Genomic DNA, 110794 nt, shown 5'->3' with positions numbered 1-110794 from the left:
GCCCGAGTTCGACCGCGACACCGACGGCTGGCTGGCGGAGGACTCCGATGGGCGCCCGGTCGGCTGGGCCTGGGCCTGCCGCAAGGGCGACAGCGACAACGTCGACGTGGAGGTCCTGGTACGGCCCGGCACCGAAGGCCTGTCCGCGGGCCTGTGGGCGCTGGTGCTCGGCAGGGCCAAGGAGATCGCCGCCGAGCTCGGCCACGGCGGCGCCACCGTCGACATCGGCGTCTACCGCGCCGACGAGGCCAAGCGGGCCGAGGCCGGCGCCAAGGGCTTCCAGCCCGCCACCAGCTTCCACCGCATGCGCGTCGACTTCACCGCCCCGCCCGCGGCCCCGGAACCGCTGCCCGGCCTCACCCTGCACACCGGCGAGGACGAGGAGGTACGCCGCCAGGCCCACCTCGTCCACCAGGAAGGCTTCGCCGACCACTTCGGCTTCATCAAGGTCGGCTACGACGCCTGGTACCAGCGGCGCGAGGCCCAGAGCGTCAACGACTGGTCACAGCTCATCGTGGCCAGGATGGACGGCGAGCCCGCCGCCATGCTCCACGCCAACAACGCCTTCGTCCCCGACGAGGACTGCGGCTACGTCGGCACGCTCGCCACCCTGCCCGCCTACCGGGGCCGCGGCCTGGGCCGCCACCTGCTGCTCCAGGCGTTCGCCGCCGACGCCGCCCGGGGCAGGAAGGGCACCATCCTGCACGTCGACTCCAACAACACCACTCCGGCGCTCGGTCTCTACACCTCGGCCGGCATGAGCCCGGTCATGGTCATCGACGTGTGGCGCCGCCGGATCTGAGAACGCCGTCAGGCCCTGACCCGGTGCGCGGCCAGATGCTCCAGCACCGACTGGTTGGCCTCCCACCCGTCGGGGAACTTCACCGGCACGCCCAGCTGCACCGGCTCGGCCGACGGGTGGGCGTCCAGGAGTTCGGCGATGCCCGCCCGCGCCACCACCACGCACGCGTGCCGATGCCGTGAGGCCAGTACGCACAGCCGTCCCGACTCCAGGTGGAAGGCGGTCGCGTCGCGCCGCCCCGACAGCGGGTGCAGCACGATCGTCACGTCGTACTCGCGGCCCTGCAGCCGGTTGGCGGTGTCCACGGTGATCTCCGGCGGCAGCCCCGCGTTCCTGATCGCCGCCACCTGGTCGCGGTGGGCCGCGCCGACCGCGATGCGCTCGGCCGTCACCGGCCGCTCGCCCTGCTCCGAGCTCGCCACCGCGCCCCGCTGCAGCAGCCGCGCCGCCAGCAGCGCCACCGCCCGCACCGCCTCGCCGTCGGTACGGACCGTGTGCCGGTCCGGCAGCTCCAGCAGCGACCACCCCGAGCGCGCCGCCTCCTCAAGCGCCCGGTCGTGCACGGTCCCGAGCCCGCCGGTGCTCAGCTCCAGCCGGCGCTCACCGGGGCCCGTGCCCGAGGTGAAGCCGGTGAACGGATAGAAGGCCCGCGAGACCACCGGCGCCGCCGAGGCCGGCAGCCGCCACGAGACCGGCAGCCGGTGCACCGGCAGGTCTCCGTTGTGGCGCAGCAGGACCGACACCGCGCTCTGCAGCGGATCCCACGACAATCCCGACCAGCGGTCGGCCTCCACGATCGAGAACGGGTCGAGCTGGCCGGGATCGCCCACGAACAACGCCCGCTCGAACAGCCCGGCGATGCGCAGCAGCTTGTCCGAGCGCATCTGGTACGCCTCGTCCACGATCGCCCACGGCCAGGTACGCCCGGAGATCCACGCCCACTTGTCGGAGGTGGCCAGGACGATGTCCGGGTCGCCCAGGTCCTGGATGCGGGTGCCGACGGTGACGCCGGGAAGTTCCAGCAGCCGGCGCGGCGCCACGTACCCGCCGGCCGACAGCCGCCCCACGGTCAGATCCGGGTGCTTGTCGCTGATGCGGGTGACCAGGTCGTCGACCTGCTCGTTGGTCTGCGCCACGATCATCAGCGGCTCGCCGGTCGCCGCGATGTGCGCCGCGGCCCGCACGACGAGCGTCGACTTGCCCGCGCCGGGCGGGGAGTCGACCACCACGCCGCGGTGCTTGGGCAGGTCGGCCAGGACGTTCCTGATGACCTCCTCGGGGCTCACTCCCACGCCTCCCTGGCGTCGTCGTCGTTCGGCACGTACTCCAGCGGCGGGCCGCCGTGCGTCCACGGGGTCGCCTCGGGCTCGGGCAGCGTCGCGGCGCCCTGGAAGTCGTCGGTCAGCGTGGTGTAGCAGACCCGCTCGCCGACCTCGGGGACCGAGCCGGGGGCGGGCGCCTTGCCCCGGCCCATCCCCTTGGTGATCTTCAGGGTGACCAGGCCGCCGGCCGCCTCGACCAGCTCGGCGCCCTGGCCCTTGCGCTGCGGGGTGCCGAGGGCGCTGCCGGGCGGCAGCCGTACCGGATCGTCGGTCTTGACCACCACGAGCGGGCGCAGCTTGCGCGAGCGGCCCTCGCCCTCGCAGTGGTCCGGCTCGGTCTGCACCACCTCGCCGGCGAACGCCTCGCCCGACAGCCGATGGTCGGCCATGATCAGCGGGTCGTCGTAGGCGCGCTGCACGTCGTAGGAGGCCTGGGCGCGCTCCATGCGCGACAGGCGGGAGGCGGCGGCGACCGCGCCGTCGCGGCGGGCCTGCGGCGGGCCGCCCTCGGCGAGCTGGGTGGCGAAGCCGCTGTAGGAGCCGCGGTCCAGCTCCCACCGCTGCGCCACGCTCGCGCCCTCGGGCAGCGCCCGCAGCAGGTCGAGCGCCTGCCACATCAGCCGCCACGTGGGCTCCAGCTGGGTGCGCAGCGCCTCGGTGATGCGCTCGGCCGAGCCGTTCTCGATCGCGGGCGCGAGCACCTCGGAGTCGAAGCCGGGGTCGGTGGCGGGCCCGGCGGGCGGCCAGACCAGCGGGTCCTCTGCCTCGTCGGAGGGGCGCCCCTCGACCCACGCCATCAGGGCGGCCAGGTTGGCGTCCTCCAGCGCGCTCTGCCCGCTGGCCCAGTGGCGGCCCAGCTCCTCGGTCACGGCCAGCGTCAGCGACGAGCCCGGGTAGGCGGCGCGCTCGGCCAGATAGGTCAGCCAGCGGCCCAGCAGCGGCACGCCCTCCGGCACCGGGTACGGGCCGTCGGTGCGGCGAAAGCGGGTCGAACGGCCCAGCAGCGCGGTGAACGCCACGCCCACGCGGTTGGGCAGCAGCACCTGCGGCGCGTCGAGCGCGCGCTCGTAGGGGTCGGCGTTCTTGCGCTCGACCGTCTCGGTGTCGGCCAGGAAGCTCTCCAGGTACGGCAGCAGCAGCCCGGCCAGCTCCGCGGTGAAGGCGAAGCGCAGGTCGCGGTTGCGCGGCTGGGCCACCACGAGCAGCTGGGGCGCCTGCCGGTCGGTGCCGAACATGGCGGCCAGGGGCGCGGCGGCCTCGCCGGACAGCTTCAGCGGGATGAACACCATCGGCCGCTCGGACAGATGGCAGTGCCGTACGGTCGCGATCGGCTGCGCCCGGCCCTCCTGCAGGGCGCGCAGCTTGGCCAGGCTCGTCAGGAGACTCATGCGAGGCAGTCCTGGCGCAGCCGCTCGGCGCCGCGCAGCAGGCGGGCGATCTCCTCCTGCCCCTCGCGCGGGGCCCGGGTGCCGTCGGCCAGGCCGAGCGCCTCCTCGACGCTGGCCACGCCGCCCAGCTCGTCGCGGACGTTGCGGCCCAGCAGGTCGGAGGCGCCCTCCTCGCGGGCCTCGTCCCGGCAGAAGAAGCACAGGTCGCAGGTGGACAGGCAGTCGGGCGCGTAGCGGGCGGCGACCCCGCGCAGCGCGTCGGCCAGGTCTGCGGCGCGGCGCAAAGGCAGGCCGTCCTCGCCCGGCTCCAGGTCGAAGGTGAGCTCCTCCGGCAGCTCCTCCAGCAGCCGGTCGAGCGTGGTCATCCTGGTCAGCTGCCTGCGCAGCACCGCGAGCTGCCTGCGCACGTCCACCAGCTTCGCGACCGGGCGGTTGGCGAAGTTCTCCGGGCAGACCAGGACCACGTCGTGGGAGACGGCCAGCGGGTCGTGGCCGAGCTCCTCCAGCATCGTGCGCAGCGCCAGCACGTACACGGCCGCCTGCCGCGCGGCCGCCGCCACCGCGGCCGGGTCGGCCTGGCCGTCCACGATCGCGAACGACTTGATCTCCACGACGTGGAAGCGGCCCTCCAGCTGGAAGGCGACCACGTCCGGCTCCAGGTAGGCGGTGTGGCCGGCGATGTCCAGGCTCAGCAGCGGGTGGTCGTAGAGCGTGCCCGCGTCGTGCTCGCCCCTGGCCGCCCGGTCGAATAGCGCGCGGGTGTGGGCGTGGCGCAGGTGCGCGCCCACGTTCTCCACGTCGTGGTAGGCGACCTCGGCGATCGGCAACTCCAGCAGTTCGCGCAGCATGCGCAGCAGTTCGGCGCAGCCGTCGGACTTGACCAGCGCCTCGAACTGGTTGCCGCGGGTGATCGCGAACGGCGACTGCCCGAACGGCGCGGGAAAGCCCAGATGCCGCGCGGCCGCGTCCTTGTCCACCCCCGCGCCGTCCATGAGCGCCCGGCGCGCGCAACCCGGATTCGCGGCCAGCGCCGCGATGGCCCGGGCGTCGTGCGGTTTCGGCGGTGTCGTCCCCCGCAGCGCGTCGATCCGTCTCACGCCGTGATCCCTTCCTTGCCGAGGGCGCCGACGTTGGCGGCGCTCAGGAGCGCGGCGCCGAACAGCCGCGCGGGGTCGTCCAGTTGCTCGCGCGCGCGGGCCGCCAGCCCGGCCCGGTCGCGCGTGTCCCGATCCAGGTGTACGGCCAGCTCCGCCAGCGCCATCTCGGCCACGCGGCCGGGATCGACGTCCTTGCCCAGCTCGACCAGTTCGCCGCCGGGGATGTTGCGCCCCATCCTGGCCACCAGGCGCAGCGACTCCGGTGACGGGCCCGCGCTGCGCTGGATGTGCAGGGCCACCGCCGCCGCGCAGGTCAGGAAGTCGACTCTCGGGCTCAGCGGGCCCACCACCCGCCGCTCCAGCGGCCAGGTGCTCAGCGTGAGCAGGCCGCGGGCGGGGGAGAGGCGGTCGGTCAGGGCGGCGCACAGATAGTACGGCCGGCCGTACGGGCTGGAGCGGAAGGAACGTTCCTCGTCGCGGCGGATGCTGGTGAGCTGCGCGGAACGCAGCCCGCCGGAGAAGAACGCCTCGCTCACGGCCACGATCAGCCGGGGCTGGGCGGGGGCGCCGAGCGCGTCGAGCGCCTGGTGCACCCGTTCGCGCACGGTCGTGGTGCCGGCCCGCTTGCCGCCCGGGGTCTGGACGGGGGAGCTGACCAGGGAGTCCCAGGTGCGTTCCGCGGCGCGCAGGTCGGCGCGCAGGGCCCGGGCGGTGACCGCGTCACGGGCGCGCATGGCGCGGCGCACCCCGGCGCGGAGCTCGTCGATGCGCCTCTCCAGCTGGTCCAGCCGGTCACTCATGGCGCGAGGGTAGCAGGAGTTCCAGTATTTCCCAGTAATTTCGGCACGCGGCGGCGTGGCGCATGGCGCGAACCTCTGGTAGAGAAGTTGATGATACGTATAATCACGCCATGACCTACAAGGACCCCTCACTCCCCACCGCGGCGCGGGTCGACGACCTCGTGGCCAGGATGACCCTGCCGGAGAAGGCGGGGCTGCTGTTCCACACCATCGCCTGGTTCGCGCCGCCGCCGGGGGCCGAGACCGCCGAGAGCATGATCGACGGCAGGCACATGAACCACTTCAACGTGCTCGGCGGCGGCTCGCCGCGCGAGATGGCCGAGTGGCACAACGCCCTGCAGGAGCGGGCCGCCGCCACCCGGCTGGGCATCCCGGTGACGCTCTCCACCGACCCGCGCCACTCCTTCTCCGGCAACCCGGGCGCGTCGATGATGGCCGGGGCGTTCTCGCAGTGGCCGGAGCCGCCGGGGCTGGCGGCGATCGGCTCCGCGGAGCTGGTCCGGAAATTCGCCGACATGGCGCGGCAGGAGTACCTGGCCGTCGGCATCCGCGTCGCCCTCCACCCCCAGATCGACCTGGTCACCGAGCCCCGCTGGTCACGCGCCAACGGCACCTTCGGCCAGGACGCCGAGCTCACCTCCCGCCTCGTGCGCGCCTACATCCTCGGCTTCCAGGGCGAGCGCCTCGGCCCCGGCAGCGTCGCCTGCATGACCAAGCACTTCCCCGGCGGCGGGCCGCAGAAGGACGGCGAGGACCCCCACTTCGCCCACGGCCGCGAGCAGGTCTACCCCGGCGGCCGGTTCGAGCACCACCTGAAGCCCTTCGAGGCCGCCTTCGCCGCCGGAACCTCGCAGATCATGCCCTACTACGGCATGCCTGTCGGCACTGAGCACGAGGAGGTCGGCTTCGGCTTCAACAAGGGCGTCATCACCGGCCTGCTGCGCGAGCGCTACGCCTTCGACGGCATCGTCTGCACCGACTGGGGCCTGATCACCGACGCCTTCATCATGGGCCAGGAGATGCCCGCCCGCGCCTGGGGCGTGGAGCACCTCACCCCCGCCGAGCGCGTGCTGAAGGCGATCGAGGCCGGCGTCGACCAGTTCGGCGGCGAGGCCTGCCCCGACCTGATCACCGAGCTGGTCGAGGCCGGGCGGATCAGTATGGAACGGCTGGACGTGTCGGTGCGGCGGGTGCTGCGGGAGAAGTTCACGCTCGGGCTGTTCGACGCGCCCTTCGCCGACCCTGACGTGGCCGAGGAGGTCGTCGGGCGGGCCGACTTCGCGCGGGCCGGGTTCGAGGCGCAGACGGCCTCGCTCACCCTGCTGAAGAACGGCCCGCTGCCGCTGGCCGAGGGCGTGCGCCTGTACGTGGAGGGTGTCGACGCCGACCTGGCCGCCGGTTACGGCAAGGTCGTCGCCACGCCGGAGGAGGCCGACGTGGCCGTGGTACGGCTGGCCGCGCCGTACGAGCCGCGGCCGGGCGCCTTCGAGGCCTTCTTCCACTCCGGCAGCCTCGCCTTCCCCGCCGCCGAGATCGACCGGATCACCCGCCTGCAGCGCACGGTGCCCACCGTCGTGGACGTCTACCTGGAGCGGCCCGCGGTCTTCCCCGAGATCGCCGAGGGCGCCGCCGCCGTGGTCGCCGACTACGGGGCGAGCGACCGGGCGCTGCTGGAGGTGCTGTTCGGGCGGGCCGAGCCGAAGGGGCGGCTGCCGTACGAGCTGCCGCGGTCGATGGCGGCCGTCGAGGCGAGCCCGTCCGACGTCCCGGGCGGCACCGCAGACCCGCTCCACCCCTTCGGGCACGGCCTGCGCTACTGATCAGTCGCGTACGGCCAGCACCCAGCTGTGGTCGTCGGTCAGGAACCGATCCAGCCGCAGCCCGGCCCGCTCCAGTTCGGCCCGGAGGTCGTCGTCGGTCAGGCGCCGCGACCAGAACGACTGGGTCCACACCCGCTCGTCCTGCGTGTACCGCATCGTGGAGGCGACCACCCCGGGCCGCACCGGCTCCAGCGCCGCGAGGGTGATGCTGAGGTTGCCCGTGGTGCGCCCCCGGCCGACCTCCCACGCGTCGTGCTGCTCGGCCGGGGTCCACTGGATGAGGACGGCGCCGCCGGGCCGTACGTGCCGTGCGCACGCCGACAGCAGGTCGTGGCGCGCGCCGTCGTCGGCGGTGTTGACCAGGTAGGAGGCGAGCAGTACCGCGTCGAACTCGCGCTCCAGCCGCAGTTCCTGCGCCCGCGCCCGCACGGTCCGCGCGCCGCGCACGTGCGCGAGCATCTCCGCCGACTCGTCCACGGCCACGACGTCGTGACCGAGCGCGAGCAGGGGATGGGTGAGCCGCCCGACTCCCGAGCCGATCTCGAGGATCGACGCGCCGGGCGCGAGCGCGCCGCTGACGATCTCGGGCTCGCCGTTCGGCTCGATGAGGAGATAGAACTCAACAGGGGATCCGTCAGGTGTGATCGAACCAGGACCAGTGCCACTGTTAGCCATGTATCCACGCTAAAGCCTGTACTCCCGGCCGTCTGTCCCAAGATCGAGACATTGCCTGGATTCCACGGGACGATGAAGACGTGGGACGTCACCTGGCCGCCACCGCGGTGGGCCTGCTCGCGCTGCCCGCCGTCTACTACCTGACCGAGGCCGGCGCGCGGGCGCTGCGCGCCGGCTACACCGGCTTCGGCCCGAGCCCGGCCGGATTCGGCTACCTGAGCGCCGTGGCCGCGCTGGCCGGGCTGCTGACCGGATGGCAGCGGCTGTCCCCGCTGGCCGCGATCATCTGCGGGCTGCCGCTCGTCGCGCTCGGCGCCCTGTTCGCCACGCGGCTCGACCTCGCGCTGCTGGTCGCGGCGGGGCTGCCCCGCTGGGGCGCGCTGCCGGGCGAGCCGCCGGGCACCCTGGCCGGGGTCACCGGCCTCTACACGGTCGTCGGCGCGCTGCTGGTGACCTCGGCGCTGCTGCGCGGACGGGAGCGATCTATCCTTGCCGGGTGAGGGGACGCAGCCCGGACCGGCGCAGGGCGCTGCTCGACGCCGCCGACCGGGTGATCGAGCGTGACGGGCACGAGGTGTCGATGGCCGCGATCGCCGCGGAGGCCGGGATCACCAAGCCCATCCTCTACCGCCACTTCGGCGACAAGAGCGGCCTCTACCAGGCGCTGGCCGACCGCCACGTGCGCACCGTCATCGACCGGCTGCGCCCGCAGTTCACCGAGGGCGGCGGCGACCTGCGCTCGCGCGCCCGCGCCGCGATCGCCGTCTACCTCGACCTGATCGGCGCCAACCACAACCTCTACCGCTTCCTGTTCCACCGGGCCAGCGCCGAGGACAGCAAGATCCGCAGCCACATGACCACGCTGGTCAGAGGTCTCGGCGAGGAGCTCGCGCAGGTGCTGGTGGCCGAGGGCGTCACCCCCGATCCGGTACGCGCCCAGGTGCTCGGCCACGCCTTCATCGGCATGGTCCAGACGACCGCCGACTGGTGGCTCGACCACCCCGGCGTCGACCCCGGCGAGGTCGTCGACGGCCTGGCCGAGGTGATCGTGGCCGCGCTCGTCCCGCGCCCGGTCAGCCCCCGAACCGCGGCAGCTTCCCGTGGGCGCGCGCGTACCTGAGCGCCCAGGCGAACAACCCCAGCGTCAGCCCGAGACAGACGACGTCGAGCCCGGCTCGTGCTCGACGAGCCGACCGCCAACCTCGACCCCGACGCGGGCGACCGCGTCAGAGGGCTGCTCGGCGACCTGGCCCGCACGAACGGCAGCGCCATGCTGATCACCCCCACAACCTGCGCGAGGTGGCGCGCATGTGCGACCGGATCCACTTCATGGCCGGCGGCCGGATTTCAGGGGGTGCCGAGCAGTTCCAGCAGGTCCCACTCGGTCTCGCACACCCGCCGCCCGATCGCCGCCAGCTCCACCGAACGCGCGCCGCCGGCCAGGTGCCGCATCGTCTGCATGACGCAGATGACGCCCCACTTCAGCACCCCGAACGCCTCCCACCACCGCAGCGCCTCCCGGTCCACCGCGTACCCCGAGGCCTCCTCGTAGGCGTGGACCAGCTCGTCGTAGGTGCCGAAGCCGCCCACCGGCGCCTTCTGCCCGAACCGCCACGCCTTCACGCACAGCCAGCCGAGGTCCTCGACCGGGTCGCCGGCGTGGGCCAGTTCCCAGTCGAGCACCGCCCGCACGCCCTCGGGCCCCACGATCAGGTTCCCGTTGCGGAAGTCGCCGTGCACGACCGTCCGCCGCGCGCCGTCCGGCCGGGTCGCCGCCAGCCTGCGCAGGGCCAGCTCGAACACCGGATGCGGCTGCCCGGTCAGATCCAGCACCTCGCGCCACTGGGTCAGCGGATCCGCGTCCTGCTCCCCGGGCAGGGCGCCGAGCGGCATCCGGTGCACCGCCGCCAGCGCCCGCCCGCACTGCGCGGCCAGTAGCGGCCGGGCGTGCCGGTAGGCGTCGTCGCGCAGGATCTTGCGCGGGATCGTCTCCCCGTCCACCCGCGCCATGAGGATGTAGGAGTCCCCGGAGGCGACGATCTCCGGGACCGGCACGCCCGCCTCGGCGGCGGCGCGCATCAGAACCGCCTCGGCCGCCAAGCCGCCGCCGGTCTCCGGGGACGCGCCGGTGTTCGGGGAGGTGCCGGGGTTCAGGGGTGTGCCGGGGGAGTCCAGGCGCAGGATGAGGGCCCGCTCGCCGCCGGGCGTGTCCACGTCGAGCGACCAGGTCTCGCGTGAGGCGCCGCCGGGCAGCCGCGCGCTCGACAGCACCGCCGCCCCCGCGCCCAGCGCGTCCCGCACGATGTCCGCCACCCGGTCGCCGGTGTGCGCGCTCATCGCAGGCCGAACTCCCACGAACCGCCGCTCGTGTACGCGCCCAGGACCCGCCTGCCGACCGAGTCGATGTGCACCTCGTCGGGGCCGTCGTAGATGCGTCCGGCGCGGGCGTGCCGGTACATCCGGTCCAGGGGCGTGTCGGGGGTCAGGCCCGCCGCGCCGTACACCTGGATGGCCCGGTCGATCACGTTGTGCAGCATGCGCGCCCCCACCACCTTGATCGCCCCGATCTCGACGCGCGCGTCCGAACCGGCGTCCACCGCCTGCGCCGCGTGCAGGGTGAGCAGCCGCGCGGACTGGATCTCGGTGTAGGAGTCGAAGACGTGCTGGCGCATGAGCTGCTTCCTGGCCAGCGGCTCCCCGAACGCCGTGCGCCCGTGCAGGCGGCGGCACATCAGGTCGAAGGCCCGCTGCGCCTGCCCGAGCCAGCGCATGCAGTGGAAGATCCGGCCTGGCCCGAGGCGCTTCTGGGCGATGACGAAGCCGTGCCCGCGCTCGCCGAGCAGGTTGGCGGCCGGGACGCGGACGTCCTCGTAGCGCACCTCGCAGTGGGCGCCGCCGAGACCGAGCACGGGCGTCTCGCGGACGATCGTGTAGCCGGGCGTGCCGGTCGGCACCAGGATCATGGAGAAGGCCAGGTGGGGCGGGGCCTCCGGCTCGGTGCGGCACATCACGGTGGTGTAGGCGGCGCGGGAGGCGCCGGTGGTGAACCACTTGTGGCCGTTGATGACCCATTCGCCGCCGTCGAGCACCGCTTCGGTCTGGATCTGGGTGGGGTCGCTGCTGGAGATCTCCGGCTCGGTCATCGCGAAGCTCGGCCAGATGTCGCCACGCACGAGCGGCTCCAGGTAGCGCTCACGCTGGCCGCTCGAGGCGTGCTCGTGCAGCATCAGGGAGTCCTGCAGCGTGAACGTCCCGAGCGCGAGCTGGCCGAACTCGCTGCGCCCCTGCACCTCGTTGACGTAGACGTAGTCGAGGAACGGCAGGCCGCCGCCGCCCAGCTCACGCGGATGGCCGAGCGCCCACAGGCCCTCCTTCTTGGCCTCCTCCTGCAGCTCGCGCAGGGTGGCGGCGTCGCCGTCGCACAGGGCGGGCTCGGCGGGCTCGACCCGCTCGGTCATGAACGCGTGGACGGCGTCGCGAACCGGCCGGACGCTGTCGGGTACGGCGAAGCTCATGAAAGGATCACACCGTCTATCCGTTGCCCGGTCAACGGATAAGCGGTCACTTTCCAACGTCTTCGGCGGAGCGGAGAGGAGGCGCCATGGCGGCGCCGCACGACGTGCCCGACGCGGCCCAGCTGGTCGCGGCGGTCAGGCAGTTCCTGGAGGCCGACGTGTTGCCGGCGGTCGAGGGACGGGTGCGCTTCCACACGCGGGTGGCGATCAACGTGCTCGGCATGGTGGAGCGGGAGATCGAGCTGGGCCCGGCCCAGGCCGCCGAGCACGCGGAACGGCTGGCCGGGCTCGGCGTGGGCAGTGACGCGGAACTGGCCGCCCGGATCAGGGAGGGCCGCGCCGGCGACCCGGAGCTGCTCGCCGCCCTGACCGCGGCCGTGCGCGCCAAGCTCGACGTCGCCAACCCCGGTTACGCGGCCCCGTGACGCCGTCCCGCGGTCCGGGCGGGTGGCGAGGCGCAGATCACCGCCCGCCCGAACCGGGGCACGTACCGTCTGCACGGGGGCGACGGACGGGGCGTGCCCATTTGTCCACGGTGTTCCCGCGGAGGTTGCATCAACGTTGCCCCTCCGCGCCGGCCGCTAGTGCGGTGCGGACACGTCCAGGTCCTTGACCCGGGGGTCGCCCTCGTCGGCGAAGTACTCGTCGCGCCGCGTGCCGTCCTCGCCGTCGGCCACCTTCGCGGCCCGCAGGGCCACGGTGACGACGGCGGCCACCAGGAGGTTGACGGCCAGGGCGATGACGCCGGCGTAGACGGTCGTCTTCGTGTCGAAGCCGAGCTCGCCCAGCGAGAACGCCGAGCCGCCGAAGTGCAGCTTGCCGGAGGCGGGGTTCGGGATGGTGTAGAGCATCCACATGCCGGCCGCCAGGCCCAGGGCCCAGCCGGCGATGAGGCCGCCCTTGTGGAACCACCGGGTGTACAGGCCCAGGGCCACCGAAGGCAGCGTCTGCAGGATGATCACACCGCCGATGAGCTGCAGGTCGATGGAGAACTGCGGGTCCAGCAGCAGGATGCACAGCACCGCGCCGACCTTGACCACGAGCGAGACGAGCTTGGAGACCGTGGCCTCCTGCTTGTCGGTGGCGTTCTTGTTGAAGTACTCGCGGTAGATGTTGCGGGTGAACAGGTTCGCCGCGGCGATGGACATGATCGCGGCGGGCACGAGCGCGCCGATGGCGATCGCGGCGTAGGCGACGCCGGCGAACCAGTCGGGGAACATGTTGTCGAACAGCACCGGGACGACCGTGTTGCCGATCGGCTTGCCGTTCTCGCCGATGACGGGCTTGGTGCCGGCGGCGATCGCCATGTAGCCGAGCAGGGCGATGAGGCCGAGCAGGAAGCTGTAGGCGGGCAGCGCGGACATGTTGCGCTTGATGACGGTGCGGTTCTTGGCGGCCAGCACGCCGGTGAGGCTGTGCGGGTAGAGGAACAGCGCCAGCGCCGAGCCGAAGGCCAGCGTGATGTACTGCAGCTGGTTGCCCGCGTTCAGCAGCAGGCCGTCACCCGGGGCGGGGGACTTGCCGAACTTGGCCGCGGCCGCGTCGAAGATGTTGCCCCAGCCGCCCAGCTTGATCGGGATGTAGATGACCGCGGCCAGGATCACGATGTAGATCAGCGAGTCCTTGACGAAGGCGATCAGCGCGGGGGCGCGCAGGCCCGACTGGTAGGTGTAGGCCGCCAGGATGGCGAAGGCCACGATGATCGGCCAGTGGCCGGTGACGCCCATCGACTGCAGCACGGCCTCGATGCCGACGAGCTGCAGCGCGATGTAGGGCATGGTCGCGACCAGCCCGGTGACGGCCACGACCAGCGCCAGCGTCGGTGAGCCGAAGCGCGAGCGCACGAAGTCGGCCGGGGTGACGAAGCCGTGCACGTGCGAGACCGACCACAGCCGGGTCAGCACGAGGAAGACCAGCGGATAGATCACGATGGTGTACGGCACCGCGTAGAAGCCCAGCGCGCCCGCGCCGAACACCAGGGCGGGCACCGCCACGAAGGTGTAGGCGGTGTAGAGGTCGCCGCCGACCAGGAACCAGGTGATCCAGGTCCCGAAGTTGCGCCCGCCGAGGCCCCACTCGTCGAGGCTCTCGATGTCCTTCGGCTTACGCCAGCGGGCGGCCACGAAGCCCATGCCGCTGACCAGGGCGAACAGCGCGATGAAGACGACCAGTTCGGTCGTGTGCCCGCTCACTTGGTCATCCTGTAGACGACCACGGTGCAGGCGACGCCGACGAGGATGAAGGCGAGCTGCAGCCAGTAGAACAGCGGGAAGCCCATCAGCCGGGGTTCGTCGGCGTTGAACAGGAACGTGCACAACGGCAGCACGATCGGCACGATCAGCAGCCAGTTCCACGGGCTTTTGTCGGTGCGAGGTGGCGGCTCGGCCATGACCCCTCCGGTATGACAGTGGTTCGCGAGTGAGGGGACACTAGCGTCACAACCCAGACCGCCCAATGACTGAAATATCACGTTTTGGCCTATTTCTAGACCATTGGGGGATGGCGGGGGCGCGTCATCCGACGTGACATTAGTGAGGTTCGGCCGGGAAGCCGGGCGCGGATCGGCGAACGGTCGGCTCTTCGCGACGAACGGTCGGACGGACGGTCAGGCGAGCTCGTCGGCGATGTCCCGGGTGCCGTACCCCTCGGGCGCGGGCACCTCGGTGATCGGGTCGTCGCGGTCGTCGAACTCCACCCGCAGCGCTCTGGCCATCGTGGCGTGCATCTCGTACATGCAGGTGATGTAGGTGAGCTCGAGGATCTGCTCGTCCGGCAGGTGCTTCCTGAGCACGGCGAAGACCTCGTCGTGCACCCGGCCGCCGTCCAGCACGAGCGCGTCGGTGTAGGCGAGCACGGCCCGCTCCAGCTCGCCGAAGACGGTGCTCACCTGCCAGGAGGCGACCGCCTGGATCTTCTCCTCCGGCACGCCGATCGCGCGCATCTGCTTGCAGTGCTGCGAGTAGACGAACCGTGACTGCCGGGCCCATCCGGCGCGGGTCTGGCCCAGCTCGCGCAGCACCGGGTCGAGCGCGGACTCCCGGTAGAGCTGGAAGCCCTTCACGCAGTGGCGCAGGATCGCCGGGTCGAGCGCGAAGACCTCCCACCAGTCGCCGGGCGAGCCCGTGGCGGTGCCGTCGCCGGTCAGCAGGCGGTCGTAGAAGAACGCGGTGAGCGGGTCGGCGACCTCCTCGCGCGGGACCCGGCGCAGGCGCGGCATCAGGCGGTCCGGTCGGCGGCGGTCTTCGGCTCGTGCCGCACGTCCTCCTCGCGGCCCAGCTCCCGCAGCCAGCAGGCGAACTCGATGAGGACGCCGTCGGGGTCCTTGAAGTAGATCGAACGCACGAACACGCCCTCGTGCGGGGCGGGGGCGACGCCGAACTCGCTGTCGTCGTGGTTGAGCAGCACGCCCACGTCCACACCCTTGGCGATCAGCCGGTCGCGGTACTCCTCGATCTTGTCCGGCGGCACGTCGAAGGCGATGTGGTTCATGGAGCCGACCGCCGACAGCAGCTCGCCCCGGTCGGGCAGCCCCTTGGGCGCCGAGACCCCGGGCACCGCCTCCGGCGCGTCGGGGAACCAGAAGAAGGCCAGCGCGTTGCCGCCGCCGGCGTCGAAGAAGAAGTGCTGGCCCCAGCCCATCGGCAGCTGGATCGTCTTGATCAGCGGCATGCCCAGGACGCCGGAGTAGAAGTCGACGGTCTGCTTCATGTCCGAGCAGACCAGTGCCAGATGGTTGACCCCGCGCAGTTCGAACTCTTCGTTCATGGTAACTCCTTACTTATCACGCGAGAATCCTTGAGAAAACATGACATGAGGTGTCCTCTTTTCGGCCGAGAGTGGTCTTCATGAACATCGCACTGGTGGCAGGGGCCACACGAGGCACGGGCCGGGGCATCGCCGTACAGCTCGGCGCCGCCGGTTACACCGTCTACTGCACCGGCCGCTCCAGCGGATCGCAGCGCTCGGAGATGAACCGGCCGGAGACCATCGAGGAGACCGCCGCGCTCGTCACCGCCGCCGGCGGCACCGGCATCCCGGTCCGGGTCGACCACCTCGACCAGGAGCAGGTCAAAGCACTGGTGGAGCGGATCGAACGCGACCACGGACAGCTCGACGTCCTGGTCAACGACGTGTGGGGCGGCGACCGGCTCACCGAGTGGAACGTCCCGGTCTGGGAGCACAACCTGGACAACGGGCTGCGCCTGCTGCGGCTGGCGATCGACACCCACATCATCACCAGCCACTACGCGCTGCCGCTGCTGTCCAGGAAGCCCGGCGGCCTGGTCGTCGAGGTGACCGACGGGACCAAGAAGTACAACGACGACCACTACCGGCTCTCGCTCTTCTACGACCAGGCCAAGACCGCGGTCGTCCGGCTGGCGTACGCGCTCTCGCACGACCTGCGCGAGCACGGCTGCGCCGCCGTGGCGCTCACGCCCGGATTCCTGCGCTCGGAGGCGATGCTGGAGAACTTCGAGGTGACCGAGGAGACCTGGCGCGACTACATCCCGAAGAACGCCACCTGGGCGGTGTCGGAGACGCCGGCCTTCGTCGGGCGGGCCGTCGCGGCCCTGGCCCAGGACCCGGACAAGATGCGCTGGACCGGTCAGTCACTCGACAGCGGCGGCCTGGCCCAGGTCTACGGCTTCACCGACCTCGACGGCAGCCGGCCGGACGTGTGGCGTTACATCGAAGAGGTGGAGGACGGCGGCAAGAAGGCCGACGCGTCCGAATACCGCTAGACATCAGGGGTGTACAGGCGGGCCGTCCGCAGGACGGCCTCGCGCACCATCGCGCGCAGCTCCGGCGGCGCCAGCACCTCCGCCTCCGGCCCGAACCGCAACACCTGCGAGTACGCGACCGTCATCGACTCCACGGCCAGCTCGACCGTACCGTCCTCGCCCAGCGAGGCGAGCGCGTCCTCCAGCGCGGCCGGGTCGGCGATGTGCCGGAGCATGCGCACCCCGGACGGGCTGAGCCGCAGCGTGACGGTGGCGCGCAGCAGGGAGCGGGCGAAGCGGGCCGACTGCCGCCGCCAGTACGCCGCCAGGTCGAACTCCGGATCCCGGGTGAAGCCCTCCTCCCGGGCCACGACCGCCTCCACCCGGTCCACCCGGAAGGTCAGGAAGTCCCCCGTGTGCGCCACCAGGTACCAGACGCCCGCCTTGAGCACCAGCCCGTACGGACGCACCGTGCGCTGCCTGCCCTTGTACGCCAGCCCGACCACCCGATCGCTCCACACCGCCCTGGCCAGCGGCGCCAGCGCGGCCGGCGGCGGCTCCTCACCGGCGAACCAGCCCGGCGCGTCCAGATGGAAGCGCTGCGCCGCCGTCGAGGGCGCGTCCCGCAGCCCGGGTGACAGCGCGGCCGCCGCCTTCAGCCGGGCGGTGGCCGCCACGTCCTGCAGCCCCATCTCGCGCAGCGCCCCCGGCACGCCCGACAGGAACAGCGCCTCCGCCTCGGCCCGGTCGAGCCCGGTCAGCCGGGTGCGGTAGCCCTCCAGCAGCCGGTAGCCGCCGCGCCGCCCCCGGTCGGCGTAGACCGGGACGCCCGCCTCGCTCAGCGCCAGCACGTCGCGGTGGACGGTCCGCTCGGAGACCTCCAGTTCCTCGGCCAGTTCGGCCGCCGTCATCCCGCCCCGCCCTTGCAGCAGCAGGATCACCGACATCAAACGGGACGCGCGCACGATCCGACTCTAAGGGGCGGTCACTTCGGGCAGGAGGACGGCAGAGGGATGGCTGGGGGAGTGGAGGACCTCCACGTCGGCCGGCAGCATGGGCCCGCCGTCCGCGATCGGATCGCCGGTGCCCGGATTGCGGGCGATCGTCGGGTACGCCCCGGCCGCCACGTGGACGCGGATACGGTGGCCGCGCTTGAAGCGGTGCCCGATCGGCCACAGGTCCACCTCGACTCGCCGGATGTCCTCCGGGCCGCCGAGCGTGCGCCGTACCCCCTCGCAGATGTTCATGGACGCGCCCGACGGGTGCACGTCGCAGACCCGCACCACCACGTCGGTGCAGGGGGCGCTGGAGCGCACCGACAGCTCGGCCCCCACGGGACCGATCATCTCGGTGTCGGCGCGCAGCGGCGCGGAGGTGTAGACGAGCACGTCGCGGCGGGCCTCCAGGCGGCGCTGGTCGCGCGGGCGGGAGTCGGCCAGCAGCACCGGGCCGCCGATGACGGGCGTGGGATGGGCAGGGTGGTAGCGGAAGCGGCCGGCGCCGTCCTCGCCGGGCGCGGCCGGATCCAGCCCGAACCCGGACCGCAGGTGCCAGCGGCGCATCCGCATCCCCGGAACCGGCCAGTCCGGATAGTCGCGCCACTCGCCGGCGCCGGTCACGTACAGCCGCACCGGGTCGGCCCGCAACCGCGAGAAGTCACCCAGCAGGTGGGCGCGGAACCAGGTCAGCGCCTCGGCGACGGAGGGGCGGCCGTGGCGCATGTCCACGTGGTACCAGGGCCCGATGGTCAGGTACGGCCGCCGCCCGGCCCTGCGCATCGTCAGATAGTCCTTGATCTGCCAGGGCAGGAACACGTCGTACCAGCCGCCGAGCATCGTGACGGCGGCGCCGACGTCGGCCACGTCGGGGGAGAAGTCGCGCTTGGCCCAGTACGGCGCGGCGGGATCGCCGTGATGGGCGAGCAGATCCTGGTAGAAGGCCAGCGGATGCCCGGCCGAGACCAGGTCGAGCTCGCCCATCGGCCGTCCGGACAGCACCGCGCGGCGGGTCAGCCGGGGCGCGGTCAGCACGGCGGTGCCGCCGAAGCGGCGTGACATCGCGTCGGTCAGCGTCGTCCAGCTCAGCGCCGACTCCAACGCGAACGCCCCGCCCACGTAGGCGGCGTCGCGGAACTGGGAGGCGGTGATCTGCGTGGCCATCGCCCGCAGGTCGGGACCGGCGTAGGGGGCGATGGCCCACTGGGTGTAGCCGAGGTAGGAGGGGCCGAAGGTGGCGAAGCTGCCGCCGTACCAGGGCTGCTCGCGCATCCAGGCCACGGTGGCCAGGCCGTCGTCGTGCTCGTCGCCGAGCGGGTCGAGCAGCCCGCCGGAGCCGAATCCGCCCCGGCAGGACTGCATGACGACCTGGAAGCCCTGCCGGGCGAAGCCGCGGCCGAACATCCATCCGAAGGCGCCCCTTCGGCCGTACGGCGAGCGGATGAGCACGACCGGCGCGCGCGGCGCCCCCACGGGCGCGTAGTGGTCGGTCAGCAGCCGGACGCCGTCGGGCATGGGGACGGGCAGGTCTCTGGTGACACGTATTGGATATTTCCCCCGCATACCTCAACGGGTAACAGACGCGCGGGCGGGCGGACAAGGGGAATTCGCGCCCGTGGTCGGGGCGTGTCACGGCGGGAGGCGGGCTCGGGGCGTCAGCGCTGGTCGAGCGGCAGGGCGATGTCCACGACCTGGCGGCGCGACGGGAACGTTCCCACCTGGACGGCCGCACCGGTCAGGGGGTCGACGGTGTAGAAACGGGAGGACCCGCTCACGGTCAGCGCCGCGAAGGCGGTGTTGGCCGAGGCAGCGCCCTTGCGCAGCGTGGTGTAGATGTCGAAGCCGGCCGCTGAGCCCGCGTCCACGCCGAGCTTGCCGGTCGGGGCGAGGTTGCCGGCGTTGGCCGGCGACTGCACCGCGATCTGGTCGGCGGTCGTGTCCACGTCGAACAGCGTCGTGGCCGTCGTCGCGTCCAGGTCGTTGTTGGTGTACGCGGCGCCGCTCACGCCGAGCGCGGTGACGCCGGTCGTGGCGGGCGGGACGGGCGGGTTGGTGAGCTTGCCGTCGGTCGCGGTGGTGCCGGCGGCCGGGGCGCCCATCGGGTCGTCGATGTTGTGCCGCAGGTTCTGGCCGGTGTCGCTGATCACGCGCAGCCGGTTGGCGGCGGGGTTGAAGTCGACGCCGAAGTTCTTGCCGTCCAGTGCGACGCTGAGCTGGGAGACCTTGGTCGCCTTGGCCGCGCCGGACAGCGTGTAGACGCCGCCCTGGTCGCCGACGGCGTACAGCTTGCCGTCCTGCACGCGGTAGTCGATGCCGACCACCTTCGCGTCGCCCTTCAGCCCGTTGACCTTGCCGATGTCGGTGACGGAGCCGGGACGGTCGGCGCGGAAGGCGACCAGCCTGCCGTCGGCCGTCAGCCCGGCGACCCGCAGGGCACCGTCGCGCCGGGGGGAGGCGTCGGCGAGCGCGGGCGCGGCCAGGCCGGCGCCCGCGCAGGCCACGATGGCGGCGAGGGCCAGTGTCGTGCGCATGAGGTGTGCTCCTTCTTGTCGGGACTTTTCCTCCTTCTTCGTCCGGGGGCGCCCGCCGGATTGACCTACGGTCGCGTAGGGCATGACATTCGCGGCAAACTATCCCGTCATGGGACGAATTTTGTCATACGTCGCCCTAGGGGACAGCTTCACAGAGGGACTCGAAGACCCGGCCGCCACGGGCTTCCGCGGCTGGGCCGACCGGCTCGCCGAGCACATCGAGGCCGACCGGCCCGGCCTGCGCTACGCCAACCTCGCGGTACGCGGCCGGATCATCGACGAGATCGTGCGCGAGCAGGTGCCGCAGGCGGTCGCCATGGACGCCGACCTGGTCTCGCTCTGCGCGGGCGGCAACGACATCCTGCGGCCCGGCAGCGGGCCCGCGATCGTCGCCAGGCGGCTGGAACAAGGGGTGCGCACGCTCACCGAGGCCGGAGCCAAGGTGATGCTCTTCACCGGCTTCGACCTGCGGCACGTGCCCGTCATGCGGCTGGCGCACAGCAAGATCGAGGTCTACAACCTGCACATCCACGACATCGCCCGGCGCTACGACGCCCACCTGGTCGACCTGTGGCCCATGGCCGTGCTGCGCGACCCGCGCGCCTGGGACTCCGACCGGCTCCACCTCAACGGCGACGGCCACCGCCGCGTGGCGCTGGCCGCCGCCGAAGTGCTCGGGGTGCCGGTCGAGCAGGACTGGCGCGAGCCGTACCCGCCGCGGCGCCCGCCCGTCTGGACGGACGCCCGGCGGGAGGACCTGCGCTGGGCCAGGCAGTTCCTCGCACCGTGGATCAACCGCCGCCTGCACGGCCGCTCCTCCGGCGACGGCGTCAGCCCCAAGCGGCCGGGGCTGACGCCGGTACGGCCCGGCTAGTTCTTGTCGGGGCGCTCGGAGACGCGGACGGCGTTGACGATCGGCTGGCCGTCACGCCGGGCGAAGCGCACGTTCAGCTGGCCGTCGGTGACCTTCACGGTGTACGAGCGGTTCGCCGCCGTGTAGGTGCCCACCTCCAGGGCCAGGTCGAGCGCGGGTACGGCGAGCTGGCCCTCGACGATCACGTCGAAGACCCGGGAACCCGGACGCTTCGAGGTGATCTCGGCGAAGCCCAGTTCGACGGTGTAGGTGCCGTTCGGCACGTTGTCGAAGCGGTACTCCAGCAGGTTCTCGCGGGCGGTGCGGAACAACGTCTGCTCCGTGGTGCCCGCGATGGTCCTGCGGGTGTCGGCCGTGCGGTTCTGGTTGGCCACCCAGCCATGGCCGCCCTGGGTGTACTTGCGGTCGGCGGTCCACACGTCGCCCTGGGCGTCGACGACCTGCCTGGAGGCGCCGGTGTCGAGCGCCACCTGGTGCTTGGGCACCACGACGTTCACCGTGATCTCCAGGATCGGCTGGCGGCCGCTGTTGGACTTCACCGTGAGCTTGCCCGCCTGAACCGTGCCCGGCTGCACGCCCTGGCTGCTGACCGTGACCTTCACCGCGGCCTTCTCGCCCTTGGCGAGGCGGCCGGCGGTCGGCGCGGCGGTGAGCCAGGCGGCGTCGCTGGTGACGGTGTAGTCGGCGGGCGCGCCGAGGTTGGTCAGCTCGAACGAGCGGCTGCGGGTGACGCCCGTGGGCATGACCACGGCCAGCTCGCCGACCGAGGCGCTGACCGCGCCGGTGATCAGCGCCGTGTCCACCCGGGTGAACGCCAGCGGAGCGACCGTGACGTCCTGGGAGAACGTGCCGTAGTGCTCCCTGGAGACCTCCACCTTGTGGTCGCCGGCCGGCACCTGGCCGTAGAACGTGCCGTCGGCGCCCGTGGTGAAGGTCGCCGCCTGGCCCACCTTCACCGTCGCGCCGGCGATCGCCTTGCCGTCGTTGGCGTCGGTGACCGTGCCCGTGACCAGCCCGTGGCGGGTGGCCGCGACCGTCACGCTTTGGCCGGTGGAGACCGCGGCGGTGTTGAACGAGTACAGCAGCGCGTCGGTGCCGGGTCCGTTCTCCACGCCGATCGTGGCACTGTTGCCCTGCTCGCGGGCGCCCTCGACGTCCTTGTAGCGGTAGGAAACCGTGCCGTTCTCGCCCAGGAGCATCGACACCGAGATCCGCATCGTGGCGTCGGAGTAGAACTTCACGTTGCGCCACTCCACCACGTAGACGCGGTTGGGCGCGGCGCCCTGCGTGGCGGTGTAGATGCCCGACTCGGCGTCGGCCACGAGGTCGTCGAAGTAGGCGTAGACCGCGTTGTTCGGCGTGCCCGTGGTCGGCAGCGTGCCGTTCGAGCCGGTGGTGACCTTCTCGTTGGCGAAGGAGGCGTAGCCGTTCGTGGTGATCCACGCCTTCGTCTGCGCGGCGCCGTAGAACGGGAAGGTGAACGGCAGCGTCACCTGCTGCGCCTCGTCGTCGCCGGTCAGCGCCAGCTTCTCGGTCCCTTCCACGTACGGCAGCGCCTTGCTCTCACAGGTGTAGCCGAACCCGTCGCCCCGCAGCGGCAGGTCGACGTCCTTGACCACGTCCCCCGCCACCGTCACCTGGACGGTCGTCGAGGCCGTCGCGCAGCGCGAGCGCGGTGTAACGGTCACGTCGTAGGTGCCGTGAGGGATCGTGAACCGGTAACGGCCGTCGGCGCCGGTGACCGCCTGGACCGGCGTACCGGCGACGGAGAGCGTCGCGCCGGACTCGGGCGCGCCCGCGATCGAGACGAGGCCGGAAACCGTGCCGCTGTCCTTTCGCGTCATCGTGACGTCCGTGGTGGCCGTCTGCCCGGCCGCCACGGTGGCGCTCGCGGTGCCGGAGGTGTAGCCGAACCTGGACGCGCTCACCTGGTAGTCGCCGGGCAGCAGGCGCGGCACCGCGTAGGTGCCGTCCGCGCCGGTGAAGACCGTACGGCTCAGCGGCCCGGTCAGGCTGACCTCGGCATGGGCGACCGGAGCGCCACCGGCGGTGACGGTGCCCCTGAGGTCGCCGAGCCCGTCGCGGGGCGCCGACTGGACGGCGGCGAAGGAGTCGAGCCGGCCCTCGCCCCAGACGTTGTTGTCGGTCGGCGTGCCGCCGCAGCTGGTGTCGTTGACGTCGATCGCCGTGCTGTCCAGCAGCGGCCGCGTGGCGTCCACGTTGCCCTGCAAGCTCGGCGCCGCCGACCACAGCAGCGCCACCGTCGCGGCCACGTGCGGCGTGGCCATCGAGGTGCCGGTGAAGGCCGCGTAGCCGCCGCCGGGCACCGAGGAGCGCACGTTCACCGCGGGGGCGGCGATGTTCGGCTTGATCTCGCCGTTCTCGCCGGCGCCCTTGCTGGAGCGGGCGTACAGGACGTTGTTGATGTCGAGGCCGCCGACGCTGTAGCTGATCACGTACTGGCCGGGGGAACTGCTGGTGGTGCAGGCCGGGCCGGCGTTGCCGTTGGCGAAGGCGGGGAAGATGCCGGCGGCGATCCACGACTGCACGATCGTCTTGTACCAGGGGTCGAAGCCCGCTCCGCCCCAGGAGTTGTTGACGATGTCGGGCGCCAGGTCGGTCCGCTCGTTCTCGCCGTTGAGGTCGGTCGGGGCGGCCATCCACTGGCCGGACTTGATGAGCGACTCGTCGGTGCAGGTGTCGGTCTCGCAGCCCTTGGCGGCGATCCAGCGCGCGGCCGGCGCCACGCCGATGCCGTTGGCGCCGACCATGGTGCCCGTCACGTGGGTGCCGTGGTCGTTGTTGTCGCACGGGGCCGCGCTCGGGCACACGCCCGCCGGGTCGAACCAGTTGTAGTTGTGGTCGTAGGAGCCGTCGGGGCCCCGGCCCCGGTACTGCGCGGCGATCTCCGGGTGGGTGAAGTCGGCGCCGGTGTCGATGTGGCCGACGACGATGCCCTCGCCCTTGCTGCCGAGCTCGCTCCACACGCGGGGCGCGCCGACCCGGTCGATGTTCCACTCGACGGCGGCCTTGACCCTGGCCTCCGCCCTGCCCTGCTCCGGCTTCGGCACCGCGAACGTGCGTACCGGGAGGATGCTCTCGACCTCCGCCAGGTCCGCGATCGCGGTGGCGAGCTTGGCGCCCGCGCCGGTGACGCGCACGGCGTTGACGATCCAGTAGGGGGCGAAGTCGGCGTTCTGCGCGGTCAGCAGTTTGCGCAGCTCCGCCTGGGAGGACGCGGCGTGCCCCTTCTTGGTCTTGAAGACCTCGGCGGCCTTCGCGTCCTTGGAGGTGGCCCGGCGGGCCGCGGATAAGTTGGCCTCGCCCTTCATCTTGACCCAGAAGGTCGCCTTGTCATCGGCCTTCAGGTCGTCCATCACGGACTTGTCGATCTTGTCGGGTTGGGGTGCGGCCAGGGCCACGGACTGGGGGAGCAGGAGGCACAGGGCGGCTGCGGCCCCCGTGAGAGCCGCTCGCCAGGCGATCTTGACAACCATGTGCAGAGCGTGATTCGACACAGTCAAGTTGGCAAGAGTCAAAGTGGTAATTCGGGTTTTCTAGCTGTAATGCTGGAAGTTGCGCCAGCCGTCGCGCCACGGGATCTTCAGGCCCCGGCAGACGAAGATCACCATGCCCTGGATCTCGTTGTCCAGGCCGAGGCCGTTGTCGATCTCGCCGGCCTCGTCGCACGTGGTGAACTGCTTGTTCATGGCCCACCTGATCACGTCGACCGCGATGACCACGGTGCCGGTCTCGGGGGGCGGGCCGTACTCGAACAACTGGTTGTGCGCACTGTAGACACGCGGCAGGCCCGCGCGGTCGGCCGCGCCCGCGTTGCCGTAGTTGCCCATCAGAAGGATCACCCGCGAGCGCTCCTCCGGCGACAGCTTGTCGAACACCGACCGTAGCTGCGTGGCGAAGCTCGGCCAGCCCAGCGACTCGCGGACCACCTGGTTGGCCTCCGGGATCACCGTCTGCGCCACCTCTTTGGCGGGCAGGATCGGCAGCGCGATGAACAGGTTGCCCGCCGCCACCAGCGCCAGCCCCGCCGTGCCCACCACCCGCCAGCGCGGGCGCGCGGCCTCCAGGCCCACGCAGCCCGCCGCGAACAGCAGCACCATCAGCCCGGTGATGTAGTCGGGCCGGCCGCCGGAAATCACCGTCAGCAGCCCGGTCACCGGATAGGCCACCGCCAGCGCCCGCACCCGACGGTCGCGCCACAACCGCACGAACCCGAACGCCGACACCACCGCCGCCGCCGGGCCGAGCAGCAGCACCTGCATCGGAAGGAACAACGCGCGCATCTCCGCGCCCTTGTCGGCGCTCAGCGCCGCCGCCATCTTCAGCTGCGGCCAGCCGTTCGTGACCTGATAGAGAAGATTCGGTACGGCCAGCAGCACCGCGATCAGCGCACCCGCCCACAACCACGGGCTGAGCAGCACCCGGCGCGGCCCCACCGCGAGCAGGCCGGCGGCCAGGCCGATGACCAGCAGCGCGATCAGATGCTTGTTGTAGGTGGCCACCCCGATCACCGCGCCGGCGGCCAGCCACCAGCGGGGCTCGCCGCGCAGCAGCACCTTGAGGATGAACAGGATGGCCGCCGCCCACAGCGGCAGGTCGACGCTGAGCGTCAGCAGCGAGTGGCCGACGATCAGGACGAATCCCGCGGTCGCCACCCCCAGGCTGGCCAGTATCTGCGCGAACCGGCCACCGCCGAGCTCACGGACGATGAGTGCCACCAGCACCAGCAGCACCGCCGCGCACACGGCGGCGGGGACGCGGATGGCGGTCAGCGTGTCGCCGAACACCCCGATGGCGGCACGCGCCAGCATCGGGGTTAGCGGAGGTTGGTCGACGTAGCCCCAAGCCGGATGCTCGGCGAGCATGCGGAAGTACAGCTCGTCGCGGTGATAGTCGTAGGCCCCGCTTAAAGCCACCAGGATCGCGGCCGTGCCGAGAGCGATCGCGGTGACGGGCCGCCAGGCGAAGGCGCGCTCCATACTCGCTGAAGTTAGGTGCTTGACTCGGGCTTGTCACCACGTGCGAGCCCCTAACCCGCCCTTACGCGAACCGCTGCCGTGTCAGGGGGCACGCCATGGTCACGACCTCGGCCGGGCGTGTTAGCATCCCTGCATGCGAATCGGCTTGCAGAGCCAGTGGTGGCGCCCCTTCTAGGCGGCGCGTACTTCGCATTCCTCAACGACGGCCGCCCCGGAAGGCGGCCTTTGTTGTCTCGCCTCCGGGGCTCATTGGGTTAGCAAGGGGCAGGCAGCAATGGAGACGAGCGGATATACGACCGCCGGTGGCGTCCATGTCGAGCGGGAGACACGTGAGGTCGCCGAGGAGGCGCTCGAAGAGATCGTGAGCGCGCTCGGAGAACGGCGCGGCGGCGCGTTCTCCTCGGGCATGGACTACCCGGGCCGCTACAGCCGGTGGGCCTTCGGCTATGTCGACCCGTGCGTCGAGCTCGTCGCCAGAGGGCGGCGCATCAGCGCGACGGCGCTGAACGAGCGCGGCCGGGTCGTGCTGCCCGTGCTCGCGACCTGCCTGCTGGCCGCGGGCAAGCCGGTGGCCCAGCCCACCGCCGACCGCGTCGAGGTGCACGTTGCCGAGAGCGACGAACTGCTGCCCGAGGAGATGCGCAGCCGCCGCCCGACCGTCTTCACCGCCATCCGCGAGGTCATCGCCGCCTTCGCCGGAGACGACGCCCACCTCGGCCTGTACGGCGCCTTCGGCTACGACCTGGCCTTCCAGTTCGAGCCGATCCGGCACGAGCTGACCCGCCCCGACGACCAGCGCGACCTGGTGCTGCACCTGCCCGACCGGCTCGTGGTGATCGACCGCCAGCGCGAGACCAGCGTCGAGCACCGCTACGAGTTCACCGTCGACGGCGTGTCCACCCGCGGCATGGAGCGCACCGGCGCCTCGGTGCCGCAGGTGGTCCCCGGCCAGATCCCGCCCAACCCCGAGAAGGGCTCCTACGCCAAGGTCGTGGCCGCGGCCAAGGAGAAGTTCAAGCGCGGCGACCTGTTCGAGGTCGTGCCCGGCCAGGTCTTCCACTCCGTCTGCACCGACCCGCCCGCCTTCTACCGCACCCTCCACCGGTCCAACCCCGCCCCGTACGAGTTCATCATCAGCCTCGGTGAGGGCGAGCACCTCGTCGGCGCCTCACCCGAGATGTACGTGCGCGTCAGCGGCGACCGCGTGGAGACCTGCCCCATCTCCGGCACCATCGCCCGCGGCTCCAACCCCGTCGAGGACGCCGAGGCCATCCGCACCCTGCTGTCCTCCGTCAAGGAGGAGAGCGAGCTGACCATGTGCACCGACGTCGACCGCAACGACAAGTCCCGCATCTGCGTGCCCGGCACCGTCAAGGTCATCGGCCGCCGCCAGATCGAGCTCTACTCCCGCCTGATCCACACCGTCGACCACATCGAGGGCCGCCTGCGCCCCGAGTTCGACGCCCTCGACGCCTTCCTCACCCACATGTGGGCCGTCACCGTCACCGGCGCCCCCAAGACCTGGGCGATGCAGTTCATCGAGGACCACGAGGCCACCACGCGCAGATGGTACGGCGGGGCCATCGGCTTCATCGGCTTCGACGGGTCCATGAACACCGGGCTCACCCTGCGTACCGCCCAGATCAAGCACGGCGTGGCCACCGTGCGCGCCGGAGCCACGTTGCTGTTCGACTCCGACCCCGAGTCGGAGGAGCGCGAGACCGAACTCAAGGCCAGCGCGCTGCTCGGCGCCCTGGACGCGGTCAACCGCCCCGAATCCGTCCCCGTGACCCCCGCTCCCGAACAGCCGGGGCTCGGCATGAAGGTCCTGCTCGTCGACCACGAGGACTCCTTCGTCAACACCCTCGCCGACTACTTCCGCCAGCAGGGCGCCGAGGTCACCACGCTGCGGCACGGCTTCCCCGCCGAGATGATCGACACGATCGCCCCCGACCTCGTCGTCCTGTCTCCCGGGCCGGGGTGGCCCTCCGACTTCGGGATGTCCGCGCTCATCGACGAGCTGTACTCCAGGAACCTGCCGGTCTTCGGCGTGTGCCTGGGGCTGCAGGCCATGGTCGAGCACGCCGGCGGGACGCTCGAACTGCTCGGCTACCCCGAGCACGGCAAGCGCGGGCAGGTCTCGCGCCTGGGGGAGAGCGCGTTGCTGGAGGGCCTGCCCGAGACGTTCACGGCCGCCCGCTACCACTCGCTGCACGCCAAGCGCCCCGGGGTGGTCTCCTTCACCCCGACCGCCCTGACCCCCGACGGCAACGTCATGGCCATCGAGGACCCTGCCAACCGGCGCTACGGCGTCCAGTTCCACCCGGAGTCCATCCTCACGGCGGAGGGTGACGCCGGCGCCAAAATCATCGCCAACGTCCTCCGCCTGACCCGCCGCTGACCCGTGGGTGGGCAGGCGCCCTTTCCGGACCCCTGCCCACCCACCTCCACCCCCGCACGCGCGTGTTTCCATCCCCTGCGCGTGTTTCCCCACGCACCTCACGCCCGTCCCTGCCCCGCCCCACCCCGGTTCCTCCGGCGTGCCCTTTCCCGCCTCGACCGTCCGCCCACGGGCTCTGCCCTCGGTGAACATGGGACCGGCGTTACGGGGCGCATCGGGGCATCCCCGGGCGGTGCCGCCGGGACAAGTGCGCAATCGCGGCGTGTGGTCCGGCGCGAACGCCTAGGCTCGCCCGCATGCTCCCCGTAGACCTTCCCGACGCGGTACGCGAGGCGCTGCTGGCGCCCCTGGTGGACCACCACTGCCACGGAGTGAGGCGCGACGAGCTCAGCAGGGCGCAGTTCGAGCTGCTCATCACCGAAGGCAGCACTCCCGCGCCCCCCGGCACCACCCACTTCGACACCCCCGTCGGCGCCGCGATCCGCCGGTGGTGCGCGCCGGTGCTCGACCTGGAACCCCACGCCCCACCCGCCGTCTACCTGGCCAGACGCGCCGAGCTGGGCGCGGGCGAGGTCAACAGGAGGCTGCTGGAGGCGGCCGGCATCGTGGCGTTCCTGGTGGACACGGGTCTGGAGGCCCCCGAACTCCTGTCCGCCGCCGAGATGGGACGCCACGGCGGCGCCGCGGCCGACGAGATCGTCCGCCTGGAACAGATCGAACAGGACGTTGCCGAAACCGCCCAGATCGCCGTCGACTACATGGACAGCCTCGCCGAGGAGCTGGCCGCCCGCGCCGCCCGAGCCGTAGGCCTGAAGTCCATCGTCGCCTACCGCTGCGGCCTCGACTTCGACCCCGCCCGCCCGAGCAGAGGCTCGGTCATCGCCGCCGCCAACCGCCGGCTGTCCGACCCGAAGCAGCGCCTGACCGACCCGATCCTGCTGCGCCACCTGCTCTGGACCGCCGTGGACGTGGCCCGCGAGCGCGGCCTGCCCCTGCAGTTCCACACCGGGTACGGCGACACCGACCTCGACCTGGACCGGGCCGACCCGGCCCTGCTGACCGGCTTCATCCGCTCCCTGCAGCCGATCGGCGTCCCGGTCATCCTGCTCCACTGCTACCCCTACCACCGCCAGGCCGCCTACCTGGCCGCCGTCTTCCCGCACGTCTACGTGGACGTCGGCCTGGCCCTCACCTACACCGCCGCCGGCTCAGCCAGGGTGATGGCCGAACTGCTGGAGCTGGTGCCGTTCCACAAGCAGATGTTCTCCTCCGACTGTTACGGCGTCGCCGAGACCTGCCACCTGGGCGCCCTCTACTTCCGCCACGGCCTGGCCCGCACCCTGCGCGCCCGCCTGGACGACGGCGAGTGGAACCCCACCGACTGCGCCCGCATCGCCCACATGATCGGTTCCGGCAACGCCCGCCGCGTCTACCGCCTCTGACGCCCCCGAACAGCTCCAAGGACCGCACAGAGCGCCACCGGGCGACCCGTCACGCGGGTGCCGCTGGGATGCGCGGACAGGCGCGGCGGGCCGCAGTGGCCGAGATGGTCCGATGCGGTGAACCGGCAGCGCGTCAGCCGCGAGCAGGCGACGCCCTGGCCAGGTGAGGTCCGGGTGGGCGGCGACCGGGTGTGTGGGGTGGGGTTAGCTGGGGTCGAGGCAGGCGCCCAGGTTGGTGCCTACGGTTTGCATGGCTTCGGCCAGCGCGTTGACCTGGTCTCGGGTCAGGTGGTCGAACAGGACCTCGCGCAGCGCCTTCGCGTGGGCCGGGGCGATCTCGGCGATCAGGGCGCGGCCGGTGTCGGTGAGTTCGGCTACCGTGGCCCGGCCGTCGGTCTCGTCGGGGCGCAGCCGCACGTACCCCCGCTCCACCAGCTTGCTGATCCGGTGGCTCAATCGGCTGATGGACACGTTGGAGGTGGCGGCCAGGTCGGACAGCCGCTTCGGGGCCGATTCCAGTGAGCACAGGAACCCGTACTCGATGTGCACCAGCCCATGCGCGCGGAACGTACGCTCCACCTGCGGAATGCCGAGCAGGAACACGGCCATGAGCCCGTGCCAGGCGCGCTGCTCGTCGGCGTCGAGGCCCTCGATCAAAGAACTCCCAGCGTCAGAACCGTCCGATGGCGATGACGACCGCCACCGCCAGCAGTACCAGGTTAACGGCGAAGTTCTCCTTGCGCCGCACGTGTACGCCCGCCGCGACGACCATCGTGAGCGCCAGCCCGACGGCGGCCAGCGGCGTGAGGACGGGCGCGATGCCGGTGGCCCAGGGGAGGACGAGGCCGAGCGCGCCGAGGAACTCGACGAGGCCGACGAGCCGGAGCTGTCCCTGGGTGAAGTCGTCCACGTACGGCATGCGCTCCCTCACCCGCTCCTTCGCCACGACCATCTTGCTGACGCCGGAGGCGGCGAAGGCGAGGGCGAGCAGGATCTGGAGGATCCAGAGAACCACGTCCATTGGTTGTCCCTTCAAGTTATTACGGTGAGCCAGACTGTAGACCTGAAAACTTGAAGGGACAACCTTTCGACCAGGATTGCGGCCATGCCCGAGTCCGTGTCGTGACCGTCCCGATCACCGGGCGACCGCCCCGCGGCCCGCGACGGCCGCGGGGCCGTAACTCCTCCGCACACATCTACGCGAAGCCTATGAAAAGCGAAATTTCCTGACTGATGATATTGAATCGTGACCCGCCGGTCAGTCAGGGCAAGGTGATGATCAAGACGCCAGAACCCCTTACGCAACACCTGGAGGTGTCGTGTCCTGGCGTCCCATCACATCATCGGCTCTTGCCCTCTCGCTCGCGTTAGCCATCCCCCTCGCCGGCCAGGGCCCGGCCCACGCCGCCGACCCGCCGGCCGTCGAGCCCCGCGCCGGCACCGACGCCCCCGCCGAGGTGAGCGGCCTGGCCGAAGCGGCGGCCGGAGGCGACCTCGCGACCGCGGCCAAGAACCACCTGAAGAACGCCCGCTACCACCTCGACCCCGCCGACCTCACCCCGATCCAGACCGTCACCGACGGCCAGGACACCACGGTCAGGTTCGCCCAGAAGCACCGCGGCCTGCCGGTCCTCGGCGGCCAGTACCTCGTGCACTTCCGCGGCAGCGGCGCCGCCCGGCAGGTCACCGGCGCCGGCGGGCGCTTCCTCACCGAGCTGAGCGTGGACACCACGCCCCGGCTGACCGCCGAGACGGCCGGCCGGATCGCGCTGACCCGCTTCGTCACCGACCCGCTCGCCCGCCGCACCGTCAAGACCGGCCAGGGCAGCCTGGTCGTCGTCCCGCGCGGCGCCAAGGGCCGCCTGGCCTGGAAGCTGCCGATGACCGGCCTCGACCGGGCCAAGAAGAAGCTCCTCGCCTTCGACGCCTACATCGACGCCCACTCCGGCCAGCCGCTCCAGGCCATCAGCCGGATCCAGATGGAGGGCCCCGCCACCGGTTCCGGAACCGCCTCGGACGGCCGCGCCGTACCCCTGAACCTCTACCAGCGCGCCGACGGCGTCTACGAGACCCGCGACCGCGCGCGCCCGATGTGGAACGGCACGACCGGCGAGATCCTCACCTACGACGCGAACAAGGGCGACCTGTTCGACTACCTCGTGCCCGGCGTCCCGCCCGGCGCCAAACTGGCCGAGTCGCCCACGCCCGTCTTCGGGCCCGGCCACACCGAGAGCGGCGCGGCCGACGCCCACTGGGGCACCGGCAAGGTCTACGAGTACTACCGCGGGCTCGGCCGGGAAGGGCTCGACGGCAAGGGCGGCTCGATGCTGTCCGTCGTCAACGTCACCTTCTTCGGCCAGCCGTTCGAGAACGCCCTGTGGGACGGCACCAAGATGGTGTACGGCGGAGGCGGCCCCACCTACCACTCCCTCGCCGCCGGCCTCGACGTCGTCGGCCACGAGATGACCCACGGCGTCATCACCAACAGCGCGAACCTCGCCTACTTCGGCCAGTCGGGCGCCATGAACGAGGGCCTGGCCGACTACTTCGGCAACGCCATCGAGGTCGACGCGCTCGGCGTCCCGATGAGCCACCCCGACGCGAGCCTGGTCGGCGACCGGCTGTGCAAGACGCTGCCGCCCAAGGAGTGCGCCATCCGCGACCTCGACGACGGCCGCTCGGCCGCCAAGGACTGGATCGGCGTCGGCGTCAGCCTCGACGGCGGCGGCGTCCACCTGAACTCCACGATCTTCTCCGGCGCGCTCTGGGACATCCGCGAGAAGCTCGGAGCGAAGGCCGACAAGGTCGTCTACAAGGCGCTGACGGAGTACATGACGCCCATCGACGACTTCGCCGACGGCCGCCGCGCCGTCGAGTCGGCCGCCCGCGCGCTCGGGGTGTCACCGCACGACCGGGTGACGATCGCCCTGGCCTTCGAGCGCCACGGCATCCGGCGCGGCTGGGAGCGGGGCATCCGCACCGACAGCCGCGTGCTGGTCGACAACATCAGCGACGGCGGCTCCCGCGCCGGCGTGGCCGGCGACCGGTACGTGGTCGGCAACTCCTCGCCCGACGCGGCCGAGCCGACCTCGATCCTCACCGGCCGCCTCCGGGGCGGCAAGCCGGTCAAGCTCTCGCAGAACACCTCCTGGAACTTCGTCCCCGTGATCGACGGCCGGCGGGCGGTGTGGGGGGCGTTCGACGCCGACGCCGGCACGTACCGGATCCTCACCCGGCCGCTGGACGCCGGCGCGCCCGAGCAGGTGGCCGCCGAGGTGTCCACGCCCCTCGGGACGGTGACGGCCTCCGGCGAGGCCATCGCCTGGGACGCGCTGGACACGACCACGTTCGAGACGGAGGTGTGGCTGAAGAAGGGCACGGCGCCACCGGTCAACCTCACCGCGGCCGCCGGCGTGCTCGGCGTCCAGCCCGAACTCAAGGGCGGCAAGCTGTCCTACCTGCGGGTCTGGAGAGTGGGCGAGAAGACGCACACCACGCCCGTCGTGTACGACGTCGTCACCGGCACCGAGACGCCGCTGCCCGAGGTGCCCTCCACGGGCCAGGAGCCGTCGTCCTCGGGCATGCCCGTGCTCACCTCCAAGCACGTCGTGTGGTACGCCGACACCGACGCCGACGACGTCTACGGCCTGGTGCGGGCCAACCACGACGGCACCGGCCTGACCTGGCTGGTGCCCGACGGGCCGAAGGCGCTGCTGCCCAGCACCATCGACGCCAACGACGACATCGTCACCGTCGGCGTCAACCCGCACGGCGACGGCACGCTCACCAACGCGAACCTGCCCAAGTTGTTCCAGCTGCCCGTCGCGGGCGGGCCGCTGACCCGTTTCTCCTGCAACAGGGGCGACCAGTTCGCCAACGTCTCCGGTGACGGCACGCTCACGGCCTGGATCGACGGCTCCGCGGGAGACACCGATCTGGTCTACCGCGAGCGGCCCGCCGGCCGCTGCTGACACCCTTCCGGCCGCCCGCCGTACCCCGTCACTCCGAGGTACGGCGGGCAAGTCGCGAACCGACCCCCGGACCTGGTTTGCTAGGGCCGTCACATCGCCAAGCCGGGGGGCTGCCATGCACGCCGTTGAACCAGAGGTCTTTATCGTCGCCCGTCCCGAACTCGACTACGACGAGCTGGCCCGCTACCTCGGCGAGGTGGGCGGCACGGCGTGGCTGGAACGGCTGGACCGCGGCGACCTCGACGCCCAGAACCTCGCCGAGTTCGCCGGGCGGCTGTGCTACCGCTCCTTCGAGCCCGGCCTCAACCCCAACGTGGTACGCATCCGCAAGGACCAGACCCAGTACCTGCAGAACATCCTGGCCAGCGCCCACGGCTCGGTCCTCGAGCACGTCAGCTTCAGCTTCGTGCTCCACAACGTCAGCCGCGTGCTCACGCACGAACTCGTCCGCCACCGGCCCGGCGTGGCCATCTCGCAGGAGTCGCTGCGCTTCGTCCGGCTGACCGAGCTGCCCTTCTGGTTCCCCGACTGGGCCCGCGAGGACCCCGAGCTGATGAAGCGGGCCGGTGCGGTGCTGGAGCAGCTGGAGGAGTTCCAGGGGTGGATGGCCGGGCACTTCGGCCTCGACGAGGAGGGCGTGCCGTTCTCGGAGAAGAAGCACCGCACCTCCTTCATGCGGCGCTTCGCCCCCGAGGGCGTGGCCACCGGCCTGGTGTGGACGGCCAACGTGCGCACGCTGCGCCACACCATCGAGGCGCGCACCGCGGTCGGCGCGGAGGAGGAGATCCGCCTGCTCTTCCAGCGCATCGGCGAGCTGATGAAGAAGGAGGCGCCGGCGCTGTTCGGCGACTACGTGGTCGAGGACGGCGCCTGGGTCCCCGGCTGGCGCAAGGTCTGACCCCTGCACCTCCGGCGGAGTAAGGGTTTACGTCAGCGGGCGGCGCACCAACAATGAGCGTGTGCGCCGACTGCTGATCATCCTCGGAGTTCTGGTGCTGGTCGCCGCCGCTGCCTACGGTGGCCTGTGGGCCAGCACCGGCCGTTCGCAACTGGCCAGGGCCTTCTTCTGGGGCGACTCGGACGTCGGTGACTGGCAGCGTTTCCCCTTCCGCAAGGTGTCCACGGGCACCCCGGCGCCGCTGCCCAAGCAGCCGCAGGCGATCCCCGGCCTGGACGAGCAGGCGCTGGCGGCGGGCCAGACCACCGCGTTCGTCGTGGTGCGCGACGGCAAGCTGCTGTACGAGGGCTACTTCAACGGCACCCGCCGCGACTCCACGCTGACCTCGATGTCGGTGGCCAAGTCGGTGCTGTCGCTGCTGGTGGGCGTGGCCGTGGGCGAGGGGAAGATCCGGTCGGTGGACGACCCGATCACCACGTACGTGCCGGAGCTGCGCGAGCGCGACCCGCGCTTCGAGAAGATCACGCTGCGGCACCTGATGGCCATGCGCTCCGGGCTGCGCTACGACGACGAGGGCACGCCGTTCAGCGACGACACCAGCACCTACTACAGCCCGGACCTGCGCGGTCTGGCCATCGACGACTCCGGCGTGGAGGGCGATCCCGGCCAGGGCTTCCGCTACAACAACTTCAACCCGCTGCTGGTCGGGCTGGCGCTGGAGCGAACGACGAAGGTGCCGGTCGCCACCTACCTGGAGCAGAAGCTCTGGCGCCCGCTCGGGATGGAGGCCGACGGCTCGTGGAGCCTGGACTCCTCCGACGGCTTCGAGAAGATGGAGAGCGGCGTCAACGGCCGCGCCGTCGACTTCGCCAAGCTCGGCATGCTCGTGGCCGAGCAGGGCAGGTGGAACGGCCAGCAGCTCGTGCCCGCCGAATGGATCAACGAGCCCAACACGCCGGTGGTGGCCCCGAACGGCTGGGCCGACGGCTACCAGCTCTTCTGGTGGGCCCGCGGCGAGGCCAGGATCGCCTCCGGCCGCTACGGGCAGGTCATCTACGTGGTGCCGGACAAGAAGCTGGTGATGGTGCGCTTCGGCGTGGACACCGGCGGGCGCGCCTGGCCCGCGTTCATGGAGACGCTGGCCGAGAAGCTCTGAGGACCGGGCGCCCACGTGAGCGCGGGCGCCGCGGCCGTCAGAGGGCGGGCAGGACGTAGACCTCGGCGCCCGGTGGGAGTTCGCAGTCGAGCCGGCCGACGCCGTGGCCGTTCTCGCCGCACACGATCATGTTGATGTGGCGGCGGATGCTGCCGTACTCGTCGCGCAGCCGTTCCTCCAGCGACGGGTGGACGCGGCGCAGGGTGTCGAGCGCCGAGCCGAGCGTCGGCGGGGTCTGCGGGTCGGCGCCCACGGCGAAGACCTTCACCTCGCTCTGCCCGCTGACCCACCGCTGGAAGGCACTGGGGAGCACGAACACCACCATGGTGACGGGCCTGGCCATCGCCTAGAGCACCGCCGCCCGGACGGTCTGGACATCCGGCAGGTGGCCGGCGATCTGCGACCAGCTCTCGCCGCCGTCGCGCGAGCCGTACACGCAGCCGTCGCGGGTGCCGAAGAAGACGCCCGCCTCCGACGCGGTCATCGCGTCGCGCAGGACGGTGGAGTAGACGGGCGGTTCGGGCAGGCCCTCGGCGAGCGGGCGCCAGGTGTCGCCGGCGTCGTCGCTGCGGTAGACGCGGTAGCGGTGCTCGACCGGGGTGCGGTCCATGTCGGCCTGCAGAGGCAGCACGTAGACGGTGTCGGGCCGCGCCGGGTCCACCACGATCGGGAAGCCGAAGTCGGAGGGCAGCGGCGAGCCGATGTCCTTCCAGGACGAGCCGAAGTCGTCGCTGCGGTAGACGCCGAAGTGGTGCTGCAGGAACAGGCGTTCCGGGCGCGCGGGGTGGAAGGTCACCTTGTGCACGCACTGCCCGAACTCCGGGTACTGCTGGCCCTCCGGCATGAACGGCGCGCGGATGCCCTGGTTGGCCGCCTCCCACGTGGCGCCGCCGTCGGTGGAGCGGTAGAAGCCGCCGGTGGAGATGGCGACGCCGAGGATCTTCGGGTCGGTCGGGTGGTTCAGGATCGTGTGCAGGCACAGCCCGCCGCCGCCGGGCTGCCACTGCTCGCGGTGCGGGTGGCGCCACAGGCCCTCGACGAGTTCGTAGGTGACGCCGCCGTCCTCCGAGCGGAACAGCGCGCCCGGCTCCACCCCGGCCCAGACCACGTCGGGTTCGCTGGGGGAGGGCAGCAGCTGCCAGACCCGCTCCAGCGTGGCGCCGCTGTCCTCGGGAAAGGCGATCGGCGCGCGGTCGGCCTCCTGCCAGGTCTCGCCGAGGTCGTCGGAGTACATGACCGACGGGCCGAAGTGGCCGTACTCGATGCCGGCGAGCAGGCGGGGCGTGGCGCCGCGGGTGTCGATCGCCACGGCGGGCACGGCGACCGTCGAGAAGTGGATCGGGCCGACCTCGAACGGGCCGCCGTCGCCGGATCGCGCGAGGAACAGGCCCTTGCGGGTGCCGATCGCGAGTATGGCCTCACTCATGTCGGAGCTCCCATCGTTCGCATGTTCGCTTCTCGGCCATCGTGTCACGGCATGGCAGGTACCGCCGGTGACTGTGGGATTTGTACCGAAGGTCGTTCGATTACCCGTCAGGTAATCGTGATACTTCCCCACCCTCGGTAGATTCCGGGCTATGGAAGCGCTTGCTATGCATGAAGAGTCCTTTGGTGACCTGCTGAGATCCTGGCGCCAGCGGCGCCGCGTCAGCCAGCTCGACCTCGCCATCGAGGCCGAGGTGTCGGCCCGGCACGTCAGCTTCCTGGAGACCGGCCGGGCCCGGCCGAGCCGCGAGATGGTGATGAAACTCGCCGAGGAGCTGGAGGTGCCGCTGCGGCACCGCAACCGGCTGCTGGTCGCGGCCGGGTTCGCGCCGGTCTTCCGCGAGCGCGACGTCACCGCCCCCGAGATGGACGCGGTACGGCGGGCCCTGGACAAGATCCTCGCCGGGCATCAGCCGTACCCGGCGGTCGTCGTCGACGCGACGTGGAACCTCGTGGCCGCCAACGAGGCCGCCGGGATGTTCATGGACGGCGTGCCCGACCACCTGCTGAAGGACCCGATCAACATCATGCGGCTGTCGCTGCACCCGGAGGCGATGGGCGGGCGCCTGCTCAACCTGCCCGAGGTACGTGCCCACCTGCTGCACCGGCTGCGCCGCCAGGCGGAGACCAGCGGCGACGGCCGCCTGGCGGAACTGCACGACGAACTGGCCGCCTACACCTACCCGGGCGTCGAGCTGAACGTCGCCGTCGTGCCCAGCCCGGCCGACATCCTGCTGCCGCTGAGGGTGCGGCACGGGGAGCGCGTGCTGTCGATGTTCACCACGATCGCGACGTTCGGCACGCCCGTGGAGGTGACGGTGTCGGAGCTGGCCATCGAGACGTTCTGGCCCAACGACGAGGAGACCGCGGCGTTCTTCCGTTAGGCGCTCACCGCTCCGACCGGACGATGTCGCGGTGGATGCGTGACAGCGGGACGCCGTCGATCTGCAGGCGGCGCACGGTCTCGTTGACCATCGCGGGCGGGCCGCAGACGTAGACGTCGTGCTCGGACCAGGTGTGGAAGCGCTGGGTCACCTCCGGCAGGTGGCCGCGCATGCCGTCCCACGACGGCTGGTCGGAGACCACGGGCAGCACGCGCAGCCACGGGAACGACGACTCCATCCTGATCAGATCCGGCAGGTCATAGAGCTCTTCGGCGGTACGCGCGCCGTACAGCAGATGGATGTTGGGACGCCGGCCCGAGGCGATGACGTGCTCGATGATCGCCTTGATCGGCGCCAGCCCGGTGCCGCCGGCCACGCACAGCATGTCGCGCGCGCCGCGCTCCTCGGCCGCCATCGTGCCCATGGGCGGGCCGAGCATGACGGTGTCGCCGATGCGCGTGTGCCGGATCAGCGTGGTCGACACCCAGCCGCCGGGCACCGCGCGTACGTGCAGGCGCAGGGTGTTGTCGGCGCGCGGGGCGTTGGCGATGGAGAAGGTCCGCCAGACGCGCGGCCAGCGCGCCGTCTGGACGTTCACGTACTGTCCCGCCGTGTACGGCAGGCGTTGCGTCGGCCGGAGCGTGAGGACGGCGATGTCCTGGGCCCGGCGTTCGTGGTCGATCACCTCGGCCAGCCACCACGCGGGCGAGACCCCGGCGTCGGCGGAAGCCGATTCGATCATGAGGTTGGCGGCGGCGGTGTAGGCGGCGACCCAGGCCGCCTCGATCTCGTCGTCCCACACGTCGGCGGCGAAACGCCTGATCGTGGCCAGGAGCGCGTTGCCGACGGCGGTGTAGTGCTCGGCCATCACGCCGTACTTGCGGTGGTCGCGGCCGAGCTGGCCGAGATAGGAGGCCAGGCTGTCGGGACTGTCCAGGCTCCACACGATGCGGGTGAGAGCGGTGAAGAGCCGGTCACGCTGGATGTCCATGGCCGGAGGGAACATCCCTCGCAGGTGCGGGCTCTCGGCGAACAACCGGCCGTAGAAGTAGGCGGCGGCTTTGTCGGCCACCGGTTCGACGACGGAGAAACTTTCCTTGACCAGGCGCGGATTCAACGTCATTTAACTGACCCCACTTTTCGGCCGGAATCTCATTCCGGTCGTGATGTTCACCTCCCTGACGGCTCCGGGTGACGAGCGCTCGACGGGCCCCGGCTCGGCCGATCGCTCGCTTTGGAGTCTTACATCACTACGTTGGGGCCACAACCGTTTCACCTCAATATGGTGCGAACCACAACTATCCGTAACTGTAACGTTATTTTCCGCATTCATCTGGTTATGGCGACGGACTTTGAAAGTGAATGTTAATCGGATTCGCATTCATGCCCCTTTCTCCCCGTCTTCGGCGCCCCCATTGCGCCGCCCTCCGGGCCCGCCGCCGCACACCGCCCAGCGAACGCGGCCCCGTCTCCTCGCCGCGCCGCCTCGCCCTGTCTGCCTGGCTGGGATGCGGGCCGTACCTGGTGGCGCCGGTTTTCTATCAAGTGATTGACAGAAGGGAGCTCGTGGGGGTTTTCTATCAAGTGATTGAACGTGCGAGGAGGCGGGGCGTGTGGGGGTGAAGCGGGCCAAGGACGGGCCGCGGGCTGTGGAGCGGCGGGAGCGGCTGGTCGCGGCCGGGTACCGGGCGATGCTGCAGTCAGGGCTGGAGGGTGCGCGGACGCGGGACATCGCCGCCGAGGCCGGGATCACCGTGGCCACGTTGCATTACTACTTTCCTACCAAGAACGACCTGGTCAAGGCCGTTCTGGAGCACACGATCCGGGAGCGGATGCTGGCGCCGCTCGGGCTGGACGCCGACTGGGAGGACGGGCCGGCGGCGCTGCGGGCCATGGTGGACGGGCTGGCGCGGCAGGCGGAGGCGGAGCCGGGGCGGTTCCGGCTGCTCAGCGAGATGACATGGGCGGCGCGGGAGGACGCGGACCTGCGGGCCATGCTCGCCGCCTGGCATGACGAATGGCACCGTACCGTCGCCGGGTGGCTGCGGGGTGGTCAGGGCGACGGGCGGGTGCGGCGCGACCTCGATCCCGAGGCCGCCGCTGCGCTGATCGTGTACTGCGTGCTCGGCCTGGTGATGCGGCCGCCGCTGCCCGCCGGGACGGGTGAGAGGGCCGGTGCGGAACTTGAGCGCTTGCTGGCCGGGATCGGGAATCGAGGAGCGGGCTCATGAGTGAGGAACGTACGCAGGTTCTGGTGGCCGGGGGCAGCCTGGTGGGGCTGTCGGCCGCGCTGTTCCTGGCGCGGCACGGGGTGGAGGTGATGGTGGTGGAACGGCATCCGGGCACCTCGATCCATCCGCGTACCCCCGGCTACAACGCGCGGACGATGGAGTACTTCCGGGCGGCCGGGGTGGAGAAGGCGGTCCGGGCGGCGGGGCCGTGGGAGCTGGCCGGGTCCGGGCTGCTGTGGGCGGAGAGCCTGGCCAGTCCCAACCAGTTCTGGCTGTCGCCGCCGAACGCGCGGGGCGCCGACGAGGGGTTCGCGGACGTGAGCCCGTGCGAGGACGCGGTGCTGTCGCAGGACGTGCTGGAGCCGGTGCTGGCCGGGTACGCCCGCCGGTACGGGGCGGACCTGCGGTTCGGGGTGCGGCTGGAGGCGTTCGAACAGGAAGCCGACGGGGTCCGCGCCGTGCTGCGCGACGCCGGAACCCCGCCCGGCGGGGTAGGCGAGGAGGGCGAGGGGCGGGCCGCGGGGGTGGGCGGGACCGTCGTCCGGGCGGACTACCTGATCGGTGCGGACGGGGCCGGTAGCGCGGTGCGGGCCGGGCTGGGGATCGGGATGAGCGGGATCGGGGTGCTCGAGCACGTCGCGGGCATCATGGTCAGGGCTGACCTGGGCGATCTGCTGGACGGCAAGGGGTTCGCGATCTGCCAGGTGAACAATCCGGGGTTCTCCGGCATGGTGCGGGTGGTCGGCGATCGGCTGGCGCTGCATGTCTCGTGCGCGCCGGGGGAGGAGTTCCCGCCCGAACGGTGCGTCGAGCTGGCCAGAGCCGCGGCCGGGATCGCGGATCTGGACGTGGAGCCGCTGGATGCGATGCCGTGGCAGTCCAGCGCCGCGGTCGCCGACCGGTTCTCGGTGGGGCGGGTGTTCCTGGCCGGGGACGCGGCGCACGTCATGCCCCCGTCCGGGGCCTACGGCGCCAACACCGGCATCCAGGACGCCGCCAACCTCGCGTGGAAGCTCGCCGCCGTCCTCCAGGGCTGGGCCGGTCCTGAGCTGCTCGACACCTACGACGCCGAACGCCGTCCCGTCGCCGGCCTCACCGTGGACCAGGCGGTGGCGACGGGCAAGGAGTGGTTCGGGGCCGAACTGCCCGAGGGGGCCGGAGAGGTCGAACTGCTCGACGAGGTGACGCTGAAGTTCGGCTACCGCTATGGGCCGGGCGAGCCGTTCGAGGACCCCCGGCGGCCCGGCGGCGCCCCGGGCGGGCGCGCGCCGCACGTGTGGCTGGGCGGCGTCTCGACGGTGGACCTGTGGTCGGACGGCCCCGTCCTGCTCGCCGGTCCGGACGGCGCCGCGTGGGCCGAGGCCGCCCGCCGCCTCGCCGCCCACGACAAGGTCCCGCTCCGTGCGCGCCTCCTCACCGGAACCACCGGCACCCAGGGGTACGGCGAGGCGCCCCCGCGACCAGCCGCCTCGGCCACGGAGGTGCCCCCGGAGACCTTCGCCGACCCGGAAGGCCGCGCCGCCGAGGCGTTCGGCATCACGGGTTCCGGGGCGGTGCTGATCCGGCCGGACGGGTTCGTGGCCTGGCGGGCGGCCGAGGCGGTGGCGGATCCCGGGGCGGCGCTCCGCGAGGCCTGGCACCGGCTGGCCCACTGAGAACACGTGCGGCAGGGACCGGAAAGGGGCGCTAGCCGGATCTCGGGTTGAAGACCAGGGCCAGCGACCGCAGCGCCAGGATGAACCCGATCAGCAGGAACGCGCCCCCGACCACCGCCAGCAACCGGATGTTCGGCGTGATCATCGGCCCGATGTCCGCCGTGATCAGCATGATCGCGCCCAGCGTCGCGCTCCCCGCCAGCACCGCGATCACGATCTGCTGCACCAGCCCGGTCAGGAACCGCCGGTCCCCGTCGTCGGCCAGCGGCCGTACGTTGAACGAGAGCCTGCCCTCCTCCAGATCCTCGACGACATGGTTGATGCGCCGCGGCAGCCGCTGGAGGATCGGCAGGTAGCCGGCCAGCCGTTCCTCCAGATCGGCCCTGACCTTGCCGGGCTCGACGGCCTCGCGCATCAGCGCGCGGCCCTGTTCGCGGGCGGCCCCGACCATGTCGACGTCGGGGCTGATCAGCGCGAGGGTCCCGTCGAGCGCGGCCAGCGCGCGGAAGGCGGCCGCGATCTGCGGCGGTACGGCGAAGCCGTTGTCGTGGACCACCCTCAGCAGGCTGCCGAACATGCCGCTCGACCCGCCGCGCCCGGTCCCGGTCCGGTAGCGGACCATGAGCTGCCCGATCTGCCGCTCCAGGTCACGTTCGGCCAGGCCACGCGGACGGTCGAGCAGTTCGATCAGGGCGTCGGTGGCGGCGATCGCGTCGTCCCTGTCGACGGCCAGCAGCAGCATGCCGAGCGCCCGCCTGGTGGAGTCGTCGAGCCGGCCGACGGAGCCGAAGTCGAGCAGGCCGAGCCCGCCGTCCTCGTCGACCAGGACGTTGCCGGGATGCAGGTCGGCGTGGAAGACACCGGTGCGTACCTGCTGCCTGAGCACCTCGCTGAGCAACTGGTGCGCGATCTGGGCGCGGCGTTCGCGGCCCAGGGCGGCCAGCACGGGGCCGGCGGCGCCGACGGGGGTGCCGCGCAGGCGGGTCATGACGAGCAGCGTGCCGCTGGAGTGTTCCTCGACGACGTCGGGCACCGCGATGCCGCCGTCGAGCGTGGCCGACACGGTGCGCAGGTTGTCGAGTTCGACGGTGTAGTCGAGCTCCTCGTCCAGCGAGGCGGCGAACCCCTTCGCCAGCGTGAAGACCCGCAGCGAGCGCCCCCACGGCGTGCTGCGCTCCAGCCTGCGGCTGAGCCTGAGGATGATCTCCATGTCGGAGGCGACCTGGGCGCGGGCGCGCGGCCGCTGCACCTTGAGCACGACCTCGCGGCCGTCGAGCAGCCGCGCCGCGTGCACCTGGGCGACGGAGGCGGCGGCCATCGGCTCGGGGTCGACGGAGGCGAACACCTCGCCCACCGGCCGGCCGAGCGCCGCCCTGATGGCCGTCTCGATCTCGGGCCACGGCTCGGGCTCCGCCCGGGTCTGCAGGGTCGCGAGCTGGTCGGCGAACTGCCCGGGGATCAGGTCGCGGCGGGTGGAGAGCATCTGCCCGAGCTTGACGAAGGTGACGCCGCCCTCGTTGAGCGCCGCCTTCAGGGAGCGGGCGAGTTTCGTGTCGCCGTGGTAGGGGTCGGCTCTGCGCCTGCCGCGCAGGTAGCCGCCGAGGCCGTGCCGTACCGCGATCTTCATGATCTGCGCGTAGCGGCGGGCCCGGCGGCGGCGGGCCCGCCAGCCCTTGAGCAGGTCGAGCGGGGACGGCAGCGTGCCGGTGGGGACGACCACCTCCAGCACCACGAGGCCGGTGAGGCCGAGGACGAACACCCACGCGACCACCAGGCCGAGGACGAGGTACGCGGCCGGCATCGAGACCATGATCCGGCCGTCGGCGACGATCCCGGCGAACTCGGAGAAGGAGGTGACGGCCGAGCCGATGGCGCTGGTCACGAACAGGCCTACGACGATCGTGCGGGGCCAGCCGACCGGGATGCCGAGCGCGCGCCTGGCCACGACGGCGGCCAGCCAGGCGGTGACGGCCAGGGTGAGGGGAGTCAGGAGGTCCATGCTCAGGAACGCCCCTCGTCGTCTTCGTCTTCCTTGGCCTTGTCGTCCTCGCCGGCCTTCCGCAGGGCCGCCATCATGCGAGACTCCTCCTGGTCGATCCAGCGCATGGTCGACTTCGTGAAGTGCTTGCCGTAGCGGAACAGGAGCTCGGGCGCGCCCAGGGAGGCGGCCTGTTCCGCCTCGGGCAGCTGGTCACCCGGCAGTACCGCGTCGATCACCTTCTCGAACTGGGAGAAGATGTTCTTGCGTTCCTCCAGGAGGCGGCCGACGAGGTCGGGGCTGCCGCCGCCGGCGAAGAAGAGTTTGACGAGGTTCTCGTCCCTGATCTGGACGGGCGAGGACAGCGACTCCAGCCAGGCGCGCAGCGCGGAGCGGCCGGAGTCGGTGATCTCCCAGCGCTGGCGTGAGCGCGGTCCCTCGGCCTCCCCGTCCGGCCGGATGAGCCCCTGCTCGGCCAGATGGCGGAGCTGGGGGTAGAGCTGGCCGTTGCTGATGCCCCAGAACGCCTCCATCGAGCGCTTCGCGGCCCGCAGGATCTCGTAGCCGGACTGCGCCTTCAACGACAGGAAGCCGAGGATCGCCCACGCGGTGGGCGTCAGATCGGGCAGCTGATCATCTTGTGCCATGCGGCCAGCATAATGCGTCTGGCAGACATATGGCGGAGGGCGCTGACCTGCCCTCTCCTCTGGGAGGCGCCTGCACGGTGCGCGCGCTCACGTATCTGCCAGACATATTAGGGGCGCTGGGGCCGGGGTGCGCGCCGACCGGGCCCAGAACGCCTCTAAATGCTGATAAATCAGCCAAAACCGGGATAAAACCAACCTTTGCCATATATCTGACAGATAACGCGGGATGGATTGACTGATCGTGTGAAGTCGGAATAATCGGATCTTGGTGTGTGAGTTCCTCCGCCGCCACAAGCGACACCCCGCAGGACGGCCACGCCTCCCATCCACCCATGCAAAGGTTGTCATGGCTTCCCCTCGCTCGCCCCAGCAGGCGCAGTGGCTCTGGCCCGTCACCCTGGCCCTCCCGATCCTCGCCGCGCTGCTGGCCTTCGCCGCCGCGACCGGCGCCGCCGCCTGGTTACCCGTAGCCGCGGGCGTGCTGGCGCTGATCTGCGCCGTGGCCGTGGCCGCCGTCCGGTACGAGCACGGAGCCACGGTCCAGGCCCTGGAGCAGCGGGAGCGGGCCAGTAAGCAGCGCGAGGCCGAGTTCCAGCACCACGTCCAGCAGCGCAACCTCCAGTGGAACAACCACCTGGCCGCGCGCGCCGCCGCCCTCGACGAGGCGGTCAAGCACCTGGTCACCGAGCGCATCCCGGCGGTGGGGAACGACACCCCGGTGCCCCCGCCGTACCAGAACGGGGCCCTGGACGAGGAGGTGGCCGCCCGGCTGGAGGACGTGCTCGACGCCGTGGCCGGCTCCGCCAAGCAGGACAGCGAGCGGCAGGAGTCGCTGCGGCTGGCCGTCGTGGCCCTGGCGCGCCGGGTGCAGACCTCCGCGCACCGCATCCAGGAGACCGTCTCGCTCATGGCCGAGCGGCACCCCGGCAACCCGGACGTCCTCGAGGCCAGCATGCAGGTCGACCACGCCGCCGCCCAGCAGGGCCGCCACGCGCAGAGCCTGGCCGTGCTGTGCGGCGACTGGCCGGGCCAGCAGTGGCCCAAGCCGCTCGCGCTCGTCGACGTGGTACGCGCCGCCGCCTCGCGCATCGTCGCCTACAAGCGCGTCGAGGTCTCGGGCGACCCCGACACCGCCGCCTCGGCCAAGGTCGTCGAGCCGCTCATCCACCTCGTCGCCGAACTGCTGGCCAACGCCACCCAGTCCTCGCCCCCCGCCACCACGGTGCTGGTGGCCATCCGCAACGTCCAGCGCGGCGCGGTCATCGAGATCGACGACGGCGGCGTCGGCATGGACGAGCACCACCTGGAGCAGGCCCGCGAGGTCGTCTCCGGCCGCCGTAGCGTCGGCGTCGGCGAGGTCGGCGAGATCCCGCAGACGGGACTGGCCGTCATCGGGCACTACGTGCGCCGCCACGGCTTCCTGGCCGACCTGCTGCCCTCGCCCTACGGCGGCGTGCGCGCCGTGGTGCTGGTGCCGACCGACGTGGTCGAGACGCTGGAACCGGTGTCCGCGCCGCCGGTCAGGGCGGCCCGGCCCGCCGTACCGGAGGAGAGGGCGCCGCACGCCGCCCCCCAGGATCCCGAGCTGCCCCGCCGCCGCTCCAAGCGCGGCGAGGCCGCGCCCCCGGCAGAGGGTACGGCGGGCGGCCTGTTCACCGCGGCGGAAGGCCCGGTCGAGGAAGGCGTGCCCGCGGACCAGCCCGCGCCGGCGCACACCGAGACGACGCCCGAGCAGGCGGGCGCCTGGATGGCGGCCTTCTTCGACCACAACGCCGACACCGAGCCCGGCGACGACGGCGAATGATGGATGGACGGCGAACGACGGATGGACGGCGGATGCCGGATGGACGGCGGATGACGGATGGACGAATGACGGAGGAACGGATGCAGCAGGACCAGGACTGGATGATCGGCGAGGTCGTCTGGGTCCCCGGTGTCAGGCACGTCGTCGTCCTCAGCTCCGACGGGCTGCTGAAGGCCCGCTCCGCCGGAACCCCGCGCGACGTCGCCGACCGCCTGTCGGCGGCCTGCTCGGGCCTGCAGTCGCTGGCGCAGAGCGTCGGCAGGGAGTTCGGCATGGACGGCGGCGCGGTCAAGGAGCTGATGGTCGGCTTCGAGGGCGGCTACCTGTTCGCGCGCTCGGCGGGCACCGGCTCCCACCTGGTGGTGATCACCGAGCCGGTGGTGGACCCGCGCCTGATCGCCCAGCAGATGCAGGCCCAGGTCATCAAGATCGGAGAACGGAACTTCAGCACCCCGGCCCGCAGGGCATGACGGACCCGGGCGACTACAAGGACCAGGCGGTCCGCCCGTACGTGCTGACGCAGGGCAGGGCCCGCCCCTCGCGCAACACGATCGGCCTGGACACGCTGCTCGTGGTCACCGAGGCGGGCAAGCCGCTGCCGGTCTCGGCCAGCCGCCAGGAACGCGACCTGGTGCGCATGTGCCGCAGGCTGCTGTCGCTGGCCGAGGCGGCGGCCTACCTGGAGCTGCCGCTCAGCGTCGCCTCGATCCTCGCCTCCGACCTGGTCGACTCCGGCCACCTGACCGCCCGCTCGCGTATCCCCGAAGTCGCCCGGCCGTCACAGAACATGCTCAAGGAGGTGCTGGATGGCCTCCGCAGGCTCCGCTGACCGCTACCTTCCCGACACGGTCCAGGAATCGGTGAAGATCCTCGTGGTCGGCGACTTCGGCGTCGGAAAGACCACCATGATCGGCTCGGTCAGCGAGATCGAGCCGCTGCGCACCGAGGAGACGATGACGCAGGCCAGCGTCGGCGTCGACGACCTGGCCGGGCTGGAGGCCAAGGCCACCACCACGGTCGCCATGGACTTCGGCCGCATCACGCTGAGCCCGCTCACCGCGCTCTACCTGTTCGGCACGCCGGGCCAGCAGCGCTTCTGGGACCTGTGGGCGGGGCTGTCGGAAGGGGCCGTGGGCGCGCTGGTGCTCATCGACACGCGGCGCCTCGAAGGCAGCTTCGAGGTGCTCGACCAGCTCGAACTCCGCGGCGACATGCCGTTCGCGGTGGCGGTGAACCTGTTCCCCGACTCGGTCAGGCACAGCAGGAAGGCGCTGCGCGAGGCGCTCGACCTGGCCCCGGACACGCCGATCGTCGAGTGCGACGCCAGGAACCGGGCCTCCTCCCTCGACTGCCTCATCACGCTGGTCGAGCACGCCGTACAGAAAGAGCAGGCGGGCCAGAAGGCGCCCGCCGTACAGAAAGAGAAGGCATGACCACCCCGCTCACGGCCACCACCGACTACGAGGAACTGCGGGCGCAGTGGGGTGACGTGGCCTGGGTCGAGTTGGAGCCCGGGGTGGGCGCCTGGCTCGTCATGGGCTACCAGGAGATCCTCACCATCACCCGCCAGGAAAAGCTCTACAGCCGCGACGCCCGCAACTGGCGGCTGTTCCAGGAGGGTGTGGTGCCGCCGGACTCGGGGCTCGGGCCGATGATGTTCTGGCGGCCGAACGTGATCGGCGCCGACGGCGGCGAGCACCGCAGGCTGCGCCGTCCGCTGGACGACGGCGTGGCCGCGATCGACCAGCGGCGCATGCGCCGCTCGGTGGAGGGCATGTGCGCGGACCTGATCGCCGGCTTCCGCGACAAGGGCAGCGCGGACCTGGTGGGGGAGTACGCGGCGGTCATCCCCATGCTGGCCATCGCCGACCTGTTCGGCCTGGACGTCACCCAGGGGCACGAGCTGCTGGCGGCGCTGCGGGCGCTGTTCGGCAGCGCCGAGGACTCCCAGGCCGGCAACAAGAAGTTCGAGGAGATCCTCGGCGGCATCATGAACGCCCGCCAGCAGGACCCCGCCGAGGACCTCACCAGCCGCTTCCTGCGTCACCGCGACCTGAACGGCGACGCCGAGGTGCTGCAGTCGATGGTGGTGATGATCTCCGCAGCCCAGGAGACCACGACCACGTGGATCTCCCAGACGCTGCGCCTGGTGCTCACCGACCCGCGCTTCGCCGGCCGCATGCGCGGCGGGCGGCTCGGCGTCGACGACGCGCTCGACGAGGTCCTGTGGCGCGACCCACCGATGACGAACATGCCGGCCAGGTACGCGCTGCGCGACACCGAACTCGGCGGCCGGCGCATCGCGCGCGGCGACGCCCTGGTCCTGGGTCTGGCCGCGGCCAACGCCGACCCGAGCGCGCACACCGGCGAAGCGGTGATCGAACTCGGCAACCGGGCCCACCTGGCGTGGAGCGCGGGCCCGCACGCCTGCCCCGCCCCGGTCCCGGCGCGCCTGATCACCCGCACCGCGGTCGAGACGGCCCTGCACCTGCTGCCCGACGTCCGCCTCGCGGTGGCGCCGGACGAGCTCACCCCGCACCCCTCGCCGTGGACCCGCTGCCCCGCGGCGCTCCCGGTCCTGTTTGGAGATCACTGATGGACATCATCACGCTCGACCCGGCCGGAACCGACCACCACGGCGAGGCGGCCAGGCTGCGCGAGGCGGGACCGGTCGTGCGGGTGGAGCTGCCCGGCGGCGTCCAGGCCTGGGCCGTCACCCACCACGAACTGCTGGCCGAACTGGTCGCCGACCGCAGGGTGAGCAAGGACTGGCGCAACTGGAACGCCATCCGGCGCGGCGAGATCCCCGACGACTGGCCGCTGATCGGCATGGTCAAGGTCACCAACATGGTCACCGCCGACGGGCGCGAGCACCACCGGCTGCGCAAGTTCGTCACCCAGACGCTGACGCCGCGCCGCGTGCAGGGCATGCGGCCGAGGCTGGAGCAGATCGTGGACGGGCTCCTGGACGACCTGCCCGGCCACGCCGCCCCCGACGGCACCGTGGACCTGCGCCCGCACTACGCCTACCCGGTGCCCATGCGGATGATCTGCGAGCTGGTCGGCGTGCCCGAGCACGAGCGCGACGAGCTGCGCACGCTGGTGGACAGCATCTTCCGTTCGACCACCTCCCCCGAGGAGGTGCTGCGCACCCAGCGCGACATCTACCTGCTGCTGGGCCGCCTGGTGGCGGACAAACACGCCGCACCGGGCGAGGACCTGACCAGCGCGCTGATCGCCGCGCAGGTGGACGACCCGGAACGGCTGACCGACGAGGAACTGGCCGGGACCATCTGGCTCATGCTGGCCGCCGGGCACGAGACGACGCTGAGCCTCATCGTCAACGCCGTACGGGCGCTGCTGACCCACCCCGACCAGCTCTCCCTGGCCCTGAAGGGCGACGAGGCCACCTGGGCCGCGGTGGTGGAGGAGACGCTGCGCTGGGACGCGCCCATCGGCAACTTCATGGCCCGCTACCCCCTGGAGGACCTCACGGTGGCGGGTGTGACGATCCCCGCGGGCGAGGCCGTCCTCGCCCCCTACAGCGCCGTGGGCCGCGACGCGGCGCAGCACGGCGCGGACGCCGCCCGCTTCGACATCACCCGCGAGCAGCGCCGCCACCTGGCCTTCGGCGGCGGGCCGCACGTGTGCCTGGGCGCCGCGCTGGCCCGCCTGGAGGCCGCGGTGGCCCTGCCCGCCCTGTTCGCCCGCTATCCGGACATGTCGCTGGACGCCGCGCGCATCCCCCCGGTCCCCTCCCTGTTCTCCAACTCCGCCGCCACCCTCCCGGTCCGCCTCTAGCCGAAGATCGCGGGCGGGTCGCCGGTGTACCAGACGTTGTCGATGACCACCCGGCTCATCACCCAGCGCCCGTCCTCGCGTACCAGCTCCACGTCGTAGAGGTTCTTCAGCAGCGCGTGCACGCTCCGGTCGGCGGTGAGCAGGTGCTGGGCCTCGACCATCGCGGTCAGGCGGGCCGTGCCGCCGGTGATCTGGACGCGCGGGTTGGTGACCTGGTGCGTGGTCACCACCCGGCCCGCGAACCCGCCCAGGATGGTCGAGACGATCGTGTCCCTGCCCGACATCACGGGCGGCGCGGCCCCCCACTTCGCGGCGGCAGGGCCGAAGTCGAGTTCGGCGTCCCCGGCGAAGGCCGAGGCGAACAGCTCCGCGTCCCCCAGGTCCTGGCCCAGTGCGAACCGGTACAGGGCGTCGGTGATCTCCGGCAGGTCGCGCGGGTCCGCGCCGTCCGCGAGCGCGCGGTCAGTAGTGACGTACATGTGATTCATCCTTGTTTCGTCCGTTCTCGTCATCAATGCGCGTCTGTGCAAGGATCATGAAGCGTGGTTTAACGGTCCGGGGTGGCATGGTGGAGAGATACGAGCTGGAAGCCTTCCTGACGCTGGCCGAGGAACTGCACTTCGGCCGCGCCGCCGAGCGGCTGCACGTGTCCACCGCCCGGGTCAGCCAGACGATCAAGAAGCTGGAGCGGAAGGTCGGGGTGCCGCTGTTCGACCGCAGCAGCCGGCGCGTCGAGCTGTCGGCGGTGGGACGGCAGCTGCACGAGGAGATCCGGCCCGCCTGGGAGCTGATCGGCGCGGCTGTGGAACGCGCCATCGAGACCGGCAAGGGCATCACCGGCACGCTCACCGTCGCCTTCGTGGGCCCGGCCGGCGGGCAGCTCGTCGTGGGGGCGGCCGAGGAGTTCCGCGCCAGGCAGCCGGGGTGCGCGGTGGACATCAGGGAGGCGCAGCTCGGCGACGTCGTGCCCTGGCTGCGCGAGGGCGTGGCCGACCTGGCGCTGACCGGCTTCCCCATGGACGCGGCCGGGGTGGTGGCCGGGCCGGTGCTGGTGCGCGAGGCGCGGATGCTGGCGGTGCCCGCCGGGCATCCGTTCGCCCGCAGGAGGCGGGTGTCGGTCGAGGATCTGGCCAGGGTGCCCGTGCTGCGGCTGCCCGAGTCGGTGCCGGAGTCGCACCGGGCCGACCGCACGCCCCGCCGTACGCCGGCCGGCCGGGCCATCGCTCCGGGCCCGGTGGCCGCGACCCTGCACGAGATCCTCACGCTCGTGGGGGCCGGGCGCGGCGTGTTCCCGGTCGGCGCGCAGACCCGCCGCTACCACCCCCGCCCCGACGTGGCCTACGTGCCGTTCGGCGACGCGGCTCCGGTGGAGTGGGGCCTCATGTGGCGGTCCGGGGGAGGGAGCGCCCGGGTCCTCGCCTTCGCCCGCGCCGCCGGAGACCTCCTGTCCGCCCACCGCTAGCCGAAAGTGGATCGGCACCTGAGATTCGGGCGGGGATAGAAGTGACAGAACGGGATCTCCGGGAGAGCCGACATAACCGAAATGGTCTGCGCCATGATGGGCTTGAGGCCCCAACTCCCTGGAGATCGCATGTCTCGACCCCTGATCGGTATCACCGCCTACTTCGAGGCCGCCCGCTGGGGCGACTGGGTCAGGGAGGCCGTGCTGTCTCCGCCCTCGTATGCCAAAGCCGTCACCCGCGCCGGTGGCGCCCCCGTGATCCTGCCGCCGCTCGGCCTGCACGCCGTCGAGGACTACGTACGCGGGCTGAAGGGCATCGTGCTGGCCGGTGGCGTCGAGGTCGGTGCGCAGGCCTACGGCGAGGACGACGACGCCAGGGTGGCGGAGCCGCAGTCCCACCGCGACCGGTTCGAGCTGGCGCTGGCCCGCGCCGCCGTCCAGGCCGACGTGCCCATCCTGGCCGTCGCCCGCGGCATGCACGTGCTCAACGTCGCACAGGGCGGCACGCTCATCCCCTGGCTGCCCGACGTGCTCGACCACGAACGGCACGGCGAACAGGGCCCGCACGTGATCCAGGTGAGCGTGTCGAGCAAGCTCGGCAAGGCCGTGGGCGACAAGGTCGAGGTCGTGGCCCCGCACACCCAGTCGGTCCGCAGGCTCGGCTCGGGCCTGCTGGCCGTCGCCTGGGCCGACGACCAGATCGTCGAGGGCATCGAGCTCCAGGGGCACCGGTTCGGCGTGGGCGTGCAGTGGCACCCGGAACGCGCCGAGGAGATCAAGCTCTTCGATGCGCTCGTGGAGGCGGCCCGCTAGGCTTCGGATCATGCCGCTGCATCCCCAGGCGCGGGACTTCGTCGCGCGCTTCCCGTCGGATCTGGGCGTCGACCCGGACACGCTCGATCTGGGCGCCATCCAGCGGATGCGCGCGGAGGACGGCCTGGCCGCCGAGCGCGGGCCGATCACGCACCTGCCGTTCGTGCGCGATGAGACGGCCGAGGGCGTGCCCATCAGGATCTACCGCTCCGACCGCGGCGAGGACGCCCTGCCGGTCGTGGTCTACTTCCACGGCGGCGGCTTCGTCTTCGGCAGCGTCAAGCGCAACGACGCCGTGGGCCGCGACCTGGCCATCCGCACCGGCGCCGTCGTGGTCTCCGTCGACTACCGGCTCGCTCCGGAAAACGTCTTCCCCGACGCGGCCGACGACGCCTGGGCCGTGGTGCGCGACGTCTTCGCCCGGCCCGCCTTCTACCAGAGCAACGGCCGCGTGGCCGTCATCGGCGACAGCGCCGGGGGCAACCTCGCCGCCGTGGCCGCCTGGCAGGCCCGTGACGCCGGGCTGAGCCTGGCCCACCAGGTGCTGGTCTACCCGGTCATGGACGCGGCGATGGACACGCCGAGCTACAAGGAGTTCGCCGAGGGCTTCGGGCTCGACGCCGGGGAGATGGCCTGGTTCCTCGCCCAGTACGCGCCGGGCGCCGACCCGGCCGACCCGCGCCTGTCACCGCTGCGGCTGGACTCCTGCGAGGGGCTGGCGCCCGCGACCGTCGTGACCGCCGGGTGCGACGTGCTGCGCGACGAGGGCGAGCGCTACGCCGAGCGCCTGGCCAAGGCCGGGGTCGCGGTGGAGTCACGCAGGTTCGACGGCGCCGTGCACAGCTTCTTCGGCCTGCCGGGGCTGTTCGACCAGGCGATCGAGGCCCGCGAGTACGTGGCGGAGCGGCTGCGCGAGGACCTGGCCCCGTGACCTACGCCTACGACAAGCTCAAGACCGACATGCCCGCCGACGGCGTGCTGCGCGTGACCATCAGCGAGCCGCGCCGCCTCAACGCCGTCGACATGGCCGGCCACCGCGAACTGGCCGAGATCTGGCGCGACATCGACCGCGACGACGCGGTCCGCGCGGTCGTGGTCAGGGGAGAGGGCGGCGCGTTCTCCGCCGGGGGCGACCTGTCGATGATCGAGGAGATGACGCTCGACCACGCCACCCGGCTGCGCGTGTTCGGCGAGGCCCGCGACATCGTCTACAACGTCCTCAACTGCTCCAAGCCGGTCGTCTCCGCCATCCAGGGCCCGGCGGTCGGCGCGGGGCTGGCCGTGGCGCTGCTGGCCGACATCTCCGTCGCCGGGCGCACCGCCCGCATCATCGACGGCCACACCCGCCTCGGCGTCGCGGCGGGCGACCACGCGGCCATCATCTGGCCGCTGCTGTGCGGCATGGCCAAGGCCAAGTACCACCTGCTGCTGTGCGAGCCGGTCTCCGGCGCGGACGCCGAGCGGATGGGCCTGGTCAGCCTGTGCGTGGACGACGACCAGGTCCACGACAAGGCCATGGAGATCGCGGTACGGCTGGCCGCCGGCGCCCAGGAGGCGATCCGGCTGACCAAGTACTCGCTCAACAACTGGCTGCGCATGGCCGGACCGGCCTTCGACGCCTCGCTGGCCATGGAGTTCCTCGGCTTCACCGGCCCCGACGTGCGGGAGGGTGTCCAGGCCCTGCGCGAGAAGCGGCCGCCGAGCTTCTAGTCCGCCAACCGGCTCAGCGCCATGTTCCTCACCGCGCTGCTTCAGAAGCTGCGCGGCAGGCCGAGGACCTGGGTGGCCAGGTAGTTCAGGAGGAGTTCCTCGGTCACCGGCGCCACCTTGCCGATCCGGGCGTCGGTGAGCAGGCGGGCCACCGGGTACTCCAGCGAGTACGCCATGCCGCCGTGCGTCTGGAAGGCCGCGTCGGCCGCCTCCCACGCGGCCTGGGAGGCGGTCAGCTTGGCGATGTTGGCCTCGGTCCCGCAGGGCAGCCCGCTGTCGAACGACCACGCCGCCTTGTACAACATCAGCCGGGCCAGCTCGATCTTGGCCTTGACCCGGGCCAGCGGGAACGCGATCGCCTGGTTCGCGCCGATCGCCCGGCCGAACACCTCGCGCTCCTTCGCGTACCCGACCCCGACGCGCAGCGCCACCTCGGCCCCGCCCAGCGCGGAGGCGGCCAGCAGGATCCGCTCGGGGTTGAGGATGTCCCACAGCACCAGCGCGCCCTGGTCCACCTGGCCCACGACGCTGCTCGCCGGCACCCGCAGGTCGTCCAGGAACACCATGTTCGACGGCGTCGTGTTCGCGCCCATCTTGGGGATCGGCCGGTAGCTGAGCTGCCCGGCGGCCACCGCCTCCGGCACGTTCACCAGCAGCACGGTCAGGCCGTTGGTGCGCGGCTTGGCCTCGGCCGCCGGGATCGTCCGCGTCACCAGCAGCATCCAGGTCGCCCGCTGCACGCCGGTGATCCAGATCTTCTGGCCCCTGACCACGAACTCGTCGCCGTCGCGGCGGGCCGAGGTGGTGATGGCCAGGGAGTTCGACCCGGCGTCCGGCTCGGTCAGCGCGAAGCAGGTCTCGATCTCGCCCGTGGCCATCTTGGGCAGAAGCGCGGCCTTCTGCTCGCCGGTGCCGTGCCTGGCGATGGTCAGCGCGCCGAAGCCGGGCGTCAGCACGTACGTGAACGCCGAGCCCCCCGCCGATCCCGACGCCGACAGCGTCTCGGTCGCGACCGCGAGCTCCAGCAGCCCCTGACCGCCGCCCCCATACTCCTCGGGTACGGCCAGCCCCAGCCACCCGCCCTTGGCCAGCTCCGCCCAGACCTCCTCGGGCCAACGCTTCTCGGCCTCGCAGCGCTGCCAGTAGTCCATGTCGTATCGGGCGCAGATGTCGCCGACGCCGCGCTGGACGGCCAGCGCGCTCTCCGGAAGCGTGAAATCCATCGGCCCATCGTAGAAGGAAGTTCTGGTCAGGGTCGAGCCGCGCGGATCACCGTCGACCCGCGCGGTCAGGCTCAGGCTCAGGGGCGGGGGCGGCGCGCGTGGAAGACGAAGGCGGGCGGCGCGTTGCGCCACACCGTACGGCCCGGCACGACCTCTTCGAACCGCTCGTCCAGCAGGTTGCGGAAGCGGCGGGCGGCGCTGAGCGGAATGGCGTGGATGTAGGAGAACGTGGTGAACGCCCCGCCCGCGCCCAGCGCCGTGCACACCGCGCCGAGCAGCTGCTGCTGCAGGCTCTCCGGGAAGGCGGCCCAGGGCAGGCCGCTGACCACCACGTCCGCGCGGTTCAGGCGGCGCTCGGCCAGCAGTTCCGGTAGCCGGGCGGCGTCGTCGCGTACCACGTCCACCAGCGGGTAGCGCTGGGCGAGCAGCCCGGCCAGCGAGTCGTTCAACTCGACGGCCATATGGTGCCCGCGCCCGCACAACCGGCGCTGGATCTCGGCCGTGAAGGGACCGGTGCCGGGGCCGAGCTCGACCACGACCGGTTCTCCGCGTTCCGGGATCGGGGCCGAGACCGCCTCGGCCAGCCGCCTGGAACTGGGTGCGAGCGCGCCGATGCTGGCGGGCGAGCGCAGGAACTGGCCCAGAAAGAGAGCGGTGTCGTTAGACATGTGAGGAAACCTACGGCATAGATCGGGGCTCGCTCCTCGGTCCAACGGACAGAGTTCCGGCCACTTGGAGGAGGCCCGGTCCTCCGCCAGGAGGACCCGGCAGCCGGCCCGCGGGGATAGCGTTTGTCCATGTCTTGGCGATGGCGGGGAGTGCCGCTCGATCTCCTCCTGGCCGCCTCCGGCATCGGCCTGGACCTGCTCATCTCGGGCAAGGCTCCCGCCTGGGAGGCGCGGCCCGCCCTGTCGGTGATCCTGTTCGCGGTGCTGGCCGGGGCGCCGATGGGGTTCGTGCGCCACCGGCCGGTCGCCGTCGTCCTCTACCTCGCGGCCTTCCTCGTCTACACCGACCAGATCGGCTCCTTCACCTCCAACACGGCGCAGGTGCTGCTGTGCGCGGCCCTCGGCGCCGCCGCCTACCGCACCCGCTGGCCCTGGATGGTGGCGGCCGTGGCGGCGGGCGCGCTGGCCTGCGCGTTCAACATCGCCGACCCGGGCGTGGCGTTCACGTCCAGCGCGTGGATGTACTCGGTGGGGCTCGCGCTGTTTCCCGCGCTGCTCGGCGCGTATCTCCAGCGGCCGGCCGTACGGCTGGAAGAGCGCGCCATCGCGCCCGACCTGCTGCTCGCGGCGGGCGGCGTCGCCTACGCGGTGCTCAGCACGTGGACGAGCTGGCACGCCGCCGAGCAGCCGATCTGGGTCACCGGGCTGCTCGCGGTGGCCGGCGGGCTGTCGCTCGGCGTCGCGCGGCGGCTGCCCGGCCTGGTCTTCCTGCTCCAGGGGCTGCTGCTGCTGGCCGCCGACAGCTACCTGCCGCAGGTGGTCAACACCTGCATGCTGCTGGTGCTCATCTCCATCGGCGTGTTCGCGATGCGGGTCTCCTCGTGGCTGTGGACCGCCGCGGTCTACCTCGCCGCGTGCATCCTGGGCTCGATCGCCGTCGTCGAGCCCGGCGTCGAGACCACGCCGGTCCGCGTCGTGGTGCTGATGGCGCTGGTCGTCACGCCGGTGGCGATCGGCCGCTACCTCGGCGCGAACCAGGCCGCGCGCTCGGCCGAACAACTGCGCGCCCGCGAGTCGGCCCGCCTGGCCGTCGCCCAGGTACGCGCCGACCAGCTCGCCGAGCGCGAACGCATCGCCCGCGAGGTCCACGACATCGTCGCCCACCACGTCGGCGCCATGGTGCTGCGGGCCGGAGCCGCCCACTACGCCGCGCCCGAGGGCCCGATCGCCGACGCGCTCGCCGACATCCGCCAGACCGGCCACCAGGCGCTGGAGGACCTGCGCGGCCTGCTCCACCTGCTGCGCGACCCCGACAGCCCGCCCGACCTCCTCGCCGACCCCGGCGACGTGGTCAGGGAGTCGGCCGAGCGGATGAGCGCCGCCGGCCTCGTGGTCGCGCTCGACGTCGACCCCGCCATGGAGGAGGCGCCGCTGGTCACCCGCGCCTCCGCCGCCCGCATCGTCCAGGAAGGCTTGACGAACGTGCTCAAACACGCAGGACCCGGCACCGAGGTGAGCGTCAGCGTCACCCCGGCCCGCACCGCGGGCGGCCTGTCGGTCGAGGTACGCAACGGCCCGCCGGTCACCACCCGCGAGCCGCTGCCCTCCTCCGGCCAGGGGCTGGCCGGGATGCGTGAGCGGGTGCGCGCCCTCGGCGGCGCCCTGACCGCCGGCCCCGACGGCCGCGGCGGCTGGCTGCTGAGCGCCACCCTGCCCGGCGCCCGGGGGAGCGCCGCGTGATCCGCGTGCTGGTCGCCGACGACCAGGCCCTGGTACGGGCGGGCGTACGCATGCTGCTGCAGGCGGCGGGCGGCATGGAGGTGGTCGGCGAGGCCGAGGACGGAGCCGAGGCCGTGCGCCTGGCCGCCCACCTCACGCCCGACGTCATCCTCATGGACCTGCGCATGCCCCGCGTCGACGGACTGGAGGCGGCCAGGCGCATCCTGGCGGCAACCCCGTCGGCCAGGATCGTCGTGCTGACCACCTTCGCCGAGGACGCCAACGTCTACGCCGCGCTGCGCGCCGGGGCGCTCGGCTTCCTGGTCAAGGACGACGAGCCCGAGCGCATGGTCGACGCCGTGCGCAGGGCCGCGATCGGCGAGCAGCTGCTGGCGCCGTCCGTGCTGCGCCGGGTGGTGGAGCGGGCGCTGGCCGCCGAGGACGTACGCGCCGAGGCCGCGCCGGCGGCCCACCTGACCGACCGGGAACTGGACGTGCTGACCCTGCTCGGCTCCGGGCTGTCCAACAGCGAGATCGCCGAGCTCCTGCACGTGGGCGTGACCACGGTCAAGACCCACGTGGGGGCGGTGATGGAGAAGCTGGGGCTGCGCAACCGCATCCAGGCGGCGGTGGTCGCCCACCGGATGGGGCTGGTGGACGCCCACTTCCGCCCCATCACGCGACCCGCCCCCTGATCAGCTCCGTCAGCGGGGGAACACCGGGGATCCTCGGCACCGTCGCGATCCCGCGCTCGGCCGGCCTCGGCTTCGCCGGAATCCCGCGTTCGGCGGGCTTCGGCTTGGCCGGGATCGCGCGCTCGGCGGGCCTCGGCTTTGTCGTGACCCGGCCTCCGGGGACATGGCCCGCCGACGCCTCGTCGGCCGCGGGCGGGACGGCCGGGCGGCCCGGTCCCGGCGACGACCCGTTCCCCGAGGAACCCGGGAGCACGGCCCTCATGATCTCGGACGAGCCGCCGGCCCGCTGGAGCCGGGCGCCCACCATGACCATGCGCAGCGCCCGCTCGGCCGCCGCCACCAGGAACTCCTCGCCGCCGTCGATCGCCTCGGCCAGCCGCATGGGCCCCGGCACGATGCTCTCGAAGGCGTCGATGCCCGCCTCGTGCACCTGGCTGGCCCCGGCGCCGATGGTTCCGGCCAGGGCGAGGACGGGCTTGCCGTACCTCTTGGCCCGGCGCGCCACCTCGGCCGGGATCTTCCCCGACGGCGTCTGCGCGTCGATCGCCCCCTCCGCGGTGATCACCAGGTCGGCGGCGGCGATCTTCGCGTCGAGGTCCACGTGGTCGAGCAGCACCTCGAAGCGCGGCAGCAACCGCCCGCCCACCGCCGCGAGACCCGCGCCCAGACCGCCGGACGCCCCGCTGCCCGGCGCGGTCCGCAGCCCGCCGGCGCCGAGGTCGCGCTCCAGCACCCCGGCCCAGCGCTCCATCGCGGCGGCCAGTTCCTCGACCCGCTCGGGCGTGGCCCCCTTCTGCGGCCCGAACACCCGCGCCACGCCGCGCGGGCCGCACAGCACGTTGCACGGGTTGCAGGCCACGAGCAGTTCCACGCCCGCCAGCCGGGGGTCCAGCCCGGAGACGTCGATCCGGTCCAGCCGGGCCAGCGCCGCGCCGCCCGCCGGCAGCGCCCGCCCCTCCGCGTCGAGCAGCCGCGCCCCCAGAGCCGTCAGGGCGCCCGCGCCGCCGTCGGAGGTACCGGAGTCGCCGCAGCCGACCAGCACCCGCCGCACCCCGTGATCGAGCGCGGCGGCGATCAGCTGGCCCACTCCGTACGTCGTGGTCAGCCCCGGATCGCGCAGCTCACGCGGCACCAGCCGCAGCCCCGCGGTCGCCGCCATCTCCACCACCGCCGTCCCGCCGGGCAGCAGCGCGAGGTGCGAGTCCACCGGCGCGCCGACCGGCCCCGTCGTCGTGTACGGCACCAGCCGCCCGCCCAGCGCCTCGGCCAGCGCGGCGGCCGAGCCCTCGCCTCCGTCCACCAGGGGCAGTGTCTCGGTCCTGGCCAGCGGCAGAACCCGGCGTACCCCGCGGGCGATGGCCTCGGCGACCATCCCCGCGCTCAGGGACTCCTTGAAACCACTCGGGGCGATGAGAATACGCATGATCATCCTTCAGTAGGGCAGGCCGAGAAGCGGCCACACCATGAGTGCGAAAAGCAGAACGAGCCCGGCGGTCAGCGGCGCGAGCACCGCCGACAGGGCCAGCAGGTGGCGGGAGCCGTACGTGGGGACCTCCTCGATGCGGTGGAAGAGCGCGACGGGCTTGGCGGAGGCGGGCAGGGTGTGGCAGAACCCCGCGGCGGCAGTCGAGGCGAACGCGGCCGCGGCGGGGGAGACCCCGAGACCGGCGGCGGCGGTGATGACGAGCGGGACGAGCACGCTGGAGCGCGCCGAGCGCGACTGCAGCAGCAGGTGCGCCAGCGTGCTCACGCCGACCACCGCGGCCAGGAACTGCCAGGCCGGCACCCGCACCCCGAACAACCCGCCGGCCAGCCAGCCGGCCGCCCCCGACGTGGTCATGGCCACGCCCATGGCCATGGTGGCGGCCATGAACATGAGCATCGCCCAGGGCACGGTGGCCAGCGCCTTGTTCATGGTGATCGTCCCGGCCTTCGGCGTGGCGGTGAGCACCGCGCCGACGAACGCGACGACCGCGGGCGAGACCCCGTGCAGCGGCTCGGCGCACCACAGCGCCACCACCACGCACAGCAGCACGGCCGAACGGCGCTGCGGCCCGTCCAGCGGCCCGCTGACGGGCACGCCGGTGGCCTCGCCGACCGCCTCCGCGTCCACGCTCACCGGCTCCCGCCGGTCGGCCCGTCGCGTGATCATGAGCAGCACGATCTCGGCGCACAGGTGCGAGGACACGACGGCCAGCGGCAGCCCGAGCAGCAGCCAGTGCGCGAACCCGATCCGCTCGCCCGTGGCCTGGAACAACATCTCGACCGTGATGAGATGCGCGCCCGCCCCGATGAGGGAGGCGACCGCCGAGAGCAGGATGACCGCGGGAAAGACCAGCGCCAGCGCCACCACGACCCGGCGCCGGCCCTCCAGCACCTTGGCCAGCGCCAGGAACACCGGCACCGCCAGCGCCGCCCGCCCCGACGTGGCCGGGACCGCGAACGCGCTCACCACCAGCGCCGCCGTGGTCAGGTGCACCAGCCGCCGTACGGTCGAGGCCCGGGAGACCAGCCAGGCGGTCGCCCGCGCGGCCAGCCCCGAGGCCGACACCCCGGCGGCGATCACGAAGGCGCAGATGAGCAGCCACACGGTCGGCTCACCGAGCGCCCCGAAGAAGTCGTCGGCGGGTAGCACCCCCGACACCACCAGCGCCAGCCCGGCCCCGAGGGCGACGAGCGTGTCGTCCACCTTGGCGATCATCCACAGAACGGTCGCCACCGCGAACACGCCCAGCGTGATCTTCCCCTGCGTGCCGAGGCCCGGCGTGAAGATCACGACGGCGGTCACGGCAAGGGCGCTGAGGAGGAGGGCGGAGATCGTTCTTGTCACGACCACGATCGTCGCGGAGCGTGATTACCCGTTCATGAGGCGTTCATGAGCGCTCTCTCACGATTGCCGTAGCCTGGAGGGGTGTACGTCAAGATCTGCGGCCTGAGCGAAGAAGAGCACGTCCGCACCGCCGTCGAGGCCGGCGCCGACGCCATCGGCCTCGTGCTCACCCACAGCCCGCGCCGCGTCACGCCCGAGCGCGCGGCCGAGCTCGCCGCCCTGGTCCCCCCGCACGTCCTGACCGTGGGCGTCTTCAAGGGCGAGGACCCGGACACGGTCAGAGCCGCGGCGCTGACGGCGGGCGTGCGCGCGATCCAGCTCCACGGCGTCCACCCGCACTCCGACTTCACCGCGCTGAAGGACCTGGGCCTCACGCTGGTACGGGCCGTGGCCGCCGACGCCGACCTGCGCTGCGGGGCCTACGACGAGGACCTGCTGCTGGTCGACGCGCCCCGGGCGGGCGCGGGCGAGCCGTGGGACTGGTCCGCCGTCCGCGGTCGTCCGACGGGCCGCTGGCTGCTGGCGGGCGGCCTCACGCCGGAGAACGTGCGCGCGGCGGTGGCCGCCGCCGCGCCGTGGGGCGTGGACGTCTCCAGCGGCGTGGAGGTCGCGCGCGGCGTCAAGGACTCCGCCCTCATCCGGGCCTTCCTCACCTCCGCCCGCCGGTAACCCACCCCCCAGGTACGGCTCCCGCGATGCCTGTCCGCCATACCGGCCGCGCGAGGCCGGGGCGGGGAGGGGACGGTGGGGGGAAATGACGGAGTCCGGGGACGCCCAGCAGGTGATCGCGTGGGAGGACAACCCAACGCAGTAGGGTCGCAGCGTGAGCGAAACTTCCGCCGAGGACCGGATCTGGACAGTTCCGAACCTGCTGAGCTTCCTGCGCCTGCTTGGCGTCCCTGTGTTCCTCTGGCTGGTTCTGGGGCCCAAGGCGGACGGCTGGGCCATCGCGCTGCTGATGGTGGCCGGGTTCACCGACTGGCTCGACGGCAAGATCGCCCGCGCGTTCAACCAGACCAGCCGCCTCGGCCGGATCATCGACCCCGCCGCCGACAAGCTCTACGTGTTCGCCACGATCATCGGCCTGCTGTTGCGCGAGGTCATCCCCTGGTGGCTGGTGGTGCTCATCCTCGGTCGTGAACTCTTCGTCGCGAGTTTCGCTCCCGTCCTTCGCAAACACGGCTACCGGGCACTCCAGGTGCATTTTCTGGGCAAAGCCGCCATGTTCAACCTGATGTACGCCTTCCCGCTCCTCTTCCTCGCCTCCCACACTGGGTGGTATGCGGAAATTGCCCGGATTACCGGCTGGGCCTTCGCGATCTGGGGAACGGGCCTGTACTGGTGGGCGGGGCTGTTGTATGTGGTACAGGTGCGCCAGCTCATAAAGGCCGACAAGAAGGAGTGATCGGGTGAAGGCGGTCGTGATGGCGGGCGGGGAGGGTACTCGGCTGCGACCGATGACCGCCAACCAGCCCAAACCTCTCCTGCCGGTGGTCAACCGCCCGATCATGGAGCACGTGCTCCGGCTGCTCAAACGGCACGGCCTCACCGAGACCGTCGTGACCGTGCAGTTTCTCGCCGCGCTCGTGCGCAACTACTTCGGCGACGGCGACGAGCTCGGCATGAGCCTCAACTACGCCACCGAGGACCTTCCGCTCGGCACCGCCGGCAGCGTCAAGAACGCCGCGGACAAGCTCAGGGACGACCGCTTCCTGGTCATCTCCGGCGACGCCCTAACGGATATCGATTTATCGGACATGATCCGTTTCCATCGTGAGAATGCGGCGCTCGTCACCATCGGCTTGAAACGCGTGCCCAACCCGCTCGAGTTCGGGATCATCATCGTCGATGAGCACGGCCGCATCCAGCGCTTTCTCGAAAAACCCACCTGGGGCCAGGTCTTCTCCGACACCGTCAACACCGGCGTCTACGTCATGGAGCCCGAGGTCCTCGACGAGGTCGCCGACGGCGAGGTGGTCGACTGGTCGGCCGACGTCTTCCCCCGCCTGCTCAAGCGCGGCGCCCCGCTCTTCGGCTACGTCGCCGAGGGCTACTGGGAGGACGTCGGCACCCACGAGAGCTACCTCAAGGCCCAGGCCGACGCCCTGGCGGGACGCGTCCAGCTCGACATCGGCGGCTTCGAACGCTCCCCGGGCGTCTGGGTCGCCGAATCGGCCACCGTGGACCCCGACGCGGTCCTGAAAGGCCCCCTGCTCATCGGCGAGTACGCCAAGATCGAGGCCGGCGCCGAACTGCGCGAGTTCACCGTCGTCGGCAACAACGCGCTGGTCCGCGAGGGCGCCTTCCTGCACCGCGCCGTCCTGCACGACAACGTCTACCTCGGCCCCGGTGCCCACCTGCGCGGCTGCGTGATCGGCAAGGGCACCGACCTCATGACCGGCGCCCGCGTCGAGGAGAACGCCGTCATCGGCGACGACTGCGTCATCGAGGCCGAGGCCTACGTCTCCAGCGGCGTACGCGTCTACCCCTTCAAGACCATCGAGGCCGGCGCCGTCGTCAACACCAGCGTCATCTGGGAGTCGCGCGGCCAGCGCAGCCTGTTCGGCCCCCGCGGCGTCAGCGGCCTGGTCAACGTCGAGATCACCCCCGAGCTGTGCGTACGGCTGGCCAGCGCCTACGCCACGACGCTCAAGAAGGGCGAGCGGGTGGTCACCGCCCGGGACTCCTCACTGGCGGCCAGAGCGCTCAAGCGGGCCGTCATCGGCGCCCTGACCGCCAGCGCCATCAACGTCCTGGACCTGGAGGCCGCCCCGCTGCCCGTGGCGCGCTTCCACACCTCCCGCGAGGCGGCCGCCGGCGGCATCGCCCTGCGGACCACCGCGGGCGACCCCCAGAGCGTCGACATCGTCTTCATGGACCAGCGCGGCTCCGACCTGCCCCCCGCCGCCCAGCGCAAGCTGGAGCGCGTCTACTCCCGGCAGGAGTTCCGCCGCGCGTTCCCCGGCGAGATCGCCGAGCTGCGCTACCCGGCCAGGGCCGTCGAGGACTACGCCCACGAGCTGCTGGCCTGCGTGGACATGACCGGCGTACGCGACATGAAGGTCGTCGTCGACTGCGCCGGCGGCACCGCCACGCTGGTCCTGCCGACGCTGCTCGGCCGCGTCGGGGTCGAGGTGCTGACCGTCAACGCCCGCCTGGACGAGGCCTCGCCCACCGAGACCCTCGCCGAGCGCCGCCGCGACCTGCAGCGCCTGGCCGAGCTGGTCAGCTCCTCACGGGCCGCCTTCGGCGTGCGCTTCGACCCCATGGGCGAGCGCATCGCCCTGGTGGACGAGCTGGGCCAGCTCATCGGCGAGGAACGCGCCCTGCTCGTCGTGCTCGACCTCGTCGCAGCCGAGCGCCGCCGCGGGCGCGTCGCCCTGCCCGTCACCACCACCCGCGTCGCCGAGCAGGTCTGCCGCTTCCACGGCGTCCAGGTCGAATGGACCTCCACCGCCACCGACGCGCTCACCTCCGCCGCCGCGGCCGAGGACCTGGTCTTCGCCGGGGACGGCCGGGGCGGCTTCATCGTGCCCGAGTTCAGCCCCGCCGTGGACGGCCTGGCCGCCTTCATGCGCCTGCTCGGCCTGGTCGCCCGCACGCGCCTGTCGCTCAGCCAGATCGACGCCCGCATCCCCGAGGCGAGCCTGCTCAAGCGCAGCGTCCCCACGCCGTGGGCGGCCAAGGGCGCGGTGATGCGCTCGGTCATCGAGGCTGCGGAGGCGGCGGGTGAGGGCTTCCGCGTCGACACCACCGACGGCGTACGGCTGGCCGCCGATGACGGCGGCTGGGCGCTCATCCTCCCGGCCGCCACCGAGCCCGTCACGGACGTCTGGGCCGAGGCCGCCGACGCCGACTCGGCCCAGGCACTCCTGGAACGCTGGGCCCGCATCGTCGAACAGGCCTCAGGAGCGTGAGACCGGATCATCGGAACGTGGCGTACCGGATCATCGAAGGGGATTCCGGAGTGTGACACGCCGGATCTTCGAGTGGATCATTGGGCCGGCATCTGGGAGGATGACCTGCCGGATTGCCCGGCAGGCAACAGGAACGTGACAGAAAGGCAGCGCGGCGGCATGGACCTTGAGGCAGACTCGGCGGTAACTTTGTCACCGTCCAAACCTGTCGTCAGGCGTCCGTCTTGACCTTCGTCGCTGATCAGCGTAAGTTGCGGCATTCGCAAACTTGAAGAGCGAAGCGAGGCGCGCCCCGAGCACCGTTGCCGCGACTTCGCGGTAGGAGGCCGAGCCGATCGATGCCGAGCGTCTACTGCACGCAGTGCGGGCACGCCAACCCCGAGGATGCCCGTTTCTGCTCCCGCTGTGGGTCACCGCTGACCAGACCCGAGGTCGCCGGGGACACCACTTCGACCATCTCGGTCGCGGGAATCGAGGCGTACGAGGCGGAGACCGGTGAGTTCATGCTCGCCGAGCGGGCCCTGGTGGAGCAGCTGCCTCCGGGCACCGCGCTGCTCACGGTCACCAGGGGTCCCAACGTCGGCAGCCGCTTCCGGCTCGACAAGGACCTCACCACGACCGGGCGCCACCCCGAGAGCGACATCTTCCTCGACGACATCACCGTCTCGCGCCGGCACGTGGAGTTCTACCGCCACCACGGCGGCCAGTTCTCCGTGCGCGACGTGGGCAGCCTCAACGGCACCTACGTCAACCGCGAGCGCATCGAGGAGGTGCCGCTGCACTCCGGCGACGAGGTGCAGATCGGCAAGTTCCGGCTGGTCTTCCTGATGCGGACCGCCGTCGCGGGATGACCTCTCAGGCGGCCCGCTCGCACATGAGCATCGGGGAGGTGCTCGGCCTGCTGCACGCCGAGTTCCCCGACGTGACGATCTCCAAGATCCGTTTTCTGGAGGGGGAGGGGCTCATCGAGCCCGAGCGCAGCCCGTCCGGCTATCGCAAGTTCACGCATCTGCACGTGGAGCAGCTGCGTTTCATCCTGCGCGAGCAGCGTGATCACTATCTCCCGCTGCGCGTGATCAAGGACAAGATGGCCGAGTCGTTCGGGCGGCCGCACGCCGTACAGGAGACCTCGGAGGTACGGCTCAGCCGCGCCGAGCTCCTGGAGGCGGCGGGGCTGAGCGAGGAGACGCTCACCGAGCTGGAGGACTACGGCCTGCTGGCCCCCGTCGCGCGCCGCTACGACGAGGACGCGCTCCAGGTGGCGCGAAGCGTCGGCGCCCTGGCCAGGTTCGGCCTGCACGCCCGGCACCTGCGGGCGGTCAAGGCGGCGGCCGAGCGTGAGGCGGGGCTGGTGGAGCAGACCGTCGCGCCCATACTCAAACGCCGCAGGCCCGGCGCGATCGGGGAGGCCGACGAGGTGGGCAGGGAGCTGTCCGCACTTCTTCTCGACCTGCACGCGGCCCTGCTGCGCGCGGGCGTACGGAGTGTCCTGGGCCGATGAAGAGGCCACCGGCGCACCCCCAGGTGTCCGCCGGGTGTTACGTTGAATTGCATAAGAGCGGTCAGGTGTCGGATACGGAGCAGCCCGTGTTGCAGATGGAGGTAGTGGGCGTTCGCGTTGAAATGCCCACAAATCAGCCGATCGTCTTGCTCAAGGAGGCACACGGAGAGCGGTTCCTGCCGATCTGGATTGGGATGACCGAGGCGACCGCCATCGCGCTGGCCCAGGCCGAGGAGCCGCCGCCGCGACCCCTCACGCACGACCTGTTCCGCGACGTGCTCAGCGCGCTCGGCGTCGGCCTGCGCGCGGTCAACATCGTCGCGCTGCGTGACGGCATCTTCTTCGCCGATCTGGTCTTCTCCAACGGCGTCGAAGTGAGCGCCAGGCCGTCCGACTCCATCGCGCTCGCCCTGCGCACCGGTGCCCGGATCTTCGCCAGCGAGGAGGTCGTGCAGGAAGCCGGTGTGATCATTCCTGACGACCAGGAGGACGAGGTGGAGAAGTTCAGGGAGTTCCTTGACACGATCACGCCCGAGGACTTCGGCAGGGCGGGGTAGGTATTTCAGTGAATTTACGCTTCACGACGCGCCGAGCCGGATCGTTGACTGCGCTTGGTCACGGTCCTACGGTGCAAGTGAAACCCGTGGTCGCGCGTTGCGAACCCCCAGATCAGGCCGCGGGATGAGAGAAAGCCGGAGGTCCGCGTGGCGGTCAGCAGCGGCGAGGGAAAGACGGCCGGCCAGGAAGATCCGGTGCGGCGCGAGAGCGCGCGGCAGCGTGCCGGAGAGCAGGGCCTGCTCTTCGACGACGCCCCCGCGACACTTCCGGGTGACATCGGCTACCGGGGCCCGACGGCCTGCTCGGCGGCCGGCATCACCTACAGGCAGCTGGACTACTGGGCCAGAACCGGCCTGGTCGAGCCCACGATAAGGGCCGCCCAGGGCTCCGGCTCGCAGCGCCTGTACAGCTTCCGCGACATCCTGGTGCTCAAGGTCGTCAAGCGGCTGCTGGACACCGGAGTCTCGCTCCAGCAGATCCGCACCGCCGTACAGCATCTGCGTGATCGAGGCGTCGCCGACCTCGCGCAGATCACGCTCATGAGCGACGGCGTCAGCGTCTACGAGTGCACCTCCGCCGACGAGGTCATCGACCTGTTGCAGGGCGGTCAGGGCGTGTTCGGGATCGCGCTGGGCAAAGTCTGGCGGGAAGTCGAGGGGTCGCTCGCGGAGCTGCCGGGGGAACGAGCCGCGGCCGGTGACGACCCGGCCGACCACCCCGCGGACGAGCTGGCGCAGCGGCGTCGCGCGCGCAAGATCGGATAGCTGAGCGTGCCGGAACGCCTGACGCGGTCCGGCGTAGTAATCTAGGTCCCGAAGGCTGACGACCCCGTGCGGGAGAGTCCCCGACCCTGAGTCGGGGCGCCGAAGGAGCAACCCTCCCCGGAATCTCTCAGGCAACCGGTACCGCTCGGGTGAGGCAACTCTGGAAAGCAGGCACGCCAGCCAGGCGCGCCTCACCGACGGTGCAAGCCCCGCCCGCGGGGTGAAGCTCTCAGGTCCCATGACAGAGGGGGAGACCCGGCCACCGCGCCCCGGCGCCGGTCTCCATCGCCTCGGGAGGGCACCCTCATGACCGACCTGACAGCACCTCCGTTCTCCACCCGCCACATCGGGCCCTCGGCCGACGAGCAGCAGCGGATGCTGGAGGCCGTCGGCTTCGAGTCGGTCTCCGATCTGGTGGCGGTGGCGGTGCCCGAGGCCATCAGGGCCAAGGACCAGCTGAAGCTGCCCCCGGCGGCCAGTGAGAGCGAGGTCATCGCCGAGCTGCGCGAGCTGGCCGGCCGCAACCGCGTGCTCACCTCGATGATCGGCCTGGGCTACCACGACACGATCACGCCCGCGGTGATCCGCCGCAACCTGCTGGAGAACCCCGGCTGGTACACCGCGTACACGCCCTACCAGCCCGAGATCTCGCAGGGCCGCCTCGAGGCGCTGCTCAACTTCCAGACGGTGGTCTCCGACCTCACCGGCCTCGACGTGGCCGGCGCCTCCCTCCTGGACGAGGGTACGGCCGCCGCCGAGGCGATGACCCTGGCCCGCCGGGCCGGCAAGTCCAAGAGCCCCGTGTTCGTCGTCGACGCCGACGCCCTCCCGCAGACCAAGGCCGTGCTGGCCACCCGCGCCGAGCCGCTGGGCATCGAGCTCGTCTACTCCGACCTCGACGGCGAGCTGCCCGAGTGTTTCGGGGTGCTGGTGCAGTACCCGGGCGCCTCCGGCCGCGTGCGCGACTTCCGCGCGCTGGCCGAGCGCGCGCACGGCGCCGGCGCCCTCGTGGTCGCCGCCGCCGACCTGCTCGCCCTCACGCTCATCGCCGCGCCCGGCACGCTCGGCGCCGACATCGCGATCGGCTCCTCCCAGCGCTTCGGCGTGCCGTTCGGGTTCGGCGGGCCGCACGCCGCGTACATGTCCGTGCGCGAGGGGCTGCAGCGGCAGATGCCCGGCCGCCTGGTCGGGGTCTCGGTGGACGCCGACGGCGCGCCCGCCTACCGCCTGGCCCTGCAGACCCGCGAGCAGCACATCCGCCGGGAGAAGGCCACCTCCAACATCTGCACCGCCCAGGTGCTGCTGGCCGTCATCGCCGGCATGTACGCGGTCTACCACGGGCCGGCGGGCCTGCGGCGGATCGCCCGCCGTACCCACGCCCACGCCGTGACGCTCGCCGAGGTGCTGCGCGCGGGCCGTGTGGAGGTCGTGCACGGCGAGTTCTTCGACACCGTGACCGCCCGCGTGCCCGGCAGGGCCGCGCAGGTCGTCGCCGAGGCCGCCGCCCGCGGCGTCAACCTCTGGCAGATCGACGCCGACCACGTCTCGGTCTCCTGCGACGAGAAGACCGAGCTCGCCCACCTGGAGCAGGTCGCCGCCGCCTTCGGCGTCTCCGCCGGGCTCAGCGACCTGGCCGGTGACGACGCGCTGCCCGCCGCGCTCGCCCGCGAGGACGACTACCTCTCCCACCCGGTCTTCCACAGCCACCGCTCCGAGACCGCGATGCTGCGCTACCTGCGCAAGCTGCAGGACAAGGACATCGCCCTCGACCGTTCGATGATCCCGCTGGGCTCGTGCACGATGAAGCTCAACGCGACCACCGAGATGGAGCCGATCACCTGGCCCGAGTTCGCGGCCGTCCATCCCTACGCCCCGGCCGAGCAGACCGAGGGCTACCTGGAGCTGATCGGCACGCTGGAGTCCTGGCTGGCCGAGGTGACCGGCTACGACGCCGTCTCCATCCAGCCCAACGCCGGCTCGCAGGGCGAGTTCGCCGGACTGCTGGCCATCCGCGCCTACCACCAGGCGGGCGGCGACACGGCCCGCGAGGTCTGCCTCATCCCGTCCTCCGCCCACGGCACCAACGCCGCCAGCGCCGTCATGGCCGGCATGCGCGTCGTCGTGGTCGCCTGCGACGACGAGGGCAACATCGACCTCGCCGACCTCGACGCCAAGATCGCCAAGCACCGCGACGCGCTGGCCGCGATCATGGTCACCTACCCGTCCACGCACGGCGTGTACGAGGAGACCATCACCGAGATCTGCGCCAAGGTCCACGAGGCCGGCGGCCAGGTCTACGTCGACGGCGCCAACCTCAACGCCCTCGTCGGCCTGGCCAAGCCCGGCGAGTTCGGCGCCGACGTCTCCCACCTCAACCTGCACAAGACCTTCTGCATCCCGCACGGCGGCGGCGGTCCCGGCGTCGGCCCGGTCGCCGTCCGCGCGCACCTGGCCGCCTACCTGCCCGGTCACGCGCTGCGTCCCGGCTCGCCGGTCGGCGCGGTCTCGGCCGCCCCGTACGGCTCCGCCGGCATCCTGCCCATCTCCTGGGCCTACATCAGGATGATGGGCGGCGAGGGCCTCAAGGCCGCCACCGAGCAGGCCATCCTGTCGGCCAACTACCTGGCCCGCCGCCTGGCCCCGCACTACCCGGTCCTCTACACCGGCCGTGGCGGCCTGGTCGCCCACGAGTGCATCATCGACCTGCGCCAGATCACCAAGGAGACCGGCGTCACCGTCGACGACGTGGCCAAGCGCCTCATCGACTACGGCTTCCACGCGCCCACGATGTCCTTCCCGGTGGCCGGCACGCTGATGATCGAGCCGACCGAGAGCGAGGACCTGGCCGAGCTCGACCGCTTCGCCGACGCCATGGTCGCCATCCGCGGCGAGATCGCCAAGGTGGCCTCGGGCGCCTACGACAAGGACGACAACCCGCTGCGCAACGCCCCGCACACCGCCGAGGCGGCCACCTCCGACACCTGGGCGCACCCCTACACCCGCGCCGAGGCCGCCTACCCGGTCAGCTCGCTGCGCGACGGCAAGTACTGGGTGCCGGTGCGCCGCATCGACCAGGCCTACGGTGACCGCAACCTGGTCTGCGCCTGCCCGCCGCTGGAGGCGTACGAGGACTGAGGTTGACGAAGGCCCCCGAAGGCCCCGGGAAGCGCTTTGTGCCTTCCCGGGGCCTTCGACGGTCCGGGCTCGGGAGCCGACGGTAAAGGCTGCCGGAGCGGCGGCATGTCCTCATGACTTTCCTCTTGATCCACGCTCTCATGTGCTTGCTCAGGCCCCGACGGGGCCCGTTTCCAAGCCGTGGAGAAGTGAATGATCCTTCGGGGAAGATCGGTGAAGGCCGCCCTGGCTCTGGCGCTGGCGGTCAGCGCGCAACTCGTGGCCACCCCGCCGTCGAGCGCCGCCTCCGCCCCGCAGCAGGGGCTCAGAATCACCCGTTTTCTCGGTGAGCAGCGCCTTCCGCACAAGATGGAGTTCGAGGGCACGGTCGTCGGCGGCCTGTCCGGCATCGACCGCGACCCGCGGACCGGCACCTGGTACTTCATCTCCGACGACCGCTGGCGCTACAACCCCGCCCGCTTCTACACCGGTGCCCTCGACATCGACCGGCGCACCGGCGCGTTCACCGGAGTACGGCTGACCGGCGCCACCACGCTCCTGCGCCCGGACGGAACCCCCTACCCCGGGTACGGCAAGCCCGAGTCCGCCGACCCGGAGACGATCCGCTTCGACCGGTGGAGCCGCAATCTGCTCTGGGGCCACGAGGGCGACCGGCCGGACGCCCGCAACCCCGGCATCCCGCTCGCCGACCTGTTCGTCCGCTGGGCCGGGCGCGACGGGCGGCACCTGGGCGAGCTCCCGCTGCCCGGCAACCTGAAGGTCACCGGCACGGACAGCGGCCCGCGGCGCAACTTCGGGTTCGAGGGGCTGACGTTCGCGCCGACCACGATCGCCGCCATCGTGGAGGGCCCCCGCTACGAGGACGGCGAGCCGCCCACCGTCGAGTCCGGCGCTCCGGCCCGGATCACCGTGTGGGGCCGCGACGGCCGGCTGCGCGGGCAGTACGCCTACCCGATCGACCCGCTGCCCGCCGCCCCGATCCCGCCGGACGGCGCCACCGACAGCGGCGTGTCGGAGATCCTGGCCCTCGACGACCACCGCTACCTGGCCCTGGAGCGCTCCTGGATCGAGGGCGTGAACTACAAGGTCAAGCTCTACGAGATCGACCTGCGCCGGGCCACCGACGTCCAGGACAGGAACAGCCTGGCGACCGGGCGCCCCTACCGGCCCGTCTCCAAGCGGCTGGTCATGGACCTGGAGAACGTCAGGGCACCGGTCCAGAACCTGGAAAGCCTGGCCTGGGGGCCGCGCCTGGCCACCGGCGAGTGCACGCTGGTGATCGGCAGCGACGACAACTTCGACCAGCGGGAGGTCACCCAGTTCCTGGCGTTCGGCGCCCGGGGCTGCTGAGGTCCTCATGTCTGCCGTCGTGGCGTCTGTCATGGGCCGCCTTGGGTGTTCGTCACGGCGGCAGGCAACAAGAGCGTGTCCATCAGGGATAGATGAGGACAGGCCGAGTTGCGAGACGTGATCGCCCCGAGTCGTTAGGCTCGGGGCGATCAACGTTCAGAAGGAGCCTCCTTGACACCCCCAGACGTCGACGCGTCCCCGCTGGAACACGCCAGGAGGCTGGCCGAGGGCGGTGATCTCGATGCGGCGGCGGCCATCCTGTCCGAGCTGGCCGCCGACCCCGCGGGGCCCGACCGGGCGCAGGCCGCGGTGGGGCTGGCGGTCGTGCTGGAGCAACGGGGCGACGCCGAGGGCGCGCGGGCGGCCGCCCGGGTGGCGCTGTCGACCGGCCATCCCGAGTACGGCGCGCAGGCCGCCTGCCACCTGGCCCAGGGCTTCGAGCGCGAGAACCGGCCGGAGCAGGCCAGAGGCGCCTGGCAGGCGGTGCTCGGCATGGGCGCCCCCGAGTACGTGGCGCTGGCGCGGCTGGGGCTGGCCAGGCTGGCCGTACAGCGGGACGACCTGGAGGCGGCGGAGGAGGAGCTGCGCGCGGCGATCGGCGCCGGAGACCCGCACCTCGGCGCGCGGGCCGCCCAGCAGCTCGGCGACCTGCTGCTGCTCCAGGGCGAGCCGGGCGAGGCCGCGGACGTGCTCATGGCCGCGCTGCACGACGCGCCGGCCGCGGAGGTGGCCAGGCTGCGGGTCCAGCTCGGGATCGCCCACCTGGAGCTGGCGTGCGCGGAGTTCGCGGGCGCGGTGGAGGACGGCGACGAGCCGGGCACGAGCGCGCTGGCCATCGAACTGCTGGCGCGCACGCTGCCGCTGCGCGGGCGCGCCGAGGACGCCGACCGGGTCTGGAGCTACGGACTCAACCACACCGACCAGGCACTGGCCGAAGAGGTCCGCCTGCGCCTCGACCGCGACGGCTGACCGCCCGGCCCCCGCCGGGCACAGCGCCGCCCCCGCCGGGCGTACCTGCTCCCGGCGGGGCGTACCTGCTCCCGGCGGGTCTACCGCGGGCCACGGAGCCCTCGTACCCGTGGCAGAGCGGTGTGCGGTCAGCGGCCGCGCATGATGGCGACGGCCGCCACCACGTTCACCATGATGATCGCCAGCCATGCCATGACCAGGCCGGCCGGACCGGCCGCCGAGGCGGCGATGGCCGTGAGCGGGATGCCGAGGGCCAGCGAGCCGAGCGCGATGGGGATCAGCGATGAGCTGCTCGATTTGTGGTTCTTGCCGGGTCTGGGGCGGTGGGTGTCGAGTTCGGCGCGCACCCGGGCGGCGATCGTGGCGTCCAGCCGCTCCACGAACGATTCCACCAACGCCTGCTCGTATTCGGGACCGAGATCGCGCCGGGCGTCGAGAGTCGCCTGCAGCTCGTCGCGGAGAGGACGCATGTCTGCCATACCGAGATTGTCCCCTCCCGGCGGCGCGCCGTCATCCCACCTGAGAGCCAGGTCGCGCCTCCTCCCCGAGTACCGTTGTCGCCATGGAGATCACCACTGCGCGCGGTCCCGCGCGGGTCGACCTCGACGAGGTCCGGCGGCCGAAGCTGCTGCTGGTGCTGACGCACGGTTCCGCGGGCACGGTGGACGCGCCCGACCTGCTGGCGGTGCGCGAGCACGCGCTGGCCGCGGGCGTGAGCGTGGCCAGGGTGACGCAGCCGTTCCGGCTGGCGGGGGCCAGGGCGCCGGGCTCGCCGGAGCGGCAGGACGAGGCGTGGGAGGTCGTCGTGGCGGCGCTGGTCGCGCGCTTTCCCGGCCTGCCGCTGGTGCAGGGCGGGCGGAGCAACGGGGCCCGGGTGGCCTGCCGTACGGCGCGGCGGGCGGGCGCGGCGGCCGTGGTGGCGCTGGCGTTTCCGCTGCATCCGCCGGGGCGGCCGGAACGTTCCAGGGCGGGGGAGCTGCGCGAGGCGGGCGTCGACGTGCTCGTGGTCAACGGGGACCGGGACCCGTTCGGGGTGCCGGACCCGGCAGACGCCGCTGAGCTGGTCGTCCTGCCGGGGGAGGGACATGATCTGAAGAAGGACCCCGGGAAGGTGGGCGAGATCGTCGCCCGCTGGATCGTGCGTTACGCGTAGGTCAGGCGGCGCCCACGGCGGGACGGTGCGGTGCGATGACGATGCCGCCGGGCAGGAGCTCCCCGGTGTCCTCGAACAGGACGACGCCGTTGCAGAGGAGGCTCCACCCCTGCTCGGGGTGGCAGGCGAGGGTTCGTGCTGCCTCGCGGTCGGGCGCCTCGGCAGACGGGCAGACCGGGTCGTGCGGGCACATCGGCGTGCCTCCGATATCTCGTGAATGGCTCCCATGTCGCACTGAGCTGACGGGGAGCGGCTCGGCTTGTTCGTTTCTAGCAAGTGTGCGACGTGGGTCACACAAACCGACATAGCCCGTTCGGGCGGTTAGTGGAGGGTGCCCCGGGTGAGTCTGTGACCTACGACACAGCGTGTCTTAAGCAGGATAACGGTCCAAGCGCGACACGCCGACTAAATTTGCAGTCCTTTGATGAGTGCGTCGAGGCCGCGCTCGAAGTCGGCGTCGGCTCGCTCGTCGCGGCGGGTCCAGGTGTCGACCTCCGGATCGGCCCAGCCGGACTGCTGGACCTCGACCGCGACGCTGCCGAAGACGAAGGCGCGCATGGTGCGTACAGCCTCGGCGGCGGCGGGCAGGCCGGCGTCGGCGAGTTGCTCGGTCTGGTCTCTGATCGAGACCGTGGTGGCGCCCTTGGGCGGCTTGGTCAGGGCGAGGGCGAGCACGCCGGGGTGGTCGCGCAGCGCCTCGCGCCCGGCCCTGCACCAGGCCTTGGCCGTCTCCTGCCAGCTCGAACCCGCCTCGACCCGGACGGCGGTGACGTGCTCGGCCAGGGCGTCCATCAGCGCGTCCTTGCCGCGGGGCAGGTGGTGGTAGATGGCCATGGCCTCCACCTCCAGCGCGTCGCCGAGGCGGCGCATGGTGAGCCTGCGCAGGCCCTGGCTGTCGGCGATGTGCAGCGCGGCGTCGATGATGCGCTCGCGGGACAGGGGTACGGGCGGTCGCTTCGCGGGCATGTTAGAAATCTACTATGTAAAGGCGCCGGGCCGGGTCCGATTACGGCCCGTGTCCCGCGACGGCGTACGCTACGCCTGATACGCAGCGTTGAGAAAGGCAGAGTCGATGGCGTTTTTCCGTCCCCGGGTGAGCCGCGAGGCCGAGGTGCGCTACCACGCGGACATCGAGATCTCCAAGACCTTCCCGGAGCTGCTGGCCAAGGCCCGCGAGGCCGAGCTGACCGTGCGTGAGCTGCGGGCCGCCGACGTCGACGACATCGAGCTGCTGGCCGCGGGCCGGGCCTTCGACAAGGCGCTGACCGAGGCGCTGCGCGGCGCGGAGGCGGGCCAGCGGGCCACGTTCGGCGTCAAGGCCTACGACGACCGCATCGCCCGCCGCAAGGCCAAGGCCACGCCCGCCGGCGCCGAGTGGAGCGCCGAGGTGGAGCGCCTGCGCACGCTGCGCGAGGAGAACCGCATGTGGGGCATGCCGCGCGTGCCGCGGGCCATCCCGGCCACGTTCTGACCAGCCCTGGTTGAGGGTACGGCGGCGCCGTACCCTCAGCGGGAGAGCAGTTCCGTCAGACGGTCGAGCGGCAGGGCGGGGGAGCGGTGGCCGTCGCGGCCGATGCTCTCCTCGGCGCCGGTCAGCGCGTTGAGCACCGCCTCCTCCACCGCCTCGACGACGGCCGTGTAGAAGGGGTCCATGCGGCCCCACGGCACGAACCGCAGCGTCTCGTAGTCGTCACCGGCGGCGAACCCGCTGGCCAGCGCCCCTTCGTTGGCGGTGGAGAAGGCCAGGAAGATGTCGCCGGAGAAGTGGCTGCCGGTGGTGCCGGTCCTGGCCAGGCCCATCGGCACCCGGCGCGCCAGCGCCTTGCACTGGCCGGGCAGCAGCGGCGCGTCCGTGGCCACCACGACGATCACCGAGCCCGCGCCGGCCCGTGCCCGCGCGTGCTCCTCCATGGGGTTGTCGTCGAGAAGGTCCTGCCCGACGCGCACCCCGGCCACGGTCAGCTCGGACCGTCTGCCGAAGTTGGCCTGGACGAAAGCGCCGACCGTGTAGGTGTCGGCGGCGTGCTCGACCAGGCGCGAGGCGGTTCCCGAGCCGCCCTTGAAGCCGTAGCAGTTCATGCCGGTGCCGCCGCCGGTGTTGCCTTCGGCGACCGGCCCGCCCGCGGCCGACTCGATGGCCTGGGCGGCGTGCTCGGGGCGGACGTGGGGGCCGTTGATGTCGTTGAGGTAGCCGTCCCAGGTCTCGGCCACGACCGGCAGCAGCCACTCGGCGCCGAGCGCGGGGTGGGCGGCGACGACCCAGTCGATGACGCCGCGGTGCACGGTGCCGACGGCGTGGGTGTTGGTGATCGCGACGGGCAGCGTCAACGCGCCGCTCTCCTCGATCCACGTCACGCCGGTCATCTCGCCGTTGCCGTTGAGGGAGTAGACGCCGGCCGCGCACGGCACGCCGACCCCGTCGCGGCCTCTGGGCAGGATGGCGGTGACCCCGGTGCGGGCCGCGCCCTCGGTCAGCGTGACGTAGCCGACCTGGACACCGGGTACGTCGGTGATGGCGTTGGCGGGACCGGGGCGGCCCTGCAGGGCGATGGGAAGCTCACGAGCGCGCACCCGGCCATCCTACGGAAGGCGATCACCGGGAGAACAGGGGCGCGATCCGGCTGAGCGCTGGGACTGGGCCGGTGCCTTCATTGACAGGTGATCGTCTCCGTGCGGACGATGGTTCACGATCCAGGCCCTCTGGAGGTGAACCGTTCTGACGGGATTTCCCCGCCTCATCGCCACCGACCTCGACGGCACGGTCGTGCGTGCGGACGGCACGGTGTCCGCGCGCGTGGTGGCCGCCTTCGCCGCGGCGGAACGGCTGGGCGCGCGCGTCGTCTTCGTCACCGGCCGCCCGCCGCGGCTGATCCACGAGATCGCCCCCGCCTTCGGCCACCACGGCGTGGCCATCTGCTCCAACGGCGCGCTCGTCTACGACCTGGGCGCCCGCCGGGTCGTCGAGGAGCACGCCATCCCGCCCGAGGTGCTGGGGGAGGCCGCCGCCCGCCTGCGCGCCGCCGCTCCCGGCATCGGCATCGCGGTCGAGTACGCCGCCACGCTGGCCGCCGACGAGCTGTACGAGCCGTGGGACTGGGATCGCGGCATCACGCTGGTGCGGATGGCCGACCACGAGCTGTTCGGCAGGCCGGGCCCCAAGCTGCTGGGCCGTCACCCGACGCTGCCGGCCGACGAGCTGCTCGCGCTGGCCGCGCCCGAGCTGGCCCCGATCGTCACCGTCTACCACTCCAACGGATCACGCCTGGTCGAGGCGATCGCCGCCGGGGTGAGCAAGGCCTCGGCCCTGATGTCCTACGCCGCGGGGCTGGGCATCGGGGCCGATGAGGTGGTCGCGTTCGGTGACATGCCGAACGACCTGCCCATGCTGGCCTGGGCGGGCACGTCGTACGGCATGGCCAACGGGCACGCCGACGTGCTGGCGGCCGTGGACCATGTGATCGGCTCCATCGACGAGGACGGCGTCGCCCTGGAGCTGGAACGCCTGGCGGCGGCCGTGGGCTAACCCCGCGGGGTCTCGGCCCAGCCGGCGGCGAGGCGGGTGAACAGCTCGGGTTGTTCGAGGTTCCAGAGGTGCCCGGCGCCCGGGATCACGCGCAGTTCCGCCTGGGGGAGTCCGGCGGCCAGGACCTCGGCGGGCGCGAGGTTGGCCTTGTCCTTCTCGCCGACGAGTACCAGGGCGGGCGCCTTGATCTCGGCGAGCCTGGGCCGCAGGTCGAGCTCGCCCAGTTCGCGCAGCCCGGTGAGCAGCGCCGCCTTGCCCGCCGTCCGCAGGTCCTCGGCCGCGGTCGCGGTGTGCTCGGGGCGGCCGCCGGAGTACATGCCCTTCATCATCGACACGATCATCGCGGTGGGCAGCAGCCCCATCACGGTGCGCTGGAGGCCGTCGCCGCCGGTCGGGGCCGCGACGCCGCCGGACAGGACGAGGCTCGCGACCTTCTCCGGTTCTGCCAGGGCCGTCAGGAGGGCGACGCTCACCGATCCGGAGATCCCGACGAGGTGGACCTGTTCCTCGGCGGCCAGCAGCTCGCGGACCGAGCGCACGGCGGCGTCCAGGGAGAACGGGCCGGGGCTGGAGTGGTGGCCCGGCAGGTCGGGGGTGAGCACCCGGTGCCGCCGGGACAGTTCGGCGACCTGGGGTGACCAGGCCCGCCGGCTGGAGCCGAAGGCATGGAGGAGGACAAGGGTCGACATGGGGCCCCAAACCGGTAGAAAGGCTGTTGGACCGGGAGGATAGCCCAGTTAATGGCGTTGGGCGACGTACCGGTCAGAGGGGGCGGCGGCCACCGTCGATGATCACGTAGGGTTCTGGGAGTGCTGAGTATCCTCCGGAGCGCGCATCGTGCCCGGGTGCCGGCCTCACCGGCCGACCCGGGCCGCCCCCAGGTACCGCGGCGCCCGTACTTCGTCGCCGCGGGGCTGGTGGCCCTGTTCAACGGGTGGGCGTTCGCGGACATGCTCGGGGCGGGCCTGCCGGGGCTGCTGATCGGGGCGCTGTACGCGCTGCCCGTCGCCGTGTCCTGGTACCGGCCGCTGACCGCCTGGTGGATCATGCTGGCGCTGCTGGCCGGGATGACGGTCCTCAGAGTCGGAGACTGGTCGCCCTGGCTGGTGTCGGAGACGCTGGCGCAGGCGCCGGTGGTGTTCACGGTGGCGCTGGTGTCCAAGCGGCGGGTCACGGCCGCGGTGTTCCTGATCACGCTCGGGACGGGCGTGCTGTCCGAGCTCTGGCTCCCGGACGTGTCGCCGTACGTCGTGGAGGCCATGAGGAGCTGGGGCCTGATGCTGCTGGCCGTGACGGTCATCGGGCTCTATCTCAGGATGCGGCGGCTGAGCACCCTGCGGATCGCCGAGGAGTACGGCAAGCGGCGGCTGCTGGAGGAGCGCGCGCGGATCGCCCGCGAGCTGCACGATCTGGTGGCGCACCACATGTCCGTCATCGCGGTCCGGGCGGCCACGGCCCCCTACCGGATCAAGGACGCGGCGTCGGGGGAGGTCTGGCACGAGTTCCGCGACATCAACGCCGCGGCGAGCGCGTCATTGGCCGAGATGCGGCAGCTGCTCGGCGTCCTGCGGAGTGAAGGGGACGACGACCCGCCGACCGCGCCGCAGCCTGGGCTGCGGGACCTGGCCGAGCTGGCCGAGTCCGCCCGCCGGGCGGGCACGCCGGTACGCCTGGACCTGCCCGAACGCGCCCCGGACCTGGGGGCAGCCCTGTCACTCACGGTGTACCGGATCGTGCAGGAGGCGCTGAGCAACGTGATCAAGCACACGGGCGGCGCCCCGGCCAGGGTCGCGATCGGCCTGGACGACGGCGACGTCGTGGTCGAGGTCGTCAACGAGGCCGGGACGCGAAACGAGGCCGGGGCGCGATCGGGGGCCGGGTCCGGGTACGGGCTGGTGGGCATGCGCGAGCGGGTGAGCCTCGCCGGCGGGGAACTGTCCGCCGGCGCGACGGCCGACGGGCGGTACGCGGTGCGGGCCGTCCTGCCACGGGAGGGAAGATGATCTCCGTTCTGGTCGCGGACGATCAGGCGATGGTCAGGGCGGGTTTCGCGGCGCTGCTGTCGGCCCAGCCCGGCATCCAGGTCGTGGGCGAGGCCGCGGACGGGCTCGAGGCGGTGGCCCTGGCCAGGCGGACGCGTCCTGACGTGGCGCTCATGGACGTCCGGATGCCGCATCTCGACGGACTGGAGGCCACCCGGCGGGTGATCGCGGGCGTGCCCGGCACCCGAGTCGTGATCTTGACCACGTTCGACGTCGACGACTACGTGTACACGGCCCTGCGCGCCGGGGCCAGCGGGTTTCTGCTGAAGGACGCGCCACCGGCCGACCTGATCAGCGCGGTGCGCGTGGTGGCCGCGGGGGAGGCGCTGCTGGCGCCGTCGGTGACGCGCCGGCTCATCGCGGAGTTCGCGAGCAGGCAGCCGATCGACGAGCGCGAGGCGCTGCGGCTGAACGCGCTCACCCCGCGCGAACTCGACGTGCTCAGGCTGATCGCCGACGGCCGGTCCAACGCCGACATCGCGCGCGGCCTGACCATCGCCGAGGAGACCGTCAAGTCCCACGTGGGCCGCATCCTGGGCAAACTCCACCTGCGCGACCGGGCGCAGGCGGTGGTGCTGGCCTACGAGAGCGGCCTGGTGGTGGCGGGCCGTCACTCCACAGAGGTACGGCGCGGCCGCCGGTCACGCTCCTGAGGGGGATCCGGGCGCACCGGTTCGCCACCTACCGTCCGCCGCATGATCAGATCGATGACCGCGGCCCTGGTGGCACGCGCCCTGTCCCGTGAGCCGGAACTGCGCGGGCTGTCGCGGCTCGTGGGCCGCGGCGACGTGTGCCTGGACATCGGCGCCGCCTACGGCATGTACACCTTTCCCCTCGCCCGGCTGGTGGGGCGCACCGGGCAGGTGCACAGCTTCGAGCCATTGCGCCTGCCGTACCGGATCCTGGAGTCGGCGCGACGGGCCGCGGGCGCCCACCACGTGATCACGAGCAACGCCGCGATCGGCGCCGGGTCCGGGCTGCAGAAGTTGCGCCTGCCCTATCGGTTCGGGCTGCCCGTCCACGGCTGGGCCCACCTGCGGACCGGGGAGAAGAATCCGCACGAGCGCGGCGGCAGGACGCTGGACGTGCCCGTGTACACCATCGACCAGGTGTGCGAGACCCGCGGGATCCCGCGGGTGGACTTCATGAAGGTGGACGTGGAGGGATTTGAGCCGGTGGTCCTGGAGGGCGGGACGCGCACGATCGAGCGCCACCGGCCCCATCTCCTGCTGGAGATCGAGGACCGCCACCTCGGCAAGTACGGCCTGGCCGCGAGCGACGTGGCCGAGCCGCTGCTCAGGATGGGTTACCGGATGTACGTCTGGCGCGGCGGATGGCGGGAGAGCACCGAGATCACCCGCCGCCGGCGCAACTACCTGTTCAGCCGCCGCCTGTCCTGAGCCGCCCGGCTCCGGCGCGGACCAGGCCGTGGTCGAAGGCGAAGACCGCCGCGTGCACCCGATCGCGCAGGCCCAGCTTGTCCAGGACGCGTTGGACGTGCGTCTTGGTGGTGGTCTCGCCGATGTGCAGGCGGGCGGAGATCTCCGCGTTCGACATCCCGCGCCCGAGCAGCAGCAGGACCTCGTGCTCGCGGGCAGTCAGCCGGGCCAGGCAGCGCCGCACCCGCTCCGGCGGCGCGGGCGGCGCGGCGCGGGCGAACTCGGCCAGCAGGCGCTTGGTGACCGACGGGCCCAGGCCCGCCACCCCCGCAACGTGGCCAAGGTCGTCTTCGTCTCGCCCGGGGCGCTGTGGACTCCCGAGTGGGACGACGCCGAGGCCGGGCAGTTGTGGGACCGGCTCACCCCGGCGCAGCCGGCGCAGGTGGGGGCGCTGGGCGACAACGTGCGGTTCACGGTGTGGGCAACGCTCGCCGCCGTGACCGCCTTCCTCACCGGCCGGGTCCTGCCGCTGCCGGTGTACACCGGAGAACAGGAACCCCCGCTGATCACCGAAACCCCGGTATCTCACCCCCATTTATCCCTAATATCGGGACTTTCCGGGGTGGCAGGAGGCGGGGATGTCGGGGGCGGAATCCGCAGGGCTCCTCGCGGGCCGCTACAGGCTGCTGTCCCAGCTCGGCCAGGGCGGCATGGGGATCGTCTGGCTGGCGCTGGACGAACTGCTGCGCCAGGAGGTCGCCGTCAAGGAAGTACGGCTGCCGCCGGACCTCGACGCCGCCGCACGGGCCGAGCTGGGCGAACGCACGCTCCGCGAGGCGCGGGCGGCGGCGCGGCTGCGCTCGCACCCGGCCATCGTCACCGTGCACGACGTCGTCCTGGACGGCGGCCGGCCGTGGATCGTCATGGAGCTGGTGCGCGGCCGTTCCCTCGACCGGGCGGTACGCGAGCACGGCCCGCTCCCGCCCCAGCAGGTCGCCAGGATCGGCGCGCGCGTCCTGGAGGCGCTCGCGGCCGCGCACGCCTCGGGAATCCTGCACCGCGACGTCAAGCCCGCCAATGTCATGCTCACCGACGACGGACGGGTGCTGCTGACCGACTTCGGCATCGCGAGCGTCGCCGGTGACGCCGTGCTCACCCAGACCGGGCTGCTGACCGGCTCGCCCGGCTACATCGCCCCCGAGCGCCTGCGCGGCGAGGCCGACGGCCCGCTCGCCGACCTGTGGTCGCTCGGCGCCACCCTCTTCGCCGCGGTGGAGGGCACGGCGCCGTTCGCCCGCCAGAACCCGGCCGCCTCCATGGCCGCCGTGCTCATGCAGGAACCACCGCCCGCGCGCCGAGCGGGTCCGCTGGCCCCGGTGCTGGCCGCGCTCCTGGAGAAGGACCCGGCCCGCCGATGCTCGCCCGCCCAGGCCGCCGAGTGGCTGAACGCCGCCGCCCAGGGCGCGCCCACGACCGGCGCGGGACGCCGCCGGGCCAAGCCCGCGCGCCGCCGCAAACCCGTCATCCTGGGCGCCGCGCTGGCGGTGGCGCTGGCGGGCACGGCCACGACGGTGATCCTGACGCGGAACCTGCCCGGCCTCACCACCACGACCGCCGGTCCGGCCAGGACCGCCGGCTCGGCCACGACCGGCAGCCCGCCCGCGACCTCGGCTCCGTCCCCGAAACTGTTCACCCGCGACGTCGATTCCTGCGAGCTGCTGAACACCGCCGAGATCCGGGAGTTGCTCGGGCAGGGCGCCAAGCGCCGGTTCGTGAACGCGATCTCCTGTGCCTGGGAGCGTCCGGACGGCACGTACCTGGGCGTCACCGTGGTCCGGTACAAGAAGCTCGCCTTAGCCCGCGACCATCAGACGCAGACGGTCGAATCCATGAAGGACACGCCGAAACACACGCCGGGGACCAAACTCCACAGCCAGCCGAAGGTCGGCGAGGGGTCCTTCATGTTCACTCAGTACTCGACCACCGGCGCGTCCGGGCCCTACCGCTCGCAGTTCGCCTTCCGGCTGGCGAACGTCGTGGTCCTGGTCGTGCACCACAGCACGCGCAGGACCGGGCAGGCGACGACCGTGCGCGTGGCCAAGATCCTCGCGACGAACCTGCGCGAGGGACGCTGATCCGCGGCTCGCGCGGCCCGGCCTTGCGGACCGGGGCGGGCCCGGCCGGTGGTGGTACGGCCGTGCCCTTCCCGGGTCACCGCACGGCGCCGGACCTGGTCAGAAGATCCTGGTACCACGCGGCGTCCGGGTGGTCCGTCGCCGGATAGCTGGCCAGCGGCGTGGTGGCGTTGCCCGCCGAGTTGAAGCCCCACCCGCGCACCAGCCGCCCGGCCTGCCGGGAGGAGATCATGAACGAGGAGGCGCTCGCGGGCGCCGCGTAGAACAGCGCGTCCTGCTGGAGCTCGGCGCTGTTGCCCTGCTGGAACTCGATGAAGGCGGTCTGCTGGTAGCGGATGCGCGCGCCGGTGTGCCGGTCGGTGTCCACGCGCAGGGTCTGGGCGGGAGTCGGGCCGTCGGCGCCGGTCCAGACGCGCACTCGGGCGGAGCCGCTGACCGAGGTGCTCTTGTCGTAGCGGGGGTCGGAGGTCCTGGCGTTGGCGCTCCAGGCAACCGATCGGGCCGCGGCGTCGAAGGCGCCGTTCCACGTCCAGTTCTGGCTGTTCGCCTGGCTGCGGTGGATCTCGCGCAACCGGGTGCCCGCCGGGTCGGTGAACCTGACCGTCGGCAGGACGCCGTTGTCGTAGCGGTTCGAGGCCGACCAGGTGATCTCGCCGTCGGCGGCCAGGCGGCCCACGCGGTACCAGAGCGTGGTCGCGTTCTGCGACTGGTGGACCTCGACCAGGTCGCCGTTGTCGTTCAGGGTGACGGCCGGGGTCACGCCGGTGTCGTACTTGCCGTGGCGCAGCCAGGTGACGCGGCCGTCGGCGCCGTACACGCCGGACCAGTACCAGAGGTCGCCGGAGCCCGAGTCGTGCACCTCGACGACCTGCCCGCGGCCGTTGATCGCGACGGCCGGGTTGTGGCCGACGTCCCGCTTGTACTGGGCCCGGGTCCCGCCGTCGCCGGAGATCACCGGGATGACCCGGCCGCGCAGCGCGTCGACCGTGGGCGGCTGCGCGGGGTAGTCCTTGGCCTGCAGCAGCCGCGCGCCGAAGACGGAGGTGAGCTCGTCGTTGAGCGCGGCCAGGTTGCCGGCGGCGTAGGAGCCGTTGTCCGTCAGGTTGTCCTTGACGTCCAGGGCGACGACGATCGGCGCGGCTTCCGGGTGCCGCGCGGACCAGTTGTTGATCATGGCGAGCCAGTCGCGCAGGTTGTTGGAGCTGGGGTTGCCCGCCTGGTGGTCGACCTCGTCGCCGGGGGAGTCGTGGCCGACGGCGTAGTCGCGGGAGGTGGCGTAGCCGTTGTCGTGGATGTCGAGTTCGATGAAGCGTATGCCGCGGTCGAGCTGGTGGGGGATCGACTTCCTGGCGCCGCCGATGTCGCCCGAGTAGCTGTTGTGCGTGGCGCGGAAGATCGCCGAGGGTAACGGCTGGTCGGTCTCGGCTTGGGCGGGCCCGCCGTACAGGATGGGCGCGACGAGCGCGAATAAGGCCAGGACGGTGCGTAGTCGGGGCATCCGAAGATCCTCACGTCGGGAATCTCTCCCGACAATACGATCACCGGCTCCGGCCAGCCACCCCCGACTACTTTAGATGACTGACTCAGTCAGCTATTGTGCGAGGTATGGACGACAGAGCGGTGAACCTCGTCGGCGCTCTGGTCGTCGGGCTCGCCGACGAACTGGACGAGGCCACGCGGCGCGTCACCGCCCAGGGCGCCACCGGGGCCTCGGCCCTGGCCACGATCCTGGCCGTGCCGGGCGCGCACGTCGACGAGCTGAGCCGGGTGCTCGGCATCACCGGCTCGGGGACGGTCCGCCTGGTCGACCGGCTGGCCGCCGAAGGCCTGATCGAACGGCGTCCGGGGCGTGACCGGCGCAGCGTGTCGCTGTGGCTGACCGAACGCGGCACCGAGATGGCCACGGAGATCGTGGCCGGGCGGCGGGCCGTACTGCGAAGGGCGCTCGGCACGCTCACCGGCGAGCAGGCCCGGCAGCTGACCGGCATCGTCGAACAGGTGCTGACCACCCTGGCCGTCGGCCGCGAGCGCGCGGACCGCATCTGCCGCCTCTGCGACTACGCCGCCTGCCCGCAAGACGACTGCCCCGTCGAACGGTCACTGTCCTGAACCGCCTGCGCCGCGCTGTGGCTGGTCCACGGGGCCTGACCTTCACCACGGCCATCGAGTCCGCCTGCGTCCTGGAGGCGCGCGTCCGCGGCAGGACCGTGCCGACCGTGGACGTGCTCACGGGTGACGACCTGCCCGTTCGCCTACGCCACGGCGCTCGTGGAACCGTGAATGAGCGGCCGGGAGCCGCTGCCCGCCGACGTGGCCGCGCTCCACAACCACGCGATCAGGCACCTTCCCGCCGGCACGGCAGGTGTGCTCCTCCACATGGTCGTGGGCCGAGGGGGACAAACGAGCCGGGGCCCGCATCCATCGGATGCGAGCCCCGGCCTTCACGCGTAAAGACTAGGCGGGAACGATGTTCTCCGCCTGCGGGCCCTTCTGGCCCTGGGTGATGTCGAACGACACCTTCTGGCCCTCACGCAGCTCGCGGAAGCCGCCCTGAGAGACGATCTGCGAGTAGTGCGCGAAGACGTCCGGACCGCCCTCGTGCTCGATGAAGCCGAAGCCCTTGTCCGCGTTGAACCACTTGACAGTTCCGACGGCCATGTCTGTCTCCCTTTGATAGGTGTGCAGAACCGGCATCCGTACCTACGGATTCCGAGTTGCCGCGATGTGCCCATCCGGAGATGACCGGCAACAAAAAACGCACCTGACCAATCACGATCGCCAGGTGCGCCAAAAGTTTGTATGGGGTACCACAACTGCAACTGCCAACGACTGTATCAGGCCCTTGGACTGCCTGCGGTAAAAAGCGGTTAACGGGGGCCCCTGGCCGGGAGTCAGGCTTCGAGTTCGTCCACGGCCTCCCGCAGGCTGTCCCGCAGCTCGGCCCGGTCCGTGAGGCCGTGCCGTTCGATGGCCCGCGAGACCGGCGGGCCGGCGGCCGCGATGATCAGGCGGATGTCCCGGCGCGCCGCGTGCTTCATGGCGGCGATGATCGCCCCCATGCCGTGGACGTCGCAGGCCGGAACCTGTGCGAGGTCGAGGATGGCGGTGGGCGTCTCCCGCTCGTCGACGGCCGCGATCGCCTCCCCCAGCCGCATCGCCGAGCCGCTGCTCAGCGGCCCGGACAGGTGGATGACGACGCCGCGCGTGAAGGCCGTCACGGAGACGCCGAGCTCGTTCGTCATGGGAACACCCCTTACCAGCCGACCTGGTCGCCGAGCCGCAACCGCAGCCACAGCACCAGGCGTTCGTCCGGGTCGGCGAGATCGAAGCCGAAGATCTCCTCGGCGCGGGAAAGCCGGTAGCGGATCGTGTTCGGGTGCACCGACAACCGCTGGGAGGCGGCGGCGAAATCGCCGTCGGCGTCCAGGTAGGCGAGCAGGGTGTCGGCGTAGGTGGTGCCGTGCTCGAGATCGTGGGCGCGGACCGCCGGACCGAGGCTGCGGGGCAGCGCGTCGTGCGCGGCCAGGATCTGGGCCAGCGCCGACAGCGTCGCGCCCGCCCACACCTCGTCGATCGTGGCGACCTGGCACGGCTGATGCTCACCCGGCCGGTCGGTCAGAGCGCGCAGGACGAGATCGGCGTCGGCGCGTGAGCTCGCGATCGAGCGCAGCCCCGGCACGAGCGAGCCGAGCCCGGCCTGGATCGGCACCCGCAACGCGCCATGGGCCCGCCGGGCGATGTCGGCGACGAGTTCGTGGTGCGCCTTCGGCGACGGCCCGCTCGGCAGCAGCGCGTAGACGGTGCCGTCGATCAGGGCGCAGCCGTGCCTGCCGTAGTGGGCCTCGCAGTGCAGGCTGACCAGGTCGGCGAGCCGGGAGGCCGCGTGCGCCGCGAGAACGTCGTCGGGCTTGCTCGACACGACGGCGAACGCGGCCACCGCGACCGGCAGGTTCGGGTCCAGGCCGAGCTGTGGCGCGACCGCGGTGACGCTGCTCGGGTCGGCCAGCAGCCGCCGCAGCAGGTCCGCGCGCCGGCGCCGCACGGCGTCGTCGGCGGTACGCGCCGCGAGCAGGTGCAGCGAGACGATGTCGGCCACATCGGAGAGCGCTTGTTCGGCGGCGGCGTCCAGACAGCCCTCCGCGTCGACGACCCAGATCGAGCCCAGTTCCTCGCTGCCCGCGCGGACCACGACACCGAGACGGGGAAGCCCGCCGCGAAACGCCGGGAACCGGCAGGTACGCCCCGCCTTGACCAGCGCGCGGTACACCTCGTCGTAGTCCGGGCCGTCCGGCACCTGCAGGCCGAGGATGCCCTGGCGGCGGCCCTCGTCGATGGCCTGTCCCGGCAGGGTCGAGTACGCGAGGATGCGCCGGTGCGGATCCTCGATCACGGTGGCGCCGCCGACCATCCCCGCGATCGCGTTGGCCAGGGCGAACAGATCGCCGACCGCCGGCGCTCCCGCGGCCTGCTCGAACCGGACGGTGGAGGCGAGGGCGGTGGAGATCATGGCGTCCAGGTGATGCCAGGCGACCGCCTCGTCGGCGGCGAGCAGGACGATTCCCGACCGCCGCGCGGCCTCGGCCAGTCCGGCGGCCGGTTCGCCGAAGCTCTTCACCACCAGGCAGGCGTAGCCGACGCCGGCCGCCGCGTCCACGAGTTCCTTCGCCCGCGTTCCGGCGGTGCCCACGCCGACGGCCAGCAGGATCGCGTCCCTGACGGACGGCAGCGGGGCGCGCGGCTCGAAGATGAGGACGCCGGAGACCGGTACCGGCCCTTCCGGCAGCACGGTCAGCGGGCGCAGCAGCGACGGGCCCAGCGCGTCCAGGACTTGGGCGAGATCGGGTACTCCGGTGTCGAGCATCCTCACCTCTTTGGCCGGCCGTACAAAGCATGCACGGAATGTCTGGACGGGCACCGAATGCGGACGGTCAGGTCAGCGGCGACGCTGTCAGCATGCACGTGCCGTGGGTATCCGCCTACGCAGGAATATCGTCAAAGGAGACAATATGCGAGGTGTTCTCGTGGCCTTCGTGGTCACGGCCGCTCTGGTGGTCACGCCGTCCGCCGCGTCGGCCGGGACGCCACGGTGCGACACCCGGCCCATCCGGACGGCGCTGAAGGCGCTGGAGAAGGTCGGGGCGGGGATCGCGGTGACGGTGAAGAGCCCGCGCTGCGGCGTCTGGACCGGCGGCGTCGGCCTCGCCGACCGCAGGACGGGCCGCAAGGTCACCGGCGACGAGCACAGCCGTATCGGCAGCGACACCAAGACCTGGACGGCGACGGTCGTGCTGCAGCTCGTGGGCGAGGGCAGGCTCAAGCTGGACGACACCGTCGACCGATATCTGCCCGGCCTCATCGACACCAAGGACTACGACGGCCGCGAGATCACGATCCGCCAGCTCCTGCAGCACACCAGCGGCCTGCCCGACTACCTGGCCGCGCCGTTCTGGGAGGACGAGGAAGCGCACCGCTGGGACCACATCGAGCCGCTGCAGACGGTGGAGCAGGCGCTGCCCCTGCCCCCGCCCGAGAGGGCCCCGTCGGGCTTCGCCTACTCCAACACCAACTACAACCTGGCCGGGCTGATCGTCACGAAGATCACCGGCCGGGGCATCGGCGAGGAGATCAACCGGCGCATCATCAAGCCGCTCCGGCTGCGCGGAACCTCCTGGCCCGGCGACCGGACCACCCTCCCCAAGCCCGACCTGCGGGGCTACATCAAGAAGGGCGGGAAGCTGGTGGACAAGACGGAATGGAACACCTCGGAGGCCGACGCGTCGGGTGCGCTGATCTCGACCGGCGCCGACACGACCGCCTTCTGGACCGCGCTGATGACCGGCAGGCTGCTGGCCCCGGCCCAGCTCGCCGAGATGAAGAAAACCATCAAGGATGACTTCGGCCAGGACTACGGCCTGGGCGTCGAGGGTTACCGGTTCGCCCCCGGCCTGGTCACGTGGGGACACAGCGGCAGCATGGCCAGCGGGCACAAGTTCAGGAACGCCGTCACGGACGACGGGCGGCGGGCCGTCACCCTGCTGATCGGCTCGGACTCGTTCAACTCGGACAAGGTCGAATCCATCATCGGCACCCTCATCCGCGACCTCCGCTGACCCGGGAACGGCGACGCCCCGCCCGCGTCGCCGCACGCCGGCGACCGAGAACCGTCGCCAGGCGCGGACCGCCATGTCGGTGATCCCGGACTGGGCCCGGCCGTCACCTCTCGGTGCGGAGGCCGCACGAGCTGTTCGAGGGGCGGCCGGAGACCGGGAGCGCCGGCGCGCGCTTCAGGCGCGTTCAGGTTCGCTTCAGCTTGTACTGGCGACAGTGAAGTCCCATGACCAACTCCCGAGTGCCGCTCATGATTGCTGCGGCCCTGCTGGCGGCCCTTGCCGGATGCTCCACCTCCGGTGAGACCGGGGCGGCCGCCTCACCCTCCGCGGATCCCGCCAACAAGCAACGCGAGCACCAGGCCCAGCTGGCCTCCTGTATGAAGGGCAAGGGGTTCACCTATCACCCCGTCGTGTCCATGCCGAAACTCCCGGACGCCATCAAGCAGGAAATGTCCGGCGACTACCAAGGCATGCGGAAATATCGTGAAAAGTACGGGTTCGGCATCGCCGCCTCCTTCGTCTACCCCAACGACGGCGTCGGCCGGATGGCGTGGCGGACGCAGGAGACTGACGGCAGCGGCGACGACCCCAACGGCAAGGTCGTCGCCGGGCTGCCGGAGGCCCAGCGGAAGGCGTACTTCGACGCGATGGGCGCCTGCACGCTGGTGATGATCAACAAGGTCACCGGCAAGAACATGAAGTCGATGGAGGAGGTCTCCAAGGCCCAGGGCGAGATGCTGAAGCAGATCATCGCCCGCGAGATCGACGGCGATCCCAAGCTGGTGGAGCTGGCAGGCGCGTTCGGCGACTGCCTGAAGGGCAAGGGCTACCGGGTCTCCTCGCAACGTCCCTCGGACATCGCGCGCAGCACCGAGGACCCGTTCATGCAGGAGTTCGGCAAGCTCGGCCAGGGAGGCAAGCCGCCCACCGCCGACCAGGCGCGGCCCCTGCTGCAGCGCGAGATCAAGGCCTCCCTGGAGGACCTGGAGTGCGGCAAGGACTTCTACGCCGCCTACCGGCCCAAGGCGAACGACGTCTACGAGAAGGCCCAGTTCCTGCCCGGCGTGGGCATGATGATGGCGACGGTTGCGAGCTAGCGTGCGCAGATCGAGAGTGCTCGCCCTGGTCGTGGCGGGGGTGCTGGTGATCGCCGCGGCCGGCTGGGTCGTCGGCTCCCGGCTGCGGTCGCCGGCCGAGGAGGCCGCCTCGCGCCGCCCGCCCAAACCCTCCCTGGTCACCGCGGCGGTCGAGCGCCGCAAGCTCACGAGCACGGTGACGGTCAGCGGCACGCTGACGTACGGCTCGCCGCTGCCGATCACCCTGGCCGGGATGGTCGGCGGCAACAGTGGCGGCGCCGGGGCCGGTCCGGGCGGCGGGGCGAACGGCGCCGCCCAGCGCGTCACCACGGCGCCCAAACCCGGCCCGATCCGCGCGGGCCAGACGCTGATGCAGGTCAACGGCCGGCCGGTGTTCGCGCTGCAGGGCAAGAAGCCGATGTACCGTCCGCTCGTGCCCGGCACCGAGGGCGACGACGTCAAACAGCTCCAGCGCGCGCTGCGGGTCCGGGCCAGCGGCGTCTTCGACGCGGCCACGGTGGCGGCGGTGAAACGCTGGTACGCCAAACGCGGCTACAAGGCCCAGGAACCCGACCTGGAAGCGCGCAAGAGCCTGCAGCAGCTCCGCCAGGCCGTCCAGACCGCGCAGGAGACCCTGGCCGCCGACCGCAAGGCGCTGGAGGAGGGCCTGGACGTACGGCCGCTGCGGCTGCGCCACGACAACGCCCGCCGGGACCTGAAGTCGGCGCAGAAGGCGCTGGCCGAGGCGCCGGAGGTCACGCCGGAGCAGGAGACCCAGCTGGCCACGCTGCGCCGTGCCGTACGCGCTGCCGAGGAGCAGGTGCTCGCGGCCGAGCAGGCGCTCGCGGAGGCCAGGAAACCGGCGCCCACGCCGACCGCGACACCGGCGCCCACGCCCAGCGCGGTGGACACGAGCCTGCTGGAGATGAAGCTGGACAACGCCCGGCAGGACCTCGACGAGGCCCACCGGGCGGTGGCCGCCTACGAGGAGCAGGTACGCGCCGACCGGGACAAGCGGCTGGAGGAACTGCGCAAGGCGGTGCGCACGGCGAAGGAGGCCGAGGCCACCGCCGACCAGGCGCTGAAGCGGGCCAGGAAGGTCTCGCCGCTGCGGGCGAAGGTCACCCACAGCGTCGCGAACCTGGCCGACGCCCAGACCCTGCTGGCCGAGTTCCGCAAGACCTACGGGGTCAGCGTCCCGGCCGGTGAGATCGTCTTCCTGCCGAAGCTGCCCGCCCGCATCGACAAGGCCGAGGTCAAGCCGGGCGACACCATCGAGGGCAAGGTCGCGACCGTGACCAGCTCGGCCTTCGCGGTCACCGGGTCGGTCGAGGCCAAGGAGGCCAAGCTGCTGCGCCCCGGTCAGGAGGCCTCGATGGAGACCATGGACGGAACGCAGCTGCCCGCCACGCTGAGCGCGGTGGGGGAGGACGCCAAGGCGGGAGCGGACAAGCCGAAGGGCGAGGAGGCGGAGACCGGTTCGGTGCCCGTCCTGCTCTCGCCCGGCTCGGCCAAGAAGCTCAAGTCGCTGGTCGGCTCGCCCATGACCGTGCGGATCTCGGTCGGCTCGACCGAGGGCGAGGTGCTGGCCGTCCCCGTGGCCGCCGTCATCACCTCCGCCGACGGCCGGCCCCGGGTCAGGGTCGCCGTGGACGGCGACCGTGCCCGCGAGGTCGAGGTGCGGACGGGCCTGACCGCCGACGGCGTGGTGAAGGTGACGCCGGTGCGCGCGGGCGAGCTGAAGGAGGGCGATCGGGTCGTGGTGAGCGATGCTTGAGCCCGTCATCGAGCTGGCCGGCGTCTGCCGGGACTTCCCGTCCGACCCGCCGGTACGCGCGCTGGCCGACGTGGACCTGCGCGTCGAGCAGGGGGACTACATGGCCATCGTCGGGCCGTCCGGGTCCGGCAAGTCCACCCTGCTCAACATCCTCGGCCTGCTCGACCGGCCGAGCGCCGGCACGTACCGGCTGGACGGGGTCGAGACCACGGCGCTGCGCGACGGCGGGCGGACCCGGCTGCGGGGCACCCGCATCGGTTTCGTCTTCCAGTCCTTCCACCTGCTGTCCCACCGGACGGTCGTGGAGAACGTGATGCTCGCCGAGGTGTACGGCCCGCACCCCCGCTCCGGCCGCCGGGCCCGCGCGGAACAGGCGCTGGAGCAGGTGGGCATGAGCCATCGCATCCGCTTCCTGCCCGATCGCCTGTCGGGCGGCGAGCGCCAGCGCGTGGCCATCGCCCGCGCCCTGATGGCCAAGCCCGCCCTGCTGCTGTGCGACGAGCCGACCGGCAACCTCGACAGCCGCAACACCGAGGCCATCCTCGACCTGTTCGACGGCCTGCGCGCCGACGGCCTGACGATCCTGGTGATCACGCACGAGGACGGGGTTAGCGCACGCGCCAAACGCCGGGTCCGTATCGCGGACGGGGTGCTCAGTGAAGCTCCGTGACCTGTGGGCCGAGTCCATGGCGGGGATGCTCGCCCGCCCGGTGCGATCGGCCCTGACCACCCTCGGCACCGTCCTGGGCATCGGCACGCTGGTGGTCACGCTGGGCATCGCCGCCACCGCGGGCAACCAGATCGTCGGCCGGTTCGACGAACTGCTGGCCACCAGCGTCACGGTCGAGGTGCCCCGCGGCGGCCACAACCCCATCGTGACCTGGGACGCGGCCAAGGAGCTTCGCCTCCTGCGCGGTGTGACCTCGGCGACGGCGCTGGCGCAGAGCGACAAGAGCTCCAACCTCGTCGTGACCGCCAACAACCTGCTCGACCCCACCCGGGTGTCCGGGCAGACCCTCGCGGTGGTCGCGGCCACCCCCGACCTGCCGCAGACCACCCTCGGCCGGATGCTGGCCGGGCGCTACTACGACGCCGGCCACGTCACCCGCCGCGACCGGGTCGTCGTGCTGGGGGAGCAGGCCGCCGCCATGCTCGGCATCACCAGCCTGGAACACGCGCCGGCCGTGTTCATCAAGGACCGCTCCTACACCGTCATCGGCATCATCGGCGGCCTGCGGCGCGAGCAGATCCTGGCCAGCGCGGTCCTCGTCCCGCCCACACTGGGCCCCGACATCGGGCTCAAGGACGTCACCCGCGTCCTGGTCGCCACCCAGCTGGGCGCCGCCGAGCTCATCGCCCGCCAGGCGCCGCTCGCGCTGAGCCCCAACCGCAGCGCCGAGTTGCAGGTGATCGCGCCGCCGAGTCCCAAACGGGCGCGCGACGGCGCCCAGGACGACGTCAACGGACTCTTCCTCATCCTCGGCCTGGTCTCCCTGGTCGTCGGCGCGGTCGGCATCGCCAACGTCACGCTGGTCACCGTCATGGAACGGGTCGCCGAGATCGGCCTGCGCCGCGCCCTGGGAGCGGCCCGCCGCCACATCGCCGCCCAGTTCCTGATGGAGTCCAGCCTGATCGGCCTGACCGGCGGGGTGATCGGGGCCAGCGTGGGCATGGTGACCGTCGTCGCGGTGGCCGCCGTGCGCCAGTGGACCCCGGTCCTCGACGTACGGCTGGCGCTGGCCGCACCCGTGGCCGGCGCGCTGGTGGGACTGCTGGCGGGCCTGTATCCGGCGCTGCGCGCGGCCCGCATGGAACCGGCGGAGGCGCTGCGGTGAAAAGCCTTTGAGCCGCAGGGAGCGCGCTGGCTAGCCTGCCGTCCGTGATCTCACTCGCTCGACGCCGCCTGACCCCTGCCGAGACCGGCCCGGCGCTTCACGCCCTGTCGGCGTGGACGCCGGCCGACGCCCCGGCCGGCGGCCTCCATCCCGGAGACGTGGGCTGGTACCTGCGGCTGGACGACGCGGCCGTCTTCCTCTGGACGGACGGGGCGGCGCCGGTGGCGGCCGGATTCCTCGACGGCCCCGTGCTGCGGGTGAGCGCCGCGCCCGGGGCCGATCTCGGCGCGCTCGCGGCCGACGCAGGGGACCTGCTCGAACCCGGCAACGACTGGTCCGACGGGCTGCCCGTGCCCGGGTGGGAACGCGAGCAGGCCGGCTGGGTCGTCATGTCGTGGACCCCGCGGCCGGTGCGCGTCCGCGCCCGGCCGGTCGCGGACGCCGACGCGGCCGACCGGGTGCTGGTGCAGCGCTCCGCGTTCACGGGATCCACGTTCACCATCGAGAAGTGGCACGCGATGAAACGCTCGCCCGCGGGCGAGCTGGCCGTGGAGACGCTGGTGCGCACGCCCGCGGGGGAGCCCGCGGCCGCCGCGACCGGATGGTTCGCGGGCGTGGGCAGGTGCGGGCTGCTCGAACCGGTCGGCACCGCTCCCGGCCATCGCGGGCACGGCTACGGGCGCGACGCCGTGCTGGGCACGTGCGCGGCCCTCGTCCAGCGGGGCGCGAGCGCGGTCGCCGTGCTGACGCCGTCCTCGAACCACGCCGCGGTGGCGCTCTACCGATCGGCCGGATTCACGGTCCTGCGCGAGAACCACGACTGGGTCCGCCCCGGCCGGGACTCCGCCCACGCTTCGGTCTGATTCTTCGCGAAAACGGGTACGTTTCTAGCCATCCCCCTCGCCGGTGACAGCGTCGTGACCAGGGAGGCGAGACGATGGCTTCGTTCGGAGGCGGCTCGGGAGTGTTCCGGCGCAAGCCGGTGGAGCAGATCGCCAGCGAGCACGAAGGGGAACTGACGCGGGTGCTCGGCCTGTGGCAGCTCACCGCGATCGGCATCGGCGGCATCATCGGCGCGGGGATCTTCGCCCTCGCCGGCGCGGTCGCCAACCAGACCGCCGGGCCCGCCGTGCTCATCTCCTTCCTCATCGCCGGTGTGGCCAGCGCGGCCGCGGCGTTCTCCTACGCGGAGTTCGCCGGGCTCATCCCGAAAGCGGGCTCCGCCTACACCTACGGCTACGCCGTCCTGGGTGAGCTGGCCGGGTGGCTGATCGGCTGGGACCTGCTGCTGGAGTACACCGCGATCGTCGCGGTCGTGGGGATCGGCATCTCGGGCTACTTCGGGTTCCTCGTCGGCAACCTCGGCCTCGATCTGCCCGCCTGGATGCTGGGCGCCCCGGGGACCGGGCCCGGCCGGGTCGTCGACCTGTTCGCGGTGGTGTTGTGCCTGCTCATCGCGTTCCTGCTGAACCTCGGGATCAGGGCCGCGGCGCGGTTCGAGACCTTCGTCGTCGTGGTGAAGGTCGCCGTCGTGCTGATGGTGATCGTGGTCGGCTTCTTCTTCATCAACCCGGCCAACTACACCCCCTTCTTCCCGTTCGGCGTGACCGGCGCGATCACCGGCGCGGCGACCGTCTTCTTCGCCGTCTTCGGCTACGACGCGATGAGCACGGCCGCCGAGGAGTCCAAGGACGCCCAGCGCCACATGCCCAAGGCGATCATCTACTCGCTGGCCATCTCGATGGTGCTGTACGTCCTGGCCACGCTGGTCCTGACCGGCATGCAGAACTACCGGGACATCGACCCCGAGAGCGGGTTCTCCTCGGCCTTCGCCGCGGTCGGGCTGTCCAAGCTCGCCGGCGTCATCGCGGCCGGAGCGATCATCGGCATCCTCACCGTCATGTTCACCTTCATGCTCGGCGTCACCCGCGTGTGGTTCGCGATGAGCCGGGACGGGTTGCTGCCGCGCTGGTTCGCCAAGGTTCACCCGGTGCGGCGGGTGCCGAGCCGGATCACCTGGATCGTCGGCGTGGTCTCCGCCCTCATCGCCGGGTTCCTGCCGATTCGCGAGGCGGCCGAGCTGACCAACATCGGCATCCTGCTGGCCTTCGTCGTGGTGTGCGTGGCCGTCATCGTCCTGCGGTACCGGCAGCCGGACCTGCCGCGTACCTTCCGGACACCGGGCATGCCGGTGGTTCCGGCCATCGGCGTCATCTTCTCGGTGTGGCTGATCACCTTCCTGAGCCCGGCGACCTGGCTGCGCTTCGCGATCTGGTTCGCGATCGGCCTGATCATCTACGCCGCCTACAGCTACCGCCACTCCGCGCTGAACCGCCCGCGGGAGTGACGGCGCCCCGGGTTCAGATGCCTTCGACGAGGATCACCTCGCCTTTCAGGTGGTCCGTGCGGAGGTGGAGGATCTCCTGGTAGGCGGCCGAGTCGTAGAAGTCGCGGGCGTGCTTCATCGACGGGAACTCCACCAGGATCACGTCGCCCGGCCAGTCGCCCTCCCGGACGTCGACCTCGCCGCCGCGCACGATGAACCGGCCGGAGAAGGGGTCCAGGGTGGCCTGGACCCGGTCCTTGTACTCCAGGACGTCGGAATGGATCTCTTCGGGCTTGCGCAGGTGGGCGAGCAGGTACGCGGTCATGATTTCCTCCAGGGTCAGATGGCGGTCGGGAACTCAGGCTCCGGCCGGAACCTTGTCGAGAAAGCCGAGCACCCGGGCGATCCGGCCGTCCTCGCCGATGACGGCGACGTCGAAACCGATGGCCAGCGGCTCGCCGCCCTCCGGGCCCAGGTGCCAGGTGAACCGGGCGATGTCGTGATGGGCGTCCACGGGCCCGCCGAGGCTGAACACCAGCCCGCCGAACTGGCCCTGCACGGCGGCGATCGTCGCGTCGAGACCGTCGCGGCCCCGGACCGACACCAGCGGGTCGGTGTACACGGCGTCGTCGGCGAAGACCTCCGCCAGTTCCGCCCGGCGGGCCTCGGCGTCGGTCTGGTTCCAGGCGGCGAGGTAGCGCTTGACCAGCTCGTTGATGTCGCTCATGTGCCTTCTCCTCAGATCGTCCGTTCGTCTTGCCCCCAACGTTAGATAAACGCCGGGCACGGCGAATCTGTCGCACTTAGGTACTTTGCTCGCGCAGTTCGCTCAGCCGTTCCCCGGCGAACGAGCGGATCTCCTCGTCCCCGGTCCCGGCCGCGTGCTCCAGGAGGCCCATGTCGTCGGGGCCGGACAGGCTGGTGGCGGCCGCGGCGGCGAACAGCCTGGTCAACGGGTCGCCGTCCGTCAGCCGGGTGATGATGCCGGAGGCGTCGGGCTCCTCGTCCTCCTGCAGGACCAGCCACTCGGTCAGGTCCCTGAGCCGGCCGGGAGGCAGGCACGACGCCCCCGCCTCGAGTTGCTCGACGGAGGCCTCGGTCAGGAACTCGAGGACCTTCCAGCGGATGGCGCTCTCCGGATCCCGGCTCAGGGCGAGGACCTGGGCGATGGCGGGTCCGTGGCGTTCGCCGGCGTTCTCCAGGACGACCGCGATCGCGTAGTAGCCGACGATGCGGTTCCGGTGGGAGAGCAGGGCCGGGATCTCGTCCATCATCGGGGCGGCGAGCTCGGCCAGCTCCGCCAGCAACCAGGCGCCCGTCCCGGCGATCGCCTCGTCCTCGCTGCGCAGAAGCCTGCCGAGGTTCTCGACCGGGTAACCCGCGCGCAGCTCGCCGAGCAGGTCGCCGGCCGCCGGGCCCACGATGTCGTCGTCGGCCGGATGCGTGCGGATCAGCTCGATCAGAGCGTCGCCTGTGCGCGCTTCCATCGCTCCCTTTCGCGCCGCCCCGGGCGGCGGCCTCCCGCCCGTGCGCGGCCGGGGTCCGCGATGGATTCGCCCGTACGGCATGCGCCCCGTCGCGGCGTGGTGGTCGAGTCGTGATCGGCCCCCGAGGCGATCTCCCCTCCTGTCATGCCCAAGTACGATATCGCTACTTATCCCGATATTGAGGGTCCGTGTAGGAGATCTATCGCGCCGCGCGGAGGTACAGCGCGAGCGGCACGACGGCGGCCGAGGAGACGGCGATGGCCGACAGGGCGGCGGGCAGCCCGACGTGCTCGGCCATGAAGCCGATCAACGGCGGCCCGCCGAGCATGCCCGCGTGGCCGATGCTGGAGGCCAGGCTCACGCCCGCCGGTCCGCCGAGCGCCCCCGCCTGGGCGATGGCCAGCGGGAAGACGTTGGCCAGCCCGCACCCCACCACCACGAACCCGGCGAACGCCACCGCCACCGAACCCGTCCACGACGCGGCCAGGCCGCCGCACACCGCCAGCACGGCGCCGGTCACGAGCACGGTGCTCTGCCCGAACCGCGCCACCAGGCGGCTGCCCGCCAGCCGGGTGATCGCGATCGCCACCGAGTAGGCCGAGAAGCCGTACGCGGCCAGGTCGGCCTCGGCGTGCAGGTCGTCGCGCAGGTGCAGCACGCTCCAGTCGGCCACCGCGCCCTCGCCGAACGCCGCGCACACGGCCAGCACGCCGCACAGCGCCACGGCCAGGCGGAACGTCCGCGGCCCGCCCTTGGCGGGGGCGCTCGCGGTGGCGGGGACCGTCCCGCGCAGGAGCGGCCTGGCCAGGACGGCCGTGCTGAGGAGGATGAGGGCGGACACCAGCAGGAAGTGCTGCGTGGTGGTCAGCGAGCCGAGGAGAAGGCCGCCGAGCAGCGCCCCCGCGAGGCCGCCGGCGCTCCACAGCCCGTGCAGCACCGACATGACCGGCCGTTGGGTGGCCCGCTCGACCTCGACGGCCGCGCTGTTCAGGCCGATGTTGAGGGTGCCGTAGCACAGCCCGGTCACGGCGAGCGTCAGGCACAGCGCCACCATCGTGTCCGCGAGCGAGATCACCGGCAGGGCCAGGCTGAGCAGGGAGATGGCGGCGAGGATGACGCGGCGCGTGCCGTAGCGCAGGCAGAGCCGTCCGCTCACGGTCATGGCGAGGCCGGTGCCGATCGCCATGCACATGAGCGCCACGCCGAGACCGCCGGTGGAGACGCCGAGGTGGTCCTTGACCGAGGGGATGCGAACCACCCAGGTGGCGAAAACCACGCCATCCAGGAGGAAGAACAGCGAGAGGGGCATAGCTGGCAAACTAACAGGACGGTATCCAGAAAGAAAAGGTGTGCGGCCGCATCGTCTCCGCATAGCGGATGTATCAACCCGCTCAGGCACCTTTGCCTTACAGCGACCACGACGAAGGAGCACACGATGACCAGCACCGCCACCACCGCGTACGAGGGGTTCACGGCCGAGGAGCGCGCCGCGATGAAGGACCACGCCAAGGAGCTGAAGAGGACGGCCCGCCGCAGCGAGGCCGACAAGGCCGCGGAGGCGGTGCGGGACGTGCTCGCCAAGATCGCCGAGATGAACGACGCGGACCGCGTCCTGGCCGAGCGCGTCCACGCCATCGTCACCGCCAGTGCCCCGGCCCTCGCCCCGAAGCTCTGGTACGGCATGCCCGCCTACGCGCTCAACGGCAAGCTCGTCTGCCACTTCCAGCCCGCGGAGAAGTTCAAGGGACGCTACGCCACGCTCGGCTTCAGCGACCCGGCCAAGCTGGACGACGGCGCGATGTGGCCGGTCTCCCACGCCCTGATCGAGGTCACTCCCGAGGTGGAGGCCCGCATCAGCGCGCTGGTGAAGCAGGCCGTGAGCTGACTCATCCCTTGAGCCCGGTGCGCGCCAGTCCCTCGGCGAACTGGCGCCGGGCCGGCACGAGCAAGATCGGCGCCGCGGTCGTCGAGGCCGCGGCGAGCTGGATGTGGCAGCGGGTTCAGGTCTGGGTGGCGGGCGGGCGGCGCTTGCGCGGGGCGGCCGAGCGGGGCGGCAGTGAGCGCATGTGGTCCCGGACTCCCACCATGATGTCGCCGAGCCGGCTGAGGTCCTCGTCGGCCAGAGGGTCGAACAGCATGCCGCGGACGACCTGGATGTGCCCCGGCATCACGCGTCCCAGAAGCGCGAGCCCGTCCTCGGTGATGGTGACCAGGGTGGTGCGCTCGTCGTCGGGGGAGGGGCCGCGGGTGATGAGGCCGGTCTTCTCCAGCAGCCCGGCCTGGTAGGTGAGGCCGCTGCGGCTGTAGACGACGCCGTCGGCGAGTTCGGTCATGGTGAGCCGCCCCTGCGCGTTCGCGAGCCGGGCCAGGAGCTGGAACTGCACGTAGCTGAGCCCGCCCACGGCCTGGAGCTGCTGCTCGACGTGGTGCTGAAGCAGGCTGACGGCCTCCATCAGCGCGAAGTAGGCCCCCAGCTGCCGGGGGTCGAGCCCCGGAACGCCGTCGTCGGTCATCCGCACATCCTATATGTTTCGAACTCAAAGCATTGTGACCAGGGTCACCTCCTCATCGGGTATTGCTTCGAACTCAAAGCAAGCTACTGTCATCACACGCTTCAACTTCGAAGCAATTCTCTGAGGAGAGATCATGAAGGCAGTGCGCTACCACTCCTACGGCGACACCGGCGTCCTGGTCCACGAGGACGCCGACCTGCCCGCGGCGGGACCCGGCCAGGTGGTGGTGAAGGTGGCCGCCACCTCGTTCAACCCGGTGGACGTCGCGATCCGCGCCGGCTACGTGCGGGAGGTGTTCCCGCTGACCCTCCCGCACATCCCGAACTTCGACCTGTCCGGCGTCATCACCGCGGCCGGTGAGGGGGTGGAGGGCTGGAGCGAAGGCGACGCGGTGATCGGCTTCCTCCCGATGACCGCCCCCGGAGCGGCGGCCGAGTACACCGTCGCCCCCGCCGGCATCCTGGCGGCCGCCCCGCGGACCGTGGACCTCGCCGACGCCGCCGCCCTGCCCGCCGTGGGCCTCACGGCCTGGCAGGCACTGTACGAGCACGCCGCCCTGCGGGCAGGCCAGCACATCCTGATCAACGGCGCCGGCGGCGCGGTGGGCGGATACGCCACCCAGCTGGCCAAGGAGACCGGCGCCGTGGTGACCGCCACCGCGAGCCCGCGCAGCGCCGGCCGTATCCGCTCCTACGCTGCCGACCACCTCGTGGACCACACCGAGACCCCCGTCACGCGGGCGCTGGAGGGCCGCCGGTTCGACGTGGTGCTGAACCTGGTCCGGACGACCCCGGAGGAGACCGCCGAGCTGACGAACCTGGTCGCCGACGGCGGCACCTTCGTCAGCACCACCACCGCCGCCGAGGACGCCGGCCGCGGCGTGCGCGTCGCACAGGTCTTCGCCCGCGGCGACGCCGCCCAGCTCGCCGAGCTGGTCGCCCGCGTGGACGCGGGAACCCTGAAGATCGACGTGGCCGCCCGCCGGCCGCTGGGCGATCTGGCCGACGTCCACGAGGAGGCCGTCGCCGGTCGCCTGCCCGGCAAGACGATCCTCATCCCCTGATCACCGGCCTCAGGGGGTCGCCTCCGGGGGGTCGGCGCGGTAGCGGAACCCGGGGGAGACGGGCGGGTCGCCGCGGTACAGGAACTGGCAGACGTCCAGCCAGAGCTCCCGTTCGGCCGCGAGGTCGGACGGAGGCTCCAGGCCCAGCTCGCGCAGGACCAGCCGCCGGTGCAGGTCGAAGGCGGACTTGAGCTGGTCGGAGAAGGCCAGCGCCGCCTCTCTGGCCCCGGCGTGGACCACCATGGCCAGGACGAGCACCGCCGCCACCAGCACGAGCCCCGCGGCGACGCGCAGCACCGGGACGAGGGCCGGGGGAGCGGCCAGGAAGAAGAGCACCGCCGGCAACGACAGCAGCGCCGCCGCCAGGGCCGCCACGACGAGGGGGCGGCGCAGCCGTACCAGAGCGGCGATGACGACGAGCGCCGCGGCCAGGCAGCTCCACGCGAGCGCGCCCGGCCCCAGCGGCGCGCCGGCCGCGGCGAGGACCGCGACCGGGACACCCACGACGACCAGGTACGCGGCCAGCGTGAGCATGAGGTCCAGCGACGCCTTCGCGTCCTTGAGCGCGGCGGCGAAGGGGTCGGGCAGCAGCGGCTGCAGCCGGGACCAGATCACGACCGGATCCAGGCCGTACCGCAGCCGGGGATGTTGCTCGGCGGCCAGCAGGATGTTGCCGATCGCGGTCGGCACGACGTCGACCGGGTCGTCGGGATAGAGCACGAACAGCCGCTGCTGGACGGCGGCCCGGCGGGAACGCACATCCTGCAGGAACCGCCCGGCCAGCCGCGTCGCCGTGGCCACCAGCCGGGCGAAGCGCGGGTCGTCCAGTTCCGGAGCGCCGGTCGAGGCCAGGGCGGCGAGCCGGGCGCTCAGTCCGGGCAGGATCGCCGAGGCCCGCTCGGACGGCAGCGCGTCCGCGTCCGCCCAGGCCCGCTCGACCGCCTCCAGCTCGGCGGCCGGATCGCCGCCGAAGGGCACGCCGGGCTCGCCGGGCCTGGGCAGCGACTCGACCGCCTGCAGGAGCGCGGCTTCGTGGAGCTCCAGGCGCTCGTCGGCCCTGAGATCGCGGGCCCGCGCGTCGCGGTGGCGGGCCGTACGCCGGCGGGCCAGCGCCGTGAGGGGCGCCGACTCGCCCCAGCGCCCCTGGAAGACCTGGTCGGCCACCGGCCGCAGGTTCACCAGCGCGAACGACCACAACGCGACCACGACCAGGAACCCCACGATGAGCAGCGCCTGGACCAGTCCGGGCAGCGCCGTCCACAGCCGCACGGCCACCCGGGGGTCCATCGCGGACCACACCACGGCCACGACCAGGACGCCCGCCGCCACCAGCGTCGGCAGAAAGGACGACAGCAGGGCTCTGCGGTCGAAGTAGCCGGTGATCTCTTTCAGGACGGTGGCGAACACCGGGCCGTCAGCCTCCTTCGAGCTCCATCGGGCCGTGGGACCACACGCGCGAACACACCGGAGGACCGTTCGTGGCCGAGCGGGGCAACCTGCGCGAGGGCGGCTCGCACTTGCGGCAGACGTAGCGCCGCGAGGGCAGGCCGGGCGCGTTGCCGAGCCGCTGCGACCCCTCTTCGAGCAGCTCCAGCGGGAGCGCCGCGGCCACGTCCGCGCGGGCCACGATCCCGTACGGCCGGCCGTCCCGCTCCACGAGCACCCCCGGCACCTCGGTGAGCAGCCCGAGCAGGTCGGCCAGGTCGAGCAGGACCGCCTCCTCGACCCGGTCGCCGTCCAGCTCCACGACGACCAGCGGCGGACAGGGCCCGCCGCCGCCGTCCACGACCGCGACCACCCGCTCGTCGTGCGTGAGCGCCGCGAGACCGGGGCCGCGAGGCGGCGCGGGCCCGATGGAGGCCTGGTCCGGGAAGGTCCTGACGCGCACAGCGATCATCCGGTTCGCCAATCTCCCACGAGCGTGAAGGCTGCCCAATGGTAGGGGTCGGCGAACGGCCTGCGCCCGTAGTCGACGGGCTCCGGCGCCTCCGCCTTCAGCCGCAACCGGCGCAGCTGACGTCGTACCAGCTCGGCGGGCACGTCATCGCCGCCGGCCAGCATCTCCTCGTACAGGGCGATGGCCGCGCCGAGGTCGCCGGCGCGTACCCGCAGCCGGGCCACGTCGAGCCGGGTGCCGGCGTCGGCGCCGGACTCGATCCGCCGGATCGCCTGCGCGCAGGTCATGTCCCTGACCGCGAGCTGGGCGGCGGCGAGCGCCTGCGCGGGTCCTTCGCCGTGGCCGCGCCAGCGTGCGTAGAACTCGCGCATGAGGAGCCCGGTGGACAGGTCGTCGACCGGCCACAGGCTCACCAGCAGCGAGGCCGCCCCGGCGTACATGAACGCCCGGACCAGCCCCATCAGCTCGTCGCCCGGCCGGTTCTCGCCCAGCCCGCTCTCGCAGGCGCTGAGCACGACCAGGCTGGCGTTGAGCCGCAGGTCGTAGACGTCCTCGACGGTGAGGCGGGCGCCGCTCAGCAGGATTCCCGACTGCTCGGGGTGCTCGGCGTCGAAGGCGGCGTGGCAGGCCAGGTGGATCACGTCGTAGGCGTCGGCGCCGTCGGCGAGCAGGTCCCCGGCCGCGTCCCGGCCGAGGTGGGCGCGGGCGCCGAGCAGCCCGGCGATGGCCACGGCCTCGGCCCTGGCATGGCGCAGGTCGCCGCGGGAGTCGCCCAGCACCAAGGCCGAGAACGGCCGCCGCCGCGCTCCCCGGCGGGCCCGGCACAGCGCCAGCACCGAGGCGCTGGGCAGGTAGCAGACGGGGTTGCGGGCGATCAGCGGCGCGCCGTTCACGAGCGTCGCGTGCAGCGGCAGGTGGTGCAGGGGACCGGAGGGCACCAGGCAGATCAGCTCGCCCGGTTCGGTGGCCCGCTGCAGGTGCCCGGCGAGGGGGCCGGGCTCCTCGTCCGGCCAGGACGACCAGGCGGTGCCGTACCGGCCGGCCAGAAGCAGGCCGATGCCGGTGGGGCCGGTGGCGGCGAACTCGGCGAGGAGCACGGCCGGCTCGCCCGGAGCCGTCGTCAGCAGATCGCGTACCTCCGCTGCGGAGCTGACCTGCCCCGCGACCGATTCGCGGGCCCCGAGCGTGGCCCGCAGCAGGCGTTGCTCCAGCCGCCGCAGGGCCGGGCCCTCGCGGGAGATCTCCGTGGCGAGCCGCTCGCCGAACCCTTCGTCGCGCTCGCCCAGGTCGACGCCGAGCGCCCGCAACGGGCCGAGGTCCGCGCCGGGGTCGGCGGCCACCTCCAGCAGCAGGCGGCGGCGCTCGCGGGCGGCGGCGACGGAGGCGGCCAGCCCGGCGGTCTCGGGTCCGCGCAGGGGCGGGCCGAGCGTGAGCCCGTCCACGAAGGCCCTGGCACGGCCGCGTTCGACCAGTTCCAGGGCGGTGTCCAGGCGGGCGGCCGCGACCGCCGCCCACAGCGCCTCGGTCAGGACGGAAAGGTTGCCCGCCTGCCAGCTGATGCGGTCGTCCTCGGCCCGGAAACCGCCTCTGACCTGGTCGTTGAGGTCGAGCGCGACGAGCAGGCCGGACAGCGCGGCCGCCGGCTTGCCCATCGAGCTGAGGATCTTGCCGCGGCCGTAGTGCCAGCCAGCCCTGGCCGACGACGGGGTGGCCGGGTCGGGCCGGTGCTCGTCCAGGGTGCGCAGCGCGGCGCGCGGGTTGCCGCCCACGCGCTGGGCGTCGGCCAGGTTCCCCGCGATGATCACCTGTTCGTGCGCGTCGAGGTCGTCGCGGTCGAGGGTACGCCGCAGGATGCGGGCCGCCTCGGCGTGTTCGCCGCTCAGCCGGTGGATCGTGGCGAGCACGTTCGCCGCCTGGAGATCGTCGCCCACCTCGCCCAGGACTTCCAGCGCCTCGTCGAAGCGCCCGCTGTCGCGCAGAGCCCGGGCCTTCAGCAACCGCTTCGACCTGACCAGGTAGTCCGGGCCGCTGTCGGACGAGGGCCGGCTCAGCCGCTCCAGCGCGGCCGGCAGGTCGCCGAGCCGTACCGCGATGTCGGCGTGGACGAGGTCGATGTAGCCCTGCAGGAAGCCGAGCGCGGTCACCATCACCTCCTGGTGGTCGAGGTCGAACACCATGGCCGAGTGGCCGCGCCGCTCGGCGTCGGCCTGCCGGGCGGCCAGGTCGGCGTGGCCCCAGCTCGGCAGGAACTCCGCGTTCGGGATCACCCCGAGGAAGGCGATGACCGCCTCGGCGGCGGCCAGATGGTCCATCGCGCGCTGCACGTCGGAAAGGCGCAGCAGGACGTCGGCGTGCAGCAGGTCGATCTGGGCGGCGAGCTGCGGCAGCCCGGCGGCGACCGCGTACTCGCGGGCCGTGGCCAGCGCGAATGCGCTGTCGTCGTGCGCCTGGCTCGGATTGAGCGCGAAGGTGAAGGCGACGAGCATCTCCACGACCGTCTCCAGCCCGGGAACGGCCTCCAGGATCCGGTCGAACGGCTCCGCCTTCTTGCCCAGCAGGATCATCAGGGCTTCGCGCAGATCGGGGATCGCCAGCGCGTACTGCAGCAGCCAGCGCAGCGCGTTCATCGGCCTGGCCTCGCCGGGCGGCGCCGCGCCGACCGCGTCGATCAGGCACTCCAGGGCGTCCATGACGTTGGCGCCGTTCCACCCGGGTTCGCCTTCGGCGTGCGTGACGTGGGCCATGCCGCGCAGCAGCAGCCCGTACCAGTCGCCCGGCGCCTCCTCCAGCAGCACGTCCAGGTGCGCCAGCGCCGCCATCGGCCGCCACCGCGTGATGAGGACGTCGGCGAGGACCCGCCGGACGCCGGGATGGCGCGGATGCCGGGCGGCCAGCAGTTCGAGCAGCCCGCCCATCGCCTCGAACGACTCCATGTCGTACGGCCGCAGCCGCATCTCCTCCAGGACGACCAGCGCCCGCTCGACCTCGTCCAGCACGATCAGGCAGCGAGCCCTGGCCAGCCGCGACGGCGCGTCGTCGGGCAGCAGTTCCAGAATGGCCGCGGGACTCTCCACCGCCTCGGCCAGCTCCTCCAGCATGCCCTGGAGCTGGGCGAAGCCGCGCAGCCGAGGGTCGGCGAGCGCCTCGGCCACGCAGAGCGCGGCGTCGCCGTCCCGCTCGCCGTCCGTCAGCAGCGACAGCCGGAAGGCCACCACCTGCTCGGCCAGCGCCTCGGTGGGCAGGGTGTCCAGATAGGGCAGGTTCGCCGTGGGATCGGCGGCCAGCACCTCGGCCTCGGCGCTGGTCTGCGCGACGCAGACGGTCAGGTCGACCAGGGCCTCGTCCATCAGCCCGGCCTCGACCAGGAACTCGGCCCTGACCAGCCGGTGGCGGGGCTGGCCCGGCTCGCCGTACACGGCCGAGCCCATCGCCTCGATCGCCTCGGGCAGCCGGTCCAGCCTCGCCAGCACCCTCGCCCGGCCCTCGTGGGAGCCGTACCGGGCCGGGTCGGCGGCGATGAGCCGGTCGAAGTAGGCCAGGGACTCCTCCAGCCGGCCCTGCCGGGCGGTGCCGTACGCGGCGGCGAACAGCGCGGAGCGTTCGTTCTCGTCGAGGGTGAGCGCGAACTGGGTGAGGACGGTGGCATGGGTCTGATCCCCGTGGTGGTGGGCCGCCCGCGCGGCCTTCCCGAGCGAGGAGGCCGCCTCGGCCACGCCCTCGTCGGCCACCCCGGGCTCGCCCCACTCCCATTCCCCCCATAACCGGACCAGCTCCAGCCCCGCGCCGGCGGCGGCCTCGAAGTCGTCCATGACCGCCTCCAGGACCACGAGCTTGCCCAGCGCGAGCAGTTCGCCGCGCGGCAGGTCCGCCGCCCGGCAACTGGCGCGCAGCCGGGTGAACAACCGGCGCAGGGCGTCCATGTCGCCGAGCGCGCCGTGGACGCCTTCGAGCAGTTCGGCGAAGAGGGCGAAGGCCGTCAGCCGCCCGTCGGTCCACTCCCCGCCGCCGTCCACCCGGTCGAGTCCGCGCTGGAGCAGCTCCGCGGCCTCGGGCAGCCGGCCTTCGCCGGCGAGCGCCTCCGCCTGGCCGGCCCACTCCTGCGCCCAGTCGTACGAGATGGCCATACGCGCTCCTCGTCAACCGCGCCCCCGGCGCGAACCCAGCCGAGCATATGCCCGCCCACTCGCGCCTGCCTACGCCCTTCTACCCGGGGTAAAACGGTGCTCGCCCTAGACTTCCCCCATGATGGTGGGACGTTCCGCCGAACGCTCCCGGCTGGTCCGTCTCGTCGCCGACGCGAAGGCCGGACGGAGCCGGTCGCTGGTCGTGCGCGGCGAGGCGGGCATCGGCAAGACCGCCCTGCTGGAGTACGCGGCGGGCGTCGCCGGCGGCATGCGGATCCTGCGCGTGGTCGGGATCGAGTCCGAGGCCGAGATCCCGTTCGCGGCGCTGCAACTGATGCTGGCCCGCGACGTCGGGCGCTTCGACGCGCTGCCCGCGCCGCACGCGCAGGCGCTGCGGGCGGCGTTCGGGACGGGCCCGGCCTCCGGCGACCGGCTCATGGTCGGCGCCGCCACGCTGACACTGCTGTCGGAGCTGGCCGGTGAAAGGCCGCTGCTGTGCCTGTTCGACGACGTGCAGTGGTTCGACCGGTCCTCCGTGGACGCGCTGCTGTTCGCGGTCCGGCGGCTCCACACCGACCCGGTGGGGGCGGTCTTCGCGGTGCGCGACGGCGAGCGGCCCTTCCCCGCCTCCGGCATCGACGACATCAGGCTGCCGCGGCTCGGCGCACGTGACTCCGCCGAGCTGCTGGCCACGGTCGGCCCGCTGCCGCAGCCGGTCGCCGACCGGGTACTCGTGGAGTCGGGCGGCAACCCGCTGGCGATCGTGGAGCTGGCCAGGTCCGGCACCGGCACCCTCCCGTCACCCGTCGCGCCCCTGGCCGCGGTCGGCCGGCTGGAGGAGCACTACCGCCTGCAGGTGCGCGCACTGCCCTCGCGCACGCGGCTGGCCCTGCTGCTCGTGGCCGCCGACCACGGGTGCGAGCTGTGGTCGTTCCTGGCCGCGGCGGGGCGGCTCGGGTTGCACGCCGACGACCTGGAGCCCGCCGAGCACGTGGGGCTCGTGCGGGTGACCTCCGACGCGGTGGAGTTCCGGCATCCGCTGATCCGGGCGGCGGCGTACCAGGAGGCGCCGTTCGCGCGCCGGCTCGCGGCGCACCGGGCGCTCGCCGACGTCCTGTCCGACCCGCGCGACGCCGACCGGCGCGCCTGGCACGCCGCGACCGCCGCGGGCGGGACCGACGACGGGGTGGCCGACGAGCTGGAACGGGCCGCGGAGCGCGCCCTCGCCCGCAGCGCGCCGGCGGCCGCGTCCCGGGCGCTGGAACGGGCGGTGAAACTGAGCGGCGACGCCGCCGTCCAGGCCCGCCGCCTGGTCGCGGCGGCCCGCGCGGCCTACGACGCCGGTCTGCTGGACCACGCGGCCATCTTGGCCGCGGGGGTCACCGCGATGACCGGCCCCGCGATGACCGGCCCGGCCACCACCGGCCCCGCCACCACCGACCCCGCACCGGCAGGCGCCGAAGCGGACGGACATACCGCCGACGGCGGCCCGCCAGCCGAAAGGGCCGTCGAAGACGGGGCGATGGCTGCGAGTGTGGTCGAGGGTGACGCCACGACCGGGAGCGTCGTCGAGGGTGAGGCGACGGACGCGAGTGTGGCGTGGGTTCAGGCTGAGGCGGCGTGGATCCGGGCGCAGGTCGCCTACGAGCGGGACTCGCCCGCGCGGGCCTGCGCTCTCGCTCTCGACGCCGCCACCCCCGTCCTCACCGCCGATCCGGTCCGCGCGATCTCCGTGCTCACCGAGGCGGTGTGGTGCGCCCGCGACGCCGCCGACGAAGGGCTGCTCGCCCGATGCGGCGAGCGACTGGGGCGGGTACGCGGAGGCCCGCCCGAGGTCGCGGGCGCGCTGGCCGGTTTCGTCGGCCTGCTGAGCGGCCGGACCGAGGAGGCGGTGCCGCCGATGCGCGACCTGCTCCTCGCGGCCCGCGACGGCGCCATGGACGCCACCCTCGAAGGGCTCACCGCCGGCTTCCTGGGCGTCCTGATCGGCGCCGACGACCTCGCCCTGAAGGTGCTCGACCGGCAGGTCGCCACCATGCGTGCCCAAGGCGCCCTGGGCTGGCTGCCGTACGTCCAGGAGCCGCTCGCGCTCGCCCAGCTCGTCACCGGCGGGTTCCGCGACGCGGAGGCGAACGTCGCCGAAGCCATCTCCCTGGCCGAAGAACTGGGCCAGGACCTCCAGGTGATCGTGCTCACCGCGATCTCGTCCTGGCTCGCCGCCGTCCGCGGCGAGGTGACCACCGCAAGGCAGGGGGCCGGACTGGTGCTCAAGCACGCCGGCCGCCACGGCATGGCCGCGGCCCAGGCCCGATGGGGGCTGGCGCTGATCGACCTCATGGCCGGCGACCCCCACGCCGCCCTCGACCGGCTCGACGAGGTCTGCGCGGGCCCGCCCGGCAGGGACGTGACCGTCCGCGCCATCGCCGATCACGTCGAGGCCGGGGTACGCGCCGGCGACCAGGACCGGGCACGCCGCCACCTGCCGCGGCTCGAGAGCTGGGCGGAGCACACCGCGAGTCCGGCGGCCGGGGCGCTCCTGCTGCGCTGCGCCGCCCTCCTCGACGAGAGCCGCGAGGCGCGGCAGCGCTTCGAGGCCTCACTGGCCGTCGACGGCTGCGGCCCCTACGACCGTGCCCGCACCCAGCTGGCCTACGGCGAATGGCTGCGCCGCCACCGCCGCCCCACCTCGGCCCGGACCCTGCTGTCACAGGCGCTGGCGACGTTCGACCAGATCGGCGCCCACGGCTGGCACGCCCGCGTGCGGACCGAGCTCGTCGCCCTCGGCGGCCCCGTCCCGCCCCCCGACACCGCGGCCGCCGAACAGCTCACCGCGCAGGAACTGCAGGTCGTCCGGCGTGCCGCCCTCGGCCTCAGCAACCGTGAGATCGCCGCCCAGCTGTTCCTCAGCCCGCGCACCGTGGGCCACCACCTGTACAAGGCCTATCCGAAGCTCGGCGTCAGCAGGCGAGCCGAACTGGGCCGGCTCGACCTGTAGGCAGGCCGCCGGTTCAGCGCCAGTAGTTCGACCGATGCGGCCGGCCGGCCCCGGCGCCTAGATCGTTGATGTGAAATTCGGGTTAGTGGTCGTAGGCGGTCAGGGACCGTTTTACGGGTGCGCCGGTGTTCCAGTTGTGCCAGATGGCGGCG

101 protein-coding genes and 1 riboswitch (1 of these 102 cut by a window edge) are annotated in these 110794 nt (G+C 72.1%); of the genes, 55 read left to right on the top strand and 46 right to left on the bottom strand.

What is annotated here, in order from left to right:
- Window positions 1-802, top strand: partial view of a GNAT family N-acetyltransferase gene (locus ACFWYW_RS44160; RefSeq protein WP_379623258.1) — the 3' portion only. Its footprint begins 134 nt before the window's first position; only the last 802 of its 936 coding nucleotides appear in the window; its start codon lies off the left edge, out of view; the stop codon is at window positions 800-802.
- An 8-nt stretch (window positions 803-810) separates the two neighbouring features.
- Here the strand turns inward: ACFWYW_RS44160 and ACFWYW_RS44155 are convergent, their stop codons facing one another.
- From ACFWYW_RS44155 to ACFWYW_RS44140, 4 genes are read right to left on the bottom strand one after another with little or no spacing between them, the layout of a single operon-like run.
- Window positions 811-2088, bottom strand: a complete 1278-nt coding sequence (locus ACFWYW_RS44155) for an AAA family ATPase (RefSeq protein ID WP_379623260.1) — start codon at window positions 2086-2088, stop codon at window positions 811-813.
- Entirely contained in the window at window positions 2085-3512 is a 1428-nt protein-coding gene (locus tag ACFWYW_RS44150; protein WP_379623262.1) for a hypothetical protein, read from the bottom strand. The genes ACFWYW_RS44155 and ACFWYW_RS44150 overlap by 4 nt, the downstream gene beginning before the upstream one ends.
- Window positions 3509-4609 carry a hypothetical protein gene (locus tag ACFWYW_RS44145; RefSeq protein WP_379623264.1) on the bottom strand — a complete coding sequence of 367 codons (1101 nt, stop codon included), beginning with the start codon at window positions 4607-4609 and terminating at the stop codon, window positions 3509-3511. Before ACFWYW_RS44145 ends, ACFWYW_RS44150 begins: the two co-directional genes overlap by 4 nt.
- Window positions 4606-5409: a hypothetical protein gene (locus tag ACFWYW_RS44140; RefSeq protein WP_379623266.1), complete on the bottom strand. Its 804-nt coding sequence runs from the start codon at window positions 5407-5409 to the stop codon at window positions 4606-4608. Before ACFWYW_RS44140 ends, ACFWYW_RS44145 begins: the two co-directional genes overlap by 4 nt.
- A 110-nt stretch (window positions 5410-5519) precedes the next feature.
- On the opposite strand from ACFWYW_RS44140, the gene ACFWYW_RS44135 reads away from it, so the two are divergent.
- Complete coding sequence (locus ACFWYW_RS44135) at window positions 5520-7229, top strand: glycoside hydrolase family 3 protein (RefSeq protein WP_379623268.1); 1710 nt, start codon at window positions 5520-5522, stop codon at window positions 7227-7229.
- Here the strand turns inward: ACFWYW_RS44135 and ACFWYW_RS44130 are convergent, their stop codons facing one another.
- Window positions 7230-7904 carry a class I SAM-dependent methyltransferase gene (locus ACFWYW_RS44130; protein ID WP_379623270.1) on the bottom strand — a complete coding sequence of 225 codons (675 nt, stop codon included), beginning with the start codon at window positions 7902-7904 and terminating at the stop codon, window positions 7230-7232.
- Window positions 7905-7984: 80 nt separating this feature from the next.
- On the opposite strand from ACFWYW_RS44130, the gene ACFWYW_RS44125 reads away from it, so the two are divergent.
- Window positions 7985-8404 (top strand): hypothetical protein, encoded by a 420-nt coding sequence (locus ACFWYW_RS44125; RefSeq protein WP_379623272.1) that lies wholly within the window; start codon window positions 7985-7987, stop codon window positions 8402-8404.
- Window positions 8401-9024 (top strand): TetR/AcrR family transcriptional regulator, encoded by a 624-nt coding sequence (locus tag ACFWYW_RS44120; protein WP_379623274.1) that lies wholly within the window; start codon window positions 8401-8403, stop codon window positions 9022-9024. Before ACFWYW_RS44125 ends, ACFWYW_RS44120 begins: the two co-directional genes overlap by 4 nt.
- A gap of 227 nt (window positions 9025-9251) precedes the next feature.
- Here ACFWYW_RS44120 and ACFWYW_RS44115 read toward each other — a convergent pair whose 3' ends face one another.
- Both ACFWYW_RS44115 and ACFWYW_RS44110 read right to left on the bottom strand, forming a co-directional pair.
- The gene (locus tag ACFWYW_RS44115; RefSeq protein ID WP_379623276.1) at window positions 9252-10241 is read right to left on the bottom strand and encodes a phosphotransferase family protein; all 990 of its coding nucleotides are present in this window, start codon (window positions 10239-10241) and stop codon (window positions 9252-9254) included.
- On the bottom strand, window positions 10238-11419 hold the full coding sequence (locus ACFWYW_RS44110) for an acyl-CoA dehydrogenase family protein (RefSeq protein WP_379623278.1): 1182 nt from the start codon (window positions 11417-11419) through the stop codon (window positions 10238-10240). The genes ACFWYW_RS44115 and ACFWYW_RS44110 overlap by 4 nt, the downstream gene beginning before the upstream one ends.
- A gap of 86 nt (window positions 11420-11505) precedes the next feature.
- On the opposite strand from ACFWYW_RS44110, the gene ACFWYW_RS44105 reads away from it, so the two are divergent.
- Window positions 11506-11844, top strand: a complete 339-nt coding sequence (locus ACFWYW_RS44105; protein WP_379623280.1) for a DUF6285 domain-containing protein — start codon at window positions 11506-11508, stop codon at window positions 11842-11844.
- Between the two features lie 156 nt (window positions 11845-12000).
- On the opposite strand, the gene mctP is transcribed toward ACFWYW_RS44105, so the two are convergent.
- From mctP to ACFWYW_RS44085, 4 genes are all read right to left on the bottom strand, one after another.
- On the bottom strand, window positions 12001-13611 hold the full coding sequence (gene mctP / locus ACFWYW_RS44100) for a monocarboxylate uptake permease MctP (RefSeq protein WP_379623282.1): 1611 nt from the start codon (window positions 13609-13611) through the stop codon (window positions 12001-12003).
- Entirely contained in the window at window positions 13608-13808 is a 201-nt protein-coding gene (locus ACFWYW_RS44095) for a DUF3311 domain-containing protein (RefSeq protein WP_379623284.1), read from the bottom strand. The genes mctP and ACFWYW_RS44095 overlap by 4 nt, the downstream gene beginning before the upstream one ends.
- Window positions 13809-14024: 216 nt before the next feature.
- On the bottom strand, window positions 14025-14636 hold the full coding sequence (locus ACFWYW_RS44090; RefSeq protein ID WP_379623286.1) for a carboxymuconolactone decarboxylase family protein: 612 nt from the start codon (window positions 14634-14636) through the stop codon (window positions 14025-14027).
- A complete protein-coding gene (locus ACFWYW_RS44085) occupies window positions 14636-15184 on the bottom strand; it encodes a VOC family protein (RefSeq protein ID WP_379623288.1) in 549 nt (182 codons plus the stop codon). Before ACFWYW_RS44085 ends, ACFWYW_RS44090 begins: the two co-directional genes overlap by 1 nt.
- Before the next feature lie 80 nt (window positions 15185-15264).
- On the opposite strand from ACFWYW_RS44085, the gene ACFWYW_RS44080 reads away from it, so the two are divergent.
- The gene (locus tag ACFWYW_RS44080; RefSeq protein WP_379623290.1) at window positions 15265-16161 is read left to right on the top strand and encodes an SDR family oxidoreductase; all 897 of its coding nucleotides are present in this window, start codon (window positions 15265-15267) and stop codon (window positions 16159-16161) included.
- On the opposite strand, the gene ACFWYW_RS44075 is transcribed toward ACFWYW_RS44080, so the two are convergent.
- The 3 genes from ACFWYW_RS44075 to ACFWYW_RS44065 form a co-directional block, all read right to left on the bottom strand.
- Complete coding sequence (locus ACFWYW_RS44075; protein WP_379623292.1) at window positions 16158-17105, bottom strand: helix-turn-helix transcriptional regulator; 948 nt, start codon at window positions 17103-17105, stop codon at window positions 16158-16160. The two genes, ACFWYW_RS44080 and ACFWYW_RS44075, sit on opposite strands and share 4 nt — an antisense overlap.
- Window positions 17106-17114: 9 nt before the next feature.
- Window positions 17115-18650: a CocE/NonD family hydrolase gene (locus tag ACFWYW_RS44070; RefSeq protein WP_379623294.1), complete on the bottom strand. Its 1536-nt coding sequence runs from the start codon at window positions 18648-18650 to the stop codon at window positions 17115-17117.
- Between the two features lie 140 nt (window positions 18651-18790).
- The gene (locus ACFWYW_RS44065; RefSeq protein WP_379641272.1) at window positions 18791-19666 is read right to left on the bottom strand and encodes a DUF4394 domain-containing protein; all 876 of its coding nucleotides are present in this window, start codon (window positions 19664-19666) and stop codon (window positions 18791-18793) included.
- Window positions 19667-19775: 109 nt separating this feature from the next.
- On the opposite strand from ACFWYW_RS44065, the gene ACFWYW_RS44060 reads away from it, so the two are divergent.
- A complete protein-coding gene (locus tag ACFWYW_RS44060; protein WP_379623186.1) occupies window positions 19776-20540 on the top strand; it encodes an SGNH/GDSL hydrolase family protein in 765 nt (254 codons plus the stop codon).
- On the opposite strand, the gene ACFWYW_RS44055 is transcribed toward ACFWYW_RS44060, so the two are convergent.
- Entirely contained in the window at window positions 20537-24037 is a 3501-nt protein-coding gene (locus ACFWYW_RS44055) for a S8 family serine peptidase (RefSeq protein ID WP_379623184.1), read from the bottom strand. The two genes, ACFWYW_RS44060 and ACFWYW_RS44055, sit on opposite strands and share 4 nt — an antisense overlap.
- A gap of 60 nt (window positions 24038-24097) precedes the next feature.
- The gene (locus ACFWYW_RS44050; protein WP_379623182.1) at window positions 24098-25540 is read right to left on the bottom strand and encodes a glycosyltransferase family 39 protein; all 1443 of its coding nucleotides are present in this window, start codon (window positions 25538-25540) and stop codon (window positions 24098-24100) included.
- Window positions 25541-25814: 274 nt separating this feature from the next.
- Between ACFWYW_RS44050 and ACFWYW_RS44045 the strand changes: the two genes are divergently transcribed.
- Both ACFWYW_RS44045 and ACFWYW_RS44040 read left to right on the top strand, forming a co-directional pair.
- On the top strand, window positions 25815-27941 hold the full coding sequence (locus tag ACFWYW_RS44045; protein WP_379623180.1) for an anthranilate synthase component I: 2127 nt from the start codon (window positions 25815-25817) through the stop codon (window positions 27939-27941).
- Window positions 27942-28237: 296 nt separating this feature from the next.
- Window positions 28238-29383, top strand: a complete 1146-nt coding sequence (locus ACFWYW_RS44040) for an amidohydrolase family protein (RefSeq protein ID WP_379623178.1) — start codon at window positions 28238-28240, stop codon at window positions 29381-29383.
- Window positions 29384-29587: 204 nt separating this feature from the next.
- Here ACFWYW_RS44040 and ACFWYW_RS44035 read toward each other — a convergent pair whose 3' ends face one another.
- The gene (locus ACFWYW_RS44035) at window positions 29588-30040 is read right to left on the bottom strand and encodes a MarR family winged helix-turn-helix transcriptional regulator (RefSeq protein ID WP_379623176.1); all 453 of its coding nucleotides are present in this window, start codon (window positions 30038-30040) and stop codon (window positions 29588-29590) included.
- A gap of 13 nt (window positions 30041-30053) precedes the next feature.
- Window positions 30054-30404, bottom strand: coding sequence for a DoxX family protein (locus ACFWYW_RS44030; protein WP_379623174.1), 351 nt, complete (start codon window positions 30402-30404; stop codon window positions 30054-30056).
- Window positions 30405-30702: 298 nt separating this feature from the next.
- Between ACFWYW_RS44030 and ACFWYW_RS44025 the strand changes: the two genes are divergently transcribed.
- The 3 genes from ACFWYW_RS44025 to ACFWYW_RS44015 all read left to right on the top strand — a co-directional run bounded on the left by ACFWYW_RS44025 (window position 30703) and on the right by ACFWYW_RS44015 (window position 35408).
- Window positions 30703-33354 carry a M4 family metallopeptidase gene (locus ACFWYW_RS44025; RefSeq protein ID WP_379623172.1) on the top strand — a complete coding sequence of 884 codons (2652 nt, stop codon included), beginning with the start codon at window positions 30703-30705 and terminating at the stop codon, window positions 33352-33354.
- Window positions 33355-33469: 115 nt separating this feature from the next.
- Window positions 33470-34252: an FAD-dependent thymidylate synthase gene (thyX, locus tag ACFWYW_RS44020; RefSeq protein ID WP_379623170.1), complete on the top strand. Its 783-nt coding sequence runs from the start codon at window positions 33470-33472 to the stop codon at window positions 34250-34252.
- A 61-nt stretch (window positions 34253-34313) separates the two neighbouring features.
- A complete protein-coding gene (locus ACFWYW_RS44015) occupies window positions 34314-35408 on the top strand; it encodes a serine hydrolase domain-containing protein (protein ID WP_379623168.1) in 1095 nt (364 codons plus the stop codon).
- Between the two features lie 37 nt (window positions 35409-35445).
- Here the strand turns inward: ACFWYW_RS44015 and ACFWYW_RS44010 are convergent, their stop codons facing one another.
- Window positions 35446-35751, bottom strand: a complete 306-nt coding sequence (locus tag ACFWYW_RS44010) for a hypothetical protein (RefSeq protein WP_379623166.1) — start codon at window positions 35749-35751, stop codon at window positions 35446-35448.
- Between the two features lie 3 nt (window positions 35752-35754).
- Entirely contained in the window at window positions 35755-36834 is a 1080-nt protein-coding gene (locus ACFWYW_RS44005) for a WD40/YVTN/BNR-like repeat-containing protein (RefSeq protein WP_379623164.1), read from the bottom strand.
- 166 nt (window positions 36835-37000) lie between these two features.
- Between ACFWYW_RS44005 and ACFWYW_RS44000 the strand changes: the two genes are divergently transcribed.
- The gene (locus ACFWYW_RS44000) at window positions 37001-37777 is read left to right on the top strand and encodes a helix-turn-helix domain-containing protein (protein WP_379632592.1); all 777 of its coding nucleotides are present in this window, start codon (window positions 37001-37003) and stop codon (window positions 37775-37777) included.
- Between the two features lie 4 nt (window positions 37778-37781).
- Here ACFWYW_RS44000 and ACFWYW_RS43995 read toward each other — a convergent pair whose 3' ends face one another.
- Window positions 37782-38900, bottom strand: a complete 1119-nt coding sequence (locus ACFWYW_RS43995) for a globin domain-containing protein (RefSeq protein ID WP_379623160.1) — start codon at window positions 38898-38900, stop codon at window positions 37782-37784.
- 490 nt (window positions 38901-39390) lie between these two features.
- On the opposite strand from ACFWYW_RS43995, the gene ACFWYW_RS43990 reads away from it, so the two are divergent.
- Window positions 39391-40008 carry a TetR/AcrR family transcriptional regulator gene (locus ACFWYW_RS43990; protein WP_379623158.1) on the top strand — a complete coding sequence of 206 codons (618 nt, stop codon included), beginning with the start codon at window positions 39391-39393 and terminating at the stop codon, window positions 40006-40008.
- Window positions 40005-41663: an FAD-dependent monooxygenase gene (locus tag ACFWYW_RS43985; RefSeq protein ID WP_379623156.1), complete on the top strand. Its 1659-nt coding sequence runs from the start codon at window positions 40005-40007 to the stop codon at window positions 41661-41663. The genes ACFWYW_RS43990 and ACFWYW_RS43985 overlap by 4 nt, the downstream gene beginning before the upstream one ends.
- A 31-nt stretch (window positions 41664-41694) precedes the next feature.
- On the opposite strand, the gene ACFWYW_RS43980 is transcribed toward ACFWYW_RS43985, so the two are convergent.
- Both ACFWYW_RS43980 and ACFWYW_RS43975 read right to left on the bottom strand, forming a co-directional pair.
- Window positions 41695-43662: an ABC1 kinase family protein gene (locus tag ACFWYW_RS43980; RefSeq protein ID WP_379623154.1), complete on the bottom strand. Its 1968-nt coding sequence runs from the start codon at window positions 43660-43662 to the stop codon at window positions 41695-41697.
- Between the two features lie 2 nt (window positions 43663-43664).
- Window positions 43665-44288 (bottom strand): PadR family transcriptional regulator, encoded by a 624-nt coding sequence (locus ACFWYW_RS43975; protein WP_379623152.1) that lies wholly within the window; start codon window positions 44286-44288, stop codon window positions 43665-43667.
- A 346-nt stretch (window positions 44289-44634) separates the two neighbouring features.
- Here ACFWYW_RS43975 and ACFWYW_RS43970 point away from each other — a divergent pair, with 346 nt between their 5' ends.
- The 6 genes from ACFWYW_RS43970 to ACFWYW_RS43945 are packed head-to-tail and all read left to right on the top strand — an operon-like array spanning window position 44635 to window position 49893.
- Window positions 44635-46092 (top strand): ATP-binding protein, encoded by a 1458-nt coding sequence (locus tag ACFWYW_RS43970; protein WP_379623150.1) that lies wholly within the window; start codon window positions 44635-44637, stop codon window positions 46090-46092.
- Window positions 46093-46142: 50 nt separating this feature from the next.
- On the top strand, window positions 46143-46562 hold the full coding sequence (locus ACFWYW_RS43965; RefSeq protein WP_379623148.1) for a roadblock/LC7 domain-containing protein: 420 nt from the start codon (window positions 46143-46145) through the stop codon (window positions 46560-46562).
- Window positions 46559-46921, top strand: coding sequence for a DUF742 domain-containing protein (locus tag ACFWYW_RS43960; protein WP_379623146.1), 363 nt, complete (start codon window positions 46559-46561; stop codon window positions 46919-46921). The genes ACFWYW_RS43965 and ACFWYW_RS43960 overlap by 4 nt, the downstream gene beginning before the upstream one ends.
- Window positions 46899-47525 (top strand): ATP/GTP-binding protein, encoded by a 627-nt coding sequence (locus ACFWYW_RS43955; protein ID WP_379623144.1) that lies wholly within the window; start codon window positions 46899-46901, stop codon window positions 47523-47525. Before ACFWYW_RS43960 ends, ACFWYW_RS43955 begins: the two co-directional genes overlap by 23 nt.
- Window positions 47522-48688, top strand: coding sequence for a cytochrome P450 (locus ACFWYW_RS43950; protein ID WP_379623142.1), 1167 nt, complete (start codon window positions 47522-47524; stop codon window positions 48686-48688). Before ACFWYW_RS43955 ends, ACFWYW_RS43950 begins: the two co-directional genes overlap by 4 nt.
- Entirely contained in the window at window positions 48688-49893 is a 1206-nt protein-coding gene (locus tag ACFWYW_RS43945; RefSeq protein WP_379623140.1) for a cytochrome P450, read from the top strand. Before ACFWYW_RS43950 ends, ACFWYW_RS43945 begins: the two co-directional genes overlap by 1 nt.
- On the opposite strand, the gene ACFWYW_RS43940 is transcribed toward ACFWYW_RS43945, so the two are convergent.
- Window positions 49890-50372 carry a nuclear transport factor 2 family protein gene (locus ACFWYW_RS43940; protein WP_379623138.1) on the bottom strand — a complete coding sequence of 161 codons (483 nt, stop codon included), beginning with the start codon at window positions 50370-50372 and terminating at the stop codon, window positions 49890-49892. The two genes, ACFWYW_RS43945 and ACFWYW_RS43940, sit on opposite strands and share 4 nt — an antisense overlap.
- Before the next feature lie 86 nt (window positions 50373-50458).
- Between ACFWYW_RS43940 and ACFWYW_RS43935 the strand changes: the two genes are divergently transcribed.
- The 4 genes from ACFWYW_RS43935 to ACFWYW_RS43920 all read left to right on the top strand — a co-directional run bounded on the left by ACFWYW_RS43935 (window position 50459) and on the right by ACFWYW_RS43920 (window position 53878).
- Window positions 50459-51355 carry a LysR family transcriptional regulator gene (locus ACFWYW_RS43935; protein ID WP_379623136.1) on the top strand — a complete coding sequence of 299 codons (897 nt, stop codon included), beginning with the start codon at window positions 50459-50461 and terminating at the stop codon, window positions 51353-51355.
- 129 nt (window positions 51356-51484) lie between these two features.
- On the top strand, window positions 51485-52168 hold the full coding sequence (locus ACFWYW_RS43930; RefSeq protein WP_379623134.1) for a gamma-glutamyl-gamma-aminobutyrate hydrolase family protein: 684 nt from the start codon (window positions 51485-51487) through the stop codon (window positions 52166-52168).
- A 10-nt stretch (window positions 52169-52178) separates the two neighbouring features.
- Window positions 52179-53099: an alpha/beta hydrolase gene (locus ACFWYW_RS43925; RefSeq protein WP_379623132.1), complete on the top strand. Its 921-nt coding sequence runs from the start codon at window positions 52179-52181 to the stop codon at window positions 53097-53099.
- Window positions 53096-53878, top strand: a complete 783-nt coding sequence (locus ACFWYW_RS43920; RefSeq protein WP_379623130.1) for an enoyl-CoA hydratase/isomerase family protein — start codon at window positions 53096-53098, stop codon at window positions 53876-53878. The genes ACFWYW_RS43925 and ACFWYW_RS43920 overlap by 4 nt, the downstream gene beginning before the upstream one ends.
- A 41-nt stretch (window positions 53879-53919) precedes the next feature.
- Here the strand turns inward: ACFWYW_RS43920 and ACFWYW_RS43915 are convergent, their stop codons facing one another.
- Together ACFWYW_RS43915 and ACFWYW_RS43910 are read right to left on the bottom strand one after the other, a co-directional pair.
- Window positions 53920-55101, bottom strand: coding sequence for an acyl-CoA dehydrogenase family protein (locus ACFWYW_RS43915; RefSeq protein WP_379623128.1), 1182 nt, complete (start codon window positions 55099-55101; stop codon window positions 53920-53922).
- A 77-nt stretch (window positions 55102-55178) separates the two neighbouring features.
- Complete coding sequence (locus tag ACFWYW_RS43910) at window positions 55179-55769, bottom strand: class I SAM-dependent methyltransferase (protein WP_379623126.1); 591 nt, start codon at window positions 55767-55769, stop codon at window positions 55179-55181.
- Between the two features lie 129 nt (window positions 55770-55898).
- On the opposite strand from ACFWYW_RS43910, the gene ACFWYW_RS43905 reads away from it, so the two are divergent.
- Both ACFWYW_RS43905 and ACFWYW_RS43900 read left to right on the top strand, forming a co-directional pair.
- A complete protein-coding gene (locus ACFWYW_RS43905; RefSeq protein ID WP_379623124.1) occupies window positions 55899-57509 on the top strand; it encodes a histidine kinase in 1611 nt (536 codons plus the stop codon).
- Window positions 57506-58183: a response regulator gene (locus ACFWYW_RS43900; RefSeq protein WP_379623122.1), complete on the top strand. Its 678-nt coding sequence runs from the start codon at window positions 57506-57508 to the stop codon at window positions 58181-58183. Before ACFWYW_RS43905 ends, ACFWYW_RS43900 begins: the two co-directional genes overlap by 4 nt.
- Here the strand turns inward: ACFWYW_RS43900 and ACFWYW_RS43895 are convergent.
- Both ACFWYW_RS43895 and ACFWYW_RS43890 read right to left on the bottom strand, forming a co-directional pair.
- Window positions 58164-59606, bottom strand: coding sequence for a glycerate kinase (locus ACFWYW_RS43895; RefSeq protein WP_379623120.1), 1443 nt, complete (start codon window positions 59604-59606; stop codon window positions 58164-58166). The two genes, ACFWYW_RS43900 and ACFWYW_RS43895, sit on opposite strands and share 20 nt — an antisense overlap.
- A 9-nt stretch (window positions 59607-59615) precedes the next feature.
- Window positions 59616-61013, bottom strand: a complete 1398-nt coding sequence (locus ACFWYW_RS43890; protein ID WP_379623118.1) for an SLC13 family permease — start codon at window positions 61011-61013, stop codon at window positions 59616-59618.
- 81 nt (window positions 61014-61094) lie between these two features.
- Here ACFWYW_RS43890 and ACFWYW_RS43885 point away from each other — a divergent pair, with 81 nt between their 5' ends.
- The 10 genes from ACFWYW_RS43885 (at window position 61095) to ACFWYW_RS43840 (ending at window position 73207) form a co-directional block, all read left to right on the top strand.
- Window positions 61095-61682: a phosphoribosylanthranilate isomerase gene (locus ACFWYW_RS43885; RefSeq protein ID WP_379623116.1), complete on the top strand. Its 588-nt coding sequence runs from the start codon at window positions 61095-61097 to the stop codon at window positions 61680-61682.
- 154 nt (window positions 61683-61836) lie between these two features.
- Window positions 61837-62418, top strand: a complete 582-nt coding sequence (locus ACFWYW_RS43880) for a CDP-alcohol phosphatidyltransferase family protein (protein WP_184963195.1) — start codon at window positions 61837-61839, stop codon at window positions 62416-62418.
- Between the two features lie 4 nt (window positions 62419-62422).
- On the top strand, window positions 62423-64930 hold the full coding sequence (locus ACFWYW_RS43875; RefSeq protein ID WP_379623114.1) for a sugar phosphate nucleotidyltransferase: 2508 nt from the start codon (window positions 62423-62425) through the stop codon (window positions 64928-64930).
- Window positions 64931-65268: 338 nt separating this feature from the next.
- Window positions 65269-65781, top strand: a complete 513-nt coding sequence (locus ACFWYW_RS43870) for an FHA domain-containing protein (RefSeq protein ID WP_379623112.1) — start codon at window positions 65269-65271, stop codon at window positions 65779-65781.
- A complete protein-coding gene (locus ACFWYW_RS43865; protein ID WP_379623110.1) occupies window positions 65778-66431 on the top strand; it encodes a MerR family transcriptional regulator in 654 nt (217 codons plus the stop codon). Before ACFWYW_RS43870 ends, ACFWYW_RS43865 begins: the two co-directional genes overlap by 4 nt.
- Window positions 66432-66517: 86 nt before the next feature.
- Entirely contained in the window at window positions 66518-66988 is a 471-nt protein-coding gene (locus ACFWYW_RS43860) for a bifunctional nuclease family protein (protein ID WP_090771501.1), read from the top strand.
- 147 nt (window positions 66989-67135) lie between these two features.
- A complete protein-coding gene (locus ACFWYW_RS43855) occupies window positions 67136-67753 on the top strand; it encodes a MerR family transcriptional regulator (RefSeq protein ID WP_379623108.1) in 618 nt (205 codons plus the stop codon).
- Between the two features lie 59 nt (window positions 67754-67812).
- Window positions 67813-67907, top strand: a riboswitch (glycine riboswitch).
- Window positions 67908-68059: 152 nt separating this feature from the next.
- A complete protein-coding gene (gcvP, locus tag ACFWYW_RS43850; protein ID WP_379623106.1) occupies window positions 68060-70888 on the top strand; it encodes an aminomethyl-transferring glycine dehydrogenase in 2829 nt (942 codons plus the stop codon).
- Window positions 70889-71080: 192 nt separating this feature from the next.
- Window positions 71081-72238, top strand: coding sequence for an esterase-like activity of phytase family protein (locus ACFWYW_RS43845; RefSeq protein ID WP_379623104.1), 1158 nt, complete (start codon window positions 71081-71083; stop codon window positions 72236-72238).
- Between the two features lie 171 nt (window positions 72239-72409).
- Window positions 72410-73207 (top strand): tetratricopeptide repeat protein, encoded by a 798-nt coding sequence (locus ACFWYW_RS43840; protein WP_379623102.1) that lies wholly within the window; start codon window positions 72410-72412, stop codon window positions 73205-73207.
- 128 nt (window positions 73208-73335) lie between these two features.
- Here ACFWYW_RS43840 and ACFWYW_RS43835 read toward each other — a convergent pair whose 3' ends face one another.
- Window positions 73336-73686: a hypothetical protein gene (locus tag ACFWYW_RS43835; RefSeq protein ID WP_379623100.1), complete on the bottom strand. Its 351-nt coding sequence runs from the start codon at window positions 73684-73686 to the stop codon at window positions 73336-73338.
- An 83-nt stretch (window positions 73687-73769) separates the two neighbouring features.
- On the opposite strand from ACFWYW_RS43835, the gene ACFWYW_RS43830 reads away from it, so the two are divergent.
- Window positions 73770-74360 (top strand): alpha/beta family hydrolase, encoded by a 591-nt coding sequence (locus ACFWYW_RS43830; protein WP_379623098.1) that lies wholly within the window; start codon window positions 73770-73772, stop codon window positions 74358-74360.
- A gap of 1 nt (window position 74361) precedes the next feature.
- Here ACFWYW_RS43830 and ACFWYW_RS43825 read toward each other — a convergent pair whose 3' ends face one another.
- Window positions 74362-74553, bottom strand: coding sequence for a DUF5999 family protein (locus ACFWYW_RS43825; RefSeq protein ID WP_184963175.1), 192 nt, complete (start codon window positions 74551-74553; stop codon window positions 74362-74364).
- A 212-nt stretch (window positions 74554-74765) separates the two neighbouring features.
- Window positions 74766-75326 (bottom strand): TetR/AcrR family transcriptional regulator C-terminal domain-containing protein, encoded by a 561-nt coding sequence (locus tag ACFWYW_RS43820; protein ID WP_379623095.1) that lies wholly within the window; start codon window positions 75324-75326, stop codon window positions 74766-74768.
- Window positions 75327-75432: 106 nt separating this feature from the next.
- On the opposite strand from ACFWYW_RS43820, the gene ACFWYW_RS43815 reads away from it, so the two are divergent.
- The gene (locus ACFWYW_RS43815; protein ID WP_379623093.1) at window positions 75433-75831 is read left to right on the top strand and encodes a hypothetical protein; all 399 of its coding nucleotides are present in this window, start codon (window positions 75433-75435) and stop codon (window positions 75829-75831) included.
- Window positions 75832-75866: 35 nt separating this feature from the next.
- Here the strand turns inward: ACFWYW_RS43815 and ACFWYW_RS43810 are convergent, their stop codons facing one another.
- Window positions 75867-76931, bottom strand: coding sequence for a P1 family peptidase (locus ACFWYW_RS43810; protein ID WP_379623091.1), 1065 nt, complete (start codon window positions 76929-76931; stop codon window positions 75867-75869).
- A gap of 145 nt (window positions 76932-77076) precedes the next feature.
- On the opposite strand from ACFWYW_RS43810, the gene ACFWYW_RS43805 reads away from it, so the two are divergent.
- Window positions 77077-77883 (top strand): HAD family hydrolase, encoded by an 807-nt coding sequence (locus ACFWYW_RS43805; RefSeq protein ID WP_379623188.1) that lies wholly within the window; start codon window positions 77077-77079, stop codon window positions 77881-77883.
- Here ACFWYW_RS43805 and ACFWYW_RS43800 read toward each other — a convergent pair.
- Complete coding sequence (locus tag ACFWYW_RS43800; protein WP_379623089.1) at window positions 77880-78572, bottom strand: alpha/beta fold hydrolase; 693 nt, start codon at window positions 78570-78572, stop codon at window positions 77880-77882. The two genes, ACFWYW_RS43805 and ACFWYW_RS43800, sit on opposite strands and share 4 nt — an antisense overlap.
- A gap of 156 nt (window positions 78573-78728) precedes the next feature.
- Between ACFWYW_RS43800 and ACFWYW_RS43795 the strand changes: the two genes are divergently transcribed.
- Genes ACFWYW_RS43795 through ACFWYW_RS43785 form a run of 3 tightly spaced genes read left to right on the top strand, consistent with a single transcriptional unit; the run spans window position 78729 to window position 81325 of the window.
- Complete coding sequence (locus ACFWYW_RS43795; protein WP_379623087.1) at window positions 78729-79886, top strand: sensor histidine kinase; 1158 nt, start codon at window positions 78729-78731, stop codon at window positions 79884-79886.
- On the top strand, window positions 79883-80578 hold the full coding sequence (locus ACFWYW_RS43790; protein WP_379623085.1) for a response regulator: 696 nt from the start codon (window positions 79883-79885) through the stop codon (window positions 80576-80578). The genes ACFWYW_RS43795 and ACFWYW_RS43790 overlap by 4 nt, the downstream gene beginning before the upstream one ends.
- 42 nt (window positions 80579-80620) lie before the next feature.
- On the top strand, window positions 80621-81325 hold the full coding sequence (locus ACFWYW_RS43785; RefSeq protein ID WP_379623083.1) for an FkbM family methyltransferase: 705 nt from the start codon (window positions 80621-80623) through the stop codon (window positions 81323-81325).
- Here ACFWYW_RS43785 and ACFWYW_RS43780 read toward each other — a convergent pair.
- Complete coding sequence (locus ACFWYW_RS43780; RefSeq protein ID WP_379623080.1) at window positions 81306-81629, bottom strand: response regulator transcription factor; 324 nt, start codon at window positions 81627-81629, stop codon at window positions 81306-81308. The genes ACFWYW_RS43785 and ACFWYW_RS43780 overlap by 20 nt on opposite strands.
- 313 nt (window positions 81630-81942) lie before the next feature.
- Here ACFWYW_RS43780 and ACFWYW_RS43775 point away from each other — a divergent pair, with 313 nt between their 5' ends.
- Complete coding sequence (locus ACFWYW_RS43775; RefSeq protein ID WP_379623078.1) at window positions 81943-83439, top strand: serine/threonine-protein kinase; 1497 nt, start codon at window positions 81943-81945, stop codon at window positions 83437-83439.
- Window positions 83440-83515: 76 nt separating this feature from the next.
- Here ACFWYW_RS43775 and ACFWYW_RS43770 read toward each other — a convergent pair whose 3' ends face one another.
- The gene (locus ACFWYW_RS43770) at window positions 83516-84937 is read right to left on the bottom strand and encodes a hypothetical protein (protein ID WP_379627770.1); all 1422 of its coding nucleotides are present in this window, start codon (window positions 84935-84937) and stop codon (window positions 83516-83518) included.
- Between the two features lie 107 nt (window positions 84938-85044).
- Between ACFWYW_RS43770 and ACFWYW_RS43765 the strand changes: the two genes are divergently transcribed.
- Window positions 85045-85548: a MarR family winged helix-turn-helix transcriptional regulator gene (locus ACFWYW_RS43765; RefSeq protein WP_379627772.1), complete on the top strand. Its 504-nt coding sequence runs from the start codon at window positions 85045-85047 to the stop codon at window positions 85546-85548.
- Between the two features lie 345 nt (window positions 85549-85893).
- Here ACFWYW_RS43765 and ACFWYW_RS43760 read toward each other — a convergent pair whose 3' ends face one another.
- The 3 genes from ACFWYW_RS43760 to ACFWYW_RS43750 all read right to left on the bottom strand — a co-directional run bounded on the left by ACFWYW_RS43760 (window position 85894) and on the right by ACFWYW_RS43750 (window position 88300).
- Entirely contained in the window at window positions 85894-86097 is a 204-nt protein-coding gene (locus tag ACFWYW_RS43760) for a cold-shock protein (RefSeq protein ID WP_184963150.1), read from the bottom strand.
- Between the two features lie 233 nt (window positions 86098-86330).
- The gene (locus tag ACFWYW_RS43755; RefSeq protein ID WP_379627775.1) at window positions 86331-86681 is read right to left on the bottom strand and encodes an STAS domain-containing protein; all 351 of its coding nucleotides are present in this window, start codon (window positions 86679-86681) and stop codon (window positions 86331-86333) included.
- An 11-nt stretch (window positions 86682-86692) separates the two neighbouring features.
- Window positions 86693-88300: a PucR family transcriptional regulator gene (locus tag ACFWYW_RS43750; protein ID WP_379627777.1), complete on the bottom strand. Its 1608-nt coding sequence runs from the start codon at window positions 88298-88300 to the stop codon at window positions 86693-86695.
- Window positions 88301-88445: 145 nt separating this feature from the next.
- Between ACFWYW_RS43750 and ACFWYW_RS43745 the strand changes: the two genes are divergently transcribed.
- The 7 genes from ACFWYW_RS43745 to ACFWYW_RS43715 all read left to right on the top strand — a co-directional run bounded on the left by ACFWYW_RS43745 (window position 88446) and on the right by ACFWYW_RS43715 (window position 96584).
- Entirely contained in the window at window positions 88446-89549 is a 1104-nt protein-coding gene (locus ACFWYW_RS43745; RefSeq protein ID WP_379627779.1) for a serine hydrolase domain-containing protein, read from the top strand.
- Window positions 89550-89773: 224 nt separating this feature from the next.
- Complete coding sequence (locus ACFWYW_RS43740; protein ID WP_379627781.1) at window positions 89774-90646, top strand: hypothetical protein; 873 nt, start codon at window positions 89774-89776, stop codon at window positions 90644-90646.
- Window position 90647: 1 nt separating this feature from the next.
- Window positions 90648-92402, top strand: coding sequence for a peptidoglycan-binding protein (locus ACFWYW_RS43735; protein WP_379627783.1), 1755 nt, complete (start codon window positions 90648-90650; stop codon window positions 92400-92402).
- Window positions 92395-93072, top strand: coding sequence for an ABC transporter ATP-binding protein (locus ACFWYW_RS43730; protein WP_379627785.1), 678 nt, complete (start codon window positions 92395-92397; stop codon window positions 93070-93072). The genes ACFWYW_RS43735 and ACFWYW_RS43730 overlap by 8 nt, the downstream gene beginning before the upstream one ends.
- Window positions 93059-94237: an ABC transporter permease gene (locus tag ACFWYW_RS43725; RefSeq protein WP_379627788.1), complete on the top strand. Its 1179-nt coding sequence runs from the start codon at window positions 93059-93061 to the stop codon at window positions 94235-94237. Before ACFWYW_RS43730 ends, ACFWYW_RS43725 begins: the two co-directional genes overlap by 14 nt.
- A gap of 44 nt (window positions 94238-94281) precedes the next feature.
- Complete coding sequence (locus ACFWYW_RS43720) at window positions 94282-95100, top strand: GNAT family N-acetyltransferase (RefSeq protein WP_379641270.1); 819 nt, start codon at window positions 94282-94284, stop codon at window positions 95098-95100.
- Window positions 95101-95174: 74 nt separating this feature from the next.
- Window positions 95175-96584, top strand: a complete 1410-nt coding sequence (locus ACFWYW_RS43715) for an amino acid permease (protein WP_379627560.1) — start codon at window positions 95175-95177, stop codon at window positions 96582-96584.
- A 13-nt stretch (window positions 96585-96597) separates the two neighbouring features.
- Here ACFWYW_RS43715 and ACFWYW_RS43710 read toward each other — a convergent pair whose 3' ends face one another.
- The 4 genes from ACFWYW_RS43710 to ACFWYW_RS43695 all read right to left on the bottom strand — a co-directional run bounded on the left by ACFWYW_RS43710 (window position 96598) and on the right by ACFWYW_RS43695 (window position 99359).
- Window positions 96598-96888: a DUF1330 domain-containing protein gene (locus tag ACFWYW_RS43710; RefSeq protein ID WP_379627558.1), complete on the bottom strand. Its 291-nt coding sequence runs from the start codon at window positions 96886-96888 to the stop codon at window positions 96598-96600.
- Window positions 96889-96921: 33 nt separating this feature from the next.
- Entirely contained in the window at window positions 96922-97290 is a 369-nt protein-coding gene (locus ACFWYW_RS43705) for a nuclear transport factor 2 family protein (protein ID WP_379627555.1), read from the bottom strand.
- 76 nt (window positions 97291-97366) lie between these two features.
- The gene (locus ACFWYW_RS43700; RefSeq protein ID WP_379627553.1) at window positions 97367-98050 is read right to left on the bottom strand and encodes a hypothetical protein; all 684 of its coding nucleotides are present in this window, start codon (window positions 98048-98050) and stop codon (window positions 97367-97369) included.
- Window positions 98051-98249: 199 nt separating this feature from the next.
- Window positions 98250-99359 (bottom strand): MFS transporter, encoded by a 1110-nt coding sequence (locus ACFWYW_RS43695; RefSeq protein WP_379627551.1) that lies wholly within the window; start codon window positions 99357-99359, stop codon window positions 98250-98252.
- Between the two features lie 126 nt (window positions 99360-99485).
- Between ACFWYW_RS43695 and ACFWYW_RS43690 the strand changes: the two genes are divergently transcribed.
- On the top strand, window positions 99486-99935 hold the full coding sequence (locus ACFWYW_RS43690) for an iron chaperone (RefSeq protein WP_379627548.1): 450 nt from the start codon (window positions 99486-99488) through the stop codon (window positions 99933-99935).
- 115 nt (window positions 99936-100050) lie between these two features.
- Here ACFWYW_RS43690 and ACFWYW_RS43685 read toward each other — a convergent pair whose 3' ends face one another.
- Complete coding sequence (locus ACFWYW_RS43685; RefSeq protein ID WP_379627546.1) at window positions 100051-100563, bottom strand: MarR family winged helix-turn-helix transcriptional regulator; 513 nt, start codon at window positions 100561-100563, stop codon at window positions 100051-100053.
- Between the two features lie 133 nt (window positions 100564-100696).
- On the opposite strand from ACFWYW_RS43685, the gene ACFWYW_RS43680 reads away from it, so the two are divergent.
- Window positions 100697-101626, top strand: a complete 930-nt coding sequence (locus ACFWYW_RS43680; protein ID WP_379627544.1) for an NADP-dependent oxidoreductase — start codon at window positions 100697-100699, stop codon at window positions 101624-101626.
- A gap of 9 nt (window positions 101627-101635) precedes the next feature.
- Here ACFWYW_RS43680 and ACFWYW_RS43675 read toward each other — a convergent pair whose 3' ends face one another.
- Genes ACFWYW_RS43675 through ACFWYW_RS43665 form a run of 3 tightly spaced genes read right to left on the bottom strand, consistent with a single transcriptional unit; the run spans window position 101636 to window position 107647 of the window.
- The gene (locus ACFWYW_RS43675; RefSeq protein WP_379627542.1) at window positions 101636-103033 is read right to left on the bottom strand and encodes a hypothetical protein; all 1398 of its coding nucleotides are present in this window, start codon (window positions 103031-103033) and stop codon (window positions 101636-101638) included.
- Window positions 103034-103040: 7 nt separating this feature from the next.
- Window positions 103041-103523 (bottom strand): hypothetical protein, encoded by a 483-nt coding sequence (locus ACFWYW_RS43670; RefSeq protein ID WP_379627541.1) that lies wholly within the window; start codon window positions 103521-103523, stop codon window positions 103041-103043.
- Window positions 103520-107647: a CHAT domain-containing protein gene (locus ACFWYW_RS43665; protein WP_379627539.1), complete on the bottom strand. Its 4128-nt coding sequence runs from the start codon at window positions 107645-107647 to the stop codon at window positions 103520-103522. Before ACFWYW_RS43665 ends, ACFWYW_RS43670 begins: the two co-directional genes overlap by 4 nt.
- A 118-nt stretch (window positions 107648-107765) precedes the next feature.
- Between ACFWYW_RS43665 and ACFWYW_RS43660 the strand changes: the two genes are divergently transcribed.
- Complete coding sequence (locus ACFWYW_RS43660; protein ID WP_379627537.1) at window positions 107766-110642, top strand: AAA family ATPase; 2877 nt, start codon at window positions 107766-107768, stop codon at window positions 110640-110642.
- Window positions 110643-110794 lie beyond the last annotated feature (152 nt).

It is taken from the genome of Nonomuraea sp. NPDC059023 (assembly GCF_042740095.1).
Taxonomy (GTDB): Bacteria; Actinomycetota; Actinomycetes; order Streptosporangiales; family Streptosporangiaceae; genus Nonomuraea.
The sequence above is the reverse complement of the archived record's forward strand: the minus strand, read 5'-3'. Positions and strand labels throughout refer to the sequence as shown.

What these genes read in the sequence shown, in the direction of transcription:
- ACFWYW_RS44150 (WP_379623262.1), bottom strand. Translation starts at nt 3,512, where the DNA reads ATGAGTCTCCTGACGAGCCTGGCCAAGCTGCGCGCCCTGCAGGAGGGC.
- ACFWYW_RS44140 (WP_379623266.1), bottom strand. Translation starts at nt 5,409, where the DNA reads ATGAGTGACCGGCTGGACCAGCTGGAGAGGCGCATCGACGAGCTCCGC.
- ACFWYW_RS44135 (WP_379623268.1), top strand. Translation starts at nt 5,520, where the DNA reads ATGACCTACAAGGACCCCTCACTCCCCACCGCGGCGCGGGTCGACGAC.
- ACFWYW_RS44130 (WP_379623270.1), bottom strand. Translation starts at nt 7,904, where the DNA reads ATGGCTAACAGTGGCACTGGTCCTGGTTCGATCACACCTGACGGATCC.
- ACFWYW_RS44115 (WP_379623276.1), bottom strand. Translation starts at nt 10,241, where the DNA reads ATGAGCGCGCACACCGGCGACCGGGTGGCGGACATCGTGCGGGACGCG.
- ACFWYW_RS44110 (WP_379623278.1), bottom strand. Translation starts at nt 11,419, where the DNA reads ATGAGCTTCGCCGTACCCGACAGCGTCCGGCCGGTTCGCGACGCCGTC.
- ACFWYW_RS44105 (WP_379623280.1), top strand. Translation starts at nt 11,506, where the DNA reads ATGGCGGCGCCGCACGACGTGCCCGACGCGGCCCAGCTGGTCGCGGCG.
- ACFWYW_RS44095 (WP_379623284.1), bottom strand. Translation starts at nt 13,808, where the DNA reads ATGGCCGAGCCGCCACCTCGCACCGACAAAAGCCCGTGGAACTGGCTG.
- ACFWYW_RS44090 (WP_379623286.1), bottom strand. Translation starts at nt 14,636, where the DNA reads ATGCCGCGCCTGCGCCGGGTCCCGCGCGAGGAGGTCGCCGACCCGCTC.
- ACFWYW_RS44085 (WP_379623288.1), bottom strand. Translation starts at nt 15,184, where the DNA reads ATGAACGAAGAGTTCGAACTGCGCGGGGTCAACCATCTGGCACTGGTC.
- ACFWYW_RS44080 (WP_379623290.1), top strand. Translation starts at nt 15,265, where the DNA reads ATGAACATCGCACTGGTGGCAGGGGCCACACGAGGCACGGGCCGGGGC.
- ACFWYW_RS44070 (WP_379623294.1), bottom strand. Translation starts at nt 18,650, where the DNA reads ATGCCCGACGGCGTCCGGCTGCTGACCGACCACTACGCGCCCGTGGGG.
- ACFWYW_RS44065 (WP_379641272.1), bottom strand. Translation starts at nt 19,666, where the DNA reads ATGCGCACGACACTGGCCCTCGCCGCCATCGTGGCCTGCGCGGGCGCC.
- ACFWYW_RS44060 (WP_379623186.1), top strand. Translation starts at nt 19,776, where the DNA reads ATGGGACGAATTTTGTCATACGTCGCCCTAGGGGACAGCTTCACAGAG.
- ACFWYW_RS44055 (WP_379623184.1), bottom strand. Translation starts at nt 24,037, where the DNA reads ATGGTTGTCAAGATCGCCTGGCGAGCGGCTCTCACGGGGGCCGCAGCC.
- ACFWYW_RS44050 (WP_379623182.1), bottom strand. Translation starts at nt 25,540, where the DNA reads ATGGAGCGCGCCTTCGCCTGGCGGCCCGTCACCGCGATCGCTCTCGGC.
- ACFWYW_RS44045 (WP_379623180.1), top strand. Translation starts at nt 25,815, where the DNA reads ATGGAGACGAGCGGATATACGACCGCCGGTGGCGTCCATGTCGAGCGG.
- ACFWYW_RS44040 (WP_379623178.1), top strand. Translation starts at nt 28,238, where the DNA reads ATGCTCCCCGTAGACCTTCCCGACGCGGTACGCGAGGCGCTGCTGGCG.
- ACFWYW_RS44030 (WP_379623174.1), bottom strand. Translation starts at nt 30,404, where the DNA reads ATGGACGTGGTTCTCTGGATCCTCCAGATCCTGCTCGCCCTCGCCTTC.
- thyX (WP_379623170.1), top strand. Translation starts at nt 33,470, where the DNA reads ATGCACGCCGTTGAACCAGAGGTCTTTATCGTCGCCCGTCCCGAACTC.
- ACFWYW_RS44010 (WP_379623166.1), bottom strand. Translation starts at nt 35,751, where the DNA reads ATGGCCAGGCCCGTCACCATGGTGGTGTTCGTGCTCCCCAGTGCCTTC.
- ACFWYW_RS44005 (WP_379623164.1), bottom strand. Translation starts at nt 36,834, where the DNA reads ATGAGTGAGGCCATACTCGCGATCGGCACCCGCAAGGGCCTGTTCCTC.
- ACFWYW_RS44000 (WP_379632592.1), top strand. Translation starts at nt 37,001, where the DNA reads ATGCATGAAGAGTCCTTTGGTGACCTGCTGAGATCCTGGCGCCAGCGG.
- ACFWYW_RS43995 (WP_379623160.1), bottom strand. Translation starts at nt 38,900, where the DNA reads ATGACGTTGAATCCGCGCCTGGTCAAGGAAAGTTTCTCCGTCGTCGAA.
- ACFWYW_RS43985 (WP_379623156.1), top strand. Translation starts at nt 40,005, where the DNA reads ATGAGTGAGGAACGTACGCAGGTTCTGGTGGCCGGGGGCAGCCTGGTG.
- ACFWYW_RS43980 (WP_379623154.1), bottom strand. Translation starts at nt 43,662, where the DNA reads ATGGACCTCCTGACTCCCCTCACCCTGGCCGTCACCGCCTGGCTGGCC.
- ACFWYW_RS43975 (WP_379623152.1), bottom strand. Translation starts at nt 44,288, where the DNA reads ATGGCACAAGATGATCAGCTGCCCGATCTGACGCCCACCGCGTGGGCG.
- ACFWYW_RS43970 (WP_379623150.1), top strand. Translation starts at nt 44,635, where the DNA reads ATGGCTTCCCCTCGCTCGCCCCAGCAGGCGCAGTGGCTCTGGCCCGTC.
- ACFWYW_RS43965 (WP_379623148.1), top strand. Translation starts at nt 46,143, where the DNA reads ATGACGGATGGACGAATGACGGAGGAACGGATGCAGCAGGACCAGGAC.
- ACFWYW_RS43960 (WP_379623146.1), top strand. Translation starts at nt 46,559, where the DNA reads ATGACGGACCCGGGCGACTACAAGGACCAGGCGGTCCGCCCGTACGTG.
- ACFWYW_RS43955 (WP_379623144.1), top strand. Translation starts at nt 46,899, where the DNA reads ATGGCCTCCGCAGGCTCCGCTGACCGCTACCTTCCCGACACGGTCCAG.
- ACFWYW_RS43950 (WP_379623142.1), top strand. Translation starts at nt 47,522, where the DNA reads ATGACCACCCCGCTCACGGCCACCACCGACTACGAGGAACTGCGGGCG.
- ACFWYW_RS43945 (WP_379623140.1), top strand. Translation starts at nt 48,688, where the DNA reads ATGGACATCATCACGCTCGACCCGGCCGGAACCGACCACCACGGCGAG.
- ACFWYW_RS43940 (WP_379623138.1), bottom strand. Translation starts at nt 50,372, where the DNA reads ATGTACGTCACTACTGACCGCGCGCTCGCGGACGGCGCGGACCCGCGC.
- ACFWYW_RS43935 (WP_379623136.1), top strand. Translation starts at nt 50,459, where the DNA reads ATGGTGGAGAGATACGAGCTGGAAGCCTTCCTGACGCTGGCCGAGGAA.
- ACFWYW_RS43930 (WP_379623134.1), top strand. Translation starts at nt 51,485, where the DNA reads ATGTCTCGACCCCTGATCGGTATCACCGCCTACTTCGAGGCCGCCCGC.
- ACFWYW_RS43925 (WP_379623132.1), top strand. Translation starts at nt 52,179, where the DNA reads ATGCCGCTGCATCCCCAGGCGCGGGACTTCGTCGCGCGCTTCCCGTCG.
- ACFWYW_RS43915 (WP_379623128.1), bottom strand. Translation starts at nt 55,101, where the DNA reads ATGGATTTCACGCTTCCGGAGAGCGCGCTGGCCGTCCAGCGCGGCGTC.
- ACFWYW_RS43910 (WP_379623126.1), bottom strand. Translation starts at nt 55,769, where the DNA reads ATGTCTAACGACACCGCTCTCTTTCTGGGCCAGTTCCTGCGCTCGCCC.
- ACFWYW_RS43905 (WP_379623124.1), top strand. Translation starts at nt 55,899, where the DNA reads ATGTCTTGGCGATGGCGGGGAGTGCCGCTCGATCTCCTCCTGGCCGCC.
- ACFWYW_RS43895 (WP_379623120.1), bottom strand. Translation starts at nt 59,606, where the DNA reads ATGCGTATTCTCATCGCCCCGAGTGGTTTCAAGGAGTCCCTGAGCGCG.
- ACFWYW_RS43870 (WP_379623112.1), top strand. Translation starts at nt 65,269, where the DNA reads ATGCCGAGCGTCTACTGCACGCAGTGCGGGCACGCCAACCCCGAGGAT.
- ACFWYW_RS43865 (WP_379623110.1), top strand. Translation starts at nt 65,778, where the DNA reads ATGACCTCTCAGGCGGCCCGCTCGCACATGAGCATCGGGGAGGTGCTC.
- gcvP (WP_379623106.1), top strand. Translation starts at nt 68,060, where the DNA reads ATGACCGACCTGACAGCACCTCCGTTCTCCACCCGCCACATCGGGCCC.
- ACFWYW_RS43845 (WP_379623104.1), top strand. Translation starts at nt 71,081, where the DNA reads ATGATCCTTCGGGGAAGATCGGTGAAGGCCGCCCTGGCTCTGGCGCTG.
- ACFWYW_RS43835 (WP_379623100.1), bottom strand. Translation starts at nt 73,686, where the DNA reads ATGGCAGACATGCGTCCTCTCCGCGACGAGCTGCAGGCGACTCTCGAC.
- ACFWYW_RS43830 (WP_379623098.1), top strand. Translation starts at nt 73,770, where the DNA reads ATGGAGATCACCACTGCGCGCGGTCCCGCGCGGGTCGACCTCGACGAG.
- ACFWYW_RS43825 (WP_184963175.1), bottom strand. Translation starts at nt 74,553, where the DNA reads ATGTGCCCGCACGACCCGGTCTGCCCGTCTGCCGAGGCGCCCGACCGC.
- ACFWYW_RS43820 (WP_379623095.1), bottom strand. Translation starts at nt 75,326, where the DNA reads ATGCCCGCGAAGCGACCGCCCGTACCCCTGTCCCGCGAGCGCATCATC.
- ACFWYW_RS43815 (WP_379623093.1), top strand. Translation starts at nt 75,433, where the DNA reads ATGGCGTTTTTCCGTCCCCGGGTGAGCCGCGAGGCCGAGGTGCGCTAC.
- ACFWYW_RS43800 (WP_379623089.1), bottom strand. Translation starts at nt 78,572, where the DNA reads ATGTCGACCCTTGTCCTCCTCCATGCCTTCGGCTCCAGCCGGCGGGCC.
- ACFWYW_RS43790 (WP_379623085.1), top strand. Translation starts at nt 79,883, where the DNA reads ATGATCTCCGTTCTGGTCGCGGACGATCAGGCGATGGTCAGGGCGGGT.
- ACFWYW_RS43785 (WP_379623083.1), top strand. Translation starts at nt 80,621, where the DNA reads ATGATCAGATCGATGACCGCGGCCCTGGTGGCACGCGCCCTGTCCCGT.
- ACFWYW_RS43775 (WP_379623078.1), top strand. Translation starts at nt 81,943, where the DNA reads ATGTCGGGGGCGGAATCCGCAGGGCTCCTCGCGGGCCGCTACAGGCTG.
- ACFWYW_RS43770 (WP_379627770.1), bottom strand. Translation starts at nt 84,937, where the DNA reads ATGCCCCGACTACGCACCGTCCTGGCCTTATTCGCGCTCGTCGCGCCC.
- ACFWYW_RS43765 (WP_379627772.1), top strand. Translation starts at nt 85,045, where the DNA reads ATGGACGACAGAGCGGTGAACCTCGTCGGCGCTCTGGTCGTCGGGCTC.
- ACFWYW_RS43760 (WP_184963150.1), bottom strand. Translation starts at nt 86,097, where the DNA reads ATGGCCGTCGGAACTGTCAAGTGGTTCAACGCGGACAAGGGCTTCGGC.
- ACFWYW_RS43755 (WP_379627775.1), bottom strand. Translation starts at nt 86,681, where the DNA reads ATGACGAACGAGCTCGGCGTCTCCGTGACGGCCTTCACGCGCGGCGTC.
- ACFWYW_RS43750 (WP_379627777.1), bottom strand. Translation starts at nt 88,300, where the DNA reads ATGCTCGACACCGGAGTACCCGATCTCGCCCAAGTCCTGGACGCGCTG.
- ACFWYW_RS43745 (WP_379627779.1), top strand. Translation starts at nt 88,446, where the DNA reads ATGCGAGGTGTTCTCGTGGCCTTCGTGGTCACGGCCGCTCTGGTGGTC.
- ACFWYW_RS43740 (WP_379627781.1), top strand. Translation starts at nt 89,774, where the DNA reads ATGACCAACTCCCGAGTGCCGCTCATGATTGCTGCGGCCCTGCTGGCG.
- ACFWYW_RS43730 (WP_379627785.1), top strand. Translation starts at nt 92,395, where the DNA reads ATGCTTGAGCCCGTCATCGAGCTGGCCGGCGTCTGCCGGGACTTCCCG.
- ACFWYW_RS43715 (WP_379627560.1), top strand. Translation starts at nt 95,175, where the DNA reads ATGGCTTCGTTCGGAGGCGGCTCGGGAGTGTTCCGGCGCAAGCCGGTG.
- ACFWYW_RS43710 (WP_379627558.1), bottom strand. Translation starts at nt 96,888, where the DNA reads ATGACCGCGTACCTGCTCGCCCACCTGCGCAAGCCCGAAGAGATCCAT.
- ACFWYW_RS43705 (WP_379627555.1), bottom strand. Translation starts at nt 97,290, where the DNA reads ATGAGCGACATCAACGAGCTGGTCAAGCGCTACCTCGCCGCCTGGAAC.
- ACFWYW_RS43700 (WP_379627553.1), bottom strand. Translation starts at nt 98,050, where the DNA reads ATGGAAGCGCGCACAGGCGACGCTCTGATCGAGCTGATCCGCACGCAT.
- ACFWYW_RS43695 (WP_379627551.1), bottom strand. Translation starts at nt 99,359, where the DNA reads ATGCCCCTCTCGCTGTTCTTCCTCCTGGATGGCGTGGTTTTCGCCACC.
- ACFWYW_RS43690 (WP_379627548.1), top strand. Translation starts at nt 99,486, where the DNA reads ATGACCAGCACCGCCACCACCGCGTACGAGGGGTTCACGGCCGAGGAG.
- ACFWYW_RS43685 (WP_379627546.1), bottom strand. Translation starts at nt 100,563, where the DNA reads ATGACCGACGACGGCGTTCCGGGGCTCGACCCCCGGCAGCTGGGGGCC.
- ACFWYW_RS43680 (WP_379627544.1), top strand. Translation starts at nt 100,697, where the DNA reads ATGAAGGCAGTGCGCTACCACTCCTACGGCGACACCGGCGTCCTGGTC.
- ACFWYW_RS43670 (WP_379627541.1), bottom strand. Translation starts at nt 103,523, where the DNA reads ATGATCGCTGTGCGCGTCAGGACCTTCCCGGACCAGGCCTCCATCGGG.
- ACFWYW_RS43665 (WP_379627539.1), bottom strand. Translation starts at nt 107,647, where the DNA reads ATGGCCATCTCGTACGACTGGGCGCAGGAGTGGGCCGGCCAGGCGGAG.
- ACFWYW_RS43660 (WP_379627537.1), top strand. Translation starts at nt 107,766, where the DNA reads ATGATGGTGGGACGTTCCGCCGAACGCTCCCGGCTGGTCCGTCTCGTC.